This is a genomic window from Mycobacterium sp. SMC-4 (assembly GCF_025263265.1).
Lineage (GTDB): Bacteria > Actinomycetota > Actinomycetes > Mycobacteriales > Mycobacteriaceae > Mycobacterium.
The window spans coordinates 4,460,113-4,571,778 of the sequence record NZ_CP079869.1; the positions used below are offsets into that span (position 1 = coordinate 4,460,113).

116 protein-coding genes, 1 tRNA gene, 1 pseudogene and 1 riboswitch (2 of these 119 cut by a window edge) are annotated in these 111,666 nt (G+C 65.7%); of the genes and pseudogenes, 63 read left to right on the plus strand and 55 right to left on the minus strand.

What is annotated here, in order from left to right:
• Positions 1 to 951, minus strand: the 5' portion of a protein-coding gene (locus KXD98_RS21195; RefSeq protein ID WP_260765334.1) for an NAD-dependent succinate-semialdehyde dehydrogenase. The gene continues 498 nt to the left of window position 1, outside the view; only the first 951 of its 1,449 coding nucleotides appear in the window; it begins with the start codon at positions 949 to 951; its stop codon lies off the left edge, out of view.
• 48 nt (positions 952 to 999) lie between these two features.
• Here KXD98_RS21195 and pgi point away from each other — a divergent pair, with 48 nt between their 5' ends.
• Positions 1,000 to 2,649: a glucose-6-phosphate isomerase gene (pgi, locus tag KXD98_RS21200; RefSeq protein ID WP_260760244.1), complete on the plus strand. Its 1,650-nt coding sequence runs from the start codon at positions 1,000 to 1,002 to the stop codon at positions 2,647 to 2,649.
• Positions 2,650 to 2,678: 29 nt separating this feature from the next.
• On the opposite strand, the gene KXD98_RS21205 is transcribed toward pgi, so the two are convergent.
• The 7 genes and pseudogenes from KXD98_RS21205 to KXD98_RS21235 all read right to left on the minus strand — a co-directional run bounded on the left by KXD98_RS21205 (position 2,679) and on the right by KXD98_RS21235 (position 6,124).
• Positions 2,679 to 3,044 carry a hypothetical protein gene (locus KXD98_RS21205; protein ID WP_260760245.1) on the minus strand — a complete coding sequence of 122 codons (366 nt, stop codon included), beginning with the start codon at positions 3,042 to 3,044 and terminating at the stop codon, positions 2,679 to 2,681.
• Positions 3,045 to 3,148: 104 nt separating this feature from the next.
• Complete coding sequence (locus KXD98_RS21210; RefSeq protein ID WP_260760246.1) at positions 3,149 to 3,679, minus strand: hypothetical protein; 531 nt, start codon at positions 3,677 to 3,679, stop codon at positions 3,149 to 3,151.
• An 11-nt stretch (positions 3,680 to 3,690) separates the two neighbouring features.
• Entirely contained in the window at positions 3,691 to 3,963 is a 273-nt protein-coding gene (locus tag KXD98_RS21215; protein WP_260760247.1) for a helix-turn-helix transcriptional regulator, read from the minus strand.
• 106 nt (positions 3,964 to 4,069) lie between these two features.
• Positions 4,070 to 4,819 carry an SDR family oxidoreductase gene (locus KXD98_RS21220; protein ID WP_260760248.1) on the minus strand — a complete coding sequence of 250 codons (750 nt, stop codon included), beginning with the start codon at positions 4,817 to 4,819 and terminating at the stop codon, positions 4,070 to 4,072.
• Between the two features lie 53 nt (positions 4,820 to 4,872).
• Entirely contained in the window at positions 4,873 to 5,340 is a 468-nt protein-coding gene (locus tag KXD98_RS21225) for a zinc finger domain-containing protein (RefSeq protein WP_260765336.1), read from the minus strand.
• A 201-nt stretch (positions 5,341 to 5,541) separates the two neighbouring features.
• Positions 5,542 to 5,736: pseudogene (locus KXD98_RS21230) on the minus strand (DNA-formamidopyrimidine glycosylase family protein); the annotation flags it as partial.
• A gap of 4 nt (positions 5,737 to 5,740) precedes the next feature.
• Positions 5,741 to 6,124, minus strand: a complete 384-nt coding sequence (locus KXD98_RS21235; RefSeq protein ID WP_260760249.1) for a phage holin family protein — start codon at positions 6,122 to 6,124, stop codon at positions 5,741 to 5,743.
• A gap of 100 nt (positions 6,125 to 6,224) precedes the next feature.
• Here KXD98_RS21235 and KXD98_RS21240 point away from each other — a divergent pair, with 100 nt between their 5' ends.
• Genes KXD98_RS21240 through KXD98_RS21250 form a run of 3 tightly spaced genes read left to right on the plus strand, consistent with a single transcriptional unit; the run spans position 6,225 to position 8,694 of the window.
• Entirely contained in the window at positions 6,225 to 7,115 is an 891-nt protein-coding gene (locus KXD98_RS21240; protein ID WP_260760251.1) for a diiron oxygenase, read from the plus strand.
• On the plus strand, positions 7,112 to 7,780 hold the full coding sequence (locus KXD98_RS21245; protein WP_260760252.1) for a DUF4873 domain-containing protein: 669 nt from the start codon (positions 7,112 to 7,114) through the stop codon (positions 7,778 to 7,780). Before KXD98_RS21240 ends, KXD98_RS21245 begins: the two co-directional genes overlap by 4 nt.
• A 41-nt stretch (positions 7,781 to 7,821) precedes the next feature.
• Positions 7,822 to 8,694: an LLM class flavin-dependent oxidoreductase gene (locus tag KXD98_RS21250; protein ID WP_260760253.1), complete on the plus strand. Its 873-nt coding sequence runs from the start codon at positions 7,822 to 7,824 to the stop codon at positions 8,692 to 8,694.
• Position 8,695: 1 nt separating this feature from the next.
• Here KXD98_RS21250 and KXD98_RS21255 read toward each other — a convergent pair whose 3' ends face one another.
• Complete coding sequence (locus KXD98_RS21255; RefSeq protein WP_260760255.1) at positions 8,696 to 9,976, minus strand: glycosyltransferase; 1,281 nt, start codon at positions 9,974 to 9,976, stop codon at positions 8,696 to 8,698.
• 210 nt (positions 9,977 to 10,186) lie between these two features.
• On the opposite strand from KXD98_RS21255, the gene KXD98_RS21260 reads away from it, so the two are divergent.
• The gene (locus KXD98_RS21260) at positions 10,187 to 10,900 is read left to right on the plus strand and encodes a class I SAM-dependent methyltransferase (protein WP_260760257.1); all 714 of its coding nucleotides are present in this window, start codon (positions 10,187 to 10,189) and stop codon (positions 10,898 to 10,900) included.
• A gap of 48 nt (positions 10,901 to 10,948) precedes the next feature.
• Positions 10,949 to 11,197: a hypothetical protein gene (locus KXD98_RS21265; protein WP_260760258.1), complete on the plus strand. Its 249-nt coding sequence runs from the start codon at positions 10,949 to 10,951 to the stop codon at positions 11,195 to 11,197.
• A gap of 11 nt (positions 11,198 to 11,208) precedes the next feature.
• On the opposite strand, the gene KXD98_RS21270 is transcribed toward KXD98_RS21265, so the two are convergent.
• Positions 11,209 to 12,039 (minus strand): LLM class F420-dependent oxidoreductase, encoded by an 831-nt coding sequence (locus tag KXD98_RS21270; RefSeq protein ID WP_260760259.1) that lies wholly within the window; start codon positions 12,037 to 12,039, stop codon positions 11,209 to 11,211.
• 175 nt (positions 12,040 to 12,214) lie between these two features.
• Between KXD98_RS21270 and KXD98_RS21275 the strand changes: the two genes are divergently transcribed.
• Positions 12,215 to 12,856 carry a VOC family protein gene (locus tag KXD98_RS21275; protein WP_260760260.1) on the plus strand — a complete coding sequence of 214 codons (642 nt, stop codon included), beginning with the start codon at positions 12,215 to 12,217 and terminating at the stop codon, positions 12,854 to 12,856.
• Complete coding sequence (rnhA, locus tag KXD98_RS21280; RefSeq protein ID WP_260760261.1) at positions 12,853 to 13,317, plus strand: ribonuclease HI; 465 nt, start codon at positions 12,853 to 12,855, stop codon at positions 13,315 to 13,317. The genes KXD98_RS21275 and rnhA overlap by 4 nt, the downstream gene beginning before the upstream one ends.
• A gap of 24 nt (positions 13,318 to 13,341) precedes the next feature.
• Here rnhA and KXD98_RS21285 read toward each other — a convergent pair whose 3' ends face one another.
• Complete coding sequence (locus KXD98_RS21285; RefSeq protein ID WP_260760262.1) at positions 13,342 to 14,514, minus strand: aromatic ring-hydroxylating dioxygenase subunit alpha; 1,173 nt, start codon at positions 14,512 to 14,514, stop codon at positions 13,342 to 13,344.
• A 106-nt stretch (positions 14,515 to 14,620) separates the two neighbouring features.
• On the opposite strand from KXD98_RS21285, the gene KXD98_RS21290 reads away from it, so the two are divergent.
• From KXD98_RS21290 to KXD98_RS21300, 3 genes are all read left to right on the plus strand, one after another.
• Entirely contained in the window at positions 14,621 to 15,244 is a 624-nt protein-coding gene (locus KXD98_RS21290) for a TetR/AcrR family transcriptional regulator (protein ID WP_260760263.1), read from the plus strand.
• A 98-nt stretch (positions 15,245 to 15,342) separates the two neighbouring features.
• Positions 15,343 to 15,705 carry a helix-turn-helix transcriptional regulator gene (locus KXD98_RS21295; RefSeq protein WP_260760264.1) on the plus strand — a complete coding sequence of 121 codons (363 nt, stop codon included), beginning with the start codon at positions 15,343 to 15,345 and terminating at the stop codon, positions 15,703 to 15,705.
• A complete protein-coding gene (locus tag KXD98_RS21300) occupies positions 15,705 to 16,361 on the plus strand; it encodes an SRPBCC family protein (RefSeq protein WP_396881780.1) in 657 nt (218 codons plus the stop codon). The genes KXD98_RS21295 and KXD98_RS21300 overlap by 1 nt, the downstream gene beginning before the upstream one ends.
• A gap of 34 nt (positions 16,362 to 16,395) precedes the next feature.
• Here KXD98_RS21300 and KXD98_RS21305 read toward each other — a convergent pair whose 3' ends face one another.
• Both KXD98_RS21305 and KXD98_RS21310 read right to left on the minus strand, forming a co-directional pair.
• A complete protein-coding gene (locus KXD98_RS21305) occupies positions 16,396 to 17,916 on the minus strand; it encodes an HNH endonuclease signature motif containing protein (RefSeq protein ID WP_260760265.1) in 1,521 nt (506 codons plus the stop codon).
• Between the two features lie 489 nt (positions 17,917 to 18,405).
• Positions 18,406 to 18,876 carry a MarR family winged helix-turn-helix transcriptional regulator gene (locus KXD98_RS21310; protein ID WP_260760266.1) on the minus strand — a complete coding sequence of 157 codons (471 nt, stop codon included), beginning with the start codon at positions 18,874 to 18,876 and terminating at the stop codon, positions 18,406 to 18,408.
• A gap of 71 nt (positions 18,877 to 18,947) precedes the next feature.
• Between KXD98_RS21310 and KXD98_RS21315 the strand changes: the two genes are divergently transcribed.
• Positions 18,948 to 19,937, plus strand: coding sequence for an NAD(P)-dependent oxidoreductase (locus KXD98_RS21315; RefSeq protein WP_260760267.1), 990 nt, complete (start codon positions 18,948 to 18,950; stop codon positions 19,935 to 19,937).
• Position 19,938: 1 nt separating this feature from the next.
• On the opposite strand, the gene KXD98_RS21320 is transcribed toward KXD98_RS21315, so the two are convergent.
• Positions 19,939 to 22,218 carry an ATP-dependent DNA ligase gene (locus KXD98_RS21320; RefSeq protein WP_260760268.1) on the minus strand — a complete coding sequence of 760 codons (2,280 nt, stop codon included), beginning with the start codon at positions 22,216 to 22,218 and terminating at the stop codon, positions 19,939 to 19,941.
• A gap of 41 nt (positions 22,219 to 22,259) precedes the next feature.
• Between KXD98_RS21320 and KXD98_RS21325 the strand changes: the two genes are divergently transcribed.
• From KXD98_RS21325 to KXD98_RS21370, 10 genes are all read left to right on the plus strand, one after another.
• Positions 22,260 to 23,192 (plus strand): carbohydrate kinase, encoded by a 933-nt coding sequence (locus KXD98_RS21325; RefSeq protein ID WP_260760269.1) that lies wholly within the window; start codon positions 22,260 to 22,262, stop codon positions 23,190 to 23,192.
• Positions 23,192 to 24,133: a Ku protein gene (locus tag KXD98_RS21330; protein WP_260760270.1), complete on the plus strand. Its 942-nt coding sequence runs from the start codon at positions 23,192 to 23,194 to the stop codon at positions 24,131 to 24,133. The genes KXD98_RS21325 and KXD98_RS21330 overlap by 1 nt, the downstream gene beginning before the upstream one ends.
• Before the next feature lie 102 nt (positions 24,134 to 24,235).
• A complete protein-coding gene (locus KXD98_RS21335; protein WP_260760271.1) occupies positions 24,236 to 25,027 on the plus strand; it encodes an SDR family oxidoreductase in 792 nt (263 codons plus the stop codon).
• A 12-nt stretch (positions 25,028 to 25,039) separates the two neighbouring features.
• The gene (locus tag KXD98_RS21340; RefSeq protein ID WP_260760272.1) at positions 25,040 to 26,116 is read left to right on the plus strand and encodes a diacylglycerol kinase; all 1,077 of its coding nucleotides are present in this window, start codon (positions 25,040 to 25,042) and stop codon (positions 26,114 to 26,116) included.
• Between the two features lie 23 nt (positions 26,117 to 26,139).
• Positions 26,140 to 26,391, plus strand: a complete 252-nt coding sequence (locus tag KXD98_RS21345; RefSeq protein ID WP_260760273.1) for a hypothetical protein — start codon at positions 26,140 to 26,142, stop codon at positions 26,389 to 26,391.
• 4 nt (positions 26,392 to 26,395) lie between these two features.
• Complete coding sequence (locus tag KXD98_RS21350; RefSeq protein WP_260760274.1) at positions 26,396 to 26,626, plus strand: hypothetical protein; 231 nt, start codon at positions 26,396 to 26,398, stop codon at positions 26,624 to 26,626.
• Positions 26,627 to 26,680: 54 nt separating this feature from the next.
• Positions 26,681 to 27,751 carry a poly-gamma-glutamate hydrolase family protein gene (locus tag KXD98_RS21355; protein ID WP_260760275.1) on the plus strand — a complete coding sequence of 357 codons (1,071 nt, stop codon included), beginning with the start codon at positions 26,681 to 26,683 and terminating at the stop codon, positions 27,749 to 27,751.
• A gap of 81 nt (positions 27,752 to 27,832) precedes the next feature.
• A complete protein-coding gene (locus KXD98_RS21360; protein WP_260760276.1) occupies positions 27,833 to 28,651 on the plus strand; it encodes a DUF1365 domain-containing protein in 819 nt (272 codons plus the stop codon).
• A complete protein-coding gene (locus KXD98_RS21365) occupies positions 28,648 to 29,235 on the plus strand; it encodes a sigma-70 family RNA polymerase sigma factor (RefSeq protein WP_260760277.1) in 588 nt (195 codons plus the stop codon). Before KXD98_RS21360 ends, KXD98_RS21365 begins: the two co-directional genes overlap by 4 nt.
• Positions 29,232 to 29,951, plus strand: coding sequence for an anti-sigma factor (locus tag KXD98_RS21370; protein ID WP_260760278.1), 720 nt, complete (start codon positions 29,232 to 29,234; stop codon positions 29,949 to 29,951). Before KXD98_RS21365 ends, KXD98_RS21370 begins: the two co-directional genes overlap by 4 nt.
• Here the strand turns inward: KXD98_RS21370 and KXD98_RS21375 are convergent.
• Positions 29,944 to 31,044, minus strand: a complete 1,101-nt coding sequence (locus KXD98_RS21375; protein ID WP_260760280.1) for a glutamate--cysteine ligase — start codon at positions 31,042 to 31,044, stop codon at positions 29,944 to 29,946. The two genes, KXD98_RS21370 and KXD98_RS21375, sit on opposite strands and share 8 nt — an antisense overlap.
• Before the next feature lie 121 nt (positions 31,045 to 31,165).
• Here KXD98_RS21375 and KXD98_RS21380 point away from each other — a divergent pair, with 121 nt between their 5' ends.
• Positions 31,166 to 31,990 carry an LLM class F420-dependent oxidoreductase gene (locus KXD98_RS21380; protein WP_260760281.1) on the plus strand — a complete coding sequence of 275 codons (825 nt, stop codon included), beginning with the start codon at positions 31,166 to 31,168 and terminating at the stop codon, positions 31,988 to 31,990.
• Between the two features lie 4 nt (positions 31,991 to 31,994).
• On the opposite strand, the gene KXD98_RS21385 is transcribed toward KXD98_RS21380, so the two are convergent.
• From KXD98_RS21385 to KXD98_RS21415, 7 genes are all read right to left on the minus strand, one after another.
• On the minus strand, positions 31,995 to 32,264 hold the full coding sequence (locus tag KXD98_RS21385) for a cytochrome C oxidase subunit IV family protein (protein WP_260760282.1): 270 nt from the start codon (positions 32,262 to 32,264) through the stop codon (positions 31,995 to 31,997).
• Position 32,265: 1 nt separating this feature from the next.
• The gene (locus tag KXD98_RS21390) at positions 32,266 to 32,853 is read right to left on the minus strand and encodes a cytochrome c oxidase subunit 3 (protein WP_260760284.1); all 588 of its coding nucleotides are present in this window, start codon (positions 32,851 to 32,853) and stop codon (positions 32,266 to 32,268) included.
• A complete protein-coding gene (locus KXD98_RS21395) occupies positions 32,850 to 33,503 on the minus strand; it encodes a hypothetical protein (protein ID WP_260765338.1) in 654 nt (217 codons plus the stop codon). The genes KXD98_RS21390 and KXD98_RS21395 overlap by 4 nt, the downstream gene beginning before the upstream one ends.
• Before the next feature lie 117 nt (positions 33,504 to 33,620).
• Entirely contained in the window at positions 33,621 to 34,424 is an 804-nt protein-coding gene (locus KXD98_RS21400; RefSeq protein ID WP_260760285.1) for an ABC transporter ATP-binding protein, read from the minus strand.
• Positions 34,425 to 34,467: 43 nt separating this feature from the next.
• Positions 34,468 to 35,466, minus strand: a complete 999-nt coding sequence (locus tag KXD98_RS21405; protein ID WP_260765339.1) for an iron ABC transporter permease — start codon at positions 35,464 to 35,466, stop codon at positions 34,468 to 34,470.
• Between the two features lie 77 nt (positions 35,467 to 35,543).
• Positions 35,544 to 36,317, minus strand: coding sequence for a trans-aconitate 2-methyltransferase (locus KXD98_RS21410; RefSeq protein WP_260760287.1), 774 nt, complete (start codon positions 36,315 to 36,317; stop codon positions 35,544 to 35,546).
• The gene (locus tag KXD98_RS21415) at positions 36,314 to 37,336 is read right to left on the minus strand and encodes an ABC transporter substrate-binding protein (protein ID WP_260760289.1); all 1,023 of its coding nucleotides are present in this window, start codon (positions 37,334 to 37,336) and stop codon (positions 36,314 to 36,316) included. Before KXD98_RS21415 ends, KXD98_RS21410 begins: the two co-directional genes overlap by 4 nt.
• 60 nt (positions 37,337 to 37,396) lie before the next feature.
• Positions 37,397 to 37,585, minus strand: a riboswitch (cobalamin riboswitch).
• 197 nt (positions 37,586 to 37,782) lie between these two features.
• Between KXD98_RS21415 and KXD98_RS21420 the strand changes: the two genes are divergently transcribed.
• The 4 genes from KXD98_RS21420 to KXD98_RS21435 all read left to right on the plus strand — a co-directional run bounded on the left by KXD98_RS21420 (position 37,783) and on the right by KXD98_RS21435 (position 43,552).
• Positions 37,783 to 37,855 (plus strand) — tRNA-Arg (locus KXD98_RS21420).
• Between the two features lie 1,677 nt (positions 37,856 to 39,532).
• Positions 39,533 to 41,452 carry a hypothetical protein gene (locus KXD98_RS21425; RefSeq protein WP_260760291.1) on the plus strand — a complete coding sequence of 640 codons (1,920 nt, stop codon included), beginning with the start codon at positions 39,533 to 39,535 and terminating at the stop codon, positions 41,450 to 41,452.
• Positions 41,439 to 42,404, plus strand: a complete 966-nt coding sequence (locus KXD98_RS21430; protein WP_260760293.1) for a hypothetical protein — start codon at positions 41,439 to 41,441, stop codon at positions 42,402 to 42,404. The genes KXD98_RS21425 and KXD98_RS21430 overlap by 14 nt, the downstream gene beginning before the upstream one ends.
• Positions 42,401 to 43,552, plus strand: coding sequence for a class I SAM-dependent methyltransferase (locus KXD98_RS21435; protein WP_260760294.1), 1,152 nt, complete (start codon positions 42,401 to 42,403; stop codon positions 43,550 to 43,552). Before KXD98_RS21430 ends, KXD98_RS21435 begins: the two co-directional genes overlap by 4 nt.
• Before the next feature lie 605 nt (positions 43,553 to 44,157).
• Here KXD98_RS21435 and KXD98_RS21440 read toward each other — a convergent pair.
• The gene (locus KXD98_RS21440) at positions 44,158 to 44,478 is read right to left on the minus strand and encodes a hypothetical protein (RefSeq protein ID WP_260760295.1); all 321 of its coding nucleotides are present in this window, start codon (positions 44,476 to 44,478) and stop codon (positions 44,158 to 44,160) included.
• A 110-nt stretch (positions 44,479 to 44,588) separates the two neighbouring features.
• Entirely contained in the window at positions 44,589 to 44,936 is a 348-nt protein-coding gene (locus KXD98_RS21445) for a hypothetical protein (protein ID WP_260760296.1), read from the minus strand.
• A gap of 839 nt (positions 44,937 to 45,775) precedes the next feature.
• On the opposite strand from KXD98_RS21445, the gene KXD98_RS21450 reads away from it, so the two are divergent.
• On the plus strand, positions 45,776 to 46,261 hold the full coding sequence (locus KXD98_RS21450; RefSeq protein ID WP_260760297.1) for a hypothetical protein: 486 nt from the start codon (positions 45,776 to 45,778) through the stop codon (positions 46,259 to 46,261).
• Here KXD98_RS21450 and KXD98_RS28595 read toward each other — a convergent pair.
• The 4 genes from KXD98_RS28595 to KXD98_RS21465 form a co-directional block, all read right to left on the minus strand.
• Entirely contained in the window at positions 46,258 to 46,581 is a 324-nt protein-coding gene (locus tag KXD98_RS28595) for an HNH endonuclease (protein WP_396881790.1), read from the minus strand. The two genes, KXD98_RS21450 and KXD98_RS28595, sit on opposite strands and share 4 nt — an antisense overlap.
• Entirely contained in the window at positions 46,530 to 46,883 is a 354-nt protein-coding gene (locus KXD98_RS21455) for a hypothetical protein (protein ID WP_260760298.1), read from the minus strand. The genes KXD98_RS28595 and KXD98_RS21455 overlap by 52 nt, the downstream gene beginning before the upstream one ends.
• Positions 46,843 to 47,199, minus strand: coding sequence for a hypothetical protein (locus KXD98_RS21460; RefSeq protein ID WP_260760299.1), 357 nt, complete (start codon positions 47,197 to 47,199; stop codon positions 46,843 to 46,845). The genes KXD98_RS21455 and KXD98_RS21460 overlap by 41 nt, the downstream gene beginning before the upstream one ends.
• Before the next feature lie 123 nt (positions 47,200 to 47,322).
• The gene (locus KXD98_RS21465; protein ID WP_260760300.1) at positions 47,323 to 48,714 is read right to left on the minus strand and encodes a hypothetical protein; all 1,392 of its coding nucleotides are present in this window, start codon (positions 48,712 to 48,714) and stop codon (positions 47,323 to 47,325) included.
• Between the two features lie 455 nt (positions 48,715 to 49,169).
• Here KXD98_RS21465 and KXD98_RS21470 point away from each other — a divergent pair, with 455 nt between their 5' ends.
• Positions 49,170 to 49,916: a cyclopropane-fatty-acyl-phospholipid synthase family protein gene (locus KXD98_RS21470; RefSeq protein WP_260760302.1), complete on the plus strand. Its 747-nt coding sequence runs from the start codon at positions 49,170 to 49,172 to the stop codon at positions 49,914 to 49,916.
• A 6-nt stretch (positions 49,917 to 49,922) separates the two neighbouring features.
• Here the strand turns inward: KXD98_RS21470 and KXD98_RS21475 are convergent, their stop codons facing one another.
• Positions 49,923 to 50,612 (minus strand): GAF and ANTAR domain-containing protein, encoded by a 690-nt coding sequence (locus KXD98_RS21475; RefSeq protein WP_260760304.1) that lies wholly within the window; start codon positions 50,610 to 50,612, stop codon positions 49,923 to 49,925.
• A gap of 196 nt (positions 50,613 to 50,808) precedes the next feature.
• On the opposite strand from KXD98_RS21475, the gene KXD98_RS21480 reads away from it, so the two are divergent.
• The 4 genes from KXD98_RS21480 to KXD98_RS21495 all read left to right on the plus strand — a co-directional run bounded on the left by KXD98_RS21480 (position 50,809) and on the right by KXD98_RS21495 (position 55,035).
• Positions 50,809 to 52,020, plus strand: coding sequence for an acetyl-CoA acetyltransferase (locus KXD98_RS21480; RefSeq protein ID WP_260760306.1), 1,212 nt, complete (start codon positions 50,809 to 50,811; stop codon positions 52,018 to 52,020).
• Positions 52,017 to 53,555: a carotenoid oxygenase family protein gene (locus KXD98_RS21485; RefSeq protein ID WP_260760307.1), complete on the plus strand. Its 1,539-nt coding sequence runs from the start codon at positions 52,017 to 52,019 to the stop codon at positions 53,553 to 53,555. Before KXD98_RS21480 ends, KXD98_RS21485 begins: the two co-directional genes overlap by 4 nt.
• The gene (locus KXD98_RS21490) at positions 53,556 to 54,449 is read left to right on the plus strand and encodes a helix-turn-helix domain-containing protein (RefSeq protein ID WP_260760308.1); all 894 of its coding nucleotides are present in this window, start codon (positions 53,556 to 53,558) and stop codon (positions 54,447 to 54,449) included.
• Between the two features lie 136 nt (positions 54,450 to 54,585).
• A complete protein-coding gene (locus KXD98_RS21495; RefSeq protein ID WP_260760309.1) occupies positions 54,586 to 55,035 on the plus strand; it encodes an Hsp20/alpha crystallin family protein in 450 nt (149 codons plus the stop codon).
• A 62-nt stretch (positions 55,036 to 55,097) separates the two neighbouring features.
• Here KXD98_RS21495 and KXD98_RS21500 read toward each other — a convergent pair whose 3' ends face one another.
• On the minus strand, positions 55,098 to 55,535 hold the full coding sequence (locus KXD98_RS21500; protein ID WP_260760310.1) for a hypothetical protein: 438 nt from the start codon (positions 55,533 to 55,535) through the stop codon (positions 55,098 to 55,100).
• Between the two features lie 25 nt (positions 55,536 to 55,560).
• On the opposite strand from KXD98_RS21500, the gene KXD98_RS21505 reads away from it, so the two are divergent.
• The 5 genes from KXD98_RS21505 (at position 55,561) to KXD98_RS21525 (ending at position 58,607) form a co-directional block, all read left to right on the plus strand.
• Complete coding sequence (locus KXD98_RS21505; protein WP_260760311.1) at positions 55,561 to 56,007, plus strand: cupin domain-containing protein; 447 nt, start codon at positions 55,561 to 55,563, stop codon at positions 56,005 to 56,007.
• Positions 56,008 to 56,104: 97 nt separating this feature from the next.
• Entirely contained in the window at positions 56,105 to 57,031 is a 927-nt protein-coding gene (locus KXD98_RS21510) for a cyclopropane mycolic acid synthase family methyltransferase (protein ID WP_260760312.1), read from the plus strand.
• A 91-nt stretch (positions 57,032 to 57,122) separates the two neighbouring features.
• On the plus strand, positions 57,123 to 57,989 hold the full coding sequence (locus KXD98_RS21515; protein WP_260760313.1) for a cyclopropane mycolic acid synthase family methyltransferase: 867 nt from the start codon (positions 57,123 to 57,125) through the stop codon (positions 57,987 to 57,989).
• A gap of 64 nt (positions 57,990 to 58,053) precedes the next feature.
• Complete coding sequence (locus tag KXD98_RS21520) at positions 58,054 to 58,269, plus strand: DUF2945 domain-containing protein (RefSeq protein WP_260760314.1); 216 nt, start codon at positions 58,054 to 58,056, stop codon at positions 58,267 to 58,269.
• Complete coding sequence (locus tag KXD98_RS21525; protein ID WP_260760315.1) at positions 58,266 to 58,607, plus strand: DUF3140 domain-containing protein; 342 nt, start codon at positions 58,266 to 58,268, stop codon at positions 58,605 to 58,607. Before KXD98_RS21520 ends, KXD98_RS21525 begins: the two co-directional genes overlap by 4 nt.
• Positions 58,608 to 58,616: 9 nt before the next feature.
• On the opposite strand, the gene KXD98_RS21530 is transcribed toward KXD98_RS21525, so the two are convergent.
• The 12 genes from KXD98_RS21530 to KXD98_RS21585 all read right to left on the minus strand — a co-directional run bounded on the left by KXD98_RS21530 (position 58,617) and on the right by KXD98_RS21585 (position 73,229).
• Positions 58,617 to 59,387, minus strand: a complete 771-nt coding sequence (locus KXD98_RS21530) for a VOC family protein (protein WP_260760316.1) — start codon at positions 59,385 to 59,387, stop codon at positions 58,617 to 58,619.
• A gap of 215 nt (positions 59,388 to 59,602) precedes the next feature.
• Positions 59,603 to 61,027 carry an aldehyde dehydrogenase family protein gene (locus tag KXD98_RS21535; protein WP_260760317.1) on the minus strand — a complete coding sequence of 475 codons (1,425 nt, stop codon included), beginning with the start codon at positions 61,025 to 61,027 and terminating at the stop codon, positions 59,603 to 59,605.
• A gap of 22 nt (positions 61,028 to 61,049) precedes the next feature.
• On the minus strand, positions 61,050 to 62,765 hold the full coding sequence (locus KXD98_RS21540; RefSeq protein ID WP_260760318.1) for a thiamine pyrophosphate-binding protein: 1,716 nt from the start codon (positions 62,763 to 62,765) through the stop codon (positions 61,050 to 61,052).
• A 28-nt stretch (positions 62,766 to 62,793) separates the two neighbouring features.
• Complete coding sequence (locus tag KXD98_RS21545) at positions 62,794 to 63,780, minus strand: acyl-CoA dehydrogenase family protein (protein ID WP_260760319.1); 987 nt, start codon at positions 63,778 to 63,780, stop codon at positions 62,794 to 62,796.
• Positions 63,780 to 64,946, minus strand: coding sequence for an acyl-CoA dehydrogenase family protein (locus tag KXD98_RS21550; RefSeq protein WP_260760320.1), 1,167 nt, complete (start codon positions 64,944 to 64,946; stop codon positions 63,780 to 63,782). Before KXD98_RS21550 ends, KXD98_RS21545 begins: the two co-directional genes overlap by 1 nt.
• Positions 64,943 to 65,860, minus strand: a complete 918-nt coding sequence (locus KXD98_RS21555; RefSeq protein WP_260760322.1) for an acyl-CoA dehydrogenase family protein — start codon at positions 65,858 to 65,860, stop codon at positions 64,943 to 64,945. The genes KXD98_RS21550 and KXD98_RS21555 overlap by 4 nt, the downstream gene beginning before the upstream one ends.
• Positions 65,857 to 67,011 carry an acyl-CoA dehydrogenase family protein gene (locus tag KXD98_RS21560; protein ID WP_260765340.1) on the minus strand — a complete coding sequence of 385 codons (1,155 nt, stop codon included), beginning with the start codon at positions 67,009 to 67,011 and terminating at the stop codon, positions 65,857 to 65,859. Before KXD98_RS21560 ends, KXD98_RS21555 begins: the two co-directional genes overlap by 4 nt.
• A gap of 8 nt (positions 67,012 to 67,019) precedes the next feature.
• Entirely contained in the window at positions 67,020 to 68,135 is a 1,116-nt protein-coding gene (locus KXD98_RS21565) for a CaiB/BaiF CoA transferase family protein (RefSeq protein WP_396883267.1), read from the minus strand.
• Between the two features lie 43 nt (positions 68,136 to 68,178).
• Positions 68,179 to 69,090, minus strand: a complete 912-nt coding sequence (locus KXD98_RS21570; RefSeq protein WP_260760326.1) for an SDR family NAD(P)-dependent oxidoreductase — start codon at positions 69,088 to 69,090, stop codon at positions 68,179 to 68,181.
• Positions 69,083 to 70,942, minus strand: a complete 1,860-nt coding sequence (locus tag KXD98_RS21575; RefSeq protein WP_260760327.1) for an NAD(P)/FAD-dependent oxidoreductase — start codon at positions 70,940 to 70,942, stop codon at positions 69,083 to 69,085. The genes KXD98_RS21570 and KXD98_RS21575 overlap by 8 nt, the downstream gene beginning before the upstream one ends.
• A 68-nt stretch (positions 70,943 to 71,010) precedes the next feature.
• Positions 71,011 to 72,381, minus strand: a complete 1,371-nt coding sequence (locus KXD98_RS21580; protein WP_260760329.1) for an aromatic ring-hydroxylating dioxygenase subunit alpha — start codon at positions 72,379 to 72,381, stop codon at positions 71,011 to 71,013.
• Complete coding sequence (locus KXD98_RS21585) at positions 72,381 to 73,229, minus strand: SDR family NAD(P)-dependent oxidoreductase (protein ID WP_260760330.1); 849 nt, start codon at positions 73,227 to 73,229, stop codon at positions 72,381 to 72,383. Before KXD98_RS21585 ends, KXD98_RS21580 begins: the two co-directional genes overlap by 1 nt.
• Positions 73,230 to 73,371: 142 nt before the next feature.
• On the opposite strand from KXD98_RS21585, the gene KXD98_RS21590 reads away from it, so the two are divergent.
• The 6 genes from KXD98_RS21590 (at position 73,372) to KXD98_RS21615 (ending at position 79,987) form a co-directional block, all read left to right on the plus strand.
• A complete protein-coding gene (locus KXD98_RS21590) occupies positions 73,372 to 74,949 on the plus strand; it encodes an SMP-30/gluconolactonase/LRE family protein (RefSeq protein WP_260760332.1) in 1,578 nt (525 codons plus the stop codon).
• Positions 74,946 to 75,686 carry a GntR family transcriptional regulator gene (locus tag KXD98_RS21595; protein ID WP_260760333.1) on the plus strand — a complete coding sequence of 247 codons (741 nt, stop codon included), beginning with the start codon at positions 74,946 to 74,948 and terminating at the stop codon, positions 75,684 to 75,686. The genes KXD98_RS21590 and KXD98_RS21595 overlap by 4 nt, the downstream gene beginning before the upstream one ends.
• On the plus strand, positions 75,686 to 77,188 hold the full coding sequence (locus KXD98_RS21600; protein WP_260760335.1) for an AMP-binding protein: 1,503 nt from the start codon (positions 75,686 to 75,688) through the stop codon (positions 77,186 to 77,188). The genes KXD98_RS21595 and KXD98_RS21600 overlap by 1 nt, the downstream gene beginning before the upstream one ends.
• Position 77,189: 1 nt before the next feature.
• The gene (locus tag KXD98_RS21605) at positions 77,190 to 77,975 is read left to right on the plus strand and encodes an SDR family NAD(P)-dependent oxidoreductase (protein WP_260760336.1); all 786 of its coding nucleotides are present in this window, start codon (positions 77,190 to 77,192) and stop codon (positions 77,973 to 77,975) included.
• Positions 77,972 to 79,441 carry an AMP-binding protein gene (locus KXD98_RS21610; RefSeq protein ID WP_260760337.1) on the plus strand — a complete coding sequence of 490 codons (1,470 nt, stop codon included), beginning with the start codon at positions 77,972 to 77,974 and terminating at the stop codon, positions 79,439 to 79,441. Before KXD98_RS21605 ends, KXD98_RS21610 begins: the two co-directional genes overlap by 4 nt.
• Positions 79,442 to 79,537: 96 nt before the next feature.
• The gene (locus KXD98_RS21615; protein ID WP_260760338.1) at positions 79,538 to 79,987 is read left to right on the plus strand and encodes a hypothetical protein; all 450 of its coding nucleotides are present in this window, start codon (positions 79,538 to 79,540) and stop codon (positions 79,985 to 79,987) included.
• A 4-nt stretch (positions 79,988 to 79,991) separates the two neighbouring features.
• Here the strand turns inward: KXD98_RS21615 and KXD98_RS21620 are convergent, their stop codons facing one another.
• Together KXD98_RS21620 and KXD98_RS21625 are read right to left on the minus strand one after the other, a co-directional pair.
• Entirely contained in the window at positions 79,992 to 81,065 is a 1,074-nt protein-coding gene (locus KXD98_RS21620; RefSeq protein WP_260760339.1) for a dihydrodipicolinate reductase, read from the minus strand.
• A 19-nt stretch (positions 81,066 to 81,084) separates the two neighbouring features.
• Positions 81,085 to 81,873, minus strand: a complete 789-nt coding sequence (locus tag KXD98_RS21625) for an SDR family NAD(P)-dependent oxidoreductase (RefSeq protein ID WP_260760341.1) — start codon at positions 81,871 to 81,873, stop codon at positions 81,085 to 81,087.
• Positions 81,874 to 81,964: 91 nt separating this feature from the next.
• On the opposite strand from KXD98_RS21625, the gene KXD98_RS21630 reads away from it, so the two are divergent.
• The 14 genes from KXD98_RS21630 to KXD98_RS21695 all read left to right on the plus strand — a co-directional run bounded on the left by KXD98_RS21630 (position 81,965) and on the right by KXD98_RS21695 (position 93,403).
• Positions 81,965 to 82,573 carry a TetR/AcrR family transcriptional regulator gene (locus tag KXD98_RS21630; RefSeq protein ID WP_260760342.1) on the plus strand — a complete coding sequence of 203 codons (609 nt, stop codon included), beginning with the start codon at positions 81,965 to 81,967 and terminating at the stop codon, positions 82,571 to 82,573.
• A 38-nt stretch (positions 82,574 to 82,611) separates the two neighbouring features.
• Positions 82,612 to 83,334 (plus strand): hypothetical protein, encoded by a 723-nt coding sequence (locus tag KXD98_RS21635; protein WP_396881801.1) that lies wholly within the window; start codon positions 82,612 to 82,614, stop codon positions 83,332 to 83,334.
• A 214-nt stretch (positions 83,335 to 83,548) separates the two neighbouring features.
• On the plus strand, positions 83,549 to 85,081 hold the full coding sequence (locus KXD98_RS21640; RefSeq protein WP_260760344.1) for a nitric oxide reductase activation protein NorD: 1,533 nt from the start codon (positions 83,549 to 83,551) through the stop codon (positions 85,079 to 85,081).
• On the plus strand, positions 85,078 to 85,884 hold the full coding sequence (locus tag KXD98_RS21645) for a CbbQ/NirQ/NorQ/GpvN family protein (RefSeq protein ID WP_260760345.1): 807 nt from the start codon (positions 85,078 to 85,080) through the stop codon (positions 85,882 to 85,884). Before KXD98_RS21640 ends, KXD98_RS21645 begins: the two co-directional genes overlap by 4 nt.
• Before the next feature lie 15 nt (positions 85,885 to 85,899).
• Positions 85,900 to 86,031 carry a hypothetical protein gene (locus KXD98_RS21650; RefSeq protein WP_260760348.1) on the plus strand — a complete coding sequence of 44 codons (132 nt, stop codon included), beginning with the start codon at positions 85,900 to 85,902 and terminating at the stop codon, positions 86,029 to 86,031.
• On the plus strand, positions 86,028 to 86,762 hold the full coding sequence (locus KXD98_RS21655; RefSeq protein WP_260760349.1) for a hypothetical protein: 735 nt from the start codon (positions 86,028 to 86,030) through the stop codon (positions 86,760 to 86,762). The genes KXD98_RS21650 and KXD98_RS21655 overlap by 4 nt, the downstream gene beginning before the upstream one ends.
• A 17-nt stretch (positions 86,763 to 86,779) precedes the next feature.
• Positions 86,780 to 87,208: a hypothetical protein gene (locus KXD98_RS21660; RefSeq protein ID WP_260760350.1), complete on the plus strand. Its 429-nt coding sequence runs from the start codon at positions 86,780 to 86,782 to the stop codon at positions 87,206 to 87,208.
• The gene (locus tag KXD98_RS21665) at positions 87,205 to 88,260 is read left to right on the plus strand and encodes a dihydrodipicolinate reductase (RefSeq protein ID WP_260760351.1); all 1,056 of its coding nucleotides are present in this window, start codon (positions 87,205 to 87,207) and stop codon (positions 88,258 to 88,260) included. The genes KXD98_RS21660 and KXD98_RS21665 overlap by 4 nt, the downstream gene beginning before the upstream one ends.
• Positions 88,261 to 88,270: 10 nt before the next feature.
• Entirely contained in the window at positions 88,271 to 89,329 is a 1,059-nt protein-coding gene (locus KXD98_RS21670; protein ID WP_260760352.1) for a dihydrodipicolinate reductase, read from the plus strand.
• Positions 89,326 to 89,751: a hypothetical protein gene (locus tag KXD98_RS21675; RefSeq protein ID WP_260760353.1), complete on the plus strand. Its 426-nt coding sequence runs from the start codon at positions 89,326 to 89,328 to the stop codon at positions 89,749 to 89,751. The genes KXD98_RS21670 and KXD98_RS21675 overlap by 4 nt, the downstream gene beginning before the upstream one ends.
• Positions 89,748 to 90,923 carry a cytochrome P450 gene (locus tag KXD98_RS21680; RefSeq protein ID WP_260760354.1) on the plus strand — a complete coding sequence of 392 codons (1,176 nt, stop codon included), beginning with the start codon at positions 89,748 to 89,750 and terminating at the stop codon, positions 90,921 to 90,923. The genes KXD98_RS21675 and KXD98_RS21680 overlap by 4 nt, the downstream gene beginning before the upstream one ends.
• Positions 90,920 to 92,143 (plus strand): cytochrome P450, encoded by a 1,224-nt coding sequence (locus KXD98_RS21685; protein ID WP_260760355.1) that lies wholly within the window; start codon positions 90,920 to 90,922, stop codon positions 92,141 to 92,143. The genes KXD98_RS21680 and KXD98_RS21685 overlap by 4 nt, the downstream gene beginning before the upstream one ends.
• On the plus strand, positions 92,143 to 92,712 hold the full coding sequence (locus KXD98_RS21690) for an ERG2 family protein (RefSeq protein ID WP_260760356.1): 570 nt from the start codon (positions 92,143 to 92,145) through the stop codon (positions 92,710 to 92,712). Before KXD98_RS21685 ends, KXD98_RS21690 begins: the two co-directional genes overlap by 1 nt.
• A gap of 28 nt (positions 92,713 to 92,740) precedes the next feature.
• Positions 92,741 to 93,403, plus strand: a complete 663-nt coding sequence (locus KXD98_RS21695; protein WP_260760357.1) for an NAD(P)H-binding protein — start codon at positions 92,741 to 92,743, stop codon at positions 93,401 to 93,403.
• 6 nt (positions 93,404 to 93,409) lie between these two features.
• Here KXD98_RS21695 and KXD98_RS21700 read toward each other — a convergent pair whose 3' ends face one another.
• Genes KXD98_RS21700 through KXD98_RS21725 form a run of 6 tightly spaced genes read right to left on the minus strand, consistent with a single transcriptional unit; the run spans position 93,410 to position 100,010 of the window.
• A complete protein-coding gene (locus tag KXD98_RS21700) occupies positions 93,410 to 93,853 on the minus strand; it encodes an SRPBCC family protein (RefSeq protein ID WP_260760358.1) in 444 nt (147 codons plus the stop codon).
• A gap of 4 nt (positions 93,854 to 93,857) precedes the next feature.
• Positions 93,858 to 94,109: an antitoxin gene (locus KXD98_RS21705; RefSeq protein ID WP_260760359.1), complete on the minus strand. Its 252-nt coding sequence runs from the start codon at positions 94,107 to 94,109 to the stop codon at positions 93,858 to 93,860.
• 10 nt (positions 94,110 to 94,119) lie between these two features.
• Positions 94,120 to 96,522 carry a cation-translocating P-type ATPase gene (locus tag KXD98_RS21710; RefSeq protein ID WP_260760360.1) on the minus strand — a complete coding sequence of 801 codons (2,403 nt, stop codon included), beginning with the start codon at positions 96,520 to 96,522 and terminating at the stop codon, positions 94,120 to 94,122.
• Positions 96,519 to 98,132: a serine hydrolase gene (locus tag KXD98_RS21715; protein WP_260760361.1), complete on the minus strand. Its 1,614-nt coding sequence runs from the start codon at positions 98,130 to 98,132 to the stop codon at positions 96,519 to 96,521. The genes KXD98_RS21710 and KXD98_RS21715 overlap by 4 nt, the downstream gene beginning before the upstream one ends.
• A 28-nt stretch (positions 98,133 to 98,160) precedes the next feature.
• Positions 98,161 to 99,276, minus strand: coding sequence for an MBL fold metallo-hydrolase (locus KXD98_RS21720; protein WP_260760362.1), 1,116 nt, complete (start codon positions 99,274 to 99,276; stop codon positions 98,161 to 98,163).
• Entirely contained in the window at positions 99,276 to 100,010 is a 735-nt protein-coding gene (locus KXD98_RS21725; RefSeq protein ID WP_260760363.1) for an enoyl-CoA hydratase, read from the minus strand. Before KXD98_RS21725 ends, KXD98_RS21720 begins: the two co-directional genes overlap by 1 nt.
• 26 nt (positions 100,011 to 100,036) lie before the next feature.
• On the opposite strand from KXD98_RS21725, the gene KXD98_RS21730 reads away from it, so the two are divergent.
• A complete protein-coding gene (locus KXD98_RS21730) occupies positions 100,037 to 101,509 on the plus strand; it encodes a carboxyl transferase domain-containing protein (protein WP_260760364.1) in 1,473 nt (490 codons plus the stop codon).
• A gap of 6 nt (positions 101,510 to 101,515) precedes the next feature.
• Here the strand turns inward: KXD98_RS21730 and KXD98_RS21735 are convergent, their stop codons facing one another.
• A complete protein-coding gene (locus KXD98_RS21735) occupies positions 101,516 to 101,785 on the minus strand; it encodes a hypothetical protein (RefSeq protein WP_260760365.1) in 270 nt (89 codons plus the stop codon).
• A gap of 8 nt (positions 101,786 to 101,793) precedes the next feature.
• A complete protein-coding gene (locus tag KXD98_RS21740) occupies positions 101,794 to 102,240 on the minus strand; it encodes a hypothetical protein (RefSeq protein ID WP_260760367.1) in 447 nt (148 codons plus the stop codon).
• Between the two features lie 32 nt (positions 102,241 to 102,272).
• Here KXD98_RS21740 and KXD98_RS21745 point away from each other — a divergent pair, with 32 nt between their 5' ends.
• The gene (locus tag KXD98_RS21745; protein WP_260760368.1) at positions 102,273 to 103,394 is read left to right on the plus strand and encodes an epoxide hydrolase family protein; all 1,122 of its coding nucleotides are present in this window, start codon (positions 102,273 to 102,275) and stop codon (positions 103,392 to 103,394) included.
• 9 nt (positions 103,395 to 103,403) lie between these two features.
• On the opposite strand, the gene KXD98_RS21750 is transcribed toward KXD98_RS21745, so the two are convergent.
• Genes KXD98_RS21750 through KXD98_RS21760 form a run of 3 tightly spaced genes read right to left on the minus strand, consistent with a single transcriptional unit; the run spans position 103,404 to position 109,028 of the window.
• Positions 103,404 to 105,221, minus strand: a complete 1,818-nt coding sequence (locus tag KXD98_RS21750; protein ID WP_260760369.1) for an ABC transporter ATP-binding protein — start codon at positions 105,219 to 105,221, stop codon at positions 103,404 to 103,406.
• Entirely contained in the window at positions 105,218 to 107,059 is a 1,842-nt protein-coding gene (locus KXD98_RS21755; RefSeq protein ID WP_260760370.1) for an ABC transporter ATP-binding protein, read from the minus strand. The genes KXD98_RS21750 and KXD98_RS21755 overlap by 4 nt, the downstream gene beginning before the upstream one ends.
• Positions 107,052 to 109,028 carry an ABC transporter ATP-binding protein gene (locus KXD98_RS21760; protein WP_260760371.1) on the minus strand — a complete coding sequence of 659 codons (1,977 nt, stop codon included), beginning with the start codon at positions 109,026 to 109,028 and terminating at the stop codon, positions 107,052 to 107,054. Before KXD98_RS21760 ends, KXD98_RS21755 begins: the two co-directional genes overlap by 8 nt.
• 105 nt (positions 109,029 to 109,133) lie before the next feature.
• On the opposite strand from KXD98_RS21760, the gene KXD98_RS21765 reads away from it, so the two are divergent.
• From KXD98_RS21765 to KXD98_RS21775, 3 genes are all read left to right on the plus strand, one after another.
• Complete coding sequence (locus KXD98_RS21765) at positions 109,134 to 109,889, plus strand: potassium channel family protein (RefSeq protein ID WP_260760372.1); 756 nt, start codon at positions 109,134 to 109,136, stop codon at positions 109,887 to 109,889.
• Positions 109,890 to 109,957: 68 nt separating this feature from the next.
• On the plus strand, positions 109,958 to 110,659 hold the full coding sequence (gene prrA / locus KXD98_RS21770) for a two-component system response regulator PrrA (RefSeq protein WP_396881810.1): 702 nt from the start codon (positions 109,958 to 109,960) through the stop codon (positions 110,657 to 110,659).
• A gap of 6 nt (positions 110,660 to 110,665) precedes the next feature.
• Positions 110,666 to 111,666 carry the 5' portion of a HAMP domain-containing sensor histidine kinase gene (locus KXD98_RS21775; protein WP_260760373.1) on the plus strand. 334 nt of this gene lie beyond the right edge of the window, so only the first 1,001 of its 1,335 coding nucleotides appear in the window; its start codon is at positions 110,666 to 110,668; its stop codon lies off the right edge, out of view.

Consider the following 111,666-nt stretch of genomic DNA (forward strand, 5'->3'; position numbering starts at 1 on the left):
GGTGAACTCGCTCATCCGCCGGACCAGTTTGTCGGTGAACTCCTCGCGCACTGCGTTGGCCACGTGAAACCGGTTGGCCGCGGTGCAGGCCTCGCCTCCGTTGCGCATCTTGGCCAGCACGGCACCGTCGACCGCGGCGTTGACGTCGGCGTCGTCGAACACGATGAACGGCGCGTTGCCGCCGAGCTCCATCGAGGTCCGCAGCAGCTTGTCTGCCGACTGTTTGACCAGGGCCTTACCCACGCCGGTGGAACCGGTGAAGGTCAGCTTGCGCAACCGGCCGTCGTTGATCAACCGCTCGGTGACCGGGCCGGGACTGCTGGTCGGCAGCACCGACAGCACACCCTTGGGCAGACCGGCTTCGTCCATCAGCTTGGCCAGCAACAGCATGGTCAGCGGGGTCTCCTGTGCGGGCTTGACGATCATCGTGCAGCCCGCCGCGAACGCCGGCCCCATCTTGCGGGTGCCCATGGCCAGCGGGAAGTTCCACGGCGTGATGGCGTAGCACGGGCCGACGGGTTGCTTGGTCACCAGGATGCGGCCGGTTCCGGCGGGGCTGTGGGTGTAGCGGCCATCGATGCGCACGGCTTCCTCGGCGAACCAGCGGAAGAATTCGGCGCCGTAGGTGACCTCGCCTTTGCTCTCGGCCAGCACCTTGCCCATCTCCAGCGTCATCAGCGTGGCGATCTCATCAGCTCGCTCGGTGATCGCCTCGAACACCGAGCGCAGGATCTCACCGCGGGTCCGAGCCGGCGTCGCCGCCCATTCGGACTGGACCGCGCACGCCGCGTCCAGCGCGGCGGCAGCGTCGTCGGCGGTGCCGTCGGCGACGGCGGTCAGCACCTCGTCGTTGCTGGGGTCCAGAACGTTGAACGTCGATGCGCCTTCGCGCTCCTGGCCGCCGATCCAGAGGCCGGTGGGAACTGACTTCAACAGCGTCGCGGTGTCCATACCCACGTCATACACCTTCGTTCACCGGACCGCACTAGGGTTCTGTACATGGGTTCTGACATCACCGCCACACCCGCATGGCAGGCGCTGGCCCGTCATCACGACGACATCGGCACCGTGCACCTGCGCGACCTGTTCGCCCAGGATCCCGCACGGGGCTCCGAGATGACGCTGACGGTCGGTGATCTCTACATCGACTACAGCAAGCACCGCCTGACCCGGGAAACTCTGGGTCTGCTGGTGGATCTGGCGCACGCGGCCGAGCTGCCCGCCCGCCGCGACGCGATGTTCGCCGGGGTGCACATCAACACCTCTGAGGACCGGGCGGTGCTGCACACCGCGCTGCGGTTGCCCCGCGACGCGTCGCTGGCGGTAGACGGTCAGGACGTCGTCACCGACGTGCACCAGGTCCTCGATCGGATGGGCGACTTCACCGACCGCTTGCGCAACGGGCAATGGCGAGGCGCCACCGGCGAGCGCATCACGACGGTGGTCAACATCGGTATCGGCGGTTCGGATCTGGGTCCGGTGATGGTGTACCAGGCGTTGCGTCACTACGCCGACGCCGGCATCTCGGCACGCTTCGTGTCCAACGTCGACCCCGCCGACCTGGTGGCCACACTCGACGGACTCGACCCGGCCAGCACGCTTTTCGTGATCGCGTCAAAGACGTTCTCGACCCTGGAGACGCTGACCAATGCCACGGCGGCACGGCGCTGGCTCACCGATGCACTCGGAGACGACGCGGTGTCTGCGCATTTCGTCGCGGTATCGACCAATGCCGAGCTCGTCGCCGAGTTCGGCATCGACACCGACAACATGTTCGGTTTCTGGGACTGGGTCGGCGGTCGCTATTCGGTCGACTCGGCGATCGGGCTGTCGGTGATGGCGGTGATCGGCAGGGAGCGCTTCGCGGAATTCCTGGAAGGCTTCCACATCGTCGACGAACATTTCCGTTCGGCACCACTGGAGGTCAATGCACCGGTGCTGCTGGGCCTGATCGGGCTCTGGTACAACAACTTCTTCGGCGCGGAAACCCGTGCGGTACTCCCCTATTCGAACGACCTAGCGCGTTTCGCGGCGTATCTCCAGCAGCTGACCATGGAGTCCAACGGCAAATCAGTGCGCGCCGACGGCTCAGCGGTGACGTCGCAGACCGGCGAAATCTTCTGGGGCGAGCCGGGAACCAATGGCCAGCACGCGTTCTATCAGTTGCTTCACCAGGGCACTCGGCTGGTGCCGGCTGACTTCATCGGGTTCAGCGAGCCGACCGACGATCTGCCGACCGCCGACGGCACCGGAAGCATGCACGACCTGTTGATGAGCAACTTCTTCGCCCAAACTCAGGTGCTCGCCTTCGGCAAGACCGCCGCGGAGATAGCGGCCGAGGGCACCGCGGCAGATGTGGTGGCCCACAAGGTGATGCCCGGCAACCGGCCCAGCACGTCGATTCTGGGGAGCCGGCTGACCCCCTCGGTGGTCGGTCAACTGATCGCGCTCTACGAGCATCAGGTGTTCGTCGAAGGCATCATCTGGGGGATCGACTCCTTCGACCAGTGGGGCGTGGAGTTGGGCAAGACCCAGGCAAAGGCACTGCTGCCCGTCCTCATCGACGCGGGATCCCCTGCAGAGCAGACGGATTCGTCGACCGATGCGCTGGTGCGTCACTACCGCGTCCAGCGCGGACGGTCGGGCTGAGCTCAGCGCGCGGCGCGCGCAGGTCGGACTCAGCGCGCGGCGCGCGCCTGGACGAACGAGCGCACCCCGGCGACCAATAACACCAGCAGCAACACGAACATGATGGTGCTGGTGATGACGGCAGCGGGTCGTTCGGCAGTACCCGCGAACACGTCGCCGAGCCCGAACACGTTGCGCAGCGCCCCGAGTGCGGCCAGCAGCGCGATGGCCAGTGCGGCGTGCATGGCGTGCTTGCGCGCTCCCTCGGAACGCCGTCCGATCAGGGCGGTGACGAGCAGCAGGATGCCGACGAATGCCGGGATCAGCGCGGTCATGCTGGCCGCTCCGCTGGCGATGTACGCGATCACCCCTGTGGCGACGAGCAGTCCTCCGGTCCAGGTGGTCAGGGCGAGCATCAGAGTCCTTTCGACGGCGGCTGTTGCCCAACAGTACCGACCGCGTCGCCGGTGATTTCGGCGCGGTTGTGGTCGCTGACCGACCGAAACCGCGCCGAAATCGCTCACGCGTCGGGGTCGGGCCGAGTCCATCCCAGGATCATCGCGGGCAGACAGCCACCGATGAGCATCACGGTCAGTGCCATCAGCCCACCGGCGTAGGCGATGTCACCGTTGGCGAAGTCGGTGGCGACCGATCCGATGATCAGATAGAAGATCGGCACCAGCATCAGGTTCTGCGTCACGGTCAGCCCGATCGACCTGGCGTTGTTGCGTTGCGTCAGTTCGAACTCGTCGAGAGTGGCATGCGGTGCGTCGCCCTGGCGCCCGGAGACGATCTGGAGCATCAGCCACAGCGGGAAGAAGACCAAGGTGGCGGGCAGCCATGCGATGGCCGCGCCACGGAAGCCCAACGCGCACAACACGCTGACCACCGCCATCACCGCGAAGCTCAGTGCGAGACCGGACACCAGAATCCGACGGCGACGCTGAGTGCGCCACGACGGCAGCCAATTGGCATATGCCTGTTCATGTTTGAGAAACCGCCTGGCGCGATAGTCCTGGTAGCGATCGAGGACGTTGGTCGAGTTCGACATGAACATGCTCCTCAGGTTGGGACGTTCTTCCGGTAGAGCTCGGCCGACAACGGGGTGAAGGGCTCACGCGAGAACACGGCTTCGACCGGCAGGTCGAACACCTCGCAGATCCGAAACGCCAGATCGAGGCTGGGGTAGTGATCGCCACGTTCGAGGGCGCCGACGGTCTGCGGGTTGACGTCGATGAGCTCGGCGAGCTGCGCGCGGGACATCTTCCGCTCGGCACGCAGGACACCGATGCGGTTGTGGATGGGCCGCGTCTCCCCTCGCCGGACTGGACTCACCTCACCAAGTGTTGGGAAAACCCAATGGTTTGTCAAGTCAACCGATGGTTACGCCTGCTCTATGCGCGGTCGGGACTCCGCGCTACGCGGCAGCGGGTCCGGCGCTTCACGCGAAGCGGTGGGTGAACCGCGGGGGCAGCACCTTCATCAGCTCGACCAGCGGCCACCACGGCCAGCCGGGTACCACGGCCCGACCCTTTTCCTTCTCGATCGCCTCGATCATCGCGCGCACGCCGGTCTCGTTGTCGACCATCAACAGGGTCTTGTTGGCCTTGGCGGTCATCTCCGACTCGATGTAGCCGGGCTCGATCACCGTGATCGCGATCGGCCCCGACGAGTACTCGGCACGCAGCGACTGTCCCAGCGAAGTCAGTCCGGCCTTGCTCGCGCAGTAGGCAGCCTTGTGCCCAGGGACACCAACATTGCCCAGCACCGACGAGATCAACACCAGGTGCCCCGCGCCGGCCGCCTTGAAGATCTCAAGCGCGGTCTCGATCTGCACGAGCGCGGCGACGAGGTTGGTCTCGATGGTGGCCTTGTTGGCCCAGGGCTTACCACCCCCGAGCGGGTAGCCCTTACCGATGCCGGCATTGACCACGACACGGTCGATGCCGCCGAGTTCGTCGCGCAACTCGCCGAACACCTTGGGCACTTGTTCGTGATCGTTGACGTCGAGCGCCGCGATCGCGATCTTGATTCCTGGATACCGCTGGAGCAGCTCAGTCTTGAGCTCGTCGAGACGGTCGGTGCGACGCGCGCACAACGCCAGGTCACGGCCCTTGGCGGCGAATGCGCGGGCCATCCCCGCGCCGAGCCCCGAGCTCGCTCCGGTGATCAGGATCTTCTGCCGAGTCATTGCGGCAGGATAACCCAGTTAGACAAGTGGCCTGCAACCGTCGTGACCGAGAGCTATTTGAGCAGCCGCGACATCCGGCGGTCGGCGAGCACCTTGCCGCCGGTCTGACAGGTCGGGCAGTACTGGAAGGACTTGTCGGCGAAGGACACTTCGCGCACGGTGTCACCACACACCGGGCACGGCAGACCGGTACGCGCGTGCACCCGCAGTCCGGACCGCTTCTCCCCCTTCAACGTCGCCGCCTGTTGTCCCACCAACCGGGTCACCGCATCGGTGAGCACCGCGATCATCGCGTCGTGCAGATCGGCCAGCTGCGCGTCGGAGAGCTTGCCCGCCGTCGCGAACGGCGACAGCTTGGCCACGTGCAGGATCTCGTCGCTGTACGCATTTCCGATGCCCGCGATCACCTTCTGGTCGGTGATGACGGTCTTGATCCGGCCGGACTGGCCGGCCAGCGCCTCGGCCAGTCCATCATCCGTCAACGACAACGCATCCGGTCCGAGCGCGGCGATCTGCGGCACCGCCTGCGGATCGGTGACCAGCCAGACCGCCAGACGCTTCTGGGTGCCTGCTTCGGTCAGATCGAAACCCGGCGCCTGCCCAGGTGGGCCCAAGTGCACCCGCAAGGCGATCGGCCCCTTGCCCGGACGCAGCGGCGCGGCGGCGAGCTTGTCCGACCAGCGCAGCCAACCCGCCCGGGACAGGTGGGTGATCAGATACAGCTCGCCGACACGCATGCCGAGATACTTGCCCCACCGCTGGGCCGCATCGACCTGCTGGCCGTGCAGCGCCGTCGGCGGGGGATCGAACGTCTTGAGCACCGACAGCGCGGCCACGTCCACCCGCCCCACGGTCAGACCGACCGCGTGACGACGCAGATGGTCGGCGAGTGCTTCGACCTCCGGCAGCTCCGGCATATCCTCAGTGTGCCCTGACTGCCAGCGACAGCAACCAACTCACGAGGGACAACACGATCGCGGCCCAGATCGCCGTCCACCAGAAGTTGTCGATCGCCAGGCCCCAGCCGGTGGTGTGTTCGGTGATCCACGCGGTGAGCCACAGCATGAACGCGTTGATCACGATGTGGAACAGTCCCAGCGTCAGGATGTAGAGCGGGATCGACAGGATCTGCACCACCGGCTTGACGACCGCGTTGACCAGCCCGAAGATCACCGCCACCACGAAGATGACACCGACCCGCGCGAGCGTGGTGTCACCGCCGACGAACGCGATGCCCGGCACCACCAGCGTGACGAGCCACAACGCAAGACCGGTCAGCGCGGCACGCAACAGAAACGACGTCATCAGATCATGATCCACCCCAGCGGCCGAAGTGCATCGGTACCGAAGGTATGCGGTACCGCAGGTATTGACACCGCCTAGTGGAGCTCCCTAGTTTCGAAAGATGACGGCGACCAAGACGACCCGCGGCGAATTCGCCGAGCGACTCCTCAAGGGGTCGGTCAAGAAGTCCTACGAGCCGGTGGTCGACATCGACTGGGACGCCCCACTGGATCCGGACAGATTCTTTCTGCCGCCGGAGGTCGTCACGCTCTACGGCACCGCGCAGTGGAACGCCATGAGCCGACCACAGCAGATCGAACTGAGCCGCCAGGAACTGGTCAACATTCTTTCGGCCGGCATCTGGTTTGAGAACATCCTCAACCAAGCACTGCTACGCGACCTGATGCACAAGAACCCCACCGCCGCGACCACCCACTACGCGTTGACCGAACTCGGCGACGAGACCCGCCACATGGTGATGTTCGGCAAGACCATCGCCCGGGTGGGTGGAATTCCGGTGCGCCCGAGACTCTTTCACCGCATCGTGATCAACTCGCTGCCCTTTGTGTTCCGTGGCGACTTGCTGTGGGGCGCGGCTCTGGTGGGTGAGGAGATCTTCGACGCGCTGCAACGCCAAATCCTCGACGACCCCGAATTGCAGCCGATCGTCTCGCGGCTCATGCGGATTCACGTCACCGAGGAGGCGCGCCACATCCAGTTCGCCCGGGACGGCCTGCGCAGGTCCGCCCCGACCATGCCGCGCTACCGCCGCGTGCTGCTGGCCAACCTGCACGGCCTGGGCGGGCCGTTCTACCGCATGTTGTTCACCCTGCCGATCCAGTACCGGCGCGCCGGGCTCGACGGCCGGCAGATGCGCGCGGCTGCGCGCCGAAATCCGCATTTCCGAGCCAGTTGCGTCTCGTCCTTCGCGTCGCTGGCGGCCTTCTTCGAGGAGGTGGGCCTGATGGGACGAGTCGGCCGAAGCCTTTGGCGCAGAGCTGGATTCCTGTGAGCACGATCGTGATCGGCGACGGTGACGGGTTCACCGGCATCGTCCTGGCAGATGCCACCGAGCGCAACTACGACATCGAGACCGATATGTGGACGGTGCGGGCGTCCGATGGACGCACGGCGACCGCGCGCACCGTCGTGGACACCCGGTCCTCGACAGACCCGACGGTGGCCGTGCACGGCCTGCCGAACCACTTCCGCACACCCGGTCCCGACGTCGCTCGCCAGACCCGCTTCGTGGCGCGCTGCCTGGACCTGATGACCCGGTCGGGTCTCGCCCGGATAGAGGCGAAGTCGCGGGTGACCGTACGCCGGTGGCGTCCCCAACCGGTGCGGTCGCGCTTCTACCTCAGCGCGGCGGCGCCCGACGACGTTGACATCTACGACGGTCCCGTCTCGGTGACTCTGGAGGATCGCGAGATCCCGGCCCGCGCCCGCCTCCGCGGCCACGTCGCGGCCATCGACGGTCACTATCACTGGCGCGGCACCCTCACCGGTGACCTGTCGCCCGACGTTCTGCATGGCCGACGTGTCCTGACGGTGTCGATCGCCGGACGGACCGGGCAGGCGCGGGTGGTCGAGCGGACGCCGTGGGGCAGCGTGACCGTTGCCGGCGACGGTGAACCTCCGTTCGGGTCGGCAACCCGACCGGTGACGAATTCGTGAATCGTCGGGATTAAACTAGAACGTGTTCTAGTATCGCGGTCGTGCGATTCACTTATGCCGAAGCGATGACCGACCCGACGTACTACATTCCGTTGGCCCAGGCCGCCGAGGCGGCTGGCTACCACGCGATGACGATTCCCGACAGCATCGCCTATCCGTTCGAGTCGGACTCGAAGTACCCCTACACCCCCGACGGCAACCGCGAGTTCCTCGACGGCAAAGCGTTCATCGAGGCGTTCGTGTTGACCGCGGCGTTGTGCGCGGTGACCACCAGGTTGCGGTTCAACCACTTCGTGCTGAAGCTGCCGATCCGGCCGCCCGCCCTGGTGGCCAAGCAGGCCGGTTCGCTGGCTGCGCTGTTCGACAACCGGCTCGGACTCGGGGTCGGCACCAGCCCGTGGCCGGAGGACTACGAGTTGATGGACGTACCGTTCGCCAGACGGGGCAAGCGGATGGACGAGTGCATCGAGATCATCCGCGGCCTGACCTCCGGGGACTACTTCGAGTTCCACGGCGAGTTCTACGACATCCCCAAGACCAAGATGACACCGGCGCCGTCCAAACCAGTGCCGATCCTGATCGGTGGGCACGCCGACGCCGCGCTGCGCCGCGCGGCCCGCAATGACGGCTGGATGCACGGTGGCGGTGACCCTGAGGAGCTCGGCCCGCTGCTGGAGAAGCTCGACCGCTTCCGCGACGAGGCCGGGACCGCCGACAAGAAGGACTACGAAGTCCACGTGATCTCGCTCGACGCCTACACCCCCGACGGCATCAAGCGTCTGGAGGACAAAGGCGTCACGGATGTGATCGTCGGGTTCCGGATTCCCTACATCACCGGCCAGGACACCGAGCCGCTGGACGCCAAGATCCGCAATCTGGAGATGTTCGCCGAGAATGTGATCGCCAAGGTCTGACTCAGGCGTCGCAACACCGCTTGAGCGCGTTGGCGATGGCGTCGATCGGCGTGACCGCCTCGATTTCGGCGCGCAGCCGTTGCGCAGACGCCCGGTAGCGGTCGTCATGGCGGACGCGGCTGACGGCTGCGCGCACCGCCTCAGATGTCGGAGTCGACGTTTTCAGATCGATGCCGACGCCGCTGTAGGACACCCGCGCAGCCACTTCGGCCTTGTCCGAGGTCTCGCCCGCGACCACCAGCGGAACGCCGTGGCTCAGCGCGTACTGCACGCCGCCGTACCCACCGTTGGTGATCATCACGTCCACATGCGGCATCAGCGCCGAGTACGGCACCCAGTCGGTGACCCGCGCGTTGGCCGGGATGTGGTCGGGCAACTGTTGACCGGCCCGCCCGCCGGTGGTGGCGACGACGAGGACATCGTCACACGCAGCGAGCCCGCGCAGCGTGGGGGCGATCAGCTGGTCGAGGTCTGCATTGTCGAAGGTGCCCTGGGTGACCAACACGACCGTCGCGGCCGCGCGCAGTTCAGGCCACCAGGGGGGCGCCTCGAACGCTGCGTCGGCCGCGGGGAGCGCCGGACCGACGAACTCGACCGTCTCGGGAAGGTCACCGCGTGGGTACTCGAATCCCGACACCGACAGCTGCACCACCGCTTCGGCCAGCCGCGGCCAGTCGCTGACGAACACCGGCGCTGCGCTGCCCCCGGCTCGCCGTAGCGCAGCGTCGAAGGCGCGTTGACTATCGCGCATGATCACGCGGTGCGTGGCCCGGGTCATCCGGCGATAGTCGCGCCCCTTCCTGGGTTGCCACGCCAGTCCGAACGGCGGCGTGTCCCGGCTCGACAGCGTCAGCGGAGCGACCCCGCACGCCACGATCGGCGGACGGGGCGCATCGCCCGTCAGGACCGCCAAGGCGCCGGTGAACGTGACATCGGCCAAGATCGCGTCGAACGGTGCGCTGTCCAGGACTGCGCGCAGGGCGTCGGCTTCGGCGTTGAGCGGATCGACGAACACCGAGCGTAATTCAGCACGTCCCAGCCAGAACCGGCGAAGCGGCGCAGGCAGGTTGCGTAACAGCAGCGGCGCGGCGGCCGGTGGATCGATGCGGATCTCATCGGGCAGCGCGACCATGTTCAGTCCGGTGTCGCGCACCGCGTCGGCGAATTCTGCCCCGGTCAGCATGGTGACGTCGTGGCCGAGTGACCGCAGACCTGAGCCGACCACCATCAGCGGCATGAGGTGACCGCGAAGAGGGGTCGCCGCCAGCAGATAGCGCGCCAAAACTCGTCCCTTACTTCCCGGTAGGTGTCTCGGGAACCGGCCGGCTCCCCGAGCTGATCATCCTCGACATCTGTCGACTGTAGCCCTCTGCGCCGATCCATGGTTCCCGACCAGTCCGTTCTCGACCTTAAACACCTTGCCCACTAACGGTTTTGGAGGAAACTCGATACTGGGGTTGGGACTGGCCCGATACGGGTAAAGTGAAGCTCGATGACAGCCGGGCCTTATGACGTTCCTGGTGCCTTCGACGCCGGGGCCAAGTCCTATGACGTGCTGGTCAGCGCCAACCCCGGCTATCACGAGCACCTGAAGTTGTCGGCCCGCCGGATGCAACTTCCCGATCAGGGGCGCGGCCTGCGACTGCTCGACATCGGCTGCGGCACGGGCGCCTCCACCGCGGCATTGTTGGATGCGGCACCGCACGCCGAGATCGTTGCCGTCGACGGTTCGGCCGGCATGCTCGAGGAAGCCAGGTCCAAGCACTGGCCGGACGCGGTGACCTTCGTGCACAGCAGGGCGGAGAACTTGGCCGACGCCGGCGTCACCGGGCCTTTTGACGGCATCCTTGCCGCCTATCTGGTGCGCAATCTTGGCGACCCCGACGTGGTGCTGCAGACCCTGTGCCGCCTGCTGCGCCCCGGCGGGGTACTTGCTGTGCACGAGTATTCGGTGCGTGACTCCCGGGCGGCCACCGCACTCTGGAACGCCGTGTGCGCGTCGGTGATCATCCCGGCGGGGCGCATCCGGTCGGGCGACGCGGGGCTCTACCGTTACCTGCGGCGCAGTGTCAACCGCTTCGACGGGGCGCGCGAGTTCCAGGATCGATTGCGGCGCATCGGGTTCGTCGACGTCCAGGAGATGACAGTTCCGGGCTGGCAGCGCAAAATCGTGCACACGTTCCTCGGCCGGCGTCCGTCGAATTAGCCGCGATCGGCCAGTTTAGCGACGCTGGGGATTTGGGCATTCCGCAGCATGGCTTTCAAACTCACCTACTCCGATGGACAAGAATCTCAACACGGTGACGACACCGTCTGGGAAATCGATGACGGCGTCCTCAAGCTCGGGCGCAAAGACGGCCAATGGTCGGTGCTGCTCTCTCCGAGCCACTGGGCGGTGCTCGAGCTCAGCGGCGTGTCAGCGACGGACGGCGAGTCCGACTCCGACGACAACTCTGAGGATGACTCCGACGACGACTCCGGCGACAAGAAGGACGGCGACTGAGTCGTTGAGACTCAGCCGCGGTAAGCGCCGACCTTCTCGGCGATGGCGTCGAGCCGCTTGAGCGATTCGTCGAGCGGCTTGGTCGGCAGCAGCACGTTGGCTTGCCGATAGCCGAGTTCGTCCAGGGCAGCCCAGTAGTCGGGGTTGGCCGGGGTGCCGAATGTCGTCAGCGGTACGTCGCGGCCCGCACCGTCTCGGATCTGCTCGACCCGCCGAGCCAGCATGTCCGGCGGCAGCGGGTTGGAGATCCAGCCGGCGCCGTGTCGGATGATGCGCTTGACGGTGGCATCGGAATCACCGCCGATAAATATTGGCGGATGCGGTTTCTGCACCGGCTTGGGCCGTGAATAGGAGGCGTCGAAGTTCACGAAACGTCCGTGATACTCGGCGGGTTCATTCGTCCACAGCGCCCTGATCGCTTCGATGCGCTCGTCGAGCAGTGACCCACGGGTCTTCGGATCGGTGCCGTGATGGCGCAGCTCCTCGATGTTCCAACCCGCGCCGACACCGAACACGAAGCGTCCGTTGGAGATCACGTCGATACTGGCGGCCTCTTTCGCCGTGATGATCGGGTCGCGCTGAATCAGCAACGCAATACCGGTGATCAACTCGATCCGGGACGTGACCGCCGCAGCTGCGGCGAGGGTGACAAAAGGGTCCAGGGTTCGGTAGTAGATGCCGGGTAGATCGCCACCGAGGGGATAGGCAGATTCGCGGCTGGCCGGAATATGGGTGTGCTCGGCAACCGCCAGCGCCGTAAATCCACGCTCTTCCACCGCACGCGCCAGCGAAACAGTGTCGATGGCGTCGTCGTTGACGAACGTCGAAATCCCGAACTCCATCTCGCTGCCTCCTGGCTCACTCGAACTCCGAGACCCCACCACCCCGGGCGGTTCTCGCCATTCCCGCCTCTGGTGTTCTTACTCCATCGCGCGCACCCGGTCGAGTACGGCGTGACTTCCGTCCTCCCGACAAGGCCGGGCCGAGGCGCCGGCATCGCCGAACTACGCTGGGCTGGTGACCGTCACTGTCGCCGAATTGCACGTGGCCGATTCGAGCGAGGTGTGGACGCAGGCAGGGTTCACCGTCGGCTCCGACGACGTGTGCCGGGTCGGTGGCGTCCGGATCCGACTGATCGGGCGTGAACACGGCAGCGGCATCGTCGGCTGGTCGCTGACCGGCCTTCCGCAGGATGCGCCGCGCGACCTCGACGGCATCCCCACCGAAGGCTGCGGCCCCGACCCGGCCCGACCGGCGACCCACGACAACGGCGTGACCGGAATCGACCACGTCGTGCTGATGTCGCCCGACCTGGATCGGACGGTCCGCGCGCTGGCCGCCGTCGGGGTCGCGCCCCGCCGCGAACGCGACGTAGAGCTCGGAGGGCGACCGCTACGCCAGATCTTCTTTCGGCTCGGCGAGGTGATCCTCGAGGTTATCGGCTACCCCGCCCGGCCGACGGAGGGACCGTCCACATTGTGGGGAATCACCTATGTCGTCGCCGACATCGACGCGACCGCCGCATTCTTCGGTGAGCGCACCGGACCGGTGAAGAAGGCCGTGCAACCGGGGCGTCGGATCACCACGGTGCGCAATCTCGACTTCGGGATGTCGGTCCGGACCGCGATGATCTCAGCCGCCTATCCTCGGAGCTCATGAGCGTGCCCGCCGATGACCCGGTCATCATCCACACCGACGGGGGATGCCGCCCCAATCCCGGTCCCGGCGGCTGGGGTGCCGTGCTGCGCCAGCGCGAACACGTGCGCGAGATGTTCGGCGGTGAGGCGGGCACCACCAGCAACAACCGGATGGAACTGATGGCGCCGATCATGGCACTCGAAGCGCTCACCAGGCCGGTGCTGGTCCACCTGCACACCGACAGCACCTATGTGCGTAACGGCATCACCAAGTGGGTGCTCGGCTGGGAACGCAACGGCTGGCTGACCGCCGCCAAGCAGCCGGTCAAGAACGTCGACCTGTGGCAGCGGCTCCAGGTCGCCTGCGCGCGACACCGGGTCGAATGGTTCTGGGTGAAGGGTCACTCCGGGGTGGCCGACAACGAGCTTGCCGACCAACTTGCGACGCGCGGTCTGGTCGCGGCGGTCGCTGACACCGCCTGACGGCACAGGCAAGAACTACGCGCGTCATTGGAGTGCGACGCCGAGTTCCGCGGCGAACACCTTGATCATGTGTTGCACGCCGATCTCGTTGCGCCCGATGATCATGTGGTCATGCTGACCGTGCACAACAGCCTCACCGCACTGGGGCAACATGGCGAAGTCCTCGTCGACGACGGCCGCGTGGACGCTCTCGTACACCTGGTCATACATGTTTCGCATCTCGTCGGTGGTGGCGGGAACTCGCGCCATCCAGCTGTGGCGCACTGAGCACCGAGTGGGCTCCCCGGCGGGCAGGATGTCGATGACCTCCACCCCGACCGGGCTGTTGGCCAGGATCAGATTCGGATAGATCCAGTAGATGACGCCCATGTTCTGATGCGGATCCCACGACGCGGAGGCATCGTCACCGAGGTTGACGACCCAGGTGAACGGGAAACCGATGCGATGGTGCTTGCCGAACTCGTCATAGACCCCGGTGTTGGGTAGCGTGTTCTGACCGATCACGCTCTCCCCGTGGACAAACGGGAAGTGGTACCCCTCGGCGAATGCCTCCAGGGCACCTTTCCAGGACACCTGCGACTGGAATTCCTTCTCGGTGTGGTAGCCGTAGGATGCGTAGTCCATCAGTGCCAACTCCGGCCCCAGGGCGCCCAGATGGGTGTCGACGTCGATGGTCTCTCCGACGGTCAAGACCGCCCAGATGAAACCGTGTCGCTCCTGGTTCGGTAGCTCGACCAGGCCGTAGTCGGACGTGTCCATCGAGTCGAAGCCCGATTTGCCGGGGACGGTGAACAACTCGCCGGTGTTCTTATAGGTCCACGCGTGGTACGGGCAGGTGAACCTGGAAGCATTGCCCGCGCCGCAGGCCGGCTTCGCGCCGCGATGTCGGCAGTAGTTCAGGAAGACGTGACTGGCGCCGTCGCGGTCTCGGGTCACCAGGAGCGAGTCGCCGAGCACCGAACGCACGACGTAGTCGTTGACGCCTGGAATCTGGGCCGACGGAACGATCGCGAGCGGCAGCCGGCGCAGCAGCTGAGATTCCTCGACCTCGGTGATCTTCGGGTCGCGGTAGTAGTGCAGCGGTACCCGCAGTTCACGCTCCGCCATGTCGGTGGTCTTGTCGACCGCGTGGCGCAGAGCGCGTCGAGTCAATTCTTCGTCTCGATTGCTGACCGGACCGTTGACGACCGCCGTCATTGCACACCTCATCTCATTCGCAGGACTGCCCAGACCATACATCAATAGTTGATTGTATGGTCAAGAGCGAGTTCTGCGACAGCCGGCGGAATGCAACGATGACGGGATGCGCAGACACGGATGGTCGGGTGATATCCCCGTCGACGACGACGAAGCGGTGGCGCGCATTGTGGCCGCAGCACGAGCATCCATCGACGCACGAGGGTCGGTCAGCGTGTCGGAGGTCGCCTCCGAGCTCGGGATCACCCGCCAGACGGTGTATCGCTACTTCCCCACCCTCGATGCTCTACTGACCGGCACCGCGATGTCAGCAGTCGGTGGCTTTCTGGACCGACTGGCTCGGGATCTGGCGTCGATAACCGATCCGACCGAAGCAGTCGTGGAAGGGATCGCCTATACCCTCGATCAGTTACCCCACGATCGTTATCTCGGCTTGGTCATGCAGCCAGGAAAGGCCAGCGCGTTCGCCGCCGGAGTCACCTCTGAGGTGGCGATCTCATTCGGCCGCTCAATCCTCGAACGCCTCAACGTCGACTGGGCCGATGCCGGGTTCAGTGGCCAAAGCCTCGACGAGCTCGCCGAATTCATGTTGCGCCTGCTGCAATCCTTCATCCTGGATCCAGGTGGTCCCGATCGCCACAACAGCGAACTCCGAACGTTCCTGTATCGCTGGGCCGGACCGGCAGTCAAGGGCCATCGCCACTCGAAGATGCCCGAGACGAGCCCTTGATCCGCCATCGCCAGATCGCGCACGACGGCGGCGGGACTTTCACCGCAGCCCGCTTTATCACCCTTGACTTATATAAGTTGTGGCTTTATTTTTAGTGGGTGCATGCTTTCGATGTTCTGGGCGATCCGGTGCGGCGTCGCATCCTCGAATTGCTCGTGCACGGTGAGCAGTCGGCCGGTGACATCACCGCGGTCATCCGCGACGAGTTCTCGATCACCCAGCCGGCGGTATCACAGCATCTGAAAGTGCTGCGCGACAACGGCTTCACCGTGGTGCGCGCAGTAGGGCAGCGCCGCCTGTACGCCGTGGACGGCACCGCACTGCGCGACATCGACCACTGGCTGAACAGCTTCCGTCAGTTCTGGGCCCCGCGCCTGGATGCACTGTCCACCGAGATCGCCCGCGGAAAGCGGCAGCGTCGGCTCGGCCCACCGAAAACCGATGAAGGGAAACAGGACTGATGGATGTCAGCGAACATGTCAATGCGGTGCGGCGCACGGTCGGCGGCCGGGCTCTCGAGGCCGGGGAAGCCCGCGTCGTCACGCTGACGCGCTCGTATGCCACCGGCGCCACTGATCTGTGGGACGCATGCACCAACCCCGAACGTCTACCGCGCTGGTTCGCGCCCGTGCACGGCGACCTACGACTGGACGGCAAATACCAGGTGGAAGGCAATGCGTCAGGCACGGTGCTCACCTGCGACCCACCACACAGCTTCACCGCCACCTGGGAGTTCGGTGGCGGGCTGAGCTGGATCGAGTTGACGATCACCGACGAGGGACCGGAGCAGGCCAGCCTGCAACTCGATCACATCGCCCTGGTCGGCGACGAGATGTGGCCGCAGTACGGGCCCGGCGCGGTGGGCATCGGTTGGGACCTGGCGTTGCTCGGTCTGGCCATCCATCTCGAGACCGGAGAAGCTGTGCCCGCCGAGTTCAGAGAAGAGGAGTGGGTGACCACCGGCGCGGGCAGAGACTACATCCGATCTGCGGGCGAGGGCTGGTACCGGGCGCAGGTCGCCTCTGGTGAGGACACCTCGGTAGCCCGTCGGGCAGCCGACAACTCGATCGCGTTCTTCCGCGGAGACCCGCTCCCGCACAACCAGAACGCAGACTGATCAGCGAGCGACAGGACGTTGCCCAGAGCAGCGGTCAGGCGGCGTGGTCCTCGGGCGGGGCGGGTCCGCCGGGCTGGCCGGGGTTGTCGGCCGGGTGTGGTGCAGCCTCTGAGTCCGCAGGCGTACCGTGGTCAGCGGGATCGGTTGCTGCAGTGCTGTTTTCGCGACAGACTTCCGGCTCGTCGTCGGGTGGTCTGAGGAGCCGTTCGGGTCGGTGGTAGTAGTTGATGCGAGCTTGTCCGGTGTCCAGGCCGGGCGGCGGGATCCATTCGACCTCGCCGCGTTCGTTCATCCTGGTGGTCCATCCGTCGGTCCCCACGCTACGGTTGTCGGGTCCGCAGGCCAGGCCGAGCTCGTCAACATTGGTGTTGCCACCGTCGGCCCAATCGGCGGTGACATGATGCACCTGGGAGCCGTAGGCGCCGACGGTGCAGCAGGGTTTGGTGCAGCCGCCGTCCCGTCCGATCAACATGATCCGCTGCGCCGGCGACGCGATTCGCTTGGCGCGGAACAGCTCCAGCGCCGAACCGGTGGCTCGGTCGAACACAGCCAGGTAGTGATTGGCGTGGGCAGCCATCCTGATCACCTCAGCGATCGGTATCACCGTCCCTGCGCCGCTGACGCCGACACCGGCGCGGGACTCCAGATCCTGCAGGGTGGTACGAATGATCACCGACACCGGCAACCCGTTGAGCTTCCCGAGCTCACCACTCATCAGCGCGATCCGGCCGGCGGCGAGCAGTGCGTCATGCTGACGCTGACCCAAGCTACGTCCGTCGTTGTCAATCTGGGCCTGGGACGGGGTTCCTGAGGTGCAGGGGTGAGGATCGTCGGGATTACACATCCCGGGCGCAGCGAATCTGGCCAGGATCGGTTCCCACACCGCCCAGGCCTCCGGTGTCAGCGTGGCGCGCAGATCGATCATTCCGTCAGAGCGCTGTCTGCTCGCCGAGACCGAGCGTTTACGGGCGCGTTCGGTGTCATCCGGTTCCGGACCGTCCTGATCGAGCAAAAACAGCGTCCGCTCCGCGCAGTCTTTGAGTTCTCGGGGGCCGTGCTTGACTGCGGTACCGACCAACTGGATCTCGAACTGTTCCCGGGTAACGGGGTCGACGAAACCCGGCAGATTGTCGACGGCTTTGCGGATGACCGCGACGTGCTCGTCATTGATCACCCCGAGAGCCTGGGCGGACGCGGTGGCGGATAACGCGGGCGGCAACGGAGATCCGGTCAATGCCTGCCGGGGCGCCAACAGGGAGGCTTCGGTCAACCGACGATGGGCCTCGCCGGCCGAGATCCGCCACCGCACCGAGAGCACCTGTTTCCAGGACTTGGCGCCCATCTCCTTCGGTGTCGCCTCCTTCTGCAACCGGGCCAACATCCGGTTCCTGACCGAAGGCATCTGGCACCACAGGGTTTCGAGCTCATCGAGCGCACCGACGAGATCTGTACGGGTTAGTAGATCCACATCGCAGCCAGCCAATTCATCGAAGGCAGCGCGTACCGCCGCAACCGCGGCCTGCACTCCACCTGTCGACATACTTCGAACATACATTCGACCACCGACACATCCACTGACTCAAACTTCTTGGCAGGGTCGCCGGAGAATGATGGTGACACGTCCAGGAGGAGTCTCAGATGACGAGATCGCGGCGGTCGACAGTGTCGACTGAGGACGAAACCCGTTTCACGACCGCCCACCGAACGCAACCGGCTGTGGCAGACCGACTTCTCGGAGTTCGAAACCGCCAACGGGGGTATCTGGCGTATCAGCGCTGTCATCGACTATGTCAGCAAGTACTGCCTAGCCGTCACTGTCACCCCCACCTCCCGGGGCCTCGACGCCGTGCGCTGCATCCGGCAGTCCGTCGAAAAGGCGACTCGCATACTGAACCTGGCCGTTCTGCGCCTCGCACTCATCACAGCCGGAATACCTGAGCCCATTGACCAAGAAAACCCCGCGAACTTCTTGACTCAAGACACACATCCGCCCGCTAGGACTGCTGCGTGCACCTCTCGCCCGAGCCGGCGAATCTCGACTCAGCTACCCCGGAGGGTTCAGCGACTCGGCAATCCGATCGAGCAGTCGGGTCAGTTGGCGTTGTTCCTCAGCCGTGAGGCAGCTGAAGATATCCCCTGCGACGACGACGTAGTCGCCGACCCAGTTTCGCGCCTGCGCCTCCCCCTCGGGCGTGGTCGTCAGGCGTATCGCGCGGCGGTCGGTGTCGTCAACCCCGCGGGCGACCAGCCCATCGCGAACAAGTGCCTCTACCAGCGTCGACGCAGTACCCTGACTGACTCCTACTTCACGGGCCAGATCCGCGAGCCGCACCGGCTGCATCCGAGCCACTTCGGCGAGCAGTTTGGACCTCGGGGTCGAGACGCCGTGTTCGCCCAGGCGGTCGTCGAAGGCCCGGACCACCGATTTGGCCGCACGGCCGAACACATCGGCCAGGCGCCCCGCGCGCTGCGCCGATGCACCCGACGCAGCGCGTCCACCCGTCGCTTCTTTCATGTTGACGAAATACTATCAGCACCCATATAGTTTGAGATCAAATGATTTGATACGGAATGAATGGGAACGGCATGAACATCTTCGTCACGGGCGGCAGTGGATTCGTCGGACAACACCTGGTCAGGCGACTGGTCGGTGCGGGGCATGAGGTGCGCGCCCTCGCCCGCACGGACCGCGCCGCCGACCTCGTCGGCCGCGCCGGCGCGCAGCCAGTTCTCGGCGACCTGGCAGATCTGGTGGAAAGCGCTGCACCGCAATGGACGTCCGCACTGCGTGGGGTCGATGCCGTCGTGCACGGGGCCGCCTACATGGCGTTCTGGGGACCCGACGAAGTGTTCCGCCGGGCCAACCTGGAGCCCAGTGTCGCTCTCCACCAGGTCGCCGCGTCGTCGGGGGTGTCGAGGTTCGTCTTGATCAGCGCGGCCAGCGTGGCCAGCGGCACCCAACGCGCGCCAGTCGTCGACGAGCGCACCGACGAAGGTCGACCCAACATCGCCTATAGCCGCATCAAGCTCGAAACCGAGCGCACCCTGCTCAGCACGGTCACTCCGACGATGGCGACGGTGGCTCTTCGGCCTCCGTTCATCTGGGGTCGGGGCATGTCCACCCTGGACGAATTCGTCAGCACGGCGCAAGCCGGCCGGTTCAGCTGGATTGACAACGGCACCCACACGGTCGACTTCGTCCACGTCGACAACCTCGCCGAGGCCGTCCACCTTGCACTCACCCGCGGCCGTGCCGGACGCGCTTACTACGTCACCGACGGCACGCCCATGTCGACGCGCGATTTCTTCACCCCACTACTGGCCACCCAAGGCGTGGACGTGAGCGCGGCCCGCAGCGTGCCGTTCGCGTTGGCGCGCCCCCTCGGGGCGCTCCTTGACGCAGGGGCACGGCTGTTGCGCCGGCCCGAGCCACCGATGCTGACCAATTGGATCACCACATTCATGGGCCGTGACCGCAGCTACGACATCACGGCTGCGAGAATCGAACTCGGCTACCATCCATCCGTCACAGTGGCCGAGGGACTCGCAGAGATGGCGGACTCTCTCGCGCGGTGAACTACTCCCATCTGACCTCGTCAGGCGACTTGTCGTCGCGCAGCCCGCGCCAACTCGCCTGCCTCAGTCGGCCGTCGGAGGTGCTTTCGCTGTAGCGCACCTCCCCCACGAGTTCGGGACGCACGAACGTCACTCCCTTGGCGTCCTGCGCCGGAAGGCGTGCCGTGAAGGGTGATTCGTCGGTCGCCAGCGGCGCCAATGTCGCCTTCAGCGACGCCAACTCCTTGTCGGTGAAACCGGTTCCGACCCGTCCGACGAACTCCAAACCGCCAGCGCCGGGGACTCCGAGCATCAAAGCGCCGATGCCACTGGTGCGTCCGCCTTCACCTTGGCGCCAGCCACCGATCACGACTTCCTGGGTATTCCAGAGCTTGTCCTTGATCCACGACGATGACCGGCGCCCGGGCTGGTATGTGGAGTCGCGCTTCTTGGCGACCACGCCTTCCCACCGCCTCGTGCGCGCCACCTCCAGCGCTTCACGTCCGTTCCCCGGCAACTGGTCGGGCACGATCAGACCGCCACCTTCGGCCAGCGCCTCGAGCAGCCTCCGGCGGTCGGAGTATTTGGCTTTGAGCAGCGACCGACCGTCGAGGAACAGGATGTCGAAGGCCCAGAACTCCACTCGGGTCGATCGCGCGCGGTTCTGCATCTCCCGGAAACTCGGGACGCCGGACTCGTCGAGAGCGACTGCCTCGCCGTCGAGAATCACATGATGGTCAGCAAGATCGGCGGCCACCGCCTGCAGTTGCGGGTACTCACCGGTGACATCGCGTCCGCGCCGCGACCGCAGTGACAGCGTTCCGTGGTCGGCCTCCATGAGTAGCCGATAGCCGTCCCACTTACCTTCGAAAGCCCACTGGCCCTTGGTGAGCCGGTCCACCGACCCTTCGGTGGACAGCATCGGGGCCAGGTCGGCGACGGTCGGCGCCGGCTGTTCCTTCATGCGGTGGGCCAGCCAGTTCTTGCCGTCGGTCTGGATCAGCGCGTAGCGTCCCCGGATCTTCTCGCCGTGCAGGGTGACGATCACCTCCCCACCCTTGGCGGGGCCGTCGGGCGGGTTGTCGCGGAACTTCTCGGTCTCGTAGATACCGGTGTCCCAGATGTGGACCTCGCCACCGCCGTATTCGCCTTTCGGGATTTCTCCGGAGAACGTCAGATACTCCATCGGGTGGTCTTCGGTGTGCACAGCAAGGTGATTCACCGACGGTGTCTCGGGCAGATTCTTCGGTACCGCCCAGCTCACCAGCACACCGTCGCGTTCGAGCCGAAAGTCGTAGTGCAACCGCCGCGCGTGGTGTTCCTGGATGACGAACGCGTCGTTGTTGCCGGTTCTGGGTGCGTCACCGGGAATCGGTTCCGGCGTCTTGGCGGTGTCGCGCATGCTGCGGTAACGGGTCAGCCGGTCGGGCACCGGAAGTGCTGGATCGAGGTCGGCGAGCAGGTCACCGTCACGGTCGAGACGGTCCAGTACCTCGTCGAACATCAGATGGCGTAGATCGGGGTCCTCGATCTCGTCCCATGTGCGCGGCGCAGCCACAGTCGGATGTTCGCGTCCGCGAAGCGAATACGGCGCGATCGTGGTCTTGTTGCCGTTGTTCTGGCTCCAGTCCACGAACACCTTCCCCGCGCGCAGGCTCTTGGTCATGGTGGCGGTGACCTGTTTGGGCATCATCTGCTCAAGCTGCTGAGCTACCCGCTTGGCCAGCACCGACGCCCCGCGCGAGCTGATCGGCGTCTCCAATGGAACATAGAGGTGAATTCCCTTGCTGCCGCTGGTCAACGGAAAGGTGGGCAGCCCGATATCGGCGATCAGATCCCGCACCTCATGGGCGACCTGGCACAGCTGACCGAACGTGACCCCCTCCCCTGGGTCGAGATCAAAGACCACGCGGGTGGCGGGCCCCACGTCCCCGTGGGTGAACCGCCACTGCGGTACGTGCACCTCCAGGGCGGCCTGCTGGGCGATCCACGCCAACCCCTCGACGGTGTCGATCACCGGGTAGGTGGTGCTACCCGACTTGTGGACGATGGTGGCGCGCTCCAGCCAGTCCGGCGCAGACGAAGCCAACTGCTTCTCGAAGAAAGCCTCCTGCTCGACGCCGTTGGGCCACCGCTTGCGGGTCACCGCCCTGCCGGCGATGTGCGGCAGCATCCCTGCAGCGACGTTGACGTAGTAGTCGAAGACCTCGGCTTTGGTGACAGCATGGCGTCGGTCTCCGGTCGCCGGGTACAGCACCTTGTCCGGGTTGGTCAATTTCACCCGGTCATAACGGTCCACCACATCACGGTATTACCCACCACGCAGCAGGTAGCGTCGACACGGTGCGGGCACTGGTCATCGGCGAAGCGCTCATCGACATCGTCGAGCGCAGCGAACAGCCCACGCGCGAGCACGTCGGTGGCAGTCCGCTCAATGTGGCCGTCGGTTTGGCCCGGCTCGGCCGCGATGTCGACTTCCTGACCCACATCGGCGCCGACGAACGCGGTCGGCGAATCACCGAGTATGTCGAATCCTCGGGAGCCCAACTGGTTTCGGGAAGCGTTACGGCCCCCCGGACCGCCACGGCACGTGCAGTGCTGGATGCCGCCGGTTCGGCCACCTACACCTTCGACATCGAGTGGCAATTGAGCGGCATTCCCGAGGTCGCGCCGCCACTGGTGGTGCACACCGGCTCGATCGCCGCGGTCCTCGAACCGGGATGCCTGGCCGCCAAGGCGCTGGTCGACACCTACCGCGTCTCGGCCACCGTCACGTTCGACCCGAACATCCGCGCCGCTCTGATCACCGATGCCGACGCGGCTCGGTCCCGGATCGACCGGCTGCTGGAGCAGGCTGACGTCATCAAAGTCAGCAGTGAAGACCTGCACTGGTTGAGTCCGACGCGCACGCCCGAACAGGTGGGGCAGACCTGGCTGGCACTGGGCGCCTCGATCGTCGTGGTCACGTTCGGTGCGCACGGTTCGGTAGCGATGTGTGCCGGCGGGTCGGTCCGGGTACCTGCCGGAAATGTCGACGTCGTGGACACCGTGGGCGCCGGTGATGCCTTCATGACCGGGCTGATCGACGCGTTGTGGTCGATGGATCTGCTCGGCGCCGCCCGACGCCCGCAGCTCGCCGCGATCGGGACCGACGCGCTGACCACCGCGGTGCGCAGCGCGACGGTGGCGTCCGCGCTGACGGTGCAGCATCCCGGCGCCGATCTGCCCGACCGTGTCAGCCTGGATGCGGCCATCGGATCGGACATACTGGGCTGATGCGGTCCATCTGGAAGGGCTCCATCGCTTTCGGGCTGGTCAACGTACCGGTCAAGGTCTACAGCGCCACCGAGGACCACGACATCAAGTTCCACCAGGTCCACGAGAAGGACAACGGCCGAATCCGTTACAAGCGGGTCTGCGAGGTGTGCGGCGAAGTCGTCGAGTACCGCGACATCGCCAAGGCCTACGAGTCCGACGACGGGCAAACGGTGATCATCACTGACGACGACATCTCCACGTTGCCCGAGGAACGCAGCCGCGAGATCGAGGTGTTGGAGTTCGTGCCTGCCGCCGACCTCGACCCGATGATGTACGACCGGTCCTATTTCCTTGAGCCCGAGGGTAAGTCGTCGAAGTCCTATGTTCTGCTCGCCAAGACCCTGATGGAGACCGACCGGGTTGCGATCGTCAACTTCGCGCTGCGCAACAAGACCCGGTTGGCAGCGCTGCGGGTCAAGGACTTCAGCAAGAGAGACGTGATGGTGATCCACACGCTGCTGTGGCCCGACGAGATCCGCGACCCCGATTTCCCGGTGCTCGACAAGGAAGTCGATATCAAACCCGCCGAGTTGAAGATGGCCAGCCAAGTGGTCGATTCGATGACCGACGACTTCAACCCGGACCGGTACCACGACGACTACCAGGAACACCTGCGCGAACTCATCACGGCCAAACTCGAGGGCGGCGAGGCGTTCACGAGCGAAGAGCAACCGCAGGAACTCGACGAGACCGAGGACGTCTCCGATCTGCTGGCCAAGCTGGAGGCCAGCGTGAAGGCTCGCAAAGCGCAGAGCTCGTCGGACAAGTCCGGCGAGTCGGACTCCGATTCCAAGCCCGCCAAGAAGACCCCGGCAAAGAAATCGGCGGCCAAGAAGGCGCCCGCGAAGAAGGCGGCGAAGAAAGCGCCTGCGAAGAAGGCCGCCGCCAAGAAGAGTTGAACCGGCGGCCCCGCCACCCCGATTAGAACGTGTTCCAGAAAGTGGCCACATCGGGCTGACTCCCTTGCTAGCGTGGCGCGCTGTGAGCATAGGGAGGCAGACGTGATCCTGGACCGGTTCCGACTCGACGATCAGGTGGCGGTGGTGACCGGCGCAGGCCGCGGCCTCGGTGCCGCGATGGCTGTCGCGTTTGCCGAAGCGGGTGCTGACGTGCTGATATCGGCCCGCACGCAGTCTCAGCTCGACGATGTCGCCGAGCAGATCCGCGCGGCCGGGCGGCGCGCGCACGTGGTCGCCGCCGATCTGGCCCACGCCGAGGACACCGCCGCGTTGGCCGCGGCGGCGGTCGAGGCGTTCGGCAGACTAGACATCGTCGTCAACAACGTCGGCGGCACCATGCCCAATGCTCTGCTGAACACCTCGGTCAAGGACCTGCGCGACGCGTTCGCCTTCAACGTGGCGACCGCGCACGCTCTGACAGTCGCCGCGGTACCGCTGATGCTCGAGCACGCCGGTGGCGGCAGCATCATCAACGTCACCTCGACGATGGGACGCCTGGCCGGCCGCGGGTTCGCCGCCTACGGGACCGCCAAGGCCGCACTGGCTCACTACACACGGTTGTCGGCGCTCGACCTGGCGCCTCGCATCCGGGTCAACGCCATCGCCCCCGGCTCGATCCTCACCTCGGCGTTGGACATCGTGGCCAGCAACGACGATCTGCGCACGCCGATGGAGCAGGCCACGCCGTTGCGCCGACTCGGCGATCCGGCCGACATCGCCGCCGCAGCGGTGTACCTGGCCTCACCTGCGGGCGGTTACCTCACCGGCAAGACCCTCGAGGTCGACGGTGGCCTGACATTCCCCAACCTCGATCTGCCCATCCCCGACCTGTAAGGACACCCACGCATGGCAATCAAAGTCGCCGCCGTCGGCACCGGAAACGTCGGCCGGCATGCGCTCAGGCAGCTGATCAACGACCCCCGCTTCGAACTGACCGCGGTGTGGGTGTCCTCGCAGGCCAAAGTCGGCAAGGACGCCGGAGAGCTTGCCGGGCTCGACGTTTCGACTGGTGTCGCAGCGACATCCGACCTCGACGAGGTGCTGGCCAGCGGCCCGGACTGCGTCGTGTACACGGCCATGGCCGACAACCGCCTGCCCGAGGCGCTGGAGGACTACCGGCGGATTCTGGCCGCCGGCGTCAACGTCGTCGGTAGCAGCGCGGTCTTCCTGCAGCATCCGTGGAAGGTGCTGCCCGAGGAGATGGTGAGCCCGATCGAGCAGGCCGCCGACGCGGGATCGTCGACCATTTTCGTCAACGGCATCGATCCTGGATTCGCCAACGATCTGCTACCGATGGCGCTGGCCGGTACCTGTCAGAGCATCCAGCAGATCCGGTGCATGGAGATCATCAACTACGACACCTACGACAGCGCTACGGTGATGTTCGACGTGATGGGCTTCGGGGGCAGCCTCGACGACACCCCGATGTTGCTGCAGCCCGGCGTGCTCAGCTTGGCCTGGGGCTCGGTGGTCCGCCAGCTTGCCGCCGGGCTGGATATCGAACTCGACGAGGTCACCGAGGTCCACGAGCGGGTGCCGGCCCCTGAGGACTTCGACATCGCCTCCGGGCACATCGCCGAAGGCACCACCGCGGCAATGCGATTCGAGGTGCGTGGCATCAAGGACGGTCAGGTGGCCGTGGTCCTGGAACACGTCACCCGGCTGCGCGACGACCTGTGCCCGGACTGGCCGCAACCTGCCCAGCACGGCGGCTCGTATCGCATCGAGATCACCGGCGAACCGTCCTATGCGCTGGACCTTTGCCTGAGTAGCCCCAACGGCGACCACAACCATGCGGGTCTGGTCGCGACCGCGGCGCGGGTGGTCAACGCCATACCCGCGGTGGTCGAAGCGGCACCGGGAATCATCACTGCGCGGAAGTTGCCTGCCATAACCGGCAAAGGCTTGTACGCTGACGCGTGAAACTCCCTGGAAGGAATCCTTTGATGAAGGCTCGCCTGAGTTCAGTTGCCGCTCTCCTCGTCGCCGGCGGCGCATCCCTGGCCATCGCCGCGGCACCCGCTGCGCTCGCCCAACCCAACTGCGTCGAGACCGAGCAGGGCGGCGGATACGCCGGTGGCGCGACCACAGTCTGTGAGTCGCCCGGCAACGTCCAGATCGATTCGCGTCCGGGCGTGTATGCCCCCGGACCCATGGGTGGAATGTTCCCGTGGGACTACGGCATGTTCATCCTCTGACGTCATGCGTACCCTGGTGGGTCTCGCGCTGGCCGGTGGCGCAGCCGTCGCACTCGCGACGGCTCCCACCTCGGCGGCTGCTCCCGACTGCACCGATGTCGGGCCCTCGATCACGTTCTGCCAGACCAACGGCAGCACCCAGCTGTCGTCCAAACCCCCACCGATGAGCTACAACGGGTGGAGTGGCGTCGGAGTGTGGCCGCTGGTCGGTCCCTTCGGCATCGGTTCCTGGTGACGTCTTTCCGGCTGACGTTGAACTGACACCCGAGCCGCACCGTCGTCAGGCTGAATGACCGTCCGTCACAAGTATTTCGCGTACGGGTCGAACCTGTGCGTGCAGCAGATGGCGCAGCGCTGCCCGGACGCCACCGATCCAGTACCCGCGACGTTGCGCGACCACGACTGGTTGATCAATGAGCGCGGTGTGGCCACGGTGGAGCCATTCGCCGGCAGCGTGGTCCACGGTGTCGTGTGGCAGGTCTCCGAGCGCGATCTGGCCACCCTCGACAGTGCCGAGGGTGTCCCGGTGCGTTACCGACGCGACCGGATGACGGTCCGCACCGCTGCCGGTACGGCCGCGGCGTGGGTCTACATCGACCACCGGGTCGAACCCGGTCCGCCTCGGCCCGGCTATCTGGACCGGATTCTGGACGGGGCGCGCCACCATCGGCTGCCCGGCGGCTGGATCGAGTTCCTCCAGCGGTGGGATCCCCGGCACTGGCCTCAGCGTCCCGAGCACGTCGACACGGTGGCCCCGCAGACACTCCGCGAGCTCCTCGCCGATCCCACTGTGTCCGAGGAGTCGGCGCTGCGGTCCCGGTTCGGGTTTCTGGCCATCCATGGCGGCGGCCTCGAGCAGATGACCGACGTCATCGCCGAACGGGCCGCAGACGCGGCGAACGCTTCGCTCTACGTGGTGCGTCATCCCGACCACTACCCGCACCACCTGCCGTCGGCGCGCTACGACCCTGGCCATTCGGCCCAGCTCGCCGAGTTCCTCGATCACGTCGACGTGGTGGTCTCGCTGCACGGATACGGCCGGCTGGGGCGCAGTACCCAGATCCTGGCGGGCGGACGTCGTCGCGATCTGGCAGACCACGTCGCCGAGCACGTGGCGATCCCGGGCTACCGCGTCGTCACCGACTTGGCCGCGATTCCCCGCGAACTGCGCGGCCTGCACCCGGACAACCCCGTCAATCGGGTCCGGGGCGGAGGCACCCAGCTCGAACTGTCCGCCCGGGTACGCGGAACCAGTCCGAGAAGCGGACTGCCCGGTGACGACGGCCTCGCGCCGGCCACCTCGGCGCTGGTGCAGGGTCTGGTGCGCGCCGCACGCTCGTGGGAACTGCCGCCGAGTTAGCGCGTCGGGCACCGGAGAAATCCGCGCCTTGGTCCGCTCCGAATAGAAGGTGTGAGACCCGACAGCCCAGGCGGGCACCGGATGAGAGCGGCCCTTTACCGCACCCGCATCACTCATCTGCGGCGCGCGCCCGTCCACCACTACTTCGAGCATCGCAGCTACAGCTGGTTCGTCGATCTCGATGCGCTGCCGCGTGTGCCCCGGTGGCTGCGCCCCTTCGCGACGTTCCGCGCCGGCGACCACCTGTGGGCGGCGCCGGATGACACCCTGCGCGGCCGGGTCGATGCCTATCTGGCCGGCCGGGGCATCGACCTGCGCGGCGGTACCGTCACCGCACTGATGCACGCCCGGGTACTCGGTCATGTCTACAACCCACTCACGTTGTACTGGTGTCACGATGCCGCTGGAACACTGCGTTGCGTCATCGCCGAGGTCCACAACACGAGCGGTGACCGGCACGCCTATGTGCTGCCGCCCTCCGAAGACCACGCCGTTGTGGTGGACAAGAAGTTTCGTGCCTCCCCGTTCGCCGGGGTCGACGGGCACTATCTGGTGCGGGCCCCGCAGCCCGGTGAGACGCTCGACGTGACCATTTCGCTGCACCGTGAGCATCAACCGGCCTTGGTGGCGACGATGCGCGGCTCGCGCCGTCCCGCCGGGATCCGACAGATCCTCGGGCTTCAGGTGACCGCGCCGATGGCCCCGCTGATGAACGTGCTGGGCATGCGGGTCCAAGCCGCCCTGCTGTGGTTGCGCAGGGTCCCGCTGGTGCCCGATCGAGTGCGCGACGAGCAGGTCGCGGTCGGGTCGCCGACGTCGCGGCGACGCATCGACGCGCGCCGAGAATGCCCGGTCAGCCCGATCTTGGCCAGGGAACGCCGGGAGCCAAGCTCACCATGACCGCATCGCTCCTGGTGAAGGACGCTAGGCTACGGCTCGTGACCGCCGAACTCGACGCACTGCTGCGCCAGGTGGCCCACCGCGACGCCGAGGCTTTTGCCGCCTTCTACGACCAGACCCGGTCCCGGGTCTATGGCCTGGTCACCCGCGTGCTGCGGGACCCGGGTTACAGCGAGGAGACGACGCAGGACGTCTATCTGCAGGTGTGGCGCAACGCGGCGAACTACGACCCACAGGCCGGGTCACCGTTGGCCTGGTTGCTGACCCTGGCCCACCGTCGGGCCGTGGATCGGGTGCGCTCCGAGCAGGCCGCCACCACGCGGGAGTCACGGTACGGCGCCGCCACCGTCGATACACCCACCGACCATGTCGCCGACGAGGTGATCCTCGACGACGAGCGCCGCCGGGTGGCCGACTGTCTGGGCTCGCTGACCGACACCCAACGGGAATGCATCGAGCTGGCCTATTACGGCGGTCTGACGTATTCGCAGGTCTCGGAAAGACTCTCGGCCAACCTGGCTACCGTCAAGTCGCGGATGCGTGACGCCATCCGCGGACTCCGCAGATGTTTGGGGGTGGCATGACCAGCCCGCACAGCGAGTTCTTGTCGCTCGCCACGCCCTATGCGCTGCACGCTCTCAGCGCCGCCGAGATGGCTCGCGTCGACCGGGAATTGCGCGACGCCGACCCCGAGGTCGCCGACGCGTTCCTGACCGAGGTGCGCGCGGTGCACGAGACGATGGCCGTGTTGGCCAGCGCCACTGCGGTCGAGCCGCCCGCGCAGCTGCGCGAAGCGGTGCTGAGTCAGATCGTCGACGACCCGGTCCGGGTGCTGCCCACCCAGCAGCGCTCGCGCCGCCGCGCCGCCGCAGTGCTGGGTGCCGCGGCCGCGGTGGTGATCGGGCTCGGCGCGCTCGGAGTCGGGTATGCCTTGCGGCCGACCGCACCGGGGCCTTCGACAGCCGAGCAGGTCTTCGCGGCGCCGGACGTGCGCACCGTGTCCGGGGAGATTCCGGGGGGCGGCACCGCCACGGTGGTGTTCTCCCGTGAACGTGACTCCGGCGTTCTCGTGATGAACAATGTGCCGCCGCCGCAACCCGGGACGGTGTACCAGATGTGGCTGGTCGATTCCGACGGTTCGCATTCGGCCGGCACCATGGACGCCGAGGCCGTCGCGCCGTCGACCACCGCGGAACTACCGGATCTCGGCGCGTCTCGCGCGCTGGCGTTCACGATCGAACCGGCCGGCGGATCCACTCAGCCGACCAGCCCGGCATTCGCCGAGTTGCCGCTCACCTGAGGACTTCCAGGGTCGCGACAGCCATCTCCGACAGCACCTCGTCGACGTCGTTGCGGCGTGCAAAGGCGCGGCGCTGCCGGGTGGCACCGTTGCCTCGGGCCGCGACCTCGGCGAGACCGGCGGTGACGAAGTCGTAGTCACCGACCATCTCCAACGCCGGGCGCACCCGTGCGACCAACCGGTCGAGCACGGTCGTCATCGGCACCGCCGCGTGGTCCTGCCAATCGACACCGTCGCCGTCGATGCCGTCGCGGGCAGCCTTCCAGTAGGCCGCCTTGAGCGCGTACGGCGCCACCGGCTGCATCGGCGTGCCGCGACGCTCGTCCTCAAGGGCAGTCAGCACGCATCCGCGCACCAGTGCGGCCAACAGCACGGTCTCTTCTACGGTCGCAGGAACGTCGGCGACTCTGATCTCGACGGTCGGGAAGTCCGCCGACGGTCGCACATCCCAATAGACCATTCCGTCGTCACGCATCGCCCCCGTCCTGACCAGCAGCTCTACCGCGGCGTCGTACTCGTCGGCGGAGTCGAAGTGCGGTGGCGGACCGGCGCTGGGCCAGCGTGCCCAGAGCACGCTGCGCCAGCTGGCGTGGCCGGTGTCGGAGTTGCGGTAGATCGCCGAATTCGCCGTCAACGCCAGCATCGCCGGCAACCACGGGCGGAGCCGATTGCTGACCTGGATCGCCGCCTCACGGTCGGGAACCTCGACATGCACATGGCACCCACAGATCCCCTGCTCGTGGGCGATCATGCCGAAACGCTCACCGATGTCCCGGTAGCGCGGGGTGTCGGTGACCGGAAACGCACGGGGCAAGGTCGGCGGCAGCGCCACGGCCAACAGCTGAGCTCCGGCGCGCTGCGCGGCGGCCGCCGCCACCCGGCGTAGCCGAAGCAAGTCGCTGCGCAGGTCGGTGGTGGTGTCCACCACCGCGCTGGCGGTCTCGACCTGGCAGCTGGTCAGTTCCAGCTGGAGGTCGACGCCGTCCTTGGCCGCATGTTCGGCGACGGACCGGTTGTAGGGCACCGGGGCCCCGGAGGCTGGGTCGACGAGAAGGAACTCTTCCTCGACCCCGAATGTGGGTGTGCTGGCCATAGCCGAAAATATTGATCCGGCCCGTCGGATAGTTCGACGACGGGCCGGATCGGTGCGATGAAAGTCGATTGCTTTTATGCCCCTGCCGATTCCCATTCAAACCTGGTCCTAGGATCACGATGTGGCAACGAAATTCCGGTTCGGGGTCGGCGTCACCCGGGTCGGTTCCCGGGCCCAACTCCAGGACGCCGCCCGGCGAGCCGAGGACCTCGGCTTCGACGTCCTGCATGTCCCCGATCATCTGGGCGGCCCGGCCCCGTTCCCGGTGATGACCGCGGTCGCGATGACCACCTCCACACTTCGGGTGGGCACCTTCGTCATCAACTCGGCGTTCTACCGGCCCGCACTGCTGGCTCGTGACGTCTCCGCGCTGCACGACCTGAGCGGCGGCCGCTTCGAACTCGGGCTGGGCACCGGTTATGTCAAAGAAGAGTTCGACGCCGCAGGGATCGCGTTCCCCAGTGCCGGAGAGCGCGTCGATCACCTTGAGCTCACCACGCAGTACATCAGCGCACGCCTACCCGACGTCCCGATCATGATCGCCGGCAACGGAAACCGCGTGTTGCGAATCGCGGCGCGGTCGGCCGACATCATCGGGCTGACGGGCGGTGACCGGGCCGCGACAGTCGGGCAGGATCCGCTGGCCGAGCGGATTGCCCACGTCCGCGACGCCGCCGGTGAGCGTTTCGACCGCCTCGAGCTCAATCTGGCGATCACCGCGATGCCGGTCGATGACTCCGGTCGGCCCGATCTGACGATTCCCCGGATCTCGTTGCCCGGCCTCTCCGATGAGGAGCTGCTGCGCCATCCGGGAGTGTTGTCGGGCTCCGCCGATGAGATCGCCGAACGCATCCGCGGGTACCGCGACGTCTACGGCATCAGCTATCTGATCGTGCAGATGCGCCACGCCGAGGCGTTCGCGAAGGTGATCGAGCTGCTCGGGTAGCGAATCACAGCCACAGGTACAGCGCCGAGAGCACGGCCCACAGCGCGACGCAGTAGCCCTCGAACGCGGCGCGCAGCGGGAGCGGCGCGTGCCGTAACTCCATGAAGTCCAAGCCCACCAGCCGGACCTTGATCGCGGCGATCGCCAGCACGATCACCACCGCGGCAGACCCGGCTCCGTGGTCGGCGCCGACGGCCCAGGACACCACGGTGGCGGCCACCAGCAGCACCCAGGTGGACAGGGCGCGGGGTCCGATGAGGCGGAGGGCGGTCATCTCAGCTCACCAGATAGAGCAATGCGAACAGCACGATCCACAGCAGGTCCACCAGGTGCCAGAAGCACGCGGCGCTCTCCACCAGCGCGGTGCGCGTCGGGCTGAGTTCGGAGCGGCGGGCCTGGCTGGCCATGAACGCCAGTGCGCCCAACCCCAGGCACACGTGGAAGAGGTGCAGGCCGGTCAGGATGAAGTAGTAGAGGTAGAAGTCGTTTTCGCCGGGTCCGTGTCCGGCACCTGCCAGTGAGGCGTACTCGAAGACCTTGAGGGCGACGAAGGCCGCCCCGCAGGCTATCGCGGCCAGCGCCGCCCGGCCGGCCAGAACCGGGAGTGCCGCGCGCTGCGCGGCGATGCTCAGCACGACGAACAGCGAGCTGGTGAGCAACACCAGGGTGTTGGTCACGCCGACGCCGAGGTGCAAGGTGGTGCGGGCCGCTTCGAACACCTCCGGCGCCGTCGCGCGCTGTACCAGGAAGGTCACGAAGAAGGCACCGAAGACGAGCATGTCCCCGAACAGGAACACCCAGGTGCCGGCTTCGCCGGGGACCCGTCGCGCGGCGCTCGGCAGCCTGGTGACCGTAGCGGTCATACCCGTTGTGCCTGTTCGGCGTTGATCGACTTCAAGAGCACCGCCGTCGTCGAGAACAGCCAGATCACCAGCACCAGGCCAGGGATGTAGAAGGCGAAGACCCCGTTCCAGGCCAGCGGCCCGTCGTTGAATACGACCACCACGCAGCCGGGCAGCGACAGGGTGGCCACCCACAGGTTGAGATAGCCGTACCAGCGCGGAAATGTCGGCGGCTCGGCGGTGTCGACGAACGCGGCGATCGCGAGGGTGATGTTCTGAACGATGATCGTGCCGACGATGCCGATGAACCACAGCCAGAAGACGTCGTTGAGCGCCTGGGTCAGTTCAGCGGAGCGTTGCTCGGGGCGATAGGCCGCCACTCCGAGGAAGAACTGCGGAAAGATCAGCGCAGGCACGAACACCGTCGCAGCCATCAGCTGGGTCGTGGCCAGCATTCCCCAGCCACCCTCGACGCGGCGGATACGCACGATGATGGCAGCCAGGAACGGTAGCGCCAGAGCGGCGCTGAGCAGTGCGCCCGAGACGCCGAAACGAATCCACAGCTTGTGGTCGACGAAGAAGGTGGCGATCTCGTCGGCCGACGACACCGGTGACAGCGGTGGAAACAGCTGGGCAATACCGGAAAAGCTCGCGCCGTAGAGCAGGATCATGATGCTGCCGCACCAGGCGCCGATACGTTGCAGGGTCAGCTCCACCTTGGGCACGGTACCGGCCCCACCCCGAAGTTTTGACATTTTTGCCATAACTTGTGCGGGCTCCCGCTGCTGTCACTGCGGTGTCGACCGCGGTGATCGGCTCAGCGTGATGGCGCTCTGGTAAGTGATGCGCACGGCTCCGGTGGCCGGCTCCCGGTCGATGACGGCGTCGACTTCGTAGACGTTTCGCAGCAGATCCTGGCTGAACACCTCGGCGGGTGCCCCTGCTGCGGCCACCGTCCCGCTGTCGAGCACGACGACGTGGTCACAGTAGCGAGCGGCCAGGTTGAGGTCATGCAGGGCGATGACGCACGTCGCGTTCAGCGAGCGCAGCAGCTCGAGCAGTTCCAGTTGGTGTCGGATGTCGAGGTGGTTGGTCGGTTCGTCGAGCAGGATCTCGCGCGGCTGCTGCGCCAGCGCACGGGCCAGTTGAGCGCGCTGCTTCTCACCGCCGGACAGGCTGTGCCAGTTGCGGTGTTGCTTGTCGGCGATGTCGACCTGCTCCAGCGCGGCGTCGATGATCTGATGGTCGGCTTCGGTGAGCGGGTCGAAGCGGCCCCGGAACGGAGTGCGGCCGAGCTCGACGACCTGGCGCACCGTGAGGTCGGTGTGCGCCGAGGTGTCCTGCTCGACGACGGCGAGTCGACGGGCGATCGTCCGGCGCCGCTGCGATGCCAGGTCGACGCCGTCGTAGTGGATCTGTCCGGCCTGCGGCCGCCGCAATCCGGCCAGCAGTCGTAGCAGCGTCGTCTTGCCCGACCCGTTCGGACCGAGCAGCCCGACCAGCTGACCGTCGTGGGCGTCGAGGTCGACCCGCTCGAGCAGTCGGGCATTCTTGACCGAGAACGAGACCGCGGTGGCGCAGATGTGCCCCATCAGGACCTCACCCGCCGCAGGACGAGTGCGAACGCGACATCGATCATGGCAACGGTCTTCGGCGCGCGAGGATCAACACGAAGATCGGCACCCCGACCATTGCGGTGACCACACCGACAGGCAGTTCCTGCGGTTCGAACACCGTGCGCGCCACCGCGTCCACCCACACCAGAAAGATCGCTCCGACCAGTGCGCTGACGACGAGCAGCCGACGGTGCAAGGGACCCACGACGATTCGTGCCGCGTGTGGGATCACGAGTCCGACAAAGCCGATGGCACCCGCAGCACTGACCAGGACTGCGGTCAACAGAGCTGTGACGACCAACAGCACGATCCGGACCTGTGTGACCGAGATGCCAAGTGAGGCAGCGGTATCCCGGCCGAACACGAACGCGTCCAACGCGTCGGCCTGACTCAGGCACACCGCGAGGCTGAGCACGCAAATGGCGCCGCACAGCGCGACTTGATTCCAGCTGGCACCGCCGAGCGAGCCGAGCAGCCAGAACAGCACTCCGCGGGTCTGTTGGGCATCGGCAGAGGAAAACACCACGAAAGCGGTCACTGCCGAAAACAGTTCGGTGGCAGCAACACCGGCGAGAACGACGCGCGCCGTCCCACCGCCGACCAGCGCTGCGAGCACCAAGACGAAACCGAAAGCCGCCAGTGCGCCGGCAAACGCTCCCCCGGACAGTCCGAGAAACCCACCTACTCCGGTCACGATGACCAGCACCGCGCCGGTCGAGGCTCCCGAGGAGATGCCCAGAATGAACGGATCGGCGAGCGGGTTGCGCATCATCGACTGCAGGACCACACCGACGACGGCCAGCCCCGCGCCGCAGATCGCTGCCAACAGCGCGCCGGGCAGACGCAACTGCCACACAATCGCGTCGTCGATCAAGGACAGGTCCGAGGGTGCGTTCCACACGTGCCGAGCGATGATGCGGTATACGTCACCGACGCTGAGGTCGGCCGGACCGATGGTGATCGCTGCCGCGATCGACAGCGCCAGCCCGCCGATTCCGATGAGCGCAACCAACGGCATCGCCACCGAGCGCGGACGTCGCCGGGCCGGGCGGCGCTGCGCTCCGAGCTGCGGTGTGGTCAGAGTCGACGGCGGGGTCACTTCATGCCGAGCACAACGTAGTCATCGAGGATTTGCCACACCGTTGCCACTTCGGTGAATCCAGCTTGCACCAGCGCCGCCAGATGGAAATCCACCGCGGTCGGCGGGGAGTCGGGCCTGTCGGCGAAACGCTGCTCGCGTTGTGCGGCAAGTGCAGCTGCGCCGGGTCGGGAGCTCACGTCTTCCCACCACGCATCCCAGGTCAGCGCCCCGTTGGCATACGCACGCTGCTGGGTGGCCTCGTCATGTGCCGCGGCCAGGCGGCGCAACCTGGGCAGGCGGTGGTCGAAGCGGAAGTGGTCTCCATTCAACAGCACTCCGCCGGAAGCCAGCAGTGATGAAGCCCCGCAGTAGACGCGGACCAGTTCGTCGGGCGGTAGCCAGTGCAGGGCCGTGGTCGACACCACCGCGTCCGGCACGCGCCCGTCGAGTGCGGTGGTCACGGCCGCCGTCCAACCGTCGTCCTGCAGGTCGGCATCCAACACGGTCATTCGCCGGCCGTGGACTCCCCCGACGGCGCGCGCGGCGATGTCGAGCAACAGCGGATCGTGGTCGACGGCCAGCACGGTCGCCTCGGGTATCGCGTCGAGAATCCGAGCGCTCAACGACCCTGGTCCGCAGGCCAAGTCGACCACCAACGGTGCCCGACCGCAGGCAAGTCCGACCGTTTCGACGATGATGCGGAATCGGCCTTCACGGTCAGCAATGTAGGCGGCCTGCTGGGCATCCCATGCTGCGAGCAGCGCACTGGGGTCACTGACTGCGGTCATCGATCGACCATCCCCAGCGAGCGCAGCCCGGCCGCGACCTTCTCGACGGCATCGACGTTGCGCAGCGACGGGTCCATCTCGCTGCCGGACAACACGATCCACCGTCGTTCCCGCACCGCCGTCAGCTGACTGGCGACCGGATCTGACTCCAGGAACTCGATTTTGGCGGCGATGCTGTCCCCATCGTCGCCGCGGGTGAGGTCAGCCAGCACCAGAACGTCGGGATCGCGGTCCAGAATCGCCTCCCAGGAAATCTCCGGCCACAGTTGGCGGTTGTCGGCGAAGGCGTTGGTCGCACCAACGGCTTCGGTGATGATGCCCGGTGCCCCACAGCAGCCCGCGATGTAGGGCGCCTTCGTCGAGGAATACCACCACATCAACGAGAGGCCGTTGGCGTCCAGGCCATCCGCTGCGGTCGCCATTCTGCTGCTGAGGGAGGAGATCAGCTCTTCCCCACGCTCGGAAACACCGAAGATTGTTGCTACATCGCTGATTTCAGCGTAGAGGTCATCCGGTGTCAAAGCCCGCTCCTGCTGCGCATTCTGGCCGGTGCATTCGCTCGATGACTGATAGGTCGGCACGCCGAGGCTTTCGAAGCGATCACGCGGCGCGACACCCTCGTCGGTGAACGACCAGTCGAAGATGGCGTAGATGAAGTCCGGCTTCTCACTAAGCACCCGTTCCAACGACGGATGGTCGTTGCTCAGGACGGGCACCTTGGCATTCTCGGCGGCAAGATCGGGCAGCACGGGGTCACTCCACGACGCGGTACCGACCATCCGGTCGGCAAGCCCGAGGGTCAGCAGGAGTTCGGTTGCCGGCTGATCGATGGTGATCGCCCGTTGCGGCGGCGCGTTCACCACCACGGTGCGGCCGCAGTTCTGGACCGTGACGTGGTAATTCCCAGCCGAGGGGCCCGCGGGGGCGGCGGCCGGAGGGGCACCCGCGGTAGCGCTGCAACCGGCAAGCAGGCCGATCAGCAGAGCCGACAATCCGATATTTCGCCAACGTCCAGACACCCGACGCCTTCCGATCCGGGACCCAATCGCGAGGTCCATCCGACAGTCGAGCCCGGCAATGTGCGCCGGGCCCGAGCCAGCAGGTGTTCGGACTCGGGATCGTCCAGTCGGAGCGCCTTCCCAGACCCGTCGCCGGGTCCAGTGGCCGCTGCTCCGCCCGTCCCCCATACCGCTGCGCGTCAGCTCCGGCCTCTCACCGGATTCCCTGACCCAACCGAGGTGGGTGCAACTAGCTCGCTGGGACCATACCTCGCGCGGCGACGTGGTGGCATGGGTAGACCCCGGGCTGGACGCGCGTGACCGCCAGCGCCCGTCCGCTTTATTGAAAACCATTTTCAATAAGGTATCCGATGGCCCACCGACACTCAACCGCGTGGCCGACATCCCCTGCCACGGGACCCGAGAACCATCGCGGGCTCCGACCGACTAGATTCAAGGTGTCCCACGCCCTCGTAGCTCAGGGGATAGAGCACGGCTCTCCTAAAGCCGGTGTCGCAGGTTCGAATCCTGCCGGGGGCACTTCTCGTTTTTGCAGATCAGGACATGTTTCCGGGCGGTTGCCCTACTGCTAGACCCTCCCCTCTGGTCGGTGCTTGGTCGGTGCTTCGTTGGCATCGGATGGCGTCCTTTAGACGCTGCAGCTGCGCCACCGAGACTTCGACCGCGCGGTTAGTCGTCGTCGCCATTAACATTTCCGGGTGCAGGGAACCGCATGGATGCTAATGGGCTTGATAGCTCTAGTTATCTTGTTCATGACTCGGGACGCCACTTTTACCAACGACAACTTCGTCGGTTGGGCACTTTGGCAGTACATAATGACCGCGGTCCCGTTCGCGCTGATCACAGCGGGGCTCTCAAAGAACCTCGGCCTAGCAACCCTCAGCCTCGGCGAACACCTCAGCCGAATGCTCACTCAAGTCCGAGGACCGGCGCGTAGCGCATAGAGCTGCCTTCGACACACCACCATGATATTCGGAATGCTCGGAAGTCCCCTGGATGAACCCCTTCTACGGGCGACTGTTCCACGGCGACTTACACGCCGAATACCCGACAACCTGAAACTATTGCCCTCACAACCATCAGCGACAGCCACCGTTCGCGGTGAGACAGCGAGCAGTCGCCGACGGTGCCGAAGGAATTCCAGCAGGCCCCACTGCCGCATGTTCTCGCCGAAGCTCCGCCCTCGACCCGCACAACCATGTACCAACAGCACGGGTAAAGACCAGTTGAACTCATTCACTGGGGACACGCCGAACTCGTCGCGGCGGTGTAGGTCGTCGAAGGTCCATGACCGAGGAAGCAGCCGGGGCTACCATAACGGCTGGTGAAGGGATCAAGGGGCAGCGTGGACGCAGACGAAATACTTGATACAAAGATGTACCTTCGGCGGGTACGCGAATGGCCTGAGGCGGATAGGGTGAATCCGGTCCGTTGGCTGGAAGGGTTCTCAACTCAGCACATTAACCATGCTACTGCCCTGCTCGATTCCTTCGTCTTCATCAGTGATAAGCAAGTTCGCAAGCTGTTCACCAGTACTGTGCACGCATTGTCGTGCGAGATCTCACGCCCTGGCTCTTCTTATGTGGAAAAGCAGCGCCTCTGGCGTGATTTCCTAGACTCCGTAATTGTTAGTGCGCCGACCGGTGAGGTGCCGAATCCCACCGACTCGGGCTTCATATTCCAGCGATGGGCACGGACAGAGGTAGGCATAGACGAGTCCCGTATAGTTCTCGCGTCTGACCTTCGGAGTGCCGTCGAAGCAAGGGGCGGTCCGCCATTGATAATGGTCGATGATTTCGCGGGCTCGGGGGAACAGTTTTTAAACACTTGGCAACGGCAAGTATGGCCCACTAGTCCCAAGACGTTAGAAGAACTGGCCGCGGTGCACTCGATAGACGTATATTACCTTCCCCTAATAGCAACTCAATACGCTATAGATCGAATTTCAAGGGAAGCACCGGGAGCCACACTAAGGCCTAGCCATGTCTTGAGTGACGTATACAACGCATTGGACCCGAATACTATAGTATTCCCCGATGACCTCAAGGCGGATGCCGCAGCATTCATACGGGACGCCAGTGCCGCGGCAGGTATCACGAAGTGGGTCGACGGCTTCCATCATCTTGGATTGAACATCGCATTCGGACATTCGATACCAGATGCATGTCTTGCACTGCTGTGGAGTGAGGAGGGGGGATGGAAGCCGCTGATGTCCCGAACATAACTGCATCAGAGCTTTCAGTCACCGAGAAAGCTCAGCGCTTGAATGCTGTGTTCGGATCGCTAAGAGCCGAATATTTTCGCGACGAGCTGTTTGAGCTATTTACGCACCCCGCGTATTTCCCGGAGTTGCTTGACCGAGGTCCATGTTTACTCGTAGGCGGTCGTGGGACCGGCAAAACGACGGTACTTAAAACACTGACTTACGAAGGACAGGCGCATTTCAACACATCACGGCCAGTAAGCGACTGGGACTTTGTAGGGCTGTATTGGCGAGTCGACACGAGTATAGTCAGGGCATTCGAAGGCGAAGAACTTTCCGAAGTCCGCTGGACGCGGCTATTCGCTCACTACGTCAATCTGACCCTATCGGGGCTAATCCTAGATTTCCACGAGTGGTACGAAAGCCGATCTGCTTGCCCACTCGAAGTGTCGAAGAAGAGCCTCGAAATGGCAGCCAGATCACTAGGCATACCGGGTGTAACCGAGACAATCGATCTTAAGTCAGGTATAGAGTCAGCACTTCTCGATTTAGAAACCACGATAAACAATCTTGGACGGGAAGGTGAGGCGTCCCCGACCATATCTGCCTCTGGCCGCCCAGTTCAATACCTCATCGAAGCGATCAACGCAGACAAGACTTTGCGTGGCAAAACGTACTATTTCTTGATCGATGAGTATGAGAATCTGAGCAATTATCAACAACGATTGATGAATACCTTGATCAAACACGCAGGAGACCATCCCTATACATTCAAAGTCGGAATGCGTGAGATGGGTCATCGGGAACGTTCGACGATCAATCCGGATGAGCAGCTAATAGCTCCAGCGGACTACAAGTACATTGATATTTCCGAGCGGTTTGATGATGCATCCTTTTCAAATTTCGCGAGACAGGTTTGCGAAAGCCGACTAGAACGCCTGCGCCAAGAATTTCCAGTCTTGGACACGGTGGACGAACTTTTTCCTTCACTGAGTGAGGAAGCGGAGGCCGAGAAACTCGGCGTTGACAACCTAAACGAACGTACGCGCGCTGAGCTAAGTTCACTCGGTGCGTCCGAGGACGAGCTCGCCAGCTTCGACTCTCTTTCCCCATTGTCGGCTTACTTGGTCAAGTACTGGGCCGAATCCAAACGGATTGATTCGCTAACAGTGCTTAGAGAAGCGTTGACGTACAGCGAAAGATGGAATACGCGATTAAGTAACTATCAGCATGCAATGCTCTACACGATTAGGCGTGGTAAGCGTGGTTTCAGAAAGTATTACAGTGGTTGGCCTACGTTCACCAAACTAGCCGATGGGAACATTCGATACTTACTCCAACTTGTCCACGAAGCGCTTCAAACTCACCTTCGATCCCGTCCAGATGCTCTGGCTGTGCCTGTGGCTGCCGAAGTACAGACGGAATCAGCAGGAGTGATCGGTGCGCTAGTGGTGAGGCAACTTCAGGGTGTGTCAGCCAATAGCGCACGCCTCACGAGACTCGTGTTGGGTCTTGGCAGGATATTTCAAGTCATGGCCGCGCAGCCTGAAGGGCATTCTCCCGAGGTGTCACAATTTCGTTTGAGCTCGACGCCTGACGATGCGAGTGAGGATCTACTTCGCGCCGCTGTGATGCATTTAGCCGTTCGGCGTTTTGCCACTGATAAGATGGCGGCAGTGTCTGGGCAGACCAGGGACTTTAGTTACCAGCTGCACCCGATATTCGCACCGTTTTTCATTTTCAGTTACCGAAGCAAACGGCGGATGGATTTAACGCCGCAAGAGTTGAATGGGCTAGTTGATAGTCCTGCCGCGACTATTTCCAGCATCCTGCGGAAGAGTAACCGCTCTGTTGAAGAAGAGCTTCCTCCCCAATTGATGTTATTCAGTGGGTACTACAATGACCCTGATTGATGAGCCGCTTCTGACGCGAGTAATACCTCGGAAGGATCTTCAGCTGGAAAAAGGTTCTTTTTATCTCTTCGGACGCGGAATTGAGGACAGGGCTGTCATTGACTCGAGTTGGAGAGCTGCTGCAGAAGCCGACGGAGTTCTTTTCCTTGATGTCATAGAAAACGGAGACGCTGTCATCCTCATGTCTTCTCAAGGCGAAGTTTTGAACTTCACGGGCCGAAGGCGTGAGCAAGCCATTGCCTTCTTCCAGTCGAAGCCCAGTTACCTAGACATTACTGGTATGTCGTATTCAGCTTGGGGGCCACTTGTTCTGGCTGCGGTCGAGTCAGGGGCCCCGTTTAGAGTGGTCTACGTCGAACCAATGGACTATAGGCGGAGCGACACACCGACGCAGGGAATGAACTTTGACCTGTCTGAAGGTTTTGAGGGTATTCGGCCTATTCCCGGGTTCGCAACCCTGCGGCTAAGAACCAGTTCTGATTGGCACCTTGTGGCTGCACTCGGTTTCGAAGGTGTCCGTTTCTCGTATGTGCTGAATGAGTTGGAGCCGGCTAGCGATAGAGTGCACCCTATAGTCGGCGTCCCCGGCTTTCGACCCGAATTTGCTTCACATGCATTCATCGCGAACCGTGCTGACTTGGACGACGTGGCTATCGTTCCGAACATCAGACTGGCGAGAGCTAACTGTCCTTTCGACATGTTCCACACTCTTCGGAAACTGCATGAAGACATCGGTGGAGCGCAACTGAGGCTGGCCCCCATCGGCACAAAGCCGCACGGTCTCGGTGCGGTTTTGTACACGATAAGCAGTCCGTCTAATGTTCAACTGATCCATGACCATCCGCGTCGGAAAGCCAAGCGAACTCTGGGTGTCTCGCAGGTCTGTTTGTACGAGGTATCGACGTTCTGCGAGTCGGATCTCTTTCGTAAGCCCGTGAGTAGCGGCCCGTGACGCTTGAGAATGACCGGCACTACACGCCGATGTGGCTTGCTGATGAGCTTTCGCACCTGCTGCCGGCAGATATCAACAGCGTCGTTGATCTGTCGGCTGGTGTTGGGTCACTGCTCGAAGCGGCGTGCCGGCGCTTCGGTCGGTTGGCCGTGGGCGCAGCGGACCTGGATTCGGAGGCAGTCCGGCATCTTCGAAAGGCGCATCCGGACTGGAAGGTTAGTTATACCAACTCTCTTGTGCCAAAGTCGTACCGTGCGTCGGCTGCCTTTCGGCAGCTGTCCGGTTCCTACGACGCCGCGCTGCTGAATCCACCGTTTTCTTACAGAGGTGGCTCGCGTATCAACCTGGTTTGCAACGGCTCTACCTACAAGGTGACGCCTGCGACTGCGTTTGTTGCCCATGCGATGAACTGGGTGCGGCCCGGGGGGACGATCGTCGCCATCGTGCCGAAGAACGTGATGGATATCCGAACCGATGCCAGCGTGTGGGGAGGTTGGAGATCGGAACTCCAAATCGACCGCGTGCGGGAGCTGGGCAGGCATACGTTCCAGAGCGCGCGTACAACAGCGATGGTTGTTGTGCTCAAGAAGTCAGCTCGTCGGAGGCGGGGGTCCCGAAATCTTGGCGCTGTGAGCGTTCCCTCGGTCTTGCCCGCCACCCTTGGCCAGCGCTGCACATGTGTCGAAGTGGTGCGTGGCCGCGTTCCGGTGTACCGGGCAAAGTCGTTCTGTGGCGATGCGGACACTGCGTTCGTTCATACGACAATGCTTCGAGAAGGGAGGCTCCAACTGACGAAGGCGATGGGCCCTAATGAGCTCGCGAGTGTTGGACCGATGATTCTAATACCGCGTGTGGGCAAGCCGTCGTCCCAGAAAGTGGTGCGGAACTCGTTACCGCTTCTGGTTCTCAGTGACTGCGTATTCGGCCTAAGAACCCTAGATCCGCGAGTGAGAAAGGTTCTCCACCGGGCGCTTGTCGACGAGTTTGACGATCTTGCAGAATGCTACACGGGTTCCTGTGCACCCTATTTGACAGTCGATCGGCTTGTGAATTGGCTAAAAGTGCGCGGCTTCAACGCTTCTCACGTCGCTCCGTCGTCAAGTCCCGGGTGGTGTGAGTGCGGCGGCGCAGATGCCGAACTCGCGTGATATTGGTTAGCCCGCTCGCTCCACCGTCCGCGCACGCTGACCGGTCCATTTGCGTGTACCGAACGCTGCTCTCCAGCCTGCACTCAGTCCATCCCATAGCTTGGCGAGGCGGTCCTTCGATGTATGACGCATCGTGAGCGTCAACAAGTACACGCTTCCGCCTTGCCGGTGGCATTCGCGGACCGCCGCAGCAATTTCCGCCGCCCTAGTGTGCGCGACCACTGCCGAGCACCGAGGGCACGACCACACAGATCCGCACGTCATCAATCCCTGATAGCTCGCAATCGACTGCCCATTCACTTCGCGCCTCTTGAGGGCGACCGTCTGACCGTCGTCGGCGTCCCCCACAGCGTCGTTGTGCAACATTCGACCGCAGCAACGGACGGCTTTCAAGGATGAAGCCTGCCAGAGCATCGCTCGGGCACCCCAGCGATCTCGGCGCTTCTCCGCAGAGGCCAACAACCCGGCCTCGACACCAGTTGTGAAGCAATAACTCTGAGTACTACCAAGAGCGCTCGCTGCGCTCGCGCCGTCGACGCTCTGGACCTCCGCGCGAGCGCTCCGGTCCGCCGCGCCGCCGTCCTCGTCCAGCCAGATTCCGTTTGTCATGAGTGACGCTCTTCATTGGCGTCTCCAGGGAGTTCGACCCAGAGTCGGCGTTCGCGCACAACGAGTCCATCGAAATTGCCGGCACGAAGGAGAGCCAGCCCCGTAGCGATAGCTTCTTGCGGTGACAGCAGAAGATCCTCGCGGTCGCCCGTGAAGCGCAGTGTGATCGTGTCCGCGTTGCGCGTTTCGAGAGTCTGACGAAGGTCCCCGAAGCCGAATCCCTCCAAGTCCATTACGCGATCTACGGCAGATTGCATCTCATAGCTGCCGCCGTTCTGGGCAGCGATCAGATAAGCCAGATGCAGTTGATTCCTCAACCAACGTGCTTCTTGCGCAGTCAGACGGTGTAGGTCATCCGGTCGGCCCGATACACGAACAATCACTCTGGTCCCGTCGACATCGACTGACCAACCGTTGGGCATGGGACTCACTGGTCACCGCCCTTGCGGTCCGAATCCGTGGCCCGGCGGGAACGCGAGTCCGCAGCTGCCGTCGACTCTGTGGTGCGCACCGATCCTGACGACGCATCGCTGCTGACAATCCCGCGGGCCGCGTCCAAGAACCATTCGCGAGTGCGCTCACAGCCGCTGTCGACCTCGACTTGCCCGCCATTCAGGCCCCAGAGGTCGAACGCCCTTCGCTCCCAGGCCGACTGCAAGCTCTCACCGAGCGCCGTCAATTCACCGTGGTCAGCCATCAGTGCCGCGACGCCGATGACCTCCCCTGTGGACCAGACCGCGCGATGGAGGCCCCAGCCGCCCACCTGAACCTGCATAGCCCTGGCGATTAGGTCGGCCCGAATCCGTGCTCGCTCCTCTTCCGTGGGTCCTCTGAAAAGGCGACTCAACGAGTCACCCTCCCCCGGCTCCCCCGTGCCGCCGGGAAGCTGATCCGCCGGCGTCACTTCTCGCCGCCATAGATCCAAGGATCGATGACGTAGTTGTGCGCACGCGGTACGATTCGATCGCGCGCGCAAACGGTGGTTTTCATAGTTGCCTCCGTGGAGCCCCTTGGTTGCAGCCGAGGGGCTTCGCTCGTTTCTGAGCCCGGAATTCAACGCTGATCTGTGGTCGGTGCCTGGTCGGTGAGTCCGCGACACGCCATGGTTTCGGGTGGTACCGATTGGCGCTATATCGCCAGTTCAGAACCACTTTCGAGACCATGACTAGGTGAGCTTGCAGGCTCTCCTAAAGCCGGTGTCGCAGGTTCGAATCCTGCCGGGGGCACCATGTGATGTCGCAAGACATCGGAATAGCCGTGGATCTGCTTTAGGTTCACGGTTTTTTCCGTTTGGGGCCTTTGGGGGCGCCGGTGGGTTGGTAGTCCCTGGTGGGGTCGAGGGTGAAGTCGCGGAGTACTTCTCCGGTGGCGGCGTTGATGACGGTGAGTGGTGGTCCTGGGCGAGGATCAAGACGCGGGTTCGGTGGTGGTGGCGGCCGATGCCGATGTGGTGCAGGCGGCCGTTGACGCGCAGGGTGACGGCGCCGGCTTGGTCGACGCGGTCGAGTCGAACAGGCACGATGGGTTGCGAACTTCTGAACCCCTGACCTGCGGCTATGCAACGGCTGCACGTCTCGGCTGCTGTCCGTCCCTTCCCGTGAAAGACTCCGCAGGGTGGGCAGACTCGAAGACGAGATGAAGGCGCAACGGCGACGCGATGCGGAGTGGGCGGCCAAAGAGGCTCAGTGGAGTGCTGAGGCCAGCCGCATCCGAGTTGAGTTCGTCCAGCTGATGCAGCGTCACCGTGTGCCGACCGAACCGCTGTTCGCGAAGGGCGAGGGAACGTTCCCCAGCGGGCTGTTTCGCACGAAGAGGAAGACCCTCAGCACCTACTCCCACATTGGCGAGGTATGGCTAGTGCAGGCCGGGGAGTGGCAGGGCAACTGGACGGCGATGACCACCAACGCAGAACTTTGGGAGGTCACCACCGTCAGCTTTCGAGGTCAGGAGGTTCATTCCTATCCCGGCTACGACGACCGTGCGAAGCGAGAGCTACTTGCAGTCGGGTGCATCCGCGTGCGCTCTCGTCCTTGTGTGTACGGGAATCGCCCCCAGGTGGCGGAACCCCTCGCAACCGCAGCAACGCGGCTTCTTGGCTAGCGGTCCCGCCTACTTGAGTTGCACCGCCCGCACGCGGGCAGCACGTTCGATGGGTGGTGGGTGCCGCCGCGCGACAGCGGGATTCGGTGCTCCCACGAGGTGGCCGGGGCGCCCTTGCATAGGATCTGCATTTGGCATGTCAGCCCGGTGGGCCGGCCGAGGGCGCGGTATTCGCGACTGTCATAGCCGGCGTTGCGGCGCTTGCGGTGGCAGCTGTGGCAGCGTGAAGCCGTGGTCAACCGACCGCAGTCAAGGCAGGGCCGGCGGATCATTCGTCGTCTTCGGCGGGCGAGTTGAATACCGCGGCTGTGCGGTTCCATACGTCGAACGCAGGCGTTGCGCCGTGTTCTTCGCCTTGACCGCGGCCGTGGATGATGGTGGCGACCTTAGCGGGGTCGTCGGTGCTGACGATGCGAGCCACGCGGGTCTTCTTGCCCATTTTCTTGTATTTGACTCGGCGGGTTTCGAGGCTGTCGCGGAAGTCGCCGGAATCCTCGGGTGCGATGGCTTTGGCCACGTCAAGTACGTCGTCGGCGATCTCGTAGAGGTTGGCGCGTAGATCCTCGTTAGCGGCGAACGCTTCACGCATTGCCTTCGCGAACTCTTTGTCTTGCTGTGCCATTCACAACCTTTCGGGCTATGTGAAGGGCCGGAACCCTTTGAGAGTTCCGGCCCTTCGACATTGGGGCATATCCCGGATTCATCTGTGCTGCCTGCGTGGCGTAGGCCAGGTCGTTGCAGCCCTGCATGCCGTTCCGGTCTTCTGCCTGCACGAAACGCTCGATGTTGACTGTCGGCGCCTGCTGACCGTGCGGGCCGGCGGTACAGGGTTGTCCCGGCTGGCCGTTCTGGCCCTGGCATTGGTTCTGCGGGGCCTTGGGGTCGACCTGAGAGTTCTTGTCGGCCTTGCCCTCGTTCTGTCCATCGGCCGGCTTCATGCCAGCCAGGCCGCCGGCGATACGCTGCAACCACGAGACACCGAGGCCGTTGGAGCGCCAACGGGGTCACTTACGCCGAAGGTTTCCATAAGCCTTTGCATCCCGATGCCGGCCGCTTGGCCATCAAAGGCGATGGTCCGCTGGATAGCCTTTTTGGGCCATGTCCGCCTGAGCCGCAGCACCACTGCCCGGGGCGAACATGTTCGCACCCATACCCGCGGCGCCTGAGACCAGGCCCATGGCCATGCCAAGGAATCCGGACCCGAGCTGGCCACCACCCTGGGGCTGCCAGAACGGTGCCGCCTGCTCCGACGGGGTGGTCGGAGCGTAGGACGCTGAGAACGCGTCCGGGAAAACACTGGAGAGTGGGCCACCCGTGGGGACGGTGCCCGGCGCCGGCAGTCCGCTGGTGAGCGCGGGATTGGTCAGTGCCGGGTTGGCGTTGGCCGCCGCCGATGACAGTGGCGGTGGGATTACCAAACCGCCCGTGCCGTTGCCGGCCTGCGGCATCCACGGTGTGGACGGTGCGCCGGTCGGCATCGTGGCCACCGGGCGGTAATACTGCTCGGTGAGCGCCGGGGCGGCCGCTCCGAGTCCACCCACACCACCGCGGGCCGCGGCAGCATCGCTACCCCAGTTCCACGGCGTGCCGCCGGGCACGGTGGCTTGCATGTGGCCGCTGTTGAACCCGAGTCGGAATGTGCCGGGTCCACCGGTACCGGGCAAGAACCCTTGCGCGGACAGCCATTCGTGGGCGTTACCGGTGGTGAGCTTCTGCCCGCCGGTCGAATTGCCGTCCATGATGTTGACCAGATCGCCGATGGAGCTGGAGCAATCCGACAAGCCCTTAAGCAGGTCCCTATCGGGCGCCTGCGAGTAACGGCCAGGTCGCACGTTGACCAGGAGCGCCGCATCGCCTGCGTATCCACCACCATAGGACAGTGGGCCGAACTGCGGGAAGCCCTGTGCTGTTCCGCCTTGCGGATTGCACCCGCCGCCGGCGATCTGGCTCAGAATCCCCTGCAGTGGTGCCGTGGCCAGATTGGCCAGGAACCGCACCAGATTGTCGGCCAGACCGGGCAGTCCCTTGGAGAAACCGAGGTCGCTATCGAGGTTGGCTCCGATCTCGGCGAAGTCAGACGAAATGTCCTGCATGCCTTCCGACATGCCGGTGGCCGCGGCGGTCATCTGTTCGTTGAACCGCAGTTGCGCCTGCAGCTGATCGGACCGCGCGGCCTGTAATTCACTGCGGGCCTTAGCGATATCGCCTTCGGTCGCGGTGTTGTCCGTCATAATCGCGTTCAGCTCGGCGGCCTCTTGCGCCACCTTGTGCTGTGCGTCCAGGAGTGACTGTGCGGCGCCGTAGGTGGTCGAGTTGACCGGGTGACCCTGCAGCAGATCCATGACATTGCCGGAGAACGGCACCACCGGGCCAGGTTGGCTAGCTCCCCCGCTGCTGCTGTAGTCCCTGTCGTACTGCGACCCGAACCGAGGATTGTCCACGGGGCGGGTCACGTTCGGCCCCCACCACATGCCGGGAGCTGGCCCAGGTGCTGGCACCGCGGGTGCTGCGGGTGTGCCGCCGGCATGCTGACCAGTGATTACATCCAAGGGGTTGAGGTTGCCGCCGGGTGTGCCGGGTGGAGTGATGGCCGGCCCCGACTGAAAGATGGGAACGCCGGGTGCACCTGGCGTGAGCTGCGGGCGGTCGTATTCCGATGTCTTGAGACACCCTATTCCGATGTCCTGAAACACCACACTCCCGGGGGCTCTGCTGCGTTTCGGGTGATGCTTGACACTCCCCGAATGAGGGAGTTGCGTGTGCGGCGGCGACCAACCCGGTTGATATTCGGTGGCACCGTCCCAGGTGCGAGCGATACGTTCACTTCCTCGAATTGCGGCGCGGCCCAAGGACGTGCTCTGGGACCAACGCCAGCCCCCTCGGCAATCCAATCCAAGGAGTGCTTCCGGTGGATCTGCCCCGTATCTTCACCATTCGCGAAAGCAGCCACCGCATCCACAACCCGTTCACCGCGGACAAACTCGCCGTTCTGGGGCAGGCACTGTGGCTGGAGCCCGGAACGCGGGTGCTCGACCTGGCCAGCGGTTCCGGAGAAATGCTGTGCACCTGGGCTCGTGACCATGGCGTCACCGGAACCGGGGTGGACATCAGCACGGTGTTCACCGAGCAGGCTCGCCGTCGCGCCGACGACCTCGGTGTCGCCGACCAGGTCAGCTTCGTCCATGCCGACGCCTCCACCTTCGTCGCGGACCAGCTGGTCGACCTCGCCGCGTGTCTGGGTGCGACCTGGATCGGCGGCGGCGTGGCGGGCACCGTCGCGCTGCTGAACAGCAGTCTTCGTCCCGGCGGCCTGCTGCTGATCGGTGAGCCTTACTGGCGCCAGGCAGTGCCCGACCGGGATACCGCCACCGCCTGCGGTGCCGGCGGCGTCGACGACTTCCTGGTACTGCCCGAGTTGATCGAGCAGTTCGGCGATCTGGGACTCGACGTCGTGGAGATGGTGTTGGCGGACCAGGACAGCTGGGACCGATACCGGGCAGCGCAATGGCTCAACTTGCGCCGCTGGCTCGACGCCAATCCCGGCGATGAGCTGGTCGCCGAGGTCCGGGCCGAACTGTCCACCGAACCCGTCCGCTACACCAGGTATCAGCGGGAGTACCTGGGCTGGGGAGTCTTCGCGCTGATGGGCCGCTGATTCCGCTCACGAACCCCTGGTGTCGATGACCCGTTGCGCGAGATCGGCGAGCTTGACATTGCCGTCCTGCGACAGCCGGCGCAGCATGTCGAAGGCGGCGACGTCGGAGACGTTGTAACGCTCCATGATGATTCCCTTGGCCTGACCGATCCGATCGCGGGTCGTCAACGCCGACTGCAGTTGCTCGGTATGGCGGCTGGCCAGGATCGCCGCCGCGGCATGGGCGGCAAGCACCATGCCCATCGTCTCGGAATTGCCGTCGAAGGCTCCCGCGCGGGTGGCGAACAGGTTCAACGCGCCGGCGGTCTGGGAGCTGGTGTAGAGCTTGAACGACAGCGAACTGAGCACTCCGAGCTCGACGGCAGCAGGTGAGTACTGCGGCCAACGCTGCTCGGTGCGCAAGTCGTCTGATCGCACGACGAGGTCATCGGTCGCCGCATCCAGGCAGGGACCTTCGTGAAACGTCGCCTGCAACTCATCGAGTCGATGCGGCAGCTCCGAGGTACCGGCCACCGACTGGAAGCGCCCCTCCTTACCGACGAAGAGCACCCCCGCCGCGGCGACCCCGGGGACCAGCCTCATCACCTCTGCGGTCACCTCGGACAGCACCTCATCCACGCTGCGCGGTGCGGCCACGGTTCGGGCCAGCTCGGCCATTCGCCGGGCCAACTCATGATTCGGCGTCTCAGCGGTCATGATGTCGAGGGTCCCATCTCGGGCACCGTACACCGAATGGGGTTTGCGCCACCCCGTGCTGGGCAATGCAGCCTCGCAGGCAAGCGCGGCGGTCGACAGTCGCGCCTGTCGAGGTCTCGCCGGTTCAGTCACGAGCCGGCGGGACCGTTCTGCATATTTGACCAGTCACTCTGTTAGTTGTAGTACGGTCGCGGGCATGGGCCAGGTGTGGATTCTCGGTGGCTGGCAGAGCGATTTCGCGCGCAATCTCGATCGCGAAGGCGTCGACTTCGCCCAGCTGACCGCGCTGACAGTCGACGCCACGCTGCAACAATCCCGCCTCGACGCCGCCGACGTCGAGGTGGTTCATGTCGCCAATGCCTTCGGTGAGCTGTTCGCCGGCCAATCTCACCTGGGCGCCATGCCGGCCACCGTCAACGACGACCTGTGGGACACACCGGCCACGCGGCACGAGGCTGCGTGTGCCTCGGGCAGCGTCGCGCTGCTGGCCGCCATGGCCGACCTGCGCTCCGGCGCCTACCGCTGTGCGCTGGTCCTTGGCATCGAGCTGGAGAAGACCGTTCCCGGTGACACCGCCGCCTCCATCCTGGCCGCCGCGGCCTGGGCGGGCCACGAAGGCGCAGAAGCCAAGTTCATGTGGCCTTTCATGTTCGACGCGGTGGCCGCCGAGTACGACCGTCGGTATGGCATCGACGAAGCGCACCTGCGCGCGATCGCGTCGATCAACTTCGCCAACGCCCGGTCCAATCCGCGCGCCCAGACCCGCACCTGGGAGATCCCGTGCCCGCTGACAGCCGACGATGTCAGCAACCCGGTCGTCGAAGGACGGCTGCGCCGCTTCGACTGCAGCCAGGTCACCGATGGCGGCGCCGGTGTGGTGCTGGTGACCGACGAGTGGTTGCGCGATCATCCGACCGCTCAGCCGCTGGCCCGCATCGCGGGCTGGGGGCACCGCACCGTCGGATTGGGCCTGCGACAGAAGCTCGACCGAGCTGCCGACGATCCCTACGTTCTGCCCCACGTCCGCGGTGCCGTTCTCGACGCATTCGACCGCGCCGGGGTAACCCTCGAGGACGTCGACGGTTTCGAAGTCCATGACTGCTTCACTCCCAGCGAGTACCTCGCCATCGACCACATCGGCCTGACCGAGCCCGGCCAATCGTGGCAGGCCATCGAAGGCGGCGACATCGAGATCGGCGGTCGCCTGCCGCTCAATCCGAGCGGCGGCCTCATCGGCGGTGGCCACCCGGTCGGCGCCTCGGGGATCCGGATGGTCCTCGACGCGGCGCGTCAGGTCAGTGCGACCGCCGGCGACTACCAAGTCGAAGGTGCCGACACGTTCGGCACCCTGAACTTCGGCGGAAGTACCGCCACCACTGTCAGTTTCGTCGTCAGGAGTGTCCCGTGACCGTCAGCGCCCACCCCGAGATCGTCGGCAGGTTCCTGTCCACACTGCCCGCCGACGACGATCACCCGTACCGGACCGGACCGTGGCGGCCACAGACCAGCGAGTGGGATGTCGACGACCTCACGGTCATCGAGGGACAGATCCCTGATGACCTTGATGGGGTCTACCTGCGCAACACCGAGAACCCGCTGCATCCGGCGCTGAAGTACTACCACCCGTTCGACGGTGACGGCATGCTGCACATGGTCGGATTCCGGGACGGAAAAGCGTTCTACCGCAACCGGTTCGTGCGTACCGACGGTCTGCTGGCAGAGAACGAGGCGGGCGGTCCGCTGTGGGCCGGCATCGCCGAACCGATCGAACTCAGCCGCCGTGACTACGGCTGGGGTGCGCGCACGCTGATGAAAGACGCGTCGTCCACCGACGTCGTCGTCCACCGCGGGGTCGCCCTGACCAGCCACTACCAGTGCGGCGACCTGTACCGCATCGACCCGTGTACCGGGGCCGACCTCGGCAAGGAGGACTGGCACGGTAGCTTCCCGAACGACTGGGGTGTCTCGGCGCACCCCAAAGTCGACGAGGCCACCGGCGAACTGTTGTTCTTCAGCTACAGCAAGACCGCGCCCCATCTGCGCTACGGCGTGGTCAGCCCGTCCGGCTCCGTCGTCCACAACGTCGATGTGCCGCTGCCCGCACCACGACTGCCGCACGATATGGCCTTCACCGAAAACTACGTGATCCTCAACGATTTCCCGCTCTTCTGGGACCTCGACCTGCTCGAGCACAACATCCACTTCCCGAAATTCCACCCTGACCTCCCCTCGCGCTTCGCCGTCGTTCCCCGCCGCGGCGACACCTCGCAGATCATGTGGTTCGACGCGGCGCCGACGTACGTGCTGCACTTCCCCAACGCCTACGAAGACGGCGACGACATCGTGCTCGACGGGTTCTTCCAGGGTGATCCACAACCGCTGCAGGGCGTCGACAACGGCATGCAGCCCAAGTGGCAGACGATCTTCCGCGGGCTTTCCCTCGACGGCATGCAGACGCGGCTGCACCGCTGGCGCTTCAACCTGGTCACCGGCCAGACCCGCGAAGAGCAATTGACCGACAGCATCACCGAATTCGGCATGATCAACCCCGGCTACACGGGCCGTCCCTACCGCTACACCTACGCCGCCACCGGAAAGCCGGGCTGGTTCCTGTTCGACGGGCTGGTCCGCCACGACCTGCACACCGGCGCTGAGGAGCGTTTCGCCTTCGACGACGGCGTCTTCGGTAGCGAGACCGCCATGGCGCCGCGGCAGCCAGGACACCGCGAGGACGACGGTTACCTGATCACCCTGACCACTGATATGAACACCGACGCGTCCTACTGCCTGGTGTTCGACGCCGCCCGCGTCGGCGACGGCCCGGTGTGCAAACTGCAACTGCCCGAACGTATCTGCAGCGGAACCCACTCTACGTGGGTTGCGGGATCAGATCTGCCGCGTTGGCGGCACACCGACTCCGCCGCCCAGGCCGTCGGGCTGTAGATGACCGACGCCCCCGCGGGCCCCAATGCCGTCGCGAAGATGCTGGGCCTGCTCGGCGATGAGTGGACACTGCTGATCATCCAGCGCGCGCTGCTGGGAGCGGCACGCTTCGGCCAGTTCGCCGCCGAGTTGCCGGTGTCCAACGCGGTGCTGTCGAACCGACTGCAGACGATGACGGCTGACGGCCTGCTCGTGCGCCGGGAGTATCAGACCAAGCCGCCGCGCTCGGAGTATCTCCTGACCCCCACCAGTCGATCCTTGTGGCCGATGCTGACCTCGATCTGGCACTGGGAGCGGCGCTGGGTGCCCGATCACCACCCCGCCCTACCGGGAATGCGTCACCTCGATTGCGACTCCGAGTTCGCCCCGACCGTCACCTGCACATCCTGCGGGGCAGTAACCGGGGCACAAAGCGTTGTCGCCCAATGGGGTCCGAGCGGGTCGTGGCCGCGCTCCATTCCAGCAGGAACGCACCGCCGGCGATCGGCCGGTCGCCGCGACGGCGCCGGAACCCTGTTCCCCGAAACCATGAGCGTGATCGGCGACCGTTGGGCATTCGCACTGCTGGTGGCGAACTTCGTCGGAGTCAGTCGCTTCTCGGAGTTCCAGAGCCAACTGGCTGCACCGCCCGCAACGGTTGCCGATCGTCTGGCGTCGTTCTGCCGACAAGGTGTGCTCGCCAATCCGGCCGGCCGATACACCCTGACCGACAAGGGCCGAGACTTCTTCCCGGTACTGGTGTGCGCTCTGGCGTGGGCCCAGCGCTGGTTCAGCTCGCCAGAGGGGCCGGCGGTGATCCTGACCCACACCGTCTGCGGGCGAAGATTCAATGCGAGGCTGGCCTGCGATCGCTGCGGCCAACCGCTGCGGGGCGCACACATCCGGCCGGTGTGACACTTCGACCGAGCGCCTGCGATCGAGCCGAAAAAATTCTGGCACTCTCATCCGTCGAGTGCTAATCTCGCAGGTGCACAGTGATTTAGCTGCCCGCCAGGGTGGTGGGCCCGAGTGACATAGGAGGTGGATTACTGTGCTTCGCTTCGATCCCTTCAGCGACATTGACGCTTTGACCCGGGGCCTGCTGAGCAGCCAGACCGGTTCAAACCGCGCCCCCCGTTTCATGCCGATGGACTTGTGCAAGATCGGCGATCACTACGTCCTGACCGCCGACCTGCCCGGCATCGATCCCGGCTCGGTCGACGTCAACGTCGACAGTGGCACGCTGACGATCTCGGCCCACCGCACTGCCCGGTCGGAAGAGTCCGCCCAGTGGCTGGCCAACGAGCGGTTCTTCGGCAATTACCGGCGGCAGCTCTCGCTCGGCGAGGGCATCGACACCGGCGCGATCTCCGCGACCTACGAGAACGGTGTACTGACCGTGACCATCCCGGTCGCCGAGCGCGCCAAGCCCCGCAAGATCGAGGTCAACCACGCCGGCGCCCAGACGTCGATTCAGACCACCACCGTCGACGCCGAATAACGCAGGATCAGCCGATGCGCTGCACCCGGGAAAGCCGGGTGCAGCGCACGGAGATCAACGGGTTACGGTGATGCGTTTCTGACCCCTCGCCACGCGGCGAGCATCGCCCACACCGACAGCAACGCTGCCACCAACGCCAGAGCGCCGGCCAGGTACAGGCCGTAAGCCGCCGACACGGGCGGGTAAACGTAAAGCCGGTAATACCACGCGGCCAGTGCCACCAGCACCACCGAGATCGTCAGCGCCGCTGAGGAAGCCAGCCGGGCCGAGATGTCGCGCGCCGACATCGCCCCCGCGACGACCAGCACCGAGGCCAGCAGCACGATCAGCTGACCGACCCCGAAGCCGGGGGGAGGGACCGGCATCGCACCCGCCACCCCGCCGATGGCGTTGGCCCGTCCGCCGCCGTCGGCCGAGGACCTCAGCCACGGCAGCCACGCACTCACCGCGACCACCAGCGCACACAACGCGACCAACCAGCCGGGACGCGCACGAGCCATGGCCAGATACTAATAGGGTGGGCCGATGAGCGATCTTCCCGATTGGGCGCGTCGGCTCGACTTCGCCCCACATCCCGAGGGCGGGTGGTATCGGGAGACGTGGCGCAGCGACCTGATGATTCCGCAGTCGTCGCTCCCCCCCGATTACGCCGGTCCACGCAACGCCGGCACCGCCATCCTCTTCCTGCTGATGGCGGGTCAGCAGTCGGCGTGGCACACCGTGCGCAGCGCCGAGCTGTGGCTGTATCACCGTGGCGGCCCGCTGTTGCTCGAAGTCGGCGCCGAACAGCACAGTGCGACCACCCACCTGCTCGGATCCGATATCGCAGCCGGCGAGACCCCGCAGTTTCTGGTACCTCCGGGGCACTGGCAGCGCGCCCGTCCTCGTGCCGACGAACCCTGCCTGGTCAGCTGCGTCGTCGTGCCCGGTTTCGACTTCGCCGACTTCGCGCTCGGGGCGCCCAGCGAATGACGGGCCGCCAGCCGTTTCTCCGACCCGCAGTCTGGGTATCAAAACCGGGCGTGCCGGGGGCGCGCCAGCATGCCTACCGCAGACAGGATGGTCTCTGATGACGAACACCTCGGGTCAGCCCGAAGCCACCGCTCAGTCGAAGTGGCTCTCGAAGTCCGCCTCGCAGACGCGCGGATCGGACAAGGACGAGGTCCAGTTCCACTACGACATCTCCAACGACTTCTTCAAGTTGTGGCAGGACCCGAACCAGGTGTACAGCTGCGCCTACTTCGAGAAGGACGACTACAACCTCGAGCAGGCGCAGATGGCCAAGATCGACCTCTCGCTGGGCAAGCTGGGCCTGCAGCCCGGCATGACGCTGCTCGACATCGGCTGCGGCTGGGGCGCGACGATCATGCGCGCGGTTGAGAAGTACGACGTCAATGTCATCGGCCTGACCTTGTCGGAAAACCAGAAGGAACACATCGAGAACCATTGGTTCGCCAACTCCACCAGCAAACGCAATATGGAGGTACGGCTACAGCCGTGGGAGGATTTCGACGGCAAGGTCGACCGGATCGTGTCGATTGGCGCGTTCGAGCACTTCGGATTCAACAAGTACGACGACTACTTCAAGAAAACCTTCGACTGGCTTCCCGACGACGGCGTCATGATGCTGCACACGATCATCATCCCCGAGGATGAGGAGATCAAGGCCAAGGGATTGCCGCTGACCATGTCGAACGTGCGATTCATCAAGTTCATCATGGACTACATCTATCCCGGTGGCCGGCTGCCGCTGGCCTCGATGGTGCGTGACCACGCCGTCAAAGCCGGCTACACCATCACGCAGGAACAGCACCTGCAGCCGCACTACGTCAAAACCCTCGACACCTGGGCAGCAAATTTAGAAGCAAAGAAGGACGAAGCCATCGCGATCACGTCCGAGGAAATCTATGAGAGGTTCCGCCACTACCTCACCGGCTGTGCCGACCTGTTCCGGGACGGCTATACCGACGTCGCTCAATTCACCTGCGCCAAATAGAAACTGACGTCCGTGTAGTACGTTTGTGGGCACGCGTGGGACCAGAAAGCGTGCACCAGAACCCACTCACCGGATGGAGGTCTGCCGAGGGATGGCTGAGCAGATGAAGCCGCACTTCGAAGAGGTGCAGGCGCACTATGACCTCTCCGACGACTTCTTCGGTCTCTTCCAGGACCCCTCCCGCACCTACAGCTGCGCGTTCTACGAGCGCGACGACATGTCGCTCGGCGAGGCGCAGATGGCCAAGATCGACCTGGCACTGCAGAAGTTGCAGCTCGAGCCGGGCATGACGCTGCTCGACATCGGTTGCGGGTGGGGTTCGGTGCTGCAACGGGCGATCGAGAAGCACGACGTCAACGTGGTCGGGTTGACCCTGAGCAAGAACCAGTGCAAGTTCGTCCAGGACCTGCTCGACGGTCTGCCGACCGAGCGGTCCCGGCGCGTGCTCCTGCGCGGGTGGGAGCAGTTCGACGAGCCGGTCGACCGGATCATCAGCCTCGAGGCCATCGAGGCCTTTCCGCAGGAGCGCTACGCCCCGTTTTTCAAGATGTGCAGCAGCGTGCTGCCCAGCGGTGGTCGCTTCGTCATCCAGGCCATCCTCGGTCACCCGCTCAAGCGCTGGGCCGAGATGGGCATCCCGATCACGATGACCGACCTGCGGTTCATGCGGTTCATCGCCAAGGAGATCTTCCCCGGCGGTTCGGTCCCCGGCGAGGACGACATCGTCAACCTCTCCAGGGACGCCGGCTTCACCCTGGAGCACAAGCAAATGCTCAACGAGCACTACGTGCGCACCCTCGACAGCTGGGCCGAGGCGTTGCAGGCCAACCATGACGCCGCCGTCGCGGCGACTTCCGAAGAGGTCTATCAGCGCTACATGAAGTACCTGACCGGCTGCAGCGATTTCTTCCAGCGCGGAATCAGCGAACTCGGCCAGTTCACCCTCGTCAAGGGCTGACCGTCTTCCTTACCGGCCGGTGACACCGGGTGCCGGTCTGCGCACTTGCGGGTATCCGCCCCCCATGGGTCAGCAGAAATTCTCCAAGGGCGACAAGGTCACCTGGCAAAGCCACGGCAGCACCGCCGAAGGCACGGTCGAAGAAAAGATCACCTCCGATACCGAGGCTGCCGGACGCACGGTGCGGGCGTCGAAAGACGAACCTCAGTATCGGGTGCGCAGCGACAAGAGCGGCAATGACGCCGTGCACAAGCCCGACGCACTGAAGAAGAAATCATGAGCAACACCGACCACAGCCAGACCTACGAGGACTTCCGCGGGGCAGTGAACATGACGGCCGCCGAGATCGAGAAGTGGCTCGACACCGACGCCTCGCAGTCGGTCGGACAGAAGTCCTCAGACGGCAGCGAGTCCACCGGCCACCGCAGCGGCCGGCGGATCGTCGACATCCTGCACACCAAGAAGTCCGACTTGTCCGACGACGATTACACCCACATGCGCAAGGTCGTCGGCTACGTCAACCGCCACCTGGCACAACGCCCGTCTGGCGACGTGCGGGACACGGACTGGCGCTACTCGCTGATGAACTGGGGCCACGACCCGACGAAGACGTCGTGATGTCGCCGGTCAGCTCTGGATCGACGACAGGTTGAACTGCGCGCCGGTCGGGTCGGCGAGCGCCGCCAACCGACCGTATGGCGTGTCCTCGGCTGCGCGCACCACACTGCCGCCGTTCTCTACGATCATCTCGATCGTCTTGTCCACATCGTCGGCGGCCAGGAAAACCGTCCATTCCGACGGGGCGGCATCGGGTAACACCGAACCGTCCATCACGCCCAGCAACTCTTCGCCGTCGAAAGACGCCGTGCTGTAACGGAATTCGTCGGTGTCGGACACGGTGTTGGTCTGCCAGCCGAACACCGCGCGGTAGAACTGGAGCGCCGAGGCGTAGTCGCCGACGGTGAGTTGGTGGTAGACCGCGGCCCCGTGCTCGTTGACCAGCTCGAAGCCGTGATGACCGGTCGGCTGCCAGAGCCCGACGACGGCACAGGTCGGGTCAGTGAGGATCGCCATCCAGCCCTTCTCCGGAACCTCCATCGGCGCCATGCAGGTCGTGCCACCGGCCTCGGCGGCTTTCGCCACGGTGGCCGCGATGTCGGCGGTGTGCAGATACGTCGTCCAGCCGTCCGCGGCGTTCCATTGCGGGTCGTTGGCCATCAGTCCGGCCACGGGCCGGCCGTCACGGAACGCGTTGACGTAACCGCCGTAGTCCGGCCCGGCCGACTCGAACGTCCATCCGAATACGGTGCCGTAGAACTGCTGGGCGCGTTCCAGATCCGATGTCCCGAGATCGATCCAGATCGGGGCACCCAGCGGGGTCGAGGAGCGGACGGGCATCAAAGCCTCCTGTCGGTGGGGTTGGTGTCGGTCACCGAAACAGACCCACCGCCGCGCCGAAACTCATCGCACGCGCCGAGCACCGCGCCGAGCACCGCGCCGAGCACCGCGCCGAGCACCGCGCCGAGCGTACGGTTTCTGACGAATTTCGGCCTCAGATGCGTCAGAAACCGTACTTTCGGCGACGAGGATTACGACCAGGACGGCGACCACTACTACGCCGGTGCGTACCCCAGCGCAGCCTTGACCTCCAGGAACTCGTCGAACGCGAAGGGGCCCCATTCACGGCCGTTTCCGCTGCGCTTGTAACCACCGAACGGGGCGGCCATGTCGAAGCCGTGATTGATCGCCACCGAACCGGCCCGGATCCGACGTGCCACCGCGCGCGCCTGCTCAAGGTCGGCGCCCGAGACGTAGCCGGCCAGCCCGTACTCGGTGTCGTTGCCGATGTCGACAGCCTGGTCGATGTCGTCGTAGCCCAGGATGCACAGCACCGGCCCGAAGATCTCCTCCCGGGCGATGGTCATGTCGTTGGTGACGTTGGCGAACACCGTCGGCTGCACGTAATAGCCCTTCTCGAGCCCGTCTGGCCGTCCGGGCCCTCCGATGACGAGCGTGGCGCCCTCGTCGATGCCCTTCTGGATCAGGCCCTGGATCTTGTCGAACTGTGCCTTCGAGGCGACCGGCCCGATCGCCGTCTTGTCGGACGGATCGCCGACCTTGACCGCACCGGCGGTGTCGCGCGCGATGGCGATGGCCTCCTCCATCCGCGAGTTCGGCACCAGCATGCGCGACGGAGCATTGCAGCTCTGGCCGCTGTTCATCATCATCACCGAGGTGCCGGCGGCGACGCTCTTGGCGAAGTCGTCGTCATCGAGCACGATGTTCGGGCTCTTGCCGCCGAGTTCCTGGGTCACCCGCTTGACCGTCGGCGCCGCGTTGCGCGCCACCTCGACCCCGGCGCGGGTGGATCCGGTGAACGACACCATGTCCACGTCCGGGTGGCTCGACAGCGGCACCCCGACACCCGGGCCGTCGCCGTAGACCAGGTTGTACACGCCGGCGGGAACTCCGGCGGCGTCGAGGATCTCGGTGAAGATCTGTGCTGAGTACGGAGCGACCTCCGACGGCTTGAGCACCATCGTGCAGCCGGTGGCCAGTGCCGGGAAGACCTTGCACGCGATCTGGTTGAGCGGCCAGTTCCACGGTGTGATCAGCCCGCACACCCCGATCGGCTCGCGGACCACCATGGTGGTGCCGTGCTGTTCTTCGAACTGGAAGTTCTTCAGCACCTCGATGGTGGTCGACAGGTGTCCGATGCCGAGGTTGACCTGTGGACCGGAGGCCAGCGACGGCGGCGCACCCATTTCCTCGTGAACGGCGTCGGCCAAATCGCCGCTGCGCTTCTGGTATTCGCCCATGATCGCCCCGAGCAGGTCCAGGCGTTCTTCGCGGGAAGTCTGCGACCAACTCGCGAAAGCCCGCCGGGCGGCGGTGACGGCCAGGTCGACATCGGCCGACGAGCCCAGCGCGATCTTGCCGGAGATCTGCTCGGTGGTCGGGTTGTCGACTTCCAGGGCGTTGGGCCGGACCGATTCGGCCCACTGGCCGTCGATGTAGTGCTTCAGATACTCGCGCATCACGTCTCCTCGGTTCACGGGCCTACTGCGTACCTTCTGCATACCAGGTGCGGAATCGGTCGTACTTGGGCATCTCCTCGGAGTTGGCTTTCGGGTCGATGCACACATGGACCACCGCGGTCTTACCGCTGGCGAAGGCCCGCTGGATCGCCGGGCCGATTTCGTCGTCCTTCTCGACATACTCACCGTGGCAGCCGAAGCCCTCGGCGATCTTGTCCATCCGGACGTCCTTGCTCCAGTGCACACCGGGTTGCGGTGACGGCTGCTCGAAGGTGCGCTTGTAGACACCGACCTCAAGCCCCCACTGATGATCGACGCCGACGACGCACACCAGCGGCAGGTTCTCCCGCGCCGCGGTCTCCAGTTCGGCGATGTGGAACAGAAATGCCGAATCGCTGGTCAGCAACATCACCGGGCGCTTGCGGCCGTCGGCGACCGACGCGCCCACAGCGTAGGGCAGGCCTGTGCCGAGGTGACCGAAGTTCTGATTCCAGATCACGTCACGCGGCTTGGCCTGGGAATAGGTCCACTGGAAGATCACCGTGGCGCCGCCGTCGCGGACCAGGATGCCGTCGCGCGTGTGCTCCTTGAACGCCTTGGTGGCCTCGACGACGTAGCGAGCCGGGTGGATCGGAGTGCGCCCGCTCGGCGCTTCCTCGGCAACGCGGGCCAGCTCGGCGGCGTCGGCCTCGATCAACGTCTCCAGATTCGCCGCGGGAGCCCGTGGTGTGTCGCGCAGCGCCTCGACCAACTGTGGCACCACCCCGCGCAGATCACCGACCAGCGGCACGTCGAAGGACCTGTTGACGCCGATGGCGGTGGGGTCCTGCTCGACATAGATCCACTTGCGTTCGGCGTCGTTGCCGGCCCAGTGCTGGGTCCGGCCGTAGTGCATGGGCTCGCCGAGTTCGGTGCCCAACGCCACACACAGGTCGGACTGCTCGACGGCCTCGTTGGCCGCCGGGGAGAACAGGTAGGGGAAGGTGCGGTCCTGCAGACCGGGGATGAACGAGGTCCCTCCGGAGGTCTGGATCACCGGGCAGGCCATCAGCTCGGCCAGTTCCCGCACCTGTTCCTGGGTACGGGAGGTGTGAACGCCGTGGCCCACCAACAGAATCGGGCTCTTCGCGGCGCGGATCAGTCGGACCGCCTCGGCGACCTCACGGCCACCTGCACCCTGATTCACCAGCCGGTAGGTCGACGGCGACGGCGCCTGCCCTACCTCGAGTTCGTCGAGGATGACGTGGGACGGGAACTCGATGTAGGCCGGTCCGGGGGTGCCCGACATGGCCCGGCGGATGGCCTCGTGCACGATCTCGTCGGTCTGATCGGCATACTCGATCGAACTGCTGTACTTCACCGACGGCGCGAAAAGCCCCTCCTGCTGTACGAATTGGATGCGACCACGACGCACCCGCCGCTCGGTGATGCGCGCGCGCTGGCCACCGAGGAAGATCACCGGTGAGTTCTCCACCAGTGCGCACATCATCGCTCCGGCGATGTTGGCAACCCCGGGACCGAGCGTGCCGATGCACAGCCCCGGCTTGCCGGTCATCCGTGATGCCGCCTCGGCCATGAATCCGGCGGACAACTCGTGGTGCGGCGCGACGACCGACCACCCGCGGGCGTCGGCTTCGGTGAACATGTGCACGAAGTTCGGGTCCGGGATGCCGAACAGCGTGTTGACGCCCTCGGCTTCGAAGAGATCCAGAATGCGTTTGTAGACAGGGACACCCATGGTCATTTGCCTTTCGGTCGGGGTGAGCTCACAGGTAGCGGGCTGAGAGGGTCTTGCGGTGAGCCGCCGTCGATCCGAACCACGAACGGTTCAGGGCGGCGCGTTTGAGGTAGCGGTGGATGCCGCTTTCCCACGTGTAGCCGATGCCGCCGTGCAGCTGCATGGCTTTTCCGGCAACGGCGACGGCGACGGCGCAGGTATGCGATTTGGCCATCGCCGCCGGAATCGTGGCGTCGCGCCGTTCGGCGACGGCGATGATGGCATCGCCGACGAGTTGGCGTGACACCGCGATGTCGACGAGCATGTCGGCGCAGGCATGCTTGACAGCCTGAAACGAGCCGATCGGTCGGCCGAACTGCCGGCGGACCGAAACGTAATCGACGGTGGCGGTGAGCATCTGCTCGGCCAGTCCCAGACTGTCACACGCGATCGCCACCGCTGCTCGCTGTCGCACCGCAGCGGCGGCCGGATCGGCGGCACCGAGCACCTGCACCGGGGCGGCATCGGCGGTGACGATGGCCAACCGGCGTGTCTCGTCGACGACTGGTTGCGGGAGCACTGTCAGATCCGTGGCCTGCGCGAGCACCACGGCAGAGTCGGTGAGCACCAGCAGCTGATCGGCGTCGACGGCATCCGCGACGAACTCGGCATGACCGGTCAATCGACCCTCGGCACAGGAGAAGGCATCGGTGACCACGGCCAGCCGCGTCTGGCCCGCGGCCACCGCAGCCAGCAGCGCCTCGATGCGGTCGTCAACCGGAAGCGCGTTGAGCACACCGACCGGTAGCACCGCGCCACCCAGGAAACGGTTGACTCCCGCGGCGCGCCCGATCTGGTCGAGGACCACCGCGGTTTCGCCGAAGCTGCCCCCAGCGCCGCCGAGCCGGTCGGGGACCTCCAACCCGACCCAGCCGGCGTCGATGAGATCGGACCACTCGGTCTGCGGGTCCTTGGCCAGCAGGTCACCGGCGACCGAACGGAGTTCATCGTGAAACTCAGCGAAATCCTCTGCCATCACGCCACGCTCGGTTCTCTGGGCAGCCCCAGTCCGCGCTCGGCGATGATCGTTCGTTGGATCTCGCTGGCACCGCCGGGGATGGTCCACTCCCATGAGCCGACGAAATCCAAGACCCAGGAACCCGATTCCCATCCGCTCGACAGCGGCTTGGTCAGCACGGTGTGCGCGGCCGGACCGCCGAGCTCGGCACCGAAGTCGGTGAGCCGCTGCAGCAGCTCGCTGTAGTAGAGCTTGACAATCGAGGCATCGGCGGGGCCGCGGGCGCCGTGCTCGACGATCTGGCGGCACAGCCCGCGCAGTCCGGTGATCTCCGCTTCGAACCCGGCCAGCCGATCGGCGACCACCGGGTCATCCGCCGGTGCGGACTGCACCAGCCACCGGAAGCCGGCGTTGCCCAGCCGCTCGGCCAGCTCCAGCATGGTCATGCCGCGTTCGGCGCCCAGCGTCGCCTGCGCCACCTGCCAACCCTCGTTCTCGGCACCGATCAGGTTGCCCGCCGGGATGTGCACATCGTCGAGGAAGATCTCGCAGAAATGCGAGTCGCCGACGGCGTTGCGGATGGGCCGGACGTCGATGCCCGGGCTGTTCATGTCCAGCAGCAGATACGAGATGCCCTTACGCTTCGGCGCGTCCGGGTCGGTGCGGGCCAACAGCAGACACCAGTCGGCGTGCAGAGCACCGCTGGCCCAGAGCTTCTGGCCATTGACGATGTAATGTCCATCGCCGCCGTCGCCACACCGGCGAGCGGTGGTGCGCAGCGCCGCCAGGTCCGATCCGGCCTCCGGCTCAGAGAAGCCCTGCACCCAGATCTCTCCATCCAGGATCGCCGGCAGATGCCGTCGGCGTTGTTCGTCGGTGCCGGCCACCAGCAGGGTCGACGCGGCGTGATGGATACCGACGAACGCGAGCACCAGTCGCGGGGCGTCGTGGGCGGCCAGCTCCTGATAGAGCACCACCTGCTGCGCCACCGAAAGCCCCCCACCCCACTCGGCGGGCCAATGCGGCACCGCGTACCCGGCCGCGTGCAGCTCGGCGAACCACCACTTCTGGAACCGGACGAACTCGTCGTCACCCACCCCGGTCTGCTGGGCTCGCCAGTGCGCGGGGACGTGTTCGCGACACCAGTCGCGCACCTCGACACGGAAGTCGTCCAGCGCAGTCATACGTACAATCCCGTCAGACCGTGCCGACCAGCTCTGCGGGTCAGCAGGTTTCGCGTGCCGGACAATCCGAACGGCAACCGCCGCAACGGCTGGCTGTACCGCGACAGCCATGACAGCGTCGTCTCGTCACAGAAGCCGACGGCGCCGTGGAGCTGATGGCACACCCGGAACACCACATCGGCGGCCTCGATCGCCGCCATCCGCAAGGCAAGTGCGTCATCGACAGCTGCCGGCCGGCCGGAGGCTGCACTCCACAACGCGTGCTTGGCCAGGATATCGAGGCCGTTGCGCTCCACCTCGGCGTCGGTGAGCTGGAACTGCACGCTCTGAAACGCCGCCAACTGCTGACCGAACTGCTTACGCAGATTCACGTGCGCAACGGTCAGTTCCACGGCACGATCCAGCATCCCCAGCAGTGTCCAGCACGGTAGTACCAATCCTAGAGCGACGTCGCCGGCCCCGGTACCGTCCACCGGGGACAGCTCCAGTTCGGCGACGAAGCCCGGCTGTGCCGCGCCGAGCCCAGAGACCAGCGACCGATCGCCGTCGACAGTGACTGCGGCCCAGCGGCTTTGCAGTCCGTCCAGGGTGCCGGCCGGCCGGATCCCGCCGATCACGACCAGCCCGTCGACGTCCAGGTCGGTCGGGGTGGCCAGTCGTTCGGCCAGCGGGTAGGGCAGCGCCCAGTATCCCGCGCTGCGGCACAGCGCCGCGGCTGCCTCCAGACCGTCGGCATCGGCGCGAGGATCGAGATCCCACGCGCCGAGCCCGTCGAGCACCGGCCGCACCAACACTTCCCGGGTGTCGGGCGCAACCTGCGCACGCTGCACCAACTCGTCACCGCCGGCCGCGGCGAAGGCCTGTTTGGCCTGCCGGCCGTACTCCAGCGCGTCGTCGCTGAGATCGAGGATCATCGCGCGGCTCCGCGTAACAGTGAACGGGACAGCAGGATGCGTTGCATTTCGCTGCTTCCCGACGACACCGTGGAGGCCTGGGAGTAGCGCCAATGGTCCTCCACCTCCCCGAGGAACCACGCTGCCCTGGGGTCACTGCGCTCCACTTCCGCGGCGATGTCCATCAGCACCTCGGCACTGTCCTGGTCGAGGGTGGTGACCGCGATTCGGTAGGCCGCGGCGTCACCCGGATTGACCCGGCCACTGCTCTGCTGCGCGACGACGCGATAAGCCAGCAACCGGGCGCGCCGGCAGTGCGTCAGCATCCGGATCCAGCGTCCGCGCAGCTCGTCGGACAGCGTGTCCCAGCGTCCCCCGAGGACGGTGGGCGCCGCCGCGAGCAATCGCTCACAGCGCGCGTAGCGTGCGATACCCACCCGTTCGAAAGCCATCACGTCTCCGACGATCGACCAGCCTTCGTCCACGGTGCCCAGCACATCGGCCTCGGTGACCCGCAGGTCGTCAAAGAACACTTCGTTGAGGTGGTGTGGGCCCATCATGCACGGGATCGGACGCACCGTGATGGCCGGATCATCCATCGGCACCAGGAAAATGGTCAGGCCCTGTTGTTTTCGCTCACTCTTGGACGTTCGCGCGAGGAGAAAGCACCACTGTGCCATCGTCGCGTACGACGTCCAGATCTTCTGTCCGCTGACCAACCAGCCGTCGCCGTCTCTGCGTGCGGTGGTACGCAGTGAGGCCAGATCCGACCCTGCTTCAGGTTCGGAGAAGCCCTGGCACCAGATCACCTTGCCGGCCGCGATCGGCGGCAGGTGGGTGCGCTGCTGCTCGGGGGTGCCGTGGCGCATGATGATCGGCCCCACCCAGTTGACTCCCATGTACTGGGCGCCGCGTGGTTCGTGGTGGGCCCACATCTCCTCACGCACGACGGTCTGCTCCCACACCGAGGCACCGCCACCGCCGAACTCCTGCGGCCAGGCCAGGCAGAGAAGGTGTCGTTCGGCCAGCGTGCGGCAAAACCGTTGCGCGATATCGAGATCAGCTGGGTCATCGGTGAAGGCGCCCAGGTAGTGTTCGGGCACCTGCTCGGCGACCAAGGCCCGCAGCTCGCGGCGCAGGTCTTCGGCGCGTTGACCCATGTCGAAATCCATCGCCATCGCTAACTCGATCCGACCGGGTCGACGGCACCCAGACCGAGTTCGGCGAGCACCGCGGCGGTGTCAGCACCCAGTTCCGGAGCCGGCCCGCGGACCTTGCCGGGGGTCCGGGAGAACCACGTCGGCACCCCGGGGAACCGCACCGGGCCGTGCTGGGTGTCGACCGTTTCGAACAAGCCGACCGCATCCAGATGGGGATCGTCGAACAGTGCGTCGGGGGTGTTCAGTGGCGCGGCCGGGATCTCCAGTTCCCGGAACAACGCCAGCCACTCCTCAGTGGTACGTTCGACCAGCGTCTGCGCCACCAGGCCGTAGACGGCGTCGATGTGGTGGGCGCGAGATTCCAACGTGGCGTACAGCTCTGAGGCCCAGGGCGGCTGCACCGCGCCGACGAACGCATGCCAATGTTTGTCGTTGTAGATCAGCGCGGCGATGTACCCGTCCTTGGTGCGGTATGGACGTCGGTTGGGCGCCACGGTTCGCGGATACACCGCCGGGCCCAAAGGGGGGTCGAACATGGCGCCGTTGGCATGTTCGACCAGCATGAACGACGCCATCGTCTCGAACATGGCGACCTCGACTTCTTGTCCCTCGCCGCTACGTTCGCGGTGGAACAGCGCCATCATGGTGGCGTACAGCGCGGTCAGACCGGCGACCTTGTCGGCCATGATGGTGCCGACGTAGTCGGCTTGGCCGGTGAGCTGCTGCTGCACCGCGGGCAGACCGCATTCGGCTTGGATGGTGTCGTCGTAGGCAGGGCGATCCCGCTCCGGGCCGCGGCGCCCGTAGCCGTAGCAGTTGGTGTAGACGATCGCCGGATTCAGCGCCGCTACATCGGCATAACCCAAGCCCAGCTTGGCGATCGCCTTGGCACGCATCGAGTGGATGAACACGTCGGCGTGTGTGATCAGCGCACGCATCGCAGCCTTGCCCTCGGCCGAGCGCAGATCGAGCACCACGCTGCGCTTGCCCCGGTTGACGTTGACGAACACCCCGCTCATCCCCGGTGCCGGGCCGACCGAGATGAACCGGGTGTTGTCGCCTTCGGGCGGTTCGACTTTGATCACCTCGGCGCCCATGTCCGCCATGATCTGGGTGCAGTAGGGGCCCATCACCATGGCGGTGAGGTCGACGACGCGGATCCCCGCCAGCGGTCCGGTGTCAGCCACGACCGGCCATCGCGAAGCTGTACCGGATGTGGTCACCATGTCCGTCGGGAACGACGGGGAACGTGAGGGTCTCGGAGCGGTCGCGAATCGTGTCGAGGTTGTTCGCGACATCACTCATGGTCCAGGCCCGCCGATACACGCCGGGCGATTCGGTGATCGCCGCGGTGGCCACCCGGCCGGCCAGAGCGACGAACATCTCGCCGGTCACCGCGCAGCTCTCGTGCGCCAGGTAGCCGACGACCGGCGCGACCAGGTCGGGGTCCATCGGCGGATAGGCCGAGGTGTCGATCCCTGCGGCCATCCTCGTCACCGCCGCGGGCACGATCACGTTGCTCGTGACGTTGTGCGCCGCTCCCTCCATTGCTGCCACGTTGCTCAATCCGATCACACCGGCCTTGGCGGCGGCGTAGTTGGCCACCTCGTAGTTGCCATAGAGACCACCGATCGACGACGTCAGCACGAGGCGTCCGTATCCGGCGTCGCACATCAGAGCGAACGCCGGACGCACGACGTGAAAGGCGCCCCGTAGATGCACGTCGAGCACCGCGTCGAAGTCGTCGTAGGACATGCTCTTCAGGGGTGCCCGCCGAACGATCCCGGCGTTGTGCACCAGCACGTCGACCCTGCCGTAGCGCTGGACTGCCGCGTCGATGATCGCCTGTCCCCCTTCCGGGGCGGCCACCGATTCGGTGTTGGCGACTGCTGTGCCTCCGGCAGTGGTGATTTCGCGGACGACGTCGTGAGCGGGTCCTTCGTCTGCGCCGGCGCCGTCGAGCCCCCCGCCGAGGTCGTTGACGACCACCGTGGCGCCTTGGGCAGCCAGCAGCAGCGCATAGGCACGGCCCAGGCCACGTCCGCCGCCGGTGACGACTGCGACCCGTCCGTCGAAGCGCAGGTCAGACACGGAGTTCCAGGCCTTCGAGATCACCGCTGTCACGCCATGCCGCGATCAACTCGTCGAAGGCGTAGAAGCCCGGTGAATAGAAGTCACCGAGGAAGGACCCGTTACCTTCGGCACCGCCACGGCCCTCGTTGTTGTAATAGCCGGGTGTGCAAGACAATTCGAAGGCCGAGTTGTCGATCGCCAGCTCCCGGACGGTGGCGACCCAGTTGTCCTGTCCCTGCTGGCTGGGCTCGACCGTGGTCGCGCCACGGCTCTGGGCCTCGGCAATGATGTAGGCGATGTGCTTGGCCTGCTGCTCGAACATCGCGGTGGTGTTCGCCGAGACTCCGCCCTGGATGAACCCCATGAAGAACTGGTTGGGGAACCCGCGGCTGGTCATGCCGTGCAGCGTCTGGTAGCTGTCCTGCCAGTAGTCGAACAGTGAAAGGCCGTCCCGGCCGACGATGCGGTCGATGGCGTACCGGCGGCTGATCTCGGTGGAGATCTCGAATCCGCTGGCGAAGATCACGCAGTCGACCTCGTACTCGACGCCGTTGGCGACGACGCCCTTCTCGGTCAGTCTCTCCACGCCCTTGGATTCCGAGACGTCGACCAGCGTCACGTTCGGTCGGTTGAATGTGGCCAGATAGTGCTCACTGGAACACGGCCGCTTGCACATGAACCGGTAGTAGGGCTTGAGCATCTCAGCGGTCTGAGGATCCTCGACGACGGCAGCCACCCGCCGCCGCAACCGTTCCATGATCTTGTAGTCTTCTTCTTCCCGGAACGCCATGATCTGTTCGATGGTCACCGCCGCGGGATCTTCGGCGCCGGCGATGCGCGCGGTCAGGTTGCGGCCGAGCTCGGTCCAGAAGTCGCACACCAGATCGGGTTCGCCGAATACCACGCCGACAAACGGCGACCAGTTGTGGAAGTTGCGTTTGCGTTCCTCTTGCCATCCCGGCTGCAGCGAGGCCGCCCACTGGGGGTCGGTGGGGGTGTTGACCCGCTCGTCGACCGATGACGGTGTCCGCTGGAAAACCAACAGCTGCTCGGCGTCTCGCCCCAGGTGCGGCACCAACTGGATGCCGGTCGCGCCGGTGCCGACGAGTGCAACCCGCTTGTCGGCCAACTTGTCCAGGCCACCATCGGGGCCACCGCCGGTGTAGTCGTAGTCCCAACGGGCCGAGTGGAACACGTGGCCACCGGCGTCTCGGTACTCCTTGATTCCCGGGATACCGGGCAGCTTCGGACGGTTGTAGGAACCCTGGGCCATCACCAAGAACCGAGCCCGGATGTCGTCGCCGCGGTCGGTGCTGATCCGCCAGCGCTGCGCGTCGTCGTCCCAGTGCAGTTCGCGCACCTGGGTGGAGAACAGCGCGCCGTCGTAGAGACCGAAGTGCTTACCGATGTTGCGGCAGTGTTCGAAGATCTCAGCGCCGTCGGCGAACTTCTTCGAGGGCATGAAGTCGAGCTCTTCGAGCAGCGGGATGTAGCAGTACGCGTCGTTGTCACACTGGATCCCGGGGAAACGGTTCCAGTACCAGACGCCCCCGAAGTCCCCGGCCATCTCGATGACACGGATTCCGGTCACACCCGACTTCTTCAAGTAGGCACCTGCCAGCAGCCCGGAGAAGCCGCCGCCGAGAATCACCACCTCGACGTCCTCGGTGATCGGATCACGCTCGGTCACCGTCGTGTACGGATCGACTTCGTAGAACTCGGCGAAATCGCCCTCCAGTTCCAGGTACTGGTCGGCACCCTCTTCGCGTAAACGTTTGGCCCGCTCTTTGGCGTACTTCTCGCGCAGCGCCGGGATATCGATGTCGGTGGGCGTGTCAGTGGGCCCGCACGCGCTTTCGGTACTCGTCACTTCTCTCCTTCACGCAGTGATTTCGGCGCGCTAAGCGACGCTGAGGGTGCTTCAGCGCGCCGAAATCGCTAGAGTTCGCGGGGCTCGCCGGTTCCCATGTACTTGGACAGTTGGTGGTGCAGGTTCACGGTGCTGCGTTCGCGGTACGGGTTGGGCAACGTGCCCGGGAACCCTGCCGACTTCATCCCCTGCTGCACGGCAGCCATGTTGGAGAAGTCCTGCGGCAGCACCGAGAGCCAGTTCGGAGACTCCTTGGGTGTGTACTCCCATTCCGTCTGCGGCTCTTCATCTTTCGGGTACAGCTCCAAGGTGGCCACCTCGAAGATGCACTTGTCGGGATCGTAGCTGGGATGCGGTCGGGCGCTGTAGCACAACGCGGTCGTCAGCCCCTGCCCGACCTGCAGGTTCGGAAAGATCTGCCACGCCGTGCCGGCCTGCCCGAGGATGTCGGCCGGGATGGTCGGCCAGATCACCCCGCGGGCTTCGTCGTCACGGCGGGCCGAGGCCAGCCAGTGCTCGAGCACCTTGTCCGGCGCAGTACCCTCGGGGAGTTCGTCGACCAGCCGCCTGGCCGCGTTGACCAGTGTCTCGGTGGTGGTCGCGTTGGTCTGCTCCCAGGTGTACATCTGCATCTCCGCGGTCGACACGCGCGGATCGTCGCCGGTGCCCAGCCGGATCTTGGACTTGGTGGCTTCCATGTTCTTCGGCGCGTCGTAGCCGATGTTGCTGTGCTTGCCCTGCGCCTTGGCCCAGCCCTTGAACTCGCCGAACTTGTTGAACTCCGGGTGGGTGGTGAACACATGATAGGTCTCGTTGAACGCTTCCAACGCGACCTTCCAATTGCAGTCGAAGTACAACCACTTGCGCCATTTGTAGCGCATGTTCTCCAGCCCGAAGGGGTCGAGGATCTTGGCCGCCGGGAACAGGTAGTCGGCCAGCGACTCGGCGTCGGGGTCCATGTTGATGAACACCCAGCCGCCCCAGGTGTCCACCTGGACCGGCGCAAGGTGGGTGAGCTCCGGCGTGAGTTTGCCGACCCAGTCGTCCTGCTCGCGGATGTGGGTGCAGGCGCCGTCAAGACCGTAGGTCCAGCCGTGAAATCCGCAGACGAACGATTTACGGGCCCGTCCGCGCGCGTTCTTGGCTCCGTCGGGGGTGTCGACCAGACGACGGCCACGGTGCCTGCACACATTGTGGTGTGCCCGGAACTCCTTTTCCCCGGTGCGCACCACCAGGATCGAGTCGTCGAGGACGTCGTAGGTCAGGTAGCTGCCGATCTCGGGGAACTCCTCGACCCGACCTATCTGCTGCCACACCCTGCGCCACAACCGGTCTCGTTCGGCCCGGGCGTACTCCGGCGAGATGTAGGCATCGACGCTGATGGTCATCGGCTCGGAAAGCTCTTCTGGCGGATCGACCCTCGCTTCGAGATCTGTCATCAGATCCTCCTCATGGTTTCTCGGAATGACTCGTCTTTGAGGAACAGTGACGTGTTGTCGGCCCCGAGGTGGGTCCACTTCAGGTTCAGCCCACCGTCGACCAGCAGGGTTTGACCGGTGATGTAGCTGGACAGATCGGACAGCAGGAACAGGATCGCGTTGGCCTGCTCGTCGGCGGTGCCCCGGCGTCCCATCGCGATGGCGGTGCGGTCGCGTTCGGGATCCTCCTCGACGTAGGTGGCCGAGGCGGCGGTCGCGGTCACCCCCGGCGCCACCGCGTTGACACGTATTCCGTCGCCGGCCAATTCGACGGCCATCGTGCGTGTCATCGCCACAACGGCGGCTTTGGCTGTGCCGTACGCGATGTGGTACGGCGCGGTGTTCATCCCGCTGATCGACGAGATCGAGACGATCGAGCCGGGATTGCCGTCGCCGCGGATCTCAGCGGCGACAGCCTGGCTCATGAAGAACGCGGTTTCGAGGTTGGCGGTGAACAGGTCGCGCCAGTCTTGCCGCGTGACACGGGTGGCCGGCATCCAGGTGGCCGGGGCGGCGCCACCGGCGACGTTGACCAGCCCGTAAAGGTCGCCGTCGGCGGTGCGTACCGCATCGAGGACGGCTGCGATGCCGTCGTCGGTCGATGCGTCGGCAGCGACCGGCTTGACCGCCAGACCCTGCTCGGCCAGCGGAGCCACATGGGCGTCGAGGTTGTCCTGGCGCCGGCTGACGGCGACGACAGTGGCCCCGGCCTCGGCAGCTTTGCGGGTCACCGTGGTGCCGATGCCCCCGCCGCCGGCCCCGGACACGACGACAATGCGGCCGTCCAGGGACACCGAAACCCCGGTCACCCGACGCCTTTGTCCGGACAAATAACTACACTCTGCATATTGCAGAACACTATTCCGCAGCACTTTCAGGGCGTCAAGGCCGCATTGCCGACGAACGAACAGCTATTGTCTGGACTAACAGCGCTTGCTAACGTCCGACTCCATGACTGCCCGCTACACCGCCCCCAACCCGTCGCCGGCCCCGGGCTGGCAGCTGGCGAGGATGACCTCGCCCAGCAGGTTGTTCGGCGCGAACGGGCTGCGCACGGGTCCGGATGGCCGGGTCTACATCGCGCAGGTCACCGGGAGTCAGATCAGCGCGCTGGACCTGGGGTCGGGCCGGTTGGACACCATCAGTCCGAAGGGCGGTGACATCGTCGCCCCCGACGACGTTGCTTTCGGCCCGGACGGCACCTTGTATGCCACCGAAGTGATGGACGGCCGCGTCAGCGCCCGCGATCCCGCCGGACGCAGCCGTGTGCTACGCGCCGACCTGCCCTGTGCAAACGGCATCACCGTGCATCAGGGCCGGCTGTTCGTCGGCGAATGCCGCGACGGTGGCCGGTTGATGGAGTTGCCGCTCGGCGGCGGCCAGCCGCGAATTCTGCTGGACAACCTTGCCTCGCCCAACGCGATGGAGGTCGGTCCCGACGGCTGGCTCTATTACCCGCTGATGACCGCCAACGAGATCTGGCGGATACACCCCGACGGCACGGAAGCCCAGCGGGTGGCCACCGACCTCGGCGTCCCCGACGCGGTGAAATTCGACGCCGAAGGCTTCATCGTCTCCACCCAGGTGGCCAGTGGTCAGGTGTTGCGCATCGACCCGCGCACCGGTGACAAGTCGGTTCTGGCGCAACTGAATCCCGGACTGGACAATCTGACCTTCGCCGACGGCCGACTGTTCGTCTCCAACTTCACCGGTGAGATCACCGAGATCCTTCCGGGGGGCCGGACCCAGACCGTGCTGGCCGGTGGCCTGAACTGGCCTCTGGACCTGACCGTGGCCGCGGGTCGGCTCCACATCGCCGACGGCACCTACTTCTACGCGGTCACCCCCGACGGCTCCCTCCAGACGGTGGGGATGCTGTTCACACCCGGCTACCCCGGTTTCCTGCGCGGTGTCACGGCGGTCGGACCGGATGAGTTCGTGGTCACCACCTCAGGTGGACAGGTCGGCCACTACCGTCCGGCAGCGGGCGAAACCGAGTACCTGGCAGGTGATTTCGATCAACTCTACGGCGTCGCGGTCGACGGTGAGGCCACCGTGTTCGCCGAGCTGGGCACCGGCCGGGTGCACAGCCTGCGAAACGGCACGCTCGAGACGCTCGCCGACGGACTCGACGCCCCGGTCGGGGTCGCCATCGACCCCGACGGCGTACCCTTGGTCGCCGAGTCCGGCGCCGGACGCGTGGTGCGGCTGCGGCCGGGTACCGTCGACACAGTGGTCGGGGATCTGCGACAACCCCAGGGCATCACCGTCGTCGAGAATCGTCTGTACATCGTCGACGCCGCCGCCAAAGAACTCGTCGAGTTCGACCTGGAAAGCGGTGCGCGTACCACCATCGCCTCCGGGCTGCCGGTCGGGCCCCCACCGGGCGTCGAGCCCAAGCCGCTGAAAGGGATGCCGCCGTTCTCCGGCCCCCAGGGTCCGTTCGCCGGGATCACCGCAGCTCCCGACGGCACGCTCTACCTCTCCGCCGACGGCGACGGCAGCGTGCTGGCGGTCCGCCGCAGATGACCACCGCTGCTGGTGATCACCGCTACCTGCAGGTGGCGCGCACGCTGCGCAAGGAGATCGTGGACGGCGTGTACCCGGTGGGTTCCCAGCTGCCCACCGAACACGAGCTGTGCCAGCGTTTTGCGGTCAGCCGCTACACGGTCCGCGAGGCGTTGCGTCGGCTGCGCGACGACAACCTCGTCGCGTCGCGGCCGCGGGCCGGCACCCTGGTGGTTCCCCGACCCAGCACCAACTCCTACGCCCAAGATGTCATGTCGATCGACGACCTGCTGGCGTTCGCCCAGGGTGCGCAGTTCGCGATCGAGACGAACGCCACAGTGACCGTCGACGACGAGTTGGCCGCGCGCACCGGGCTGCCGCTGGCCACCGAATGGCTTGCGGTCAGCGGTTACCGACGCACCGATGACGACGCCACACCCATGTGCCGAACCGAGTACTACATCAACCGCAGTTTCGCCGCGGTGGGCCGGCTGCTGCACCGCCACACCGGCCCCATTTTCCCACTCATCGAGGACCTCTTCGGCGTCAGTATCGTCGAGGTTCACCAGGAGATCTCGGCCGTCGTGCTGACCGCTGAGCTGGCCCGCGCGTTGAATGCCGAGCCGGCAGACGCGGCACTGCAGATGCAGCGCACCTACACCACCTCCGACGCGGAGATCGCACAGGTCACCGTCAACACCCACCCGTCATCGAGATTCCGCCATGCGATGACGATGCGCCGGGTGCGTGACGCCTGATGACGACGACGCTGGCCGAAGCCCTCCACGAAGCAGCCGCCGACACCCCCGACCGGGTGCTGGTGTGCGACGATGCCACCGCCTTGACCGCCGCCCAATTACTCGACCGGGCAACGGCGCTGGCACATGCGCTGTCCCGCCGCATGCCCACCGGCAGTGTCGTGTCCTTCGCCGTGCCGAACTGGCACGAGGCCTGCGTCATCTATCTGGGTGCGACGTTGGCCGGGATGGTGGTCAATCCGATCCTGCCGTCCCTGCGCGACCACGAACTGGGGTTCATCCTCGCCGACGCCGACAGCCGGGCCATCTTCATCCCGCAGGCCTTCGCTGGTCACGACTACGCTGCGATGCTCGAACGCGTGGTCGCCGCCTCCGCACGCCCGCCGGAAGTCGTCGTCGTCCGCGGTGAAGCCGGTGAGCACACGGCCTTTGCCGACCTACTCGGCGAACCGCACGGCGGCGCGCTGCCCGACCTGGACCCGGCAGCCACCCGGATGATCCTCTACACCTCGGGCACCACAGGCCGACCCAAAGGCGTTATGCACAGCCATGAGTCGCTGGCGGCGCTGATTGCGCAGCTCGGAGAGTACTGGCGCATCGACCCAGGTGACACTTTTCTGGTGCCCTCACCGATCGCTCACATCGGCGGCTCGATCTATTCCTTCGAATGCCCGTTGCTGCTGGGCACCCGGGCGGTGCTGATGCCGCGCTGGGATGCCGACACTGCGGTCACGCTGATGCTCGAGCACCGCTGCACCCACATGGCCGGCGCCACGCCGTTTCTGGAGGGTCTGCTGGCAGCGGCCGAACGCGCCGGCACCCGCCTGCCCGATCTCAAGGTATTCATCTGCGGGGGCGCCTCGGTGCCCCCGTCACTGGTTCGGCGCGCCACGCAGTTCTTCGCTGCTGCCGAGGTCAGCAGGGTCTACGGGTCCACCGAGGTCCCGGTGACCACCATCGGGGCCCTCGGCGACGTCGACCGCGGCGCCGAGACCGATGGCCGCCCGGGCATCGCCGACATCCAGATCGTCACCGGCGAGATCCGGGCCCGCGGTCCACAGATGTTCACCGGGTATCTGCACGCCGAGGACAACCGCGACTCTTTCGACGAGGCAGGCTATTTCCGCACCGGGGATCTGGGCCGGTGGACCGACGACGGCTGCCTGGTGGTGACGGGCCGAGCCAAGGACCTCATCATCCGCAACGGTGAGAACATCTCACCCAAGGAAGTCGAGGACATCCTGGTGACACACCCGCAGATCGCCGAGATCGCAGTGGTCGGTGTGCCGGATGCGCGAACCGGGGAACGGGCGTGCGCAGCGATCGTGCCCGCCGGGTTACCCGGCCCCGACGTCGCCGAGCTCAAGGAGTTCCTGATGACGCGAGGGGTCGCGAAGTTCAAGATCCCCGAGCAGGTGACGCTCGTCGAGGCGCTGCCGAAGAACGACGCCGGCAAGGTTCTCAAGCACCAGCTCAAAGCAACTCTGACCAAGGAGTCCTGACATGCAGGTAGCCATCGTCACCGGGGCCAGCAGTGGGATCGGATTCGGTTGCGCGAAAACGCTGGCCGAGCAGGGCGTCGCGGTGCTGGGCACCGGTCGCGATGCTGATCGACTCGGTGAACTCGAGCGCGTGATCGGCGACCCGGACCGCATCACAACCCTGCCGATCGACCTGACCGCCGAAGACGGGCCGCGGCGTATCGTCGAGACCGCCCTCGAGAGGTTCGGCCGCATCGACTTCCTGATCAACAACGCCGGAGTCGGCAGCCCGAAACCGTTGCACGAAACCGACGACGAATCCCTGGACTACTTCCTGGGCCTGATGTTGCGAGCGCCGTTCCGGCTGGCCCGCGAGGTGATCGGTCACATGCGGCCCGGCTCGGCGATCATCAACATCACCTCGACTTTCGCCGTGGTCGGCGGGCTGCGCGGGGGCGCGTACTCGGCGGCCAAGGGCGGGATGACATCGCTGACCAGCCACATCGCCTGCCAGTATGGGCCGCAGGGGATTCGGTGCAACGCGGTGGCGCCGGGAGTGACCCTGACACCGATGGTGGCCAGCCGACTGGACGACGAACGGTTCCGCAAGATCAACACCGAGATGACGCCGTACCCGCGGCTGGGACGGGTCGAAGACATCGCCGCGACGGTCGCGTTCCTGTGTTCGGAGGGCGCCGGCTTCATCAACGGCCAGACCATCGTCGTCGACGGCGGGTGGAGTTCGACGAAGTACCTGTCCGACTTCGCGCTGAACTCCGAATGGGTTGCGCGCGAGTCGTCGTCGTGAACCTGTTCAGCGTGCTCGACCAGGCCGCGGCCCGCCACGGTGATCGCGGCGCGGTCTATCACGGGCAGCGCCAGGTCCATACCTGGTCCTCGGTCCGCGAGCGAGCGCTGCGGTTGGCCGCGTCGATCACCGCGCTGGGACCCGGCGCGCGGATCGCGGTGGCCAGTGCGAACTGTCCGCAGATCGTCGAGCTGATGTTCGCAATCTGGGCCGCCGAGTGCGTCTTCGTCCCGATCAACTACAAGCTGCACCCGCGGGAGATGAAGCAGATCCTCGACGACGCCGACGTGGCGCAGGTGTTCGCCTCAGACGAGATCGCCGCACACCTGGCCCCGGTGACGGCGGTGCCGATCGAGGTGATCGGTAGCGCCGACTACCAACAACGCTGCACCACAGCGCCGCTGGAGCCACCGCGGAACACCGATCCGGCGCTGCTGGCCTGGCTGTTCTACACCAGCGGCACCACCGGTCGGTCCAAAGGCGCGATGCTCTCGCATCGCAACCTGATGGCGATGACGGTGGCGCACCTGGCTGACTTCGACTCCCCCGACGAGAACTGCAGCCTGGTCCACGGTGCCCCGATGTCGCACGGCTCCGGGCTGTACGTGCCGCCGTACGTGCTGCGCGCCGCACGGCAGGTGGTGCCGGCTTCCGGCGGTTTCGACCCGCAGGAGTTCCTCGATCTGTGCGAGCACCACCCCGGGTGCAGTGCGTTTCTGGCGCCCACCATGGTGGCGCGGCTGGTGCAGACCGGGCGACCCAAGCCGGCGAATCTGGTGACGGTCGTCTACGGCGGTGGTCCGATGTATGTCGAGAGCCTGAAGAAGGCGATGGCCGCGTTCGGCCCGATCTTTGTGCAGCTCTACGGCCAAGGCGAAGCGCCGATGACGATCACCGGCCTGCGCCGTGCCGATCATCTCGACGCGACCGACGCGGTGCTCGGCTCGGTGGGCTACCCACGCTCGGGCGTCGACGTCGCGGTGCTCGGCGCCGACGGCCGGCCGGCCCCGGTCGGCGGCATCGGGGAGATCGTCTGCCGCGGCGATGTGGTGATGTCGGGCTACTGGCGCAACCCGTCGGCGACCGAGGCCACGCTGCGGGACGGCTGGCTGCACACCGGGGACATGGGCTCCTTCGACGCGAACGGCTACCTGACACTGCGGGACCGCTCCAAGGACGTGGTGATCAGTGGCGGATCCAACATCTACCCGCGCGAAGTGGAGGAGGTCCTGCTCGAACATCCCGGTGTGCTCGAGGCAGGCGTGGTCGGCGCGCCCGACCAGGAGTGGGGTGAGGTGGTCGTGGCGTTCGTCGTCGGCGCGGTGACGGCCGACGAACTGGACACGCACCTGCTCGAACGCATCGCCCGGTTCAAGCGGCCCAAGCGCTACGAGTTCGTCGACGAACTGCCGAAGAACAGCTACGGCAAGGTCCTCAAACGCGATCTGCGGGCGCGCCTGACCTGAGCTGTTTGCTTGCGGTTCCGGCCAAAACGGACCCTCGGGTCCAGCCACCGTGAGAACATCCCCGATGTCGGGCCACTCTCGCTGGCGGGGAGATCTATGTTTCGTGCGAAGACCGCGGTTGGGGCAGTGTTGCTTTTTCTCGCGACGTTGCTGTGCGCTCCACCCGTTGCGGCCGCCGAGGGTGACCAGGTCGTCAGCCTGCAGAACGGGCAGGTGCGCTGCCTGCTCAGTGCGAACTACCTGGACCGCGGTTACGGCGCGGTCGTGTGTGGACTGCCCGACGGCAGACCATTCGGCGATTCGCCGATGTCGACGGGCAAGTACCCGCAGTGGCTGAACCTGGCCATCGCGCACGATCAGGGCCAGCAGTACTTCATCGCCGGCACGATCCCGGGCGCACCTGCTGACGACGTCGTCGTCGGGCCGGGCCAGACCTACCAGGCCAACGGGTGGACCGTCATGCCCGAGGAGCTGCGGACCCTGATCCGCAACGACCGGTACGGCCGAGTTCTCAACGTCAGTCCCGGAGACGTGCGCATGCGCTGAGAGCTCACCACATCACGCCGCGGATCATCTCCGTCGGCGGGATGTCGTCCAGGGCGACCAGGCCGGCCGGTGCGCGGCACACCCAGTCGATGGCGTTGACGGCGCGCGCAGCCGTCGAGACACAGCCGGCTTCGGTGACGTCGAGAATCGGGTGCGACAGGTGTGTGCTCACCTCGACCCGCGGCTCGCCTTCGACGATGACCTTGTGGACCCCGGTCATCCCGTCGGGCGGGAACTCCCACTGCGGGGCAGCTGCTGCGGTCAACCTGTTGATGTGTTCGACGGTGATGACCGGGCCGTCTCCGATCACCCCTTCGGCAGCGAACCGGACCGCGGCCAGCTGCCCCGGCTCGACCGTGGTCATCCGGCACTCGATGCGCTGATCGGTGTACCACGGCTCGAACCGCTGCCGGACGTCGTCGAGCTCGATGTTGAGGTGGCCGGCGATGTTGCGGACCAGTCCGCCGAAGATCGACACGATGACTCCGGGCTGAAATGCCATCGGGGCTGGATCACCCGGTGCCGTGCCGAATCCCATTGACGTTCCGGTGTATTCGTAGTCGTCGTAGTTCCCGTAGTCGAAGATTTCCTGGACGGTGATCGACTCGGCGCGGGTGGCCAGGCTCAGCGCCGAGAAGACTGCAGTGTCACTGGAGTAGCCGGGGTCGATACCGTTGACGTAGAGCGAGGAGTTGCCTTCTGCACAAGCCTTTTCGAGCGGGTCTCGTAGCCAGGCATCGGCCTGGTGTGGTGTCACCAGCCAGACCATTGACGTGCCAACGACGTTCACACCTGCCGCCAGCAGCTGTGTCATCTGCTCGATCGCCTCCATCGGCCTCGTCTCACCGAGCGCGGTGTACACCACGCAGTCCGGACGCAGTGCGATCAACGCGCCGATGTCGTCGGTGGCGATGACTCCGGTCGGTTCGGTGAGCCCGCACAGTTGCGCTGCGTCTCGGCCGATTTTGTCCGGACCCGCCGCGTGCACACCCACCAGCTCCACATCCGGACGGCCGATCAGGGCCTTCAACGAATGTTTGCCGACGTTTCCCGTCGAGAATTGCACTACTCTGCGCATCGGTGAAACCTGGCTGTCCTCAGTAGTCGGGAATGGGCAATGGCGAATTGTTGGAGTCGATGCCGCCGTCGACGTGGAAGATCGCATTGGTCGCGTAACAGTCGCGAGTGGACAGATACACGCACAGGCGCCCCAGATCCGCGACATCGCCGAGGCGATGCAGCGGAGTGCTCTCCATCATCTTGTCCAGCGACCCGGGCATCAGGTCCAGGCTGCTCTGCAGCCCGTCAGTGGCGAAGGACCCGAGCGCGATCGCGTTCACCCGGATCTTGGGCGCCAATTCCTGGGCCATCGCCCGGGTCAGCGCCTCCAATCCCCCTTTGGCCGTGCAATAGGCCGTCAGCGCACGGATGCCGAAACGCGCTGATCCCGAGGAGATGTTGATGATCGATCCGTGGCCGGCCTCGATCATGTGCCGCGCCACAAGCTGGCTCATGATGAAGGCCGAGGTGACACACCAGTCGAAGGTGTGCCGGAAGTCTTCGTCGGTGATGTCGAGGAACCTCGCGTAGGTCGAGCCACCGACGTTGTTGACCAGGATGTCGATCCGGCCGAACTGTTCCATCGCGGTGGCGACGACGCGCTCTCCGTCCGGTCGACTCATGGCGTCGGCGACCACGGCCACGCCCTTGCCACCTGTTGCCTCGATACCCGAGAGGGTCGCCACGATGTCTGATTCCGTCCGGGCCGTGCCGATGACCGTCGCGCCGGCCTCGGCGAGGACGCGCGCGATGCCCTGGCCGACGCCCTTGCCGGCGCCGGTGACGATCGCGACCTGCCCCTGCAGATCGAATTGCTCGAGAGCCATCACCGTCCTGTCCGTCGAGGTCCGCTCATTGAATGCCACAATATTGACTTAAGTCAATAGCAATCAACCCGTCGTTCAGTAGTCTGTCCGAATGGCACTGGTGGACAGGCCTTCCGCGCGGGATATCCGACGCCTACAGACCCGAGAACGGTTGTTCGGCGCGGCCGTGGCCGAGTTCTCTCGAACGGGTTTGGCTGCCGCCGACGTTCACGCGATCGTGACGGCGGCCGGCGTTGCGCACGGTACATTCTTCTTCCACTTCCCCACCAAAGAGCATGTGTTGCTCGAGCTGGAACGGCGCGAAGAGCAGCGCATCGCCAAAGAGCTGACCCGCTTCACCTCGACGAAACGGACCCTCGCCGCGACGTTCGCCGAATCGATCCGCCTGGTTCGTGGACTCGAGCGACGTCTCGGCGCTGTGTTGTTCAAAGACTTTCTTGCGCTGCATTTCTCTCCGACACGCCCACCGATCGACGAAAGCGCACACCATCCGGTGATCGTCGCGGTCGCCGAGGAAGTCGACAACTCGAGAGCACTCGGCCATGTCGACCCCGACGTCAATGCGCTGAACACCGCCGTGTTCTTCCTGCTCGGGCTCTACGCGCTGCTGACCACGACCCACGAGTGGCCGGGCCAGCAGATGATGCTCGACGACTACGTGCACCGAACTCTTCGCAGCATCGGCGCCGAAACGGATTGACTCGCGCCGTTCATTGACTATTGTCAGTCAGTATGCGGATGCCTTCACCATCCGGTGGGAGCACCGGGGGCCGGACAGCCACTCCCCCCAAGGGCAGCGGTCTCGACGAGCACATGGAGGCGTCAGCGCGGGCGCAACGGCAGGCCGACAAGTGGCTGATCTCGGGAAGCCTGCTGATCGGCACCGCGGTGCTCGGGATCTTCGGCCTGCCGCTGTTCCTGCGCGGGGTCTACCTGCTGCGCAAGGCGCAACATGACGGCCTGTCCGTGCGCCCGATGTTGGTCACCCTGATCGGCTACCTCGTGATCATCGACGCCGCGATCAACACCGTGGGCTGGGCCCTCGACCTCGTCGCCAACCACACGCTCCTGGCCCGAGTCCTGTTGAACGGGTGGGGACTGATGTTCGACGGCGGATACTTCTGGCACTACAACGAACTATGGATCGGCGGCGCCGCAGGACCCGCCGAGAAGGCCATGGAAGTCGGCATGATCCTCACCGTCTTCACCATGCGCATCGCCGCAGGCATCGGCTTTCTCCAGATGAAGCGCTGGGGCCATCAATGGATGATCATCACCTGCTGGATGGGCGTCGTCATCTGGTGCCTGTACGTGTTCAACATGACCCTGTATGCCGATGTCCGGTTCGCCGGCGTCGTACTCCCGGTTGTCGGATGGTGGCTCTACGACATCTTCTACATCACCCCCTTCCTCGCAATCCCGTACCTGCATTCGGTGAACCGGGAGATCTTCTCTGACTAAATGATGACTGCACTCACTGACGCGAATCAACATATCAACGACCCACGAGACTGGAGGACCGATGACAAACCCAAGCGATGAGGAGAACTGACGTGGCCGGCTGGATCTTTGAAATACTGCGCTATGTGGCCGCTTGGGGCGGAGCGGGACTGCTTATCTGGTTTTGGTACTGGATGTTCTCCAACCTCGGCACCTTCTGAGTGCGGAGCACCCATTGTCCGAACTCTCCGATGCGCATGCGCTGGTCATCGAGCGCAGCTGCTCGTTGACCGCCCTGGTACTGAGCGAGGGCCGTCGCACGGGTGCCCGTCTGGTCAGCGGGCAGCACCGTGCCTTCGGTCTGAGTTCGATGCTCGACACCGTGCATGTCCCCTACCCGGTGACACACCGCGAGTGGACCCGCCGGACGCTGACATGCGGGATCGCCCTTCAATGTTCGCCCTCCAAGGACCGGCTCACCGACTATCGGCTCAATGAGCTGTCCGGGCGTGAGTTGAGTGCGCTTGTGCTCGTCGAGGCCGCCGTCGCCCTCGGTTGGGTGGCCGACAACTGGCCGGGTCTGCTCCCCGAGATTCGACGTCTGCTCCCCGAGCTGGACAGCGCACCGGCCGACCTGGACGCCAAGGACATACTCAATCGCGCCGTCACGATGGCTCGCACGAAGCAGACCTTCGTCATCGACCCCCTCCTGGGTAGCTTGCCGCGGGCATACACGATGCCTCAGGGCCTGTCCGACAAGCTGCGCCGCTCATTCGGGCGCCTGCCCTGGACGACGAATCAGAAGCGGGCACCGCAGCCGCATTCCGTCCCCGCCGGCGGTGACGGCGGCGTGCGCAATCCCAACCTGCCGCCACCGAGCCGCCCACAGGACAACGATCTCGACATCACTCCGGACCACCGCCCCGGTATCCCGTATCCGGAGTGGAACTCGTGGAACGAGAGCTTCATGCCCAACCATGTCGCCGTGATCGAGCGAGCGCACAGCAGTAGTTTCGCGCCACCCCGCCCCATTGCCGTCGACATCCGCAAGTGGTTCGAGAAGAACACCCACCGCGCGATGATGAACCGGCTGGAAGACGGATCCGACATCGACATCGACCAGTACGTCGGTCATTACATCGACGTGATCACCGGCGAGGCGGCCGAACCGAGAATCTTCCGCGAGCTGCTGCCCGCCAGCCGTGACGTGACGACGGCGCTGCTCCTCGACGGTAGCTCGTCGCTCGGGGTGCACGGAGGCTCGATCTTCAAGCTCGAACTGGCCTGCGCCGACGCGCTGTCGCGCGCCATGACCGCCGCCCGGGAGCGGCACGGCATCTTCACCTTCACCGGCAACACCCGCCATCGCGTCGAGGTCACCTGCCTCAAGGACTTCACCGATCGCCGGTTCGTCCCCCCCGGAAGCCTGGGTCTGGCGACCGGCGGATACACCCGGCTCGGTGCGCCGCTGCGCCACATGACCAGCCGCCTGCTCGCCCAGCCGAGCGAGCGACGGCTCTTGATCATCATCGGCGACGGACTGATCTCCGATGAGGGTTACGAGGGGCGATACGCGTGGGCCGACGCCGCTCACGCCGTCGAGGAGGCCAACGACGCCGGCGTCTCCATCTACTACGTCGGCGTCGGCCCCACCCGGGTCGACCCCCTTCCCGAAGTCTTCGGGCCACGACGATCTCAGCGGATCCGCCGCGTCGAAGACCTGCCCCGGGTACTGGCCCACGTCCACAGAGAGCTGGTGAGCGCATGACGTACAACCACGACTACTTCGCGAACGGCAATGAAGTTCAGCTGTTCGAACAGGCCTATCGACAGCGACTGCCGGTGATGCTCACCGGGCCCACCGGCTGCGGAAAGACCCGGCTGGTCGAGCACATGGGCACCCTGTTGGGCCGCCCCGTGGTGACCATCAGCTGCCACGATGATCTGACCAGCTCCGATCTGGTGGGCCGGTTCATCGTCACCGGTGGTGACGTCACCTGGACCGACGGGCCACTCACCCGGGCGGTCAAAGCCGGCGCAATCTGCTATCTCGACGAAGTCGTAGAAGCCCGGCATGACTCGCTGGCCGTGCTGCATTCCCTGACCGACCACCGACGCACCCTCTATCTCGATCGGGCGGGTGAAGTCGTGCAGGCACCGGAAACGTTCATGCTCGTCGCGTCGTACAACCCGGCGTATCGCAGCTCGCTCAAGGAGCTCAAACCGTCGTTTCGGCAGCGCTTCGTCACGCTGCCGATGCATTACCTTCCCCCTGAGCGTGAAGCCGAGGTGATCGTCGCCGAGGCGGGCGTCGGGTTGCCGACCGCGCAACGGCTGGTCCGGTGCGCCACGGCGGTCCGAACGGCCGACGAGGCGTTCCACTTCGAGCCGCCCTCGACCCGGGTTCTGGTCACCGCGGCACAGCTGATCGCCGCTGGTGCCACCGAACTGGAGGCCGCGCAGGCCTGTGTGTTGGCACCGCTATCGAGCGATGGCGCCGTCTCCGAGGGTCTGCAAGAGGTCGCGGCGGCCGCTCTCACCATTTCCGACAGCCCGAATCCACACCGCTAGAAAGGAATCACCCAGATGGTCGATCAGAAGGAACGAAACCGCAAGAAGGCGCTGATCATCTTCCAGTTAGTAATCTACGGATACCTGCTGACGATGTTCCTCATTCAGCTCTACATGTCGTTCACCCGGGGCTGGTGGGACCTGTGAACTTCCCGACACCGAAAGGAAAGTCGCAAGGCGGCGCGACAACCTCTGCTGAGCCCGCCGGCTCGGTGGGCTTGGAGGAGCACCACGAGCAGTCCCGCCTGGCGCAGAGGCGCGCCGACAGATGGATGATCGCCGGCGCAGCCCTCATGGGCGCGTGGGTTCCCGGAGTTATCGGATTCCCCATCTTCATGCGCGGAGTCTGGCTACAACGCCAGGCGCTGCGAGCGGGTTACTCGGTCCGCCCGATGATCGTCACCTTGATCGGCTACCTCGTCCTGATCGACGGCATGCTCAACAGCCTCGGCTGGGCGCTGGACCTGGTCGCCAACCACACGCTGATCAACAGGGTGCTGATGGTTGGGTGGGGTGCGTTGTTCGACGGCGGCTACTTCTGGCACTACAACGAACTGTGGATGGGCGGAGCCGCGGGACCGGGCGAGAAGTCCATGGTGTTCGGGATGATCCTCACCGTCTTCGCGATGCGGTGTGCCGCGGCGATCGGATTCCTGCAGATGAAGCGCTGGGGCCACCAGTGGATGATCATCACCTGCTGGATGGGCGTGCTCATCTGGTGCCTGTACGTGTTCAACATGACGCTCTACGCCGACGTGCGATACGCCGGTGTCGTCTTCCCGGTCATCGGCTGGTGGCTCTACGACATCTTCTACATCACCCCCTTCCTCGCAATCCCGTATCTGCACACGGTCAATCGCGAGATCTTCACCGACTGAGGCAATGAGGAGCAATTGTGACGTCAACCCCGCAGACACCTGAGAGCACCGAAGAGCAGAACCTTCCTCCGGGTACCACGCCCTACTACGCCCGGATGCACAAGTGGATCAAGCGCGCAGTACTGGTGTGTCTGGTCGCGTTGGTCATCGAGGGTGCGTTCACGCTGCCGTTCATGGCGGTGTACTACGGCTACCCGACCCTGAGTCTCACCCAGATCTGCAGCGAGTTGCTCAAGGTCCGCTATTCCGACGACGAGTTGGAGTGCCAGGTGCCGTATCCGGCGTTCGGACCGCCCGAAGGTGCCGAGGGTAAGGACACCGCGCGCGACGAATGGGGTATCCAGCCTGTTCCCCAGTACGATCGGATCGGATTCCGCGAGCTGGTGCGCAGACACGAAGAGCGCGAGGCGCGTCGAGCCGCTGAGCAACACAGCGCCAATCCGTGACCTACCGGGTCGTGCAGTGGACCACCGGCAATGTGGGCAAGAAGTCGGTGCACGCCGTTGCGGCCAACTCCGAGCTGGAACTCGTCGGATGTTATGCCTGGTCCGCCGACAAGGTCGGCGTCGACGTGGGTGAACTGTGCGGTGTCGCGCCGCTGGGGGTGCGCGCCACCGACGATGTCGAGGCGCTGCTGGCACTGCATCCCGACTGCGTCGTGTACAACCCGATGTTCGCCGATGTCGACGATCTGGTGCGCATCCTCGAGCGCGGCATCAACGTGGTGACCACATCGGAGTTCATCAACGGCCGGGGGCTGGGCCCCGATCGGCAACGTCTGCTCGACGCCGGCCACCGCGGCGGTGCGACGATCTTCGGCAGCGGCATCAATCCCGGTTTCATCCAGTTGTTCGCGATCGTCACCGCCGGCCTCTCCGACCGAGTTGACAAGATCAGCATCCTGGAATCCTTCGACACCACCATCTACGACTCACCTGCCACCGAGATCCCGATGGGTTTCGGCTATTCGGTCGACGACCCCACGCTGCCCGCCGTCACCGAGAAGGGGTCCGCGATCTTCCGGGAGGCGGTGCTGCTGGTCGCCGATGCCCTCGGCGTCGCACTCGACGAGGTTCGCTGCGCCGCCGAATACGCAGAAACCACCGAGGATCTACCACTGCCCGGCGACTGGATCATCGAAAAGGGTTGCGTCGCCGGCATCGACGTACGGTGGAGCGGCATCGTCGACGGTCGTGAGGTCATCGAGATCCGCGGCGTGTGGACCAAGGGCCAAAGTCTTCAACCGCCATGGTCGACGGCGTTCGGGTACACCGTCACCGTGCACGGCCGTCCCACCATCACCAGCACGCTGCGCTTCGAGCCGCCTCCCGACTTCGTCGCCGAATCGATCGAGGACTTCGTCATGCTCGGCTTGACCATCACGGCCATGCCCGCCATCACCGCCATCCCCGTGGTCGTCGCGGCACCACCGGGCATCGCGACCTACACCGACCTCCCCCTGTTGCTCCCCCGCGGAGTTCTGAACACCACCAGCTGAAGGAGTCACCGTGCACGACAAGACCTATCGCGTCATCCAATGGATGACAGGCGACGTCGGCCAGGCAGGACTGCGACACTTCATCGACAATTCCGTCTACGAACTCGTCGCCGTGCTGGTCCACAACAAGGACAAGGTGGGCAGGGACGCCGGTGAACTCGTCGGCGTCGCACCGGTCGGCCTGGCCGCCACCGACGACGTCGAGGCGGTCATCGCGACCGAGGCCGACTGCGTGCTCTACACGCCGGTGATCATGGACGTCGACACCGTGTGCCGACTTCTGCAGTCAGGCAAGAACGTCGTCACCACGAGCGGGTTCTTTCATCCCTCACCGGACTTCGCGGAGCCTGGACAGTCGATCCGCGTCGCATGCGAAGAAGGTGGCACCTCTTTTCACGGGGGAGGCATCCACCCGGGATACGCGGGCGATATCCTGCCGCTCACACTTGCCCGGGTGATGAGTCGGGTCGACTCCATCAACGTCTACGAGGTGGTCAACATCCTCGAAGACGCGCCGATCGACCACGTCGACTGGATGGGCTTCGGCAAAGACAAGGACAAATTTCTCGCCGAGCCGACGATCCTGGGTCTCGGTCTGCCGTTCTTTGCCCAGTCGATGCACATGATCGCCGACGGCCTGGGCGTCACCATCGATGAAGTGACTGCCGCCGAAATAGCGGTAGCGACGGCGGCACAGGACATCCCCCACGAGGGAGGTGTGATCCCGGCCGGTACGGTCGCCGCACAACGGCACGAGTGGACGGCGTGGGTCGGCGGTCAGCCGCTCATCGTCTTTCACGCGATATACGTGAGCGCCCCGCCGGAACAGCTGGAGCCACCCTGGAACTGGGGCAACACTAGGTACGAGATCGTCATCGACGGAGACCCACCGACCGAAATGACATTGCAGGGCGTGCGACGACCGGACGGGACCATCGACCACCCGGGGTACACCTGGACGGCGATGGGCGCCGTCAACGCGATCCCCGACGTCTGTGACGCGGCGCCCGGGTGGGTGACCCACCACGACCTCGGGATGGTCCGACCCCGCGGTCTGGTGCGAACATGACCGCCGACAATCAGTCGCCGCAGTTGCGCCATGTCGTGTTCGCCGTTGCCGCCGAACGACAGACGGCGATGGCACAGATGTTCACTGACCTCGGATTCACCTTCGACACCACCGATCTCACCGAGCTCGGCGTACGGGTCCACCTGGACTGGGACCGCGGCATCGAGCTGATCAGCCCGATCGCCGAATCCTCGGGCGAAGTCGCCGCATCGGTCAACGATTTCCTCGATCGGCACGGCGACGGCATTTGCACCGTGGTCGTCCGGGTACCCGATGCGTCAGCTGCCGAGGAAGTCGCCGCACGCTACGGGGCGACGATCCGGTTCCGCCAGAGCTTCGCCGGTGAAGGCTCCTTCCTGGAAGAGACTGATATGTCGGTACTGGGTCTGCCACTGACCCTATTGGCCACCAACGTGTCATGACCGGCCTCGACGCGGTGGCCACGGTCCGCTACGAGGACCTCCCGATGACACGGGACCGGGGTGTCGGGTGGTCCATGCTGCGCGAACTCGGCCCGGTCCTGCGCAGCGGTGACGGCTGGTACTACTTCACCCCGCGCGACGACGTCCTCGCCGCGCTTCGTGACCCCCAGGTGTACTCGTCGCGCACCTCCTACGACGAGATGATCAGCCCGGTTCCGCTGGTTCCCTTGGGTTTCGATCCACCCGAGCACACCCGCTACCGACGGATACTGCACCAGCATTTCAGTCCGCAGACGCTGAGTGCGCTGCTTCCCACGCTGCAGCGGCAGGCGATCGACATCATCGACGACATCGCCGACCGTCGCGAATGCGAAGTCATCGCCGACCTCGCGGTCCGCTATCCGTCACAGGTGTTCCTGACGCTCTTCGGGCTTCCGCTCGAGGACCGAGACCGTCTGGTGGCGTGGAAGGACGCCATCATCGCAGTCAGCCTGGCCACCGAGACGGACAGCGTCGACCTGACACCGGCCGCCGAACTGTTCGCATACCTCACCGAGGCTGTTGCCGAGCAGCGGCGTTCGCCGCGCGAGGGGATCCTGTCCGACCTGTTGCACCGTGAGGAACCGCTCGATGACGCCGAAGCGACCGGACTGTCACTGGTCTTCGTCCTCGCCGGTCTGGACACCGTCGCCGCGACCATCGGCATGGCGTTACTGGATCTGGCTCGACGCCCCGATCTTCAAGCTTGGTTGCGCGAAAGGCCGTATCTGATAACGGGTTTCGTCGAGGAGATCATCCGACTCGAACCGGCAGCGCCGATCCTCGGCCGCATCACCACCCGGCCGGTGATCGTCGCCGAGGTTCATCTCCCGGCCGGATCGCAGGTTCGCCTGCCACTCGGCGCGATCAACCGCGACGGCAGCGACGCTTACTCGACCGATGACCTGGTGCTGGACGGCAGGCTGCACAAGCACTGGGGGTTCGGCGGCGGGCCCCTACTTTGCCTCGGCGCGCACCTGGCGCGAATGGAGCTGAAACTCGTCGTGGCCGAGTGGTTGTCGCGCATCCCCGACTTCGGTCTGGCCGACGGTTACATCCCGGAGATCACCTGGCCGTCGGCAACATGCGCCCTGCCGTCACTGCCCCTGCGGCTGGGAAACACATCACCATGACCGACCGTGCCACCAACATCTTCGACGCCGACCTGCCCACCCTGACCTACGGGCTCACCGACCCGCCGCAAAAGATCTATCCGCAGTTCCGCACCGCCCAACAGGTGGCACCCGTGGCCTTGGGACCGATAGGCCCCGAGATCCTGTCGTATGAGATGGCGCGCACCGTGCTGCGCGACCCGCGCTTCCTGATTCCGCCGGGCATCCACCTGTCCGCGCACGGCATCACATCAGGACCGCTGTGGGACAGGGTGACTCGCAGCATCCTGAACATGGAGGGCGAGGAGCATCGGCGACTCCGTGGACTGGTGTCACGCGCGTTCACACCGCGGGCCACCGCCGGCCTACACGACACCATCCACACGGTGATCAACGAGCTCATCGACACCGCGATCGAAAAACGCGGCCCGTGCGAGTTCGTCGCCGACGTCGCCCGGCCCTACCCGATCCCCATCATCTGCGCGCTTCTCGGGGCGCCCCGCGAGGACTGGCAGCAGTTCTCGCGATGGGCCGAAGACATCTTCAAGATCGTCAGTTTCGACTGCGACCTGGTGGTCGAGACGCCGGTCGTGCTGTCGGCATGGGATGCCTTCGACGCCTACATCGACACGATGATCGCCCAGCGGCGTACCCAGCTGACCGACGACCTGCTCTCCGAGCTCATCCGTGCCGAGGACGCCGGCGACCGACTCGACGCCGCCGAGGTGCGCATGCTGGCGTTCAGCATCCTGCTCGCCGGGACCGACACCACCCGCAGCCAGCTCGCCGCGTCGATGCAGGTGCTCTGCGAGCACCCCGACCAGTGGGCACTGCTGCGCCGGCAGCCCGAGCTTTCGATGCGCGCCGTCGAGGAGACGATGCGGCACTCCCCGTCGATGTGCAGCACCGTGCGTGCCGCCCGTGAAGATGTCACCGTCGGTGGGTTCACCTTCCCTGCAGAGACGTTCGTCGTCGTCAACACCTTCGCCGCCAACCGGGACCCCACGGTCTACGACGATCCCCAGCGGTTCGACCTCGCCCGCGACGCACCACCGGCGATCTTGACGTTCGGCGGAGGTGTGCACTACTGCTTGGGTGCGAATCTGGCCAGGCTCGAACTCAGCGAGGCGCTGAAGATCCTGGCCGAGCGGGTGCCCCGCGCCCGATGTGTGGGTGACGTGCCGTGGAAACCACTGCTGGGTCTGAGCGGACCCACCAGCCTGCCGATGGAGTTGTGCTGATGGGCTACCGCATCGACCCCGATGTCCTGCACGGTGTGGCCGCGAAAGCGGCCGGTCTGAGCGCCGACACCGACGAACTGGTCATGCACGCGGTGGAACTGCTCGCCGACGAATACCCCGGTCTGATCGACCCGACGCCGGGCCGCTGGGTCGGCAGCAAGGCCGGAGGCGTGCTCGGCAAGGTACGGTTCCTGTACTTCAGCGCACGGGAATACGTGGTGATCTTCGGCTCCCCCACCGGTACACAAGGATTCTCCGGGCGCTACAAGCACGTCGACATCCACAAGTTCCTGCTCGCCGGCCGGATCGACTCCTACGACCTGGAGTCCGATGACACGAAACCCCTGCCGCCCCTGCTGCCCGGCGAGCGCACCTGCCTGCAGAGAGGCCATGCGCGCGGCCTGACGATCGCACCGGGTTCCTGGCACATCGAGTACGGTCGCGGCGCCGTGGTCACCACGCTGCCGTTCGCGATGGTAGACACGTTGATGTTGTCGCTCGAACTCGAATCGGTGCGCCGGTCGACGGCCGAGTTCACCTCGCTGATGCGTCGTCGTCTGGGCCGCTGACCCACCGCCGACCACAAAGGAGACCCGCATGCGCGTCGTCATCGCCGGTGGCCACGGAAAGATCGCGTTGCTGACCGAACGCATCCTGGCCGAGCGCGGCGACGCGGTGACCGGGTTCATCCGCAACCCGGACCACGCTGCTGACCTGCAGGCCGCCGGCGCCGAACCCGTCGTTGTGGACCTGGAGAACACCGACATCGACACGGTGGCCGAACATCTGCGTGGCGCCGACGCGGTGATCTTCGCAGCCGGGGCCGGACCGGGCAGCGGTGCCGCACGCAAGGACACCGTCGACCGCGACGCCGCGATCCTGCTCGCCGACGCCGCCGAAGCCGCCGGCGTCGCGCGCTATGTGATGATCTCCTCGATGGGTGCCGATACGCAGGTTCCCGACGATGCGGCCGACGATGTCTTCGTCGCCTACTTACGCGCCAAGGGTGCCGCCGACGACGAAGTCCGTTCCCGCAGTGCACTGTCGGTGACCACTGTGCGCCCGGGTGTACTCACCGACGATCCCGGCAGTGGCCGCGTGCAGATCGCCGCGCACACCGGCCGGGGCAGCATTGCGCGCGCCGACGTGGCCGCGGTGCTCGTGGCGGTGCTCGATGCGCCCCACACCGGGGGCCTCACCTTCGAGGTGATCGCCGGGGAGACTCCGGTCGCCAAGGCAGTCGCCGCGCTGACCAAGTGAACGGCCTCAGGGCGCGAAGACGGCCTTGAATCGCTGCAACGAATCCGCGATATCGCTCTTCAACGCACCGGCCACCACCATGCCGATCGGGCCGAACAACGCCGGGCCACCCAGGTGGATGTCGAAGGTCACCGTCGACGCGCTCGGTTGCGCCTCGGAGGGCCTGATCTTGCCGATCAGCTTCACCTTGACCCCACCCTTGCCGTTGCCGTTGAGCGTCATGGTCTGCGGCGGCTTGTAGTTCACCACCGTCCATTGCACGCGATTGGGCATCCCCTTGACCTCGACGATGGACACCAACTCGGTGCCCTTCTCGATCGTGTCGGGCAGCTGGGAGCGCCACATCCGGTGGATCGACAACCACTCCCGGTAGCGCGACAGATCGGAAGCGCTTTCCCAGGCCTTGTCGGGTGGCAGCGGTACGTCGACGGAGACGGAGAGTTTGGCCATTGCGCTAGGAGACCGGCGGGGCGGTGGGCGGTTGCTGATCGCCGGGTGCCTGCGGCGGCCGCTGCTGGGCGTCACCCGGCTGGTCCGGGTTGTCCTTGGTGACATAGTTGCGGGCTGCGTCCTGCGCCTTATCGACATGCTCGGCGAACTTGCCCTGCGTCTTCTGGTCGAAGAAGTCGCCGGCCTTGTCGATCGCATCGGTGGCCTTGTCGGGGTTCTTCGACACCCAATCCTTCAGTTTGTCCAGGAACGACATGGCAGCGAGCCTACCGCTGCCGCCACAGCCGCCGGCGTTGCCCCAGCACCGCGCCCTGGGCCCACCAGATCACCTCGACGGCCAGCGCCCCGGCCAGACCGACACCCAACGCCATCGACGTGACCTGCACGTTCGACGCATCCAGGATGAACAGCTCGCGGGCCGCCGGAATGGAGAAGATGACCAGGTAGGCCGACGCCGATATCACGACCAGCGCAACGCGCCACCACTCGTAGGGCCGGGCCACACACGCCAGCACCCACAGCGCCGTCACCAGCAACGTGATCAGCGCCGCGGTGGACGCCTGGGTCTGTTCCACCTCCGAGGCACCCCGGCCCTGATAGGCCAGCAGATAGGAGGTGAACGTCGCGGTACCCACCACCACTCCGGACGGCAGCGCCGCAGTCATCACCCGCCGAACGAAACCGGGCTGGGCGCGCTCGGTGTTGGGCGCCAGGGACAAGACGAATGCCGGGATCCCGATGGTGAACCACGCAGCGATGGTGACGTGGATCGGCTGGAACGGGAACAGCAGCGGGTCGGTTCCGAACACCTTCGAGGCCAGCCCGGCCAACCCGACCAGCATCGCGAGCAGCACGGAGTACACCGTCTTGGTCAGGAACAGGTTGGAGACACGCTCGATGTTGCCGATCACCCGGCGGCCCTCGCCCACCACGTAGGGCAGGGTCGCGAACTTGTTGTCCAGCAACACGATCTGGGCCACCGCGCGCGACGCCGAACTGCCCGACCCCATCGCGACGCCGATGTCGGCGTCCTTGAGGGCGAGCACGTCGTTGACCCCGTCTCCGGTCATCGCCACCGTGTGTCCGCGCGACTGCAACGCGTGCACCATCGCCCGCTTCTGGTCCGGGCGCACCCGCCCGAATGTGGTGCACTCCTGCATCGTGTCGGCGAGCGCCTCGGGCTGCTCAGGCAGGTGACGCGCGTCCATCGTCTCGCCCTCGAGCCCGAGCGAACCGGCGACCGCCCCCACCGAAACGGCGTTGTCTCCGGAAATGACCTTGATCGAGACCTGCTGCGAAGCAAAGTAATTCAGGGTTTCCCGGGCATCGGGACGGATGCGCTGTTCGAGAACGACCAGCGCGTGCGGGGTGACGGTCCCCGGCGCGGCCGGGTGGTCGACCGACAGGTCACTGGACCCAAGCAGCAACACCCGCAAACCTGTGGCGCCGATCTGTTCGGCGGTTTCGGCCATCGGCGAGGACGGATCCAGCAGCACATCGGGCGCGCCGATCACCCAGTTGCCATGTGCCTCGTAGGACGCACCGCTCCACTTCGTGGCGGATTTGAAGGGCGCGGTGGCGGTGCAGGCCCACCCCGGCGGTGCCGGATAGGCCTCGGCGATCGCCGTCATGCTGGCGTTGGGGCGGGGATCGTCGGCGGCCAATTGTGCCAACACGTTGATGAACTCGCGTTGGTGGTCGTCGTCGGTGGCGCGCAGGTCGCAGACACGCATGCCGTTCTCGGTCAGCGTGCCGGTCTTGTCGGCGCACACCACATCGACGCGGGCCAAACCCTCGATGGCAGGTAGCTCGTTGACCAGGCATTGCCGCCGCCCGAGCCGAACCACCCCGACCGCGAACGCAATCGAGGTCATCAGCACCAGCCCCTCGGGCACCATCGGAACCAGCGCCCCGACCATCCGCAACACCGACTGACGCCACCCGGCATCGGTGGTGAACAGCTGGGTGTAGATGATCAGCAACCCAGCGGGCACCAACAGGTAGGTGATGAACTGCAGGATCTTGTTGATGCCGCTGCGCAGTTCGGATTTGACCAGGGTGAACTTGCTGGCTTCCTCGGCGAGCTTGGCGGCGTAGGCTTCCCGGCCCACCTTCGTCGCGCGGTACGCACCGCTGCCCGCCACCACGAAACTGCCCGACATCACATGGTCGCCGACATCTTTGGCAATCGGGTCGGCCTCACCGGTCAGCAGGGACTCGTCGACTTCGAGGTTGGTCTCCTCGACGATCTCACCGTCGACGACGATCTGGTCGCCGGGTCCCAGCTCGATCACGTCATCGAGCACCACCTCGCTGGGCAGCAGACGCCCAGACACCGGTCCGGCAGCACCCAATCGGCGCACCAACGGCCTGGCTTGCCCGACGATGGCCAGCTTGTCGAGCGTGTTCTTGGCCCGCAGCTCCTGGATGATGCCGATCGCGCTGTTGGCGATGATGAGCAGACCGAAGGCACCGTTGATGATCGACCCGGTGGCCAACACGATCAGGAACAGCACGCCGAGGATGGCATTGATGCGGGTCAGAACGTTGCCGCGGACGATCTCCGAGACGCTGCGCGCCGCACGGGTCGGCACATCGTTGCTTTGGCCCGCGGCTACCCGCGCGGCGACCTCGGCATCGGAGAGCCCCGTGACCAGTGAGGTGCTCATCGAGTGAAGGTCCCTTTTCCGTCCTGGTCGTAGTACTCGAGGGTCAGCCAATCGCCGTCGAAGGTCGCCTTGGAGATGCTGCCCGGCGGCGCGTTCTCGGTGGCGAGGGCAAAGGTGAACACGTCACCGTCCCAGTGATCCAAAGGCACCACCAGTTTCGGTCCGAGCGCCAACTCCAGCCCGTCGTCGGTCTCACGCACCCGCGCCGGCCCCCAGAACGAGTTGGAGTACTGACCGACGTAGCTGCTCAACGGGGCAGGCGCAATGGGCCGGGCCGGGGGCCGGACGCCGACCAGCGCCCCCACCGGCTTCACCATCTGCAGGAACGCTCCGTGGTAGAGCTCCCACCAGTCCTCCCGGATCTCGCCGAACTGCACCAGATCGGCGAACTCGGCGGTCAGTGTTTCCGGCACACCCGACGGGGTGGCATTGGTCAAGGCCACGATTGCGACGTCAGCAGACGGCAGCATGAGGAAGTTGGCGCCCGCGCCGAGTTCGAACGCACCCGAGTGGCTGAGTTGCTGGCGTGCCGCGGCGGTCGTGCCGACATTGAATCCGTAGCCGTAGAACCCTGATCGCGCGGCCGGGTCGGAGGCCCGGTCCGACACACTCTGCGGGGTCAGCGCCGGTCGCAGCGCCGCAGCATCGACGATCTGCTCGCCCTGATAGGTGCCCTCGGCCAGCACCATGGTCAGCCAGCGCGAAAGGTCGTTGACCGAACTGCTCACCCCGCCGGCGGGAGACTCGGCCTGCGGGTCGCGCACGTAGTCGGTCCGGTACTCGCCGTCGACGCGACGATGCCCCAGGGCACGGTTGGGGGCCACCGTGAAGTCGTCGAACCGCGAACTCGTAGAGGACATCCCCAGCGGTCGATACAGCACCCGCTCGCTGAGGTCCTCCCAAGACTGACCGGCGGCGGTCGCGACGGCCTCGGCGCCGGCGGTCAGCCCGAAATTGGTGTAGGCGTACGACACCCGAAAAGGGTCCAGCGGGTAATCGCGCAGCTTTTCCAGCACCAGACGCCGGTCGTAGCCGAGGTCTTCGAGCAGATCGCCGGCATGGTCGGGGAGCCCGGAGCGGTGGGCGTACATATCGCCGACGGTCACCATCTGGGTGACTGCGCGGTCGGCCAGCGCGAACCACGGCAGGTGATCGACCAGCGGGGTGTCCCAGCTGATCGCGCCCTGGCCGACCTGGTGAGCCACCACGGTGGCGCCCAGCGGTTTCGACAGCGAGGCCACCTGGAAGACGGTGTCCGGGTCGACCTGGTTGCCCGGCTGGTCACCCAACGCGATGTTCTTGACCCCGAAACCCTTGTTGTAGACGGTTTCTCCGTCGTGCACGACAGCGACCGCCATTCCGGGCAGGCCCGACTTCGTCATCAGATCGTCGACCAGTCCGTCGAGCCGGGACACGGCCTCGGCGACCGCGTTCTCCGGCAGGGGCATCGCCGGCACCAGCGGTGGAGGCAGCTGTTCGGCCGGAGCGGCCGTCGGCGCCTGGCTCGTGGTGGGACCGGCCGGTTCGACAGGATCAGCATGGTCGGCGCCACAACCGGCAAGCAGCGCGACCACCAAGGCGAGCGTGGCCAACCGGGCCGGGGGCGTCATGATCAGCACCGTAGCGCGTCAGGGTGGCCTACAGCCGCCACCACGGGTCCAACGTCGAACGCGGATCCACCCGCGCACCGGGCACCGGAACCGCGATCCGCACCTGCTCGAGGTCGGCGGCGACCAGCAGCCGTTCGGCGGGCTCGGCCCACGGATGCGGCGAGAGCCGGAAGGTGGCCCAGTGGATCGGCACCATCAGGCCACTGTCCCGGTCGGTCAGGTCGAGGTGGGCGCGGACCGCTTCCTCGGGGTTCATGTGGATGTCGGCGAACGCCGGGTGGTATGCCCCGATGGGCAGCAGCGTCAGGTCGAACGGGCCGTGTTCGACGCCGATCTCGGCGAAGCTCTTGGTGTATCCGGTGTCGCCACCGAAGTAGGCGCGGTGACGCGGACCGGCCACCACCCAGGACGCCCACAGGGTGGTGTCGCGACTGAACAACCGGCCGGAGAAGTGCCGGGCCGGTGTGCAGATCAGGGTGAGGTCGTCGATGCGGTGGGATTCGTCCCAATCCAGTTCGACGATCCGATTTTCCGGGATGCCCCACTTGCGCAGATGCGCCCCGATCCCCAACGGCACCACGAACGGAGCCCGCTGAGTCTGGGCCAACGCCACGATGGTGTCGATGTCGAGGTGGTCGTAGTGATCGTGACTGATCAGCACCGCATCCAGGGCCGGCAGCGCCTCGAGTGGCACCGGCACCTCGTGCATGCGCTGCGGACCGACCGTCCGAGACGGCGAGCACCGCCGGCTCCACACCGGATCGGCCAGCACCCGGTATCCGTCGACGTCGACGAGCACGCTGGAGTGGCCGTACCAGCTGGCCGCGATGCCGTCGACATCGGGTTCGGCGGCGCTGGGTTCGGCCATCGGGATCGGCCCTGGTGGCTTACCGGCGGATCCGGCGTTGGCGAGGTCGCGCAACAGTTTGCGCTGCATCTCGCGGTCCATCGTGATACCCGACGGCGGTTCGAGATTGGTGAACTTGCCGTCGCGGTAGTGCCGGGAGCGTCGGGCCGCCGGCGCAATCTCCGACGGGGTGGCGCCCAGCGACGCCGGCGTGCCCTGCAGCGCCCGCAGCACCCACCCACCAGCCAGCGCCGACGCGGTGCCCAGTCCGTAGCGCAGCGCGGTGTGTACGTCCATCACGCTCCCTGGAACCTCGGCGGCCGCTTCTCGATGCGCGCCACCTGTGCCTCGATGATGTCCTGGCTGGCCCAGGCGCGGTCGAAAAGTTCCCGATGCGCCGGCCACGGTTCCTCGTAGGCGCCGTCGTCGTTGAGAACCCGTTTGGCGTGCTGCAGCGCCAGCGGCGCGAATCCGGCGATCTCGTGCGCCCAGGCCTGCGCGTCGGCCAGGGTGCCGATCCGGTTGGCCATCCCGGTCTGCAGGGCCATGTCAGCGCTGAGCCGTTCGGCGGCCAAGAGCATGCCCCGAGCCCGACCGGCACCGACCAGTGATGTCAGTCGACGGATGCTCCAGTTGTCCAGCGCTATGCCGTATTTGGCAACCGGGAACTGGAAGTACGCGTCGGGTGCCACCACCCGCAGATCGCAGATCATCGACAGGATGACACCGGCGCCGATCGCCGGGCCGTTGATGGCCCCGATGACCGGCAGCGGCGCGGCATCGATTGCCAGGTTCAGCGCCCTGGCCTTGTCGGGCAGCTCATCGGCAACCCCCTGCCCGCCGGACAGGTCCGCCCCCGAACTGAAGACGTGACCCTGCCCGGTGAGCACGATCGCCCGGACGTCCTGTTCGGCGGCGTGCTCGATCGCCTCGCGCAGGCCGTCGACCAGTTCGGCGTTCAGCGCGTTGCGCCGCTCGGGTCGTTGCAGCTCGAGCGTCATCACATGGCCGTCCCGGGTGACTCCAATCATGAACCCACCCTATTAGCCTTTCTGGGGTGAGCCGGATCCGCGCCGTGGCGCTGCGCGACGCCGTCCTCGACGAGGGCTCCTTCGTGTCCTGGGACGGGCCGCCGCTAGCGGTCCCCACCAGCGACGCCTACCAGCGCGAACTGGCCGACGCCACCGCCGCGACCGGCCTCGACGAATCGGTCATCACCGGCGAAGGCCAGATCTTCGGCCGCCGGGTGGCACTGGTGGTGTGCGAGTTCGAGTTCCTGGCCGGCTCCATCGGCGTCGCCGCGGCCGAACGGATCATCACCGCCGTGCAGCGGGCCACCGCCGAGAAACTGCCGCTGCTGGCCTCGCCGAGCTCAGGCGGCACCCGGATGCAGGAGGGCACCGTCGCCTTCCTGCAGATGGTCAAGATCGCCGCCGCCGTGGAGCTGCACAAGCGTGCCCAGCTGCCCTACCTGGTGTACCTGCGCCACCCCACCACCGGCGGGGTGTTCGCGTCGTGGGGCTCGCTCGGTCACGTCACCGCGGCCGAACCCGGCGCGCTGATCGGGTTCCTCGGTCCCCGGGTATATGAACACCTCTACGGGGAACCTTTTCCGGCTGGTGTCCAGACCGCGGAGAACCTGCAGCGCCATGGCGTCATCGACGCCGTGGTGCCGCTGGAGCTGCTGCGCTCCACACTCGACCGCGCCCTGAAAGTGGTCTGGGACGATCCCGGGCCCGCTCCGCAGGCGCCGGTGTTCGAAGCGCTGCCCGAGGTCGACGCGTGGGAATCGGTGGAGGTGTCCCGACGCCCCGACCGGCCCGGTGTGGGCTACCTACTGCGCTACGGCTCCACCGAACGGGTGCTGCTGTCGGGCACCGGGCAGGGTGAGGCGGCGACGATGTTGCTGGCGCTGGCCCGCTTCGGCGGCCAACCGGCGGTGGTGCTCGGCCAGCAGCGCGTGGTCGGCGGGTTGGTCGGGCCGGCCGCCCTGCGCGAGGCCCGGCGCGGGATGGCGTTGGCGGCGAGCCTGCAGCTGCCGCTGGTGCTGGTGATCGACACGGCCGGGCCGGCGCTGTCGGCCGAGGCCGAGGAGGGCGGACTGGCCGGCGAGATTGCCCGTTGCCTGGCCGACCTGGTCACCCTGGACACCCCGACGGTGTCGGTGCTGCTCGGACAGGGCAGCGGCGGGCCGGCGCTGGCCATGGTGCCCGCCGACCGAGTTCTGGTAGCCCTGCACGGGTGGCTGGCACCGTTGCCACCCGAAGGGGCCAGCGCCATCGTCTACCGCGACGTCGACCATGCCCCGGAATTGGCTGCGGCGCAGGGCATTCGGTCGGCAGATCTGCTGCGCAACGGCATCGCCGACATGGTGATACCCGAGTATTCCGACGCCGCCGACGAACCGCGGGCATTCACCCAGCGGCTCTCGGACACCATCGGCGCGGAGTTGCACCGACTCCGACAGGCACCGGCCGCACAGCGCCTGGCCATTCGGTTGCAACGCTACCGACGTATCGGCCTGCCCTGACTTGGGTCAAGGTGCCATCAGCAGCGCCACACCGCCGAACCCGAGTTGCAGCACACACCCACCGAGCGCGATCGGCGCAGCGCGCTTCTGACGGGCCACCCGCCACACCACCACCGCGATGGTGACGAACAACAGCACCAGCCCGCCGTACTGAAGTTCCCGGACGTCACCCCGGGTCAGGAACAGCGCCGCCCGCCACAGGAATCCCTGCAACAACAGGAACAGCACGGCGCCACCGAAATCCTTGAGCCGCCAGGTCTCGTCGTTCTCGCTCACATCGTTCCTCACGCCAGCGCCAGCGCCGTCAGCATCGCCGCGGAGGTCAGTAGCAGCAGCGGCAACCGCAGCAGGCTCTTGCGCGTCCAGCGCACTGCGGCTGCCTGGTCGATGTCGGCGGGATCCTTACGTTCGAACTCCGCGCCTTTGGGGATCAGGTCGAACACCGACCACAGCCGCATTGTGGCGTGACTGAGCACAGCGACCAACAGCGCCGTCCCGACCCGGGTATCACCCCAGGTGAGCACCAGCGTGACGACCAGGAGCACTTCGAACGCCAACGGCGCCGGCAACCAGAATCGCACCCGTGCGATGCCGCCGTTGCGGGGCTGGATGATGCCGGGACGCCCCGGCCAGTACGGGTCGACGACGACGGCTTCGTAGATCGCGCCGCCCAGCGCGACGCAGGACATCAGGGTCGTGACGGCCAGCAGGACGAGCGTCGGGGTGGACACACCTACCGATTATCCAAATGCCAGGATGTGTCATGGCCCACATCCAGCCGTTCCGAATCGCGGTCCCCGACACCGACCTCGCCGATCTGCGGGACCGGCTGCACCGCACACGTTGGCCCGAAGCCGAATGTGTCGAGGACTGGAGCCAGGGTATCCCGCTGGCCTACACCCGCGAACTCGCCGACTACTGGGCCGACGAATATGACTGGCGCGCAAGGGAAGAGAAGCTCAATCAGTTCGACCAATTCACCACCGACATCGATGGCCTGCCCATCCACTTCATCCATCAGCGCTGCGCACGAGACGATGCCTTCCCACTGCTGATCACCCACGGCTGGCCCGGCTCGGTCGTCGAGTTCAGCAAGGTCATCGGCCCGCTGAACGACGCCGGATTCGACGTGGTGTGCCCGTCGCTGCCGGGATACGGTTTCTCCGGCAAGCCCACCACCACCGGATGGGGAATCGAGAAGATCGCCGACGCGTGGGACGAACTGATGGTCCGGCTCGGCTATGCGCGTTACGGCGCGCAAGGTGGCGACTGGGGTGCGGCGGTGACCACCCAGATCGGTCGCAACCGGCGTCACTGCGTGGCCATCCACACCAACATGCCGTTGGGCCGGCCGCCCAAGAGCCTCGGCGAGCCGACCGCCGAGGAAGCCGCGGCGTTGGAACGGCTCGCCTACTACCAGCGCTGGGACTCCGGCTACTCCAAACAGCAGTCGACCCGGCCCCAGACCCTCGGCTATGCACTCACCGACTCTCCGGTCGGCCAACTGGCCTGGATCGTCGAGAAGTTCTGGTCATGGACCGACTGCGATGGCCATCCAGAGAACGTACTGAGCCGTGACGAACTGCTCGACAACGTGATGCTCTACTGGCTGAACAGGACGGCGGCGTCCTCGGCCCGCTTGTACTGGGAGAGCTTCGGCAGCTTCGGCGGCGGAGAACCGGTGACGCTGCCCACCGGGGTGGCCGCGTTCCCCCGCGAGATCCTGCGTGCACCACGGCACTGGTGCCAAGACAACTACACCGACATCGTCCGCTGGACGGACATGCCCCGCGGCGGACACTTCGCCGCGTTCGAGCAGCCCGACCTGTTCGTCGACGACGTCGCGACGTTCTTCGCCCGATTCGCCGCCGCCGGCCAAGGTTGAAAACCAGCGCTATGCCAACGAGTCCACCCAGGAACGGTGCAGCGCGGCGTAGTGCCCACCCTGGCGGGACACCAGCTCGCCGGGAGCTCCGTCCTCGACGATGCGGCCGTGTTCGAGCACCAGCACCCGATCGGCGATCTGCACCGTCGAGAGCCGGTGGGCGATGACCAGCGCGGTGCGATCGGCCAGCACCGTTGCCAGCGCGCGTTGCACCAGTCGCTCACTGGGGATGTCCAATGACGACGTCGCCTCGTCGAGGATCAGCACCGCAGGGTCGGCCAGGAACGCGCGGGCGAACGCGACCAGCTGCCGTTGCCCGGCTGACAGCCGACCGCCGCGCTTGGCGACATCGGTGTCGTAACCGTCCGGCAGTGCCTCGATGAACTCCTGTGCACCGACGGCTTCGGCCGCAGCGCGGACTTCCTCGTCGGTGGCCTCGGGACGGCCGAACCGGATGTTGTCGGCGACACTGCCGCCGAACATGAAGTTCTCCTGGGTCACCATGACGATGTGGCGACGCAACTCCGGCTGCGCGATGTCACGCAGATCCACGCCGTCGAGGGTCACCGCCCCGGCGACCGGGTCATAGAAGCGGGTCACCAGCTTGGCGATCGTGGTCTTGCCCGCGCCGGTGGTGCCCACCAGCGCCACCGTCTGCCCGGCCGGCACCTCCAGGTTCAGGCCGGGTAGCACCGGTCTGCCCGGCGTGTACGCGAAACGCACGTCGCGCAACGCGATCTCACCGCGCACGCGCGCCAGTTCGGTCGGGCGCGCCGGGTCGGCGATGTCCGGCTTGCGGGCCAGCACACCGGCCAGTTTCTCCAGCGCCGACGCCGCCGACTGGAACGTGTTGAAGAACTGCGAAATTTCCTGCATCGGCTCGAAGAACATCCGCAGGTAGAGCAGGAACGCCGTCAGGGTGCCGATCGTCATCTCGCCGTGCAGCACCCGATAGCCGCCGTAGAGCAGCACCACGCCGGTGGTCAGGTTGCCCACAAGCTTGACGCCCGGCATGAACACCGCCAGCAGCTGGAAGGTGCGCTCGTTGATGGCGCGGTAGCGATCGGCGAGGTCTTCGAAGATTTCCTGGTTGCGCGGCTCACGGCGGTAGGCCTGCACCGCCTTGATGCCCGTCATCGTCTCGACGAACTGCACGATCACCAGTGCGGCCCTCTCCCGCACCTCGCGGTAGGTCTTCGACGACTCCCGGTGAAACCACCACACCAACAGCATCAGCACCGGGAACGCCGCCAGGCACATCAGGCCGAGTTCGACGTCGAGCACCACCAGCAGCACCGCGGTGCCGAACAACGTCAGCACCGCGGTGATCAGGCTGTCGAATCCGGTTTCGAGCATGTCCTGAATGGCTTCGACGTCGTTGGTCGAGCGGCTGACCACCCGCCCCGACGTGTAGCGATCGTGGAAGGCGATGTCGAGGCGGCCGAAGTGCCGGAAGACCCGTCGGCGCAGCTCGAGCAGAACCTGCTGACCGATACGGCCTGAGCGCCGCAGGAAGAACATCCTGCTGACCGCCTGGACGATCACCACTGCACCCAACGCACCGACGATCGTCATCAGCGTCTGCGCCGACCCGCCGTCGATCAGCGGCGGGATACCGTGGTCGATGCCCCGCTGCACCAACAGCGGAACCGACAGTCGCGCAATGTTTTCCACCACGACGACGATGGCCAGCACGGCCACACTCCACCGGTATGGCCGCAGCAGCGAACCGAGCAGGGCCCGCGCCTCGCGGCGGCGCGGCTGGGTCTCGTCGATCGGCAGGTCGGCGTGTTCGTCGAACCGGCCGCGCCAGTCCTGCGTCGTCATCGGAGGTTCTCCGCGATTTCCCGCGGACGCTCGGCCCCATCGTCGAGTACTTCGGCCTGCTCGTCGGCGGCCAGCAGATGCCGGTACGCGGGCACCTCGGCAAGAAGTTCGGCATGGGTGCCCACGTGGGTGATCGTCCCGTTCTGCAGCAACGCGACCCGGTCGGCGAGCAGCACCGTCGAGGCCCGATGCGCGACGACGACGCCGGTCACCTCGTGCAGCACCCGGCGCAGCGCCTCCTCGACGACGGCCTCGGTGTGCACGTCCAACGCCGAGAGCGTGTCGTCGAGCACCAGGATCTTCGGTTGCGCCAGGATCGCCCGGGCCAGCGAAAGTCGTTGCCGCTGACCGCCCGACAGGCTCATGCCTTGCTCTCCGATACGGGTTTCCAGGCCGAAGGGCAGGTCGTAGACGAACTGGGCGGCGGCCACCTCGATGGCCTGGTGCAGTTCTGCCTCGGACGCGTCCGGTCGGCCCAGCCTCAGGTTCTCCGCTACCGACATGGAGAACAACGTCGGGTCTTCGAATGCGGTGGCCACCGTCCGGCGCAGCGCGTCGATCGACAGTTCGCGGATGTCCTGAGCATCGACGCGGATCTCGCCCTCGGTGACGTCGTAGAGCCGCGAGAGCAACCCCACCAGCACCGATTTGCCGGAACCGGTGGCGCCGACCAACGCCAGCGTCTCCCCCGGCTCGACGGTGACGTTGACGTTCCTGAGGGCCCAACCCTGCGCGCCCGGGAACCGGAACCCGACATCGACCAATTCGAGCCGGCCGCGTCGCGGCGCCTGGTCGCGCGGACCGTCGGTGATGTCGCGCGGGGTGTCGAAGATCTCGGTGATCCGGTTGGCGGCGGTGAAGGACTCCTGGGTCATCGACAGCAGGAACCCCAGCGACGCGATCGGCCACACCAGCGACAGCATCATCGTGATGAACGCGACCAGCGTGCCCATCGTCAGCTGTCCCTGACCTGCGGCGTAGGCACCGAATCCCAGCACGACGATCAGCGTGAGATTCGGGATGATCTCCAGCAGGGTCCAGAACTTGGCCGACACCGCCACCCGGCGCACCTGTGTGTCGTAAAGGTCGGTGAGCTCGGCGTCGAACCGGCGGTAGACGTGATCCTCCCGGCCGAACGACTTGACCACCCGCAGCCCGTGCGCGGCTTCCTCGACATGGGTGGCGACGTTGCCGGCCTGGTCCTGCGCGAGCCGGGACAGCCGGGTGTATTCGCGCTGGAAGTGCAGCACCGTCAGGGTGATCGGCACGATCGAGACACCGACCACCACACCCAGCGGCCAGTACATCACCAGCAGGATCGCCGTGACGACGGTGATCTGCAGGACATTGAGCAGCAAGAACAGCATCCCGAACGACATGAACCGGCGAATGGTGCCCAGATCGTTCATGATCCGCGACAGCAGCTGTCCAGAGTCCCACCGACCGTGAAACGACATCGGCAGGATCTGCAGCTTCGCGTAGAGGTCCTTGCGGATGTCGGCCTCGACACCCATCGTCGCGCGGGCGACCAGCCAGCGACGGATGAACCACAACACCGCTTCGGCGCACCCGATCCCCAGGGCCGCAGAGCCCAGGACCCAGAGTCCTTGTTGATCCTGATTGCGCACCGGACCGTCGATGACGGCTCTGGTCATCAACGGGATGGCAATCGTGGCCGACAGGCTGGCCAGCGCCACGACGAACATCGCGATCCAGCGCACCCGATAGGGCATCAGATACGGCAACAACCGCCAGAGGTCCGAGCTCGCTTTCGGCCGATCCTGCGGCGGTGCGATTACCGGGGCCGCGCGCAGCGCGGTCGGTCCAGAGTCAGCCACTGAGAAGATCTTCCCATTGCGCGCAAGCGGATAACTCGTCTGCCGACCTGGCCTTCCCGCGACGCGCCACCGTGTGCTGACCGGCAGCCACGCACATGCGCCGTTCGGTGCCGAACTGCGTGCGATACAACTCGGCGTAGCGGCCGCCGCGGGCCAGCAACTCGGTGTGGGTACCGCGTTCGACGATGCGGCCGTCCTCGATGACCAGGATCACATCGGCTGCCCTGACCGTGGACAGCCGGTGGGCGATGACCAGCGACGTCCGCCCGGCCAGCGCCTCGGCGAGGGCCTGCTGGACCGCGGCCTCCGATTCGGAGTCCAGTGCCGCCGTCGCCTCGTCGAGCACGACCACCTGCGGGGACGCCAGCAACAAGCGCGCAATGGTCAGGCGCTGCCGCTGCCCACCGGACAGGCGGTAGCCGCGCTCGCCGACGATGGTGTCCAACCCGTCGGGCATCGCCGCGACGACGTCGTCGAGGCGTGCCCGGCGCAGGGCCTCCCACACCTGCTCATCCGTAGCGCCGGGGGATGCCAGCAGCAGGTTCGACCGGATCGACTCGTGGAACAGATGCCCGTCCTGGGTGACGAAGCCGACGGTGTCCTTCAGCGACGCGAACGTCGCGTCCCGCACGTCGAGGCCGTTGAGCCGCACAGCGCCGTGGTGTACGTCGTAGAGCCTCGCCAGCAGCGAGGCGATCGTCGACTTTCCCGCGCCGGAGGAGCCCACCAGCGCCACCATCTGCCCGGGCTCGGCGGTGAACGAGATCCCGTGCAGCACGCGTTCACCGCCGCGGTGGTCGAGCTCGGCGACCTCCTCCAGCGACGCCAGTGACACCTGGTCGGCGGCCGGGTAACCGAAGCCGACGTCGTCGAACTCCACGCGGACCGGTCCGTCGGGGACGGCGGTGGCCTGTGGGCTTTCCCGGATCAGCGGAACCAGGTCGAGAACCTCGAAGACCCGCTCGAAACTGACCACGGCAGTGGCCACCTCGACTCGCGCATTGGCCAACGCGGTCAACGGCGCATAGAGCCGGGTCAGCAGCAACGCCAGCGACACGATCGCGCCGGCCTGCAGCTGACCGCCGAGGGCCAGTGCTCCGCCGAGTCCGTAGACCAGCGCCAGTGCCAGCGCCGACATCAGCGTCAACGAGTTCATGAACGTCGCCTGCAGCATCGCGCTGCGTACCCCGATGTCGCGAACCCGCGCGGCCCGGTTCCGGAACTCACCGGACTCGATGACCGGGTCACCGAAGAGCTTGACCAACGTGGCGCCCGGTGCGGAGAACCGCTCGGTCATCTGGGTGTTCATCGTCGCGTTGTGCGCCGATGCCTCCCGCGACAGCGCGGCCATCTTGGCGCCGATTCGCCGGGCCGGGATCAGGAACAGCGGCATCAGCGCCAGCGACAGCAGCGTGATCTGCCACGAGATGCTCAGCATCACCACCAACGTCAACGTCAACGTGACCAGGTTGGCCACCACACCGGACAGCGTGTCGGAGAATGCGCGCTGAGCACCCATGACGTCGTTACCCAACCGGCTGACCAGCGCGCCGGTCCGGGTCCGGGTGAAGAATGCGATCGGCATCCGTTGGACATGGTCGAAAACCGCGGTACGCAGGTCCAGGATGAGCCCCTCACCGATCGTCGACGACAGCCACCGGGTGACCAGCGACAAACCCGCCTCGGCGAGCGCCACCACGGCGATGACCGCCGCCAGCAGCACCACCACCCGCACGGCGCCGGCGCCGGTGATCTCGTCGACCACGCGTCCGGCCAACAACGGTGTGGCGACCGTGAGAACCGCGCTGACCACGCTGACCGCCAGGAACACCGACAGTCTGCGGTGGTGTCGGCTCGCGAACCGCCAGATACGCACCAGTAGGCGACGGTCCGCCATCGAGTGCAGATCGCCGCCACGCGCGTGGGTTTGGCGGTACAACGACTGCCGGGCCACCGTCTCCAGATTCATGAATTCACCGTAGAACCTCAACAATGGGTGAGGTCAAAGCCTTCCCTGGTTCAGCGCGGCGCGCAGTTGTGGGTACTTGCCCGCACCATGACAGAGTTTGCAGGCGTGACAGAGTCCCGACATCGCCTTGCCCGTTGGGAGCGGCGCACCGAATGGCCACTGGCCGGTTTGGCGCTGCTGTTCCTCGCCGCCTACAGCATCGAGGTGCTGGCAGAACCGCAGGGCGGCGCCGCGGTCGTGGTTCGCGCCGTCGGCGGGCTCACCTGGGCGTCCTTCGCCGTCGACTATGTGGTGCGGCTGGCGCTGGCCACCGATCGCTGGCGCTGGTTCTACCGGCACCTGTTCGACCTGGCCATCGTGGCACTTCCGCTGCTACGTCCCCTGCGATTGCTGCGGCTTGTCACTTTGATCGCCGTGCTCCAACGCGTGGTCGGCGACGCGATCCGCGGCAAGGTGGTGCTCTACACCGTCACCGGGGCAGTGTTGCTGGTCTACGTCGCGTCGCTGGCCGTGCTGCAGGCCGAGCGGCGCCAACCTGATGCCGACATCACCAGCTTCGGCGACGCGCTGTGGTGGGCCATGACCACGATCACCACGGTGGGGTACGGCGACGTGACGCCGGTGTCGACCACCGGACGGGTGATCGCGGCCGTGCTGATGATCGGCGGGATCAGTCTGGTGGGTTCCATCACAGCCACGTTGGCGTCCTGGATCGTGCAACGCGTCGCCGACGAGGACGCCACCGGCCGGGAAGTCACCACCGCGCATATCGACGAACTGCTCACCGAGATCCGTGACCTGCGCGGGGAGGTGACCCGCCTCGGCGGGGCCCCATCGTCACGTGCGGTCCCCGACAACTAGCGGTCCGCCGGCAAATCAGCACTGCCAGGTCCCCCAGCACGGCCGCCGCATCAGGCAAGATTGCGTGCATGGACAGTGCAGTGGGTTCACCCCGGGTGCTCGTGGTCGATGACGATCCCGACGTGCTCGCCTCACTCGAGCGTGGTCTGCGGCTGTCCGGGTTCGAGGTGGCCACGGCTGTCGACGGTGCCGAAGCGTTGCGCAGCGCCACCGAGACCAAGCCCGACGCGATCGTGCTCGACATCAACATGCCGGTGCTCGACGGCGTGTCGGTGGTGACCGCGCTGCGCGCGATGGACAACGACGTGCCGGTGTGCGTGCTGTCAGCCCGTTCCTCGGTCGACGATCGGGTGGCCGGCTTGGAGGCCGGCGCCGACGACTATCTGGTCAAGCCGTTCGTGCTGGCTGAGCTGGTGGCGCGGGTCAAGGCGTTGCTGCGCCGCCGCGGGTCGACCGCGACGTTCTCCTCCGAGACGATCGCGGTCGGGCCGCTGGAGGTCGACATCCCCGGCCGACGCGCCCGCGTCGACGGTGTCGACGTCGACCTGACCAAACGCGAGTTCGATCTGCTGGCGGTACTGGCCGAGCACAAGACCGCGGTGCTGTCCCGCGCGCAGCTGCTGGAGCTGGTGTGGGGTTATGACTTCGCCGCCGACACCAACGTCGTCGACGTGTTCATCGGATACCTGCGGCGCAAGCTGGAAGCCAACGGCGCGCCTCGACTTCTGCACACCGTGCGCGGTGTCGGTTTTGTGCTCAGGCAGCAGTAGACGGCCATGTTGACCCGCATCTTCCGCCGCACACCGTCCCTGCGTACCCGGGTGGCGTTCGCCACTGCCATCGCGGCCGCGATCGTCTGCGGCATCGTCGGAACGGTGGTGTGGATCGGCATCACCCAGGACCGCAAGGAGCGGCTGGATCGCCGGCTCGACGAGGCGGCAGGCTTCGCGGTGCCGTTCGTGCCCAGGGGTCTCGACGAGATCCCCAAGTCGCCCAACGATCAGGACGCGACGATCACGGTGCGTCGCGGTGGCGCTGTCTCATCCAACTCGAATGTGGTGCTGCCCGAGCTCGAACCGGGCTACGCCGACACCTACATCGACGGGGTGCGCTACCGGGTCCGCACCGTCGAGCTGTCCACCCCCGAACCGATGTCGGTGGCCGTCGGCGCCACCTACGACTCGACCATCGCCGACACCAACAATCTGCACCGGCGGGTGTTGATCATCTGCACACTGGCTGTCGGCGCCGCCACCTTCGGCGGGTGGTTGTTGGCGGCATTCGCGGTGCGACCGTTCAAGCGGCTTGCCCAGCAGACCCGTTCCATCGACGCCGGCGACGAGCGACCCGACGTGGAGGTGCGCGGCGCCACCGAGGCAGTGGAGATCGCCGACGCGGTCAACGGGCTGCTGCAGCGCATCTGGAAGGAACAGGACCGCACCAAGTCCGCGCTTGCGTCGGCGCGTGACTTCGCGTCGGTGTCGGCCCATGAGTTGCGCACCCCGCTGACGGCGATGCGGACCAATCTGGAAGTGCTCTCGACCCTCGACCTGGCCGAGGAACAGCGCAAGGAAGTCGTCAACGATGTGATTCGCACCCAGACCCGCATCGAGGCCACGCTCGGCGCGTTGGAGCGGTTGGCCCAGGGCGAGCTCTCCACCGCCGACGACCACGTGCCCGTCGACATCACCGAGCTGCTCGACCGGGCGGCCCACGACGCCATGCGGGTCTACCCGGATCTGGAGGTGTCGCTGGTGCCGGCGCCGACGGTGATCAT

What these genes read in the sequence shown, in the direction of transcription:
- KXD98_RS28595 (WP_396881790.1), bottom strand. Translation starts at nt 46,581, where the DNA reads ATGGAACCGCACAGCCGCGGTATTCAACTCGCCCGCCGAAGACGACGA.
- KXD98_RS21685 (WP_260760355.1), top strand. Translation starts at nt 90,920, where the DNA reads ATGACCGACCGTGCCACCAACATCTTCGACGCCGACCTGCCCACCCTG.
- prrA (WP_396881810.1), top strand. Translation starts at nt 109,958, where the DNA reads ATGGACAGTGCAGTGGGTTCACCCCGGGTGCTCGTGGTCGATGACGAT.
- KXD98_RS21270 (WP_260760259.1), bottom strand. Translation starts at nt 12,039, where the DNA reads ATGGAGTTCGGGATTTCGACGTTCGTCAACGACGACGCCATCGACACT.
- KXD98_RS21650 (WP_260760348.1), top strand. Translation starts at nt 85,900, where the DNA reads ATGGTCGATCAGAAGGAACGAAACCGCAAGAAGGCGCTGATCATCTTC.
- KXD98_RS21750 (WP_260760369.1), bottom strand. Translation starts at nt 105,221, where the DNA reads ATGACGACGCAGGACTGGCGCGGCCGGTTCGACGAACACGCCGACCTG.
- KXD98_RS21675 (WP_260760353.1), top strand. Translation starts at nt 89,326, where the DNA reads ATGACCGCCGACAATCAGTCGCCGCAGTTGCGCCATGTCGTGTTCGCC.
- KXD98_RS21550 (WP_260760320.1), bottom strand. Translation starts at nt 64,946, where the DNA reads ATGACTGCGCTGGACGACTTCCGTGTCGAGGTGCGCGACTGGTGTCGC.
- KXD98_RS21520 (WP_260760314.1), top strand. Translation starts at nt 58,054, where the DNA reads ATGGGTCAGCAGAAATTCTCCAAGGGCGACAAGGTCACCTGGCAAAGC.
- KXD98_RS21430 (WP_260760293.1), top strand. Translation starts at nt 41,439, where the DNA reads ATGACCCTGATTGATGAGCCGCTTCTGACGCGAGTAATACCTCGGAAG.
- KXD98_RS21360 (WP_260760276.1), top strand. Translation starts at nt 27,833, where the DNA reads ATGAGAGCGGCCCTTTACCGCACCCGCATCACTCATCTGCGGCGCGCG.
- KXD98_RS21410 (WP_260760287.1), bottom strand. Translation starts at nt 36,317, where the DNA reads ATGACCGCAGTCAGTGACCCCAGTGCGCTGCTCGCAGCATGGGATGCC.
- KXD98_RS21505 (WP_260760311.1), top strand. Translation starts at nt 55,561, where the DNA reads ATGAGCGATCTTCCCGATTGGGCGCGTCGGCTCGACTTCGCCCCACAT.
- KXD98_RS21260 (WP_260760257.1), top strand. Translation starts at nt 10,187, where the DNA reads ATGACAGCCGGGCCTTATGACGTTCCTGGTGCCTTCGACGCCGGGGCC.
- KXD98_RS21580 (WP_260760329.1), bottom strand. Translation starts at nt 72,381, where the DNA reads ATGACAGATCTCGAAGCGAGGGTCGATCCGCCAGAAGAGCTTTCCGAG.
- KXD98_RS21240 (WP_260760251.1), top strand. Translation starts at nt 6,225, where the DNA reads ATGACGGCGACCAAGACGACCCGCGGCGAATTCGCCGAGCGACTCCTC.
- KXD98_RS21510 (WP_260760312.1), top strand. Translation starts at nt 56,105, where the DNA reads ATGACGAACACCTCGGGTCAGCCCGAAGCCACCGCTCAGTCGAAGTGG.
- KXD98_RS21615 (WP_260760338.1), top strand. Translation starts at nt 79,538, where the DNA reads ATGTTTCGTGCGAAGACCGCGGTTGGGGCAGTGTTGCTTTTTCTCGCG.
- KXD98_RS21605 (WP_260760336.1), top strand. Translation starts at nt 77,190, where the DNA reads ATGCAGGTAGCCATCGTCACCGGGGCCAGCAGTGGGATCGGATTCGGT.
- KXD98_RS21355 (WP_260760275.1), top strand. Translation starts at nt 26,681, where the DNA reads ATGACCGTCCGTCACAAGTATTTCGCGTACGGGTCGAACCTGTGCGTG.
- KXD98_RS21265 (WP_260760258.1), top strand. Translation starts at nt 10,949, where the DNA reads ATGGCTTTCAAACTCACCTACTCCGATGGACAAGAATCTCAACACGGT.
- KXD98_RS21690 (WP_260760356.1), top strand. Translation starts at nt 92,143, where the DNA reads ATGGGCTACCGCATCGACCCCGATGTCCTGCACGGTGTGGCCGCGAAA.
- KXD98_RS21540 (WP_260760318.1), bottom strand. Translation starts at nt 62,765, where the DNA reads ATGGGTGTCCCTGTCTACAAACGCATTCTGGATCTCTTCGAAGCCGAG.
- KXD98_RS21620 (WP_260760339.1), bottom strand. Translation starts at nt 81,065, where the DNA reads ATGCGCAGAGTAGTGCAATTCTCGACGGGAAACGTCGGCAAACATTCG.
- KXD98_RS21300 (WP_396881780.1), top strand. Translation starts at nt 15,705, where the DNA reads ATGGATGTCAGCGAACATGTCAATGCGGTGCGGCGCACGGTCGGCGGC.
- KXD98_RS21545 (WP_260760319.1), bottom strand. Translation starts at nt 63,780, where the DNA reads ATGGCAGAGGATTTCGCTGAGTTTCACGATGAACTCCGTTCGGTCGCC.
- KXD98_RS21705 (WP_260760359.1), bottom strand. Translation starts at nt 94,109, where the DNA reads ATGTCGTTCCTGGACAAACTGAAGGATTGGGTGTCGAAGAACCCCGAC.
- KXD98_RS21595 (WP_260760333.1), top strand. Translation starts at nt 74,946, where the DNA reads ATGACCACCGCTGCTGGTGATCACCGCTACCTGCAGGTGGCGCGCACG.
- KXD98_RS21710 (WP_260760360.1), bottom strand. Translation starts at nt 96,522, where the DNA reads ATGAGCACCTCACTGGTCACGGGGCTCTCCGATGCCGAGGTCGCCGCG.
- KXD98_RS21210 (WP_260760246.1), bottom strand. Translation starts at nt 3,679, where the DNA reads ATGTCGAACTCGACCAACGTCCTCGATCGCTACCAGGACTATCGCGCC.
- KXD98_RS21645 (WP_260760345.1), top strand. Translation starts at nt 85,078, where the DNA reads ATGACGTACAACCACGACTACTTCGCGAACGGCAATGAAGTTCAGCTG.
- KXD98_RS21340 (WP_260760272.1), top strand. Translation starts at nt 25,040, where the DNA reads ATGGCAATCAAAGTCGCCGCCGTCGGCACCGGAAACGTCGGCCGGCAT.
- KXD98_RS21365 (WP_260760277.1), top strand. Translation starts at nt 28,648, where the DNA reads ATGACCGCATCGCTCCTGGTGAAGGACGCTAGGCTACGGCTCGTGACC.
- KXD98_RS21220 (WP_260760248.1), bottom strand. Translation starts at nt 4,819, where the DNA reads ATGACTCGGCAGAAGATCCTGATCACCGGAGCGAGCTCGGGGCTCGGC.
- KXD98_RS21555 (WP_260760322.1), bottom strand. Translation starts at nt 65,860, where the DNA reads ATGATCCTCGATCTCAGCGACGACGCGCTGGAGTACGGCCGGCAGGCC.
- KXD98_RS21350 (WP_260760274.1), top strand. Translation starts at nt 26,396, where the DNA reads ATGCGTACCCTGGTGGGTCTCGCGCTGGCCGGTGGCGCAGCCGTCGCA.
- rnhA (WP_260760261.1), top strand. Translation starts at nt 12,853, where the DNA reads ATGAGCGTGCCCGCCGATGACCCGGTCATCATCCACACCGACGGGGGA.
- KXD98_RS21630 (WP_260760342.1), top strand. Translation starts at nt 81,965, where the DNA reads ATGGCACTGGTGGACAGGCCTTCCGCGCGGGATATCCGACGCCTACAG.
- KXD98_RS21590 (WP_260760332.1), top strand. Translation starts at nt 73,372, where the DNA reads ATGACTGCCCGCTACACCGCCCCCAACCCGTCGCCGGCCCCGGGCTGG.
- pgi (WP_260760244.1), top strand. Translation starts at nt 1,000, where the DNA reads ATGGGTTCTGACATCACCGCCACACCCGCATGGCAGGCGCTGGCCCGT.
- KXD98_RS21490 (WP_260760308.1), top strand. Translation starts at nt 53,556, where the DNA reads ATGACCGACGCCCCCGCGGGCCCCAATGCCGTCGCGAAGATGCTGGGC.
- KXD98_RS21525 (WP_260760315.1), top strand. Translation starts at nt 58,266, where the DNA reads ATGAGCAACACCGACCACAGCCAGACCTACGAGGACTTCCGCGGGGCA.
- KXD98_RS21405 (WP_260765339.1), bottom strand. Translation starts at nt 35,466, where the DNA reads ATGCCGTTGGTTGCGCTCATCGGAATCGGCGGGCTGGCGCTGTCGATC.
- KXD98_RS21760 (WP_260760371.1), bottom strand. Translation starts at nt 109,028, where the DNA reads ATGAATCTGGAGACGGTGGCCCGGCAGTCGTTGTACCGCCAAACCCAC.
- KXD98_RS21560 (WP_260765340.1), bottom strand. Translation starts at nt 67,011, where the DNA reads ATGGATTTCGACATGGGTCAACGCGCCGAAGACCTGCGCCGCGAGCTG.
- KXD98_RS21535 (WP_260760317.1), bottom strand. Translation starts at nt 61,027, where the DNA reads ATGCGCGAGTATCTGAAGCACTACATCGACGGCCAGTGGGCCGAATCG.
- KXD98_RS21635 (WP_396881801.1), top strand. Translation starts at nt 82,612, where the DNA reads ATGCCTTCACCATCCGGTGGGAGCACCGGGGGCCGGACAGCCACTCCC.
- KXD98_RS21565 (WP_396883267.1), bottom strand. Translation starts at nt 68,135, where the DNA reads ATGGTGATGGGCCCCTACTGCACCCAGATCATGGCGGACATGGGCGCC.
- KXD98_RS21695 (WP_260760357.1), top strand. Translation starts at nt 92,741, where the DNA reads ATGCGCGTCGTCATCGCCGGTGGCCACGGAAAGATCGCGTTGCTGACC.
- KXD98_RS21305 (WP_260760265.1), bottom strand. Translation starts at nt 17,916, where the DNA reads ATGTATGTTCGAAGTATGTCGACAGGTGGAGTGCAGGCCGCGGTTGCG.
- KXD98_RS21455 (WP_260760298.1), bottom strand. Translation starts at nt 46,883, where the DNA reads ATGGCACAGCAAGACAAAGAGTTCGCGAAGGCAATGCGTGAAGCGTTC.
- KXD98_RS21715 (WP_260760361.1), bottom strand. Translation starts at nt 98,132, where the DNA reads ATGACGCCCCCGGCCCGGTTGGCCACGCTCGCCTTGGTGGTCGCGCTG.
- KXD98_RS21725 (WP_260760363.1), bottom strand. Translation starts at nt 100,010, where the DNA reads ATGATTGGAGTCACCCGGGACGGCCATGTGATGACGCTCGAGCTGCAA.
- KXD98_RS21345 (WP_260760273.1), top strand. Translation starts at nt 26,140, where the DNA reads ATGAAGGCTCGCCTGAGTTCAGTTGCCGCTCTCCTCGTCGCCGGCGGC.
- KXD98_RS21310 (WP_260760266.1), bottom strand. Translation starts at nt 18,876, where the DNA reads ATGAAAGAAGCGACGGGTGGACGCGCTGCGTCGGGTGCATCGGCGCAG.
- KXD98_RS21370 (WP_260760278.1), top strand. Translation starts at nt 29,232, where the DNA reads ATGACCAGCCCGCACAGCGAGTTCTTGTCGCTCGCCACGCCCTATGCG.
- KXD98_RS21395 (WP_260765338.1), bottom strand. Translation starts at nt 33,503, where the DNA reads ATGATCCTGCTCTACGGCGCGAGCTTTTCCGGTATTGCCCAGCTGTTT.
- KXD98_RS21680 (WP_260760354.1), top strand. Translation starts at nt 89,748, where the DNA reads ATGACCGGCCTCGACGCGGTGGCCACGGTCCGCTACGAGGACCTCCCG.
- KXD98_RS21530 (WP_260760316.1), bottom strand. Translation starts at nt 59,387, where the DNA reads ATGCCCGTCCGCTCCTCGACCCCGCTGGGTGCCCCGATCTGGATCGAT.
- KXD98_RS21500 (WP_260760310.1), bottom strand. Translation starts at nt 55,535, where the DNA reads ATGGCTCGTGCGCGTCCCGGCTGGTTGGTCGCGTTGTGTGCGCTGGTG.
- KXD98_RS21475 (WP_260760304.1), bottom strand. Translation starts at nt 50,612, where the DNA reads ATGACCGCTGAGACGCCGAATCATGAGTTGGCCCGGCGAATGGCCGAG.
- KXD98_RS21400 (WP_260760285.1), bottom strand. Translation starts at nt 34,424, where the DNA reads ATGGGGCACATCTGCGCCACCGCGGTCTCGTTCTCGGTCAAGAATGCC.
- KXD98_RS21425 (WP_260760291.1), top strand. Translation starts at nt 39,533, where the DNA reads ATGGAAGCCGCTGATGTCCCGAACATAACTGCATCAGAGCTTTCAGTC.
- KXD98_RS21290 (WP_260760263.1), top strand. Translation starts at nt 14,621, where the DNA reads ATGCGCAGACACGGATGGTCGGGTGATATCCCCGTCGACGACGACGAA.
- KXD98_RS21445 (WP_260760296.1), bottom strand. Translation starts at nt 44,936, where the DNA reads ATGCAGGTTCAGGTGGGCGGCTGGGGCCTCCATCGCGCGGTCTGGTCC.
- KXD98_RS21720 (WP_260760362.1), bottom strand. Translation starts at nt 99,276, where the DNA reads ATGGACGTACACACCGCGCTGCGCTACGGACTGGGCACCGCGTCGGCG.
- KXD98_RS21700 (WP_260760358.1), bottom strand. Translation starts at nt 93,853, where the DNA reads ATGGCCAAACTCTCCGTCTCCGTCGACGTACCGCTGCCACCCGACAAG.
- KXD98_RS21330 (WP_260760270.1), top strand. Translation starts at nt 23,192, where the DNA reads ATGCGGTCCATCTGGAAGGGCTCCATCGCTTTCGGGCTGGTCAACGTA.
- KXD98_RS21205 (WP_260760245.1), bottom strand. Translation starts at nt 3,044, where the DNA reads ATGCTCGCCCTGACCACCTGGACCGGAGGACTGCTCGTCGCCACAGGG.
- KXD98_RS21235 (WP_260760249.1), bottom strand. Translation starts at nt 6,124, where the DNA reads ATGACGTCGTTTCTGTTGCGTGCCGCGCTGACCGGTCTTGCGTTGTGG.
- KXD98_RS21385 (WP_260760282.1), bottom strand. Translation starts at nt 32,264, where the DNA reads ATGACCGCCCTCCGCCTCATCGGACCCCGCGCCCTGTCCACCTGGGTG.
- KXD98_RS21625 (WP_260760341.1), bottom strand. Translation starts at nt 81,873, where the DNA reads ATGGCTCTCGAGCAATTCGATCTGCAGGGGCAGGTCGCGATCGTCACC.
- KXD98_RS21600 (WP_260760335.1), top strand. Translation starts at nt 75,686, where the DNA reads ATGACGACGACGCTGGCCGAAGCCCTCCACGAAGCAGCCGCCGACACC.
- KXD98_RS21745 (WP_260760368.1), top strand. Translation starts at nt 102,273, where the DNA reads ATGGCCCACATCCAGCCGTTCCGAATCGCGGTCCCCGACACCGACCTC.
- KXD98_RS21460 (WP_260760299.1), bottom strand. Translation starts at nt 47,199, where the DNA reads ATGAAGCCGGCCGATGGACAGAACGAGGGCAAGGCCGACAAGAACTCT.
- KXD98_RS21285 (WP_260760262.1), bottom strand. Translation starts at nt 14,514, where the DNA reads ATGACGGCGGTCGTCAACGGTCCGGTCAGCAATCGAGACGAAGAATTG.
- KXD98_RS21515 (WP_260760313.1), top strand. Translation starts at nt 57,123, where the DNA reads ATGGCTGAGCAGATGAAGCCGCACTTCGAAGAGGTGCAGGCGCACTAT.
- KXD98_RS21375 (WP_260760280.1), bottom strand. Translation starts at nt 31,044, where the DNA reads ATGGCCAGCACACCCACATTCGGGGTCGAGGAAGAGTTCCTTCTCGTC.
- KXD98_RS21315 (WP_260760267.1), top strand. Translation starts at nt 18,948, where the DNA reads ATGAACATCTTCGTCACGGGCGGCAGTGGATTCGTCGGACAACACCTG.
- KXD98_RS21390 (WP_260760284.1), bottom strand. Translation starts at nt 32,853, where the DNA reads ATGACCGCTACGGTCACCAGGCTGCCGAGCGCCGCGCGACGGGTCCCC.
- KXD98_RS21480 (WP_260760306.1), top strand. Translation starts at nt 50,809, where the DNA reads ATGGGCCAGGTGTGGATTCTCGGTGGCTGGCAGAGCGATTTCGCGCGC.